Raw genomic sequence first — 96,149 nt, forward strand, 5'->3', positions numbered from 1 at the left:
GTTCGACTTCTTATTGCTAAGAAATCGTCTTGGTCACTTCACCAGACATTGAAAATCAAAAATTAATTTTGATGCTCGATGCTGTGAGTGCCCACACAGATTGCTTGATTCAAATTGTTAAAGAGCGTTGCGCTTGTCGCGCTGAGGAGGCGTATAATACGCTTCTCACTTCGAGAGTCAAGCGATTGTTTTCGCTTTTCTTTCGGCGCCCACTTCATTAAGAAGCTAGCTCATCAGTCCGGCGTGTTCCGCCGTGCTGGTAGGGGCGCATTATAGGGAGCCACGCCGGGATGACAAGGGCTTTTTGCAGAAATGCATTCGTTTGCTGAAAAAGCGAACTGAACACCCCAAAATAGCCTCTTGGCACCTCTTTTACGCCGCTTTTTTGCTCAACTCTTCGCTTTGTGCCCGGATATAGTTGACCCAGCTGGTTGCCTTCTGTTGCCAGTTATCCTGTTGCTGCAGCTCACGGGCCAGCTCCAGCGCCTGGGCATACTGCTCCTTATTAAGGTGTGCCTGCACCAGCAATGCTTTGGCGCGATTGCCTTGCTCGCCTTTTACCGACTTGATGGCAGCAAGCTGGGTCATGGCGGCATCTGTCTTGCCCTGTTGCAGCAGCAGTTCAGCGGCGCGCATGGCGGCTTTGGGCTGACCGTGCTGGTTTGCCAGTAATTGCCAGCTATCGACCGCTTGTGACCACTCCCGGGCACCTTCCCACAATTGGGCCAGCAGTTGGCGGTTTTCAGCACTTTGCTTCATCTGTCCCTTGGTCATGGCCGCTTCCAGCAAACGGGCACCACGATAAGGCAGCCCTTGCCAGGCATAGAGGCGGATCAGTTGATTGCGAGCTGACCCATCATCCATCACTTTTCTGTCGATGGCGGTCTGCAGCAATGCCAGCGCCTGATCGCCGCGCTTGGCGGAGAGGTTGAGCGATACCGCCTGTTGCCACCATTTGCTCTCTGTCGGCTCGTGACGGATCAGCTCGGCCGCCTGATCCGCTGCCACGCCATAACGTTGCTGAGCGGTGAGGGCGGAGAGACGAATAATGGCGGCCTGCTTCTGCCAACCCTTCTTCAACAACTGTTCGCTCTGGCTGGAGGCATCACCGTACTGCTTGTTGTGGTAATAGAGGCCGGCCAGACGCAGGCGCAACGCATCGTCTTGCTTGAGCGCCAGCGCCGCCTTGTAACTGGCGATGGCACCGGACCAGTTGGATTGCTGGGCCTGAATATCGCCGCGCAGTCGCAGCAGCTGAAGCTGTTGCTGCTCGGGCCACTCTTTATAGGCAAGGGCTTGTTCGACGTAACGGCTCGCCTGAGCAGTCTGTTGCAGATTGGCCGCCAGCGAGGCTTGCAGCTGGGCCAGCCAGGCACGCTCGGCATCGCTATTTGGCTTGAGACCGGACGCCTTGCTCTGGGCCTGTTGCCACTGGCCGGACTGATAGAGCTTCATCACGGGTTCAAGCTGGCGAGAGAAGTGAGGGCTAACCTCCATCGCCAGACAGGCTTGGCTGACCAGGGCCAGCAGACAGATCCAGATCCGCAACATTGTTATGACTCCAGTTTGAATTTGAGCGTGATGACCTGCACCAGCTTGTCGCTGGCGCCCGGCCTTGGCTGATAGCGCCACTTGTTGATCGCCTGAATGGCTGCCCGCTCGAACTGACGCTTGGGCTTGGCCTCAACGACCTCTACATCCTGTACTCGTCCTTCCGCATCTACGCTGAAGCGCAGGGTCACGGCGCCTTCGATCCCCGCCTGCTGGGCACGATAGGGGTAAACCGGCTCGATCCGTTGCAACGGCATCAGCATGTCACCAACGCCAATGCCAGTTCCCTGCTGCTGACCGTGGTAGTTGCCACTCAATACCGGTGCGGTACTGGTCGCCACACCGGGGGCATAGACCTGCACCGCGCTGAGGCTGGAAACCAGATCCAGACTCGGCTCAACGGCCGCCAAGGGAGCCGCGGCAGGCATCGGCAGCGGTGTCGAGGCCAATGCCGCGGGAGGCTCTGGCAGAGGTTCAGGCTCCTGCGGCACCGGACGCTCGCGCACCTGCACCTCGGTCACCTCGTTCTGCATATTGATGACGATGGGCTTCTGTTCGCTCGCCACCTTCTCGCCCCGGGGCGGTTCAACCAGCGTGGCCATAAACAGCAGGATGCCCAGACTGAGGGCAATCCCCAGCCCCAGGCTCATCAGCTTGTATTTCATTTCGGCGCCACCGCCACGGCGATATTGGCGATACCCGCCGCCTTGGCCTCATCCATCACCCGCACCACCTTGCCGTGGGGCACCCGCTCGTCGGCCTGGATCACCAGACTGGCATCGGGTTGCTCCGCCAGCAGACGGGCAATGGTGGCCTGCACCCGCTCCACATCGATCTGCTTGCGGTCGAGGAAGATCTGACCCTGAGCCCCGATCGCCAGCATGATGCTGGAAGATTTCTGCGCCTTGGCCTGACTGGCCTGAGGTCTGTGTACCTCAAGCCCGGCTTCGCGCACGAAGGAGGTGGTGACAATAAAGAAGATCAGCATGATGAACACGATATCCAGCATGGGGGTCATGTCGATCTGCACTTCGTCACGCTGGCGTTTGGATTGCCGTCTCATTGCATTACCTTCTCTTCTCGCAGGCCGTCCCGGGTCTTGGCCAGCGCACGCTTGGCCTGACTCTCGAGCCGACTGAGTAACAACACGCCGGAGAGCGCCACCACCATGCCTGCCATGGTGGGGATAGTGGCGCGGGAGATCCCGCCCGCCATGCTCTCCGGGTTAAAGCGGTTGGCCGCGGCCAACGCATCGAATACGCCGATCATGCCGGTCACAGTGCCCAGCAACCCCAGCATGGGACAGAGCACCACCAGGGTGCGGATGAAGATCAGATGACGGTTCAGTTCCAGCTCCGCCTGCGCCAGCCAGCGACTGCGGATCGCCCGGGCGTGCCAGCTATGGCGCTCGCCGCGAGCCTGCCAGCGGCCGAGCAGCTGTTGCTGCAAGGGGCCGAAACCCAGATTGAGGTAGAGCAGCCGCTCGATCATCAAAATCCACATCAGCACCAGCAGAGCCAGAATGACCCAGAGCACCGGGCCGCCACGGCCCATGAAGCTCTGCAGCTGCTGCCAGATGTCGAGCATCATGCTGCTCGCTCCATCCCGCCGTTATTGCGCTCGGCACGCTCGGCCAGAATGCCGGCCACCTGCTGCTCCAGCACATTGGAGAGCTCGGTGAAGCGGGACTGCAGTAGGCTGTGGGCCAGGATCAGCGGAATGGCCGCTACCAGACCCTGTACAGTGGTGACCAGCGCCATGGAGATGCCGCCCGCCATGATCTTGGGATCGCCGGTACCAAACTGGGTGATGGCCTGGAAGGTGCCGATCATCCCGGTCACTGTACCGAGCAGACCCAGCATGGGGGCGATGGCAGCGATCACCTTGACCATGCCGATGCCACGCTCCATGCGAGGGGTCTCCTGCAGGATCGCCTCATCAAGACGCAGCTCGAGGGTCTCCATGCTCAGCTCGGGGTGCTTGTCCGCCACCGTCAGCACCCGACCGAGGGCGTTGTCGGCATGATATTCGCCGCTCTTGAGCTGGCGACGCACTCGCGACAGTTCACGGGAGAGGCTCCACAGTCGTACCGCAGCAATGCCTAAACCGATGGCAGCCAGCAGCACGATAATGGCGCCAACCTGACCACCTTGTTGTACCTGCTGCCAGAAGGTGGGCGCCTGTGCCAGCATCGCCAGCAGAGTGCCATGAGCAGGATCCAGCGGCAGCGCTTCCCCTTCCTGACCCTGATACGCCGCGACTGCAGAGAGCACGCCGCCGGACAGACCTAGTACCGGGCTCAAACCTTCGGCGGTCGGCTGCAGGAAGCCGTCGCTCCCCAGCAGGGCAAAACTGCCAACCCGGGTCAGCGCCTGCTCGCTGGCAGCCCCCTGGGCATCGAGCACCTTGCCGTTGAACTGGGCAATCCGGCCAGATTCACGGATCTCTTGCAGCAGGGTGGCGGGCAGCAGGGCGAGGGCGGCGCGATCCGGCACCTGTTTATCCTGTGCCATGGCTTTCAGCGGGGCGAGACGCTCCGGGTACTGGCCCTCGACGGCGGATTCGCTCAGCAGCTTGACTGCATCGCTGGCACCCTGACGGGTGACCGCGAAGATCTCGTTCATGTCGCCGGAGGCTTGCTCCCACCGGGCGTTGAGCTCGACCAGCTGCTTCTCGTTGCTGGCGAACTTGCCGGCCAGCTCCTTGCTCAGGCGCTGGGCCTCGGCCAGTCTGGCGCGGGCAGTGCCGAGCTCCTTGGCAACGGTCGCCAAATCTTGCTGAGCCTGCTGTTCGCGAGCCTGTTCCTGCTGCTGCCACTCATCGGCGACAGCGGCGTTGACACCGCAGGAGAGGGCAATAAGGAGGGGGAACCACTTCATGGTGACTCTCATGATTGGGCCTCCTGACTGCGGCTGACAGAGAGGGGGACATTGAGCAACTGGGGAACTTTCTTGTCGGCGGCCACATCCATCGCCTCGGCGATGGGGGAGAGCCACTGGCTGTCGAGGGCTTGCCACTGCTTCGCCTCGGTAGACCAGCGCCATGCCTGACTGCGATCGGCGGTCATCGCCAACAGGGAGACACGACCCAGCGCCAGCACATCGACCCGACGCGGGGCACCATCCAGCTCCAGCTCGGCGGAATAGCTGTCCATCCGGCTGCCATATTCGGCCTCGATCTGATAGGCCTGCAGCAACTGACGGAATTTCTCAGCCTCGCTCACGTCCGCGCGGGCCAGCGTCGCGTTCAACTGTTCAACCCGCGCCAAGCGATCTTCCCGGCGCAGCGGGATGTCGTTTTGCACCAGCTGTTCCAATTCTGCCTGCATTTGCAGCATCAGCGGGATCAAGCCCTGACGGGTCTCTTGCACCGCTTCCAACTGCTGACTCAATTTGCCCAGCTCATTTTGCTGATCGGCCACCAGAGATTGCATGTAGCGGTTGTAGGCGTCGAGGTCGCGCAGTTGCAGCTGGGCATTTTGCAGCTCCAGTCGTGCGGCAACGGCGGCATCGGCGGCTTTTTCCACCCGCTGCTGGGAGGCTTTCCCGGCAGCTATGCTGTTGTTAAGAGCGGGAGCAACCAGCTCATCCCCGATGGCAGCAAAGTGGACTAACAGTGGCAGCAGAGCCACACCCCATAAATTGTTCATTGAAACGCATCTTATTAATGATAACTATTATCATTATCTCAAATGCAGCGCAGACTGGCAACGAGAGGATTTCCTTGGCCTTTATGCACAAAAACAGGATAATTTTTAAGCAGGCACGGAATAAGTGGCGCCAATAGCCACCACACAAATATAAATAACGAGAAAAATCTTTTCGATCAGTGTGATAGAGATCGAAAAAGGAGAAAGTAATGCTCAACGATGCGATCTGGGAACATATAGACAAGTTCACCAAGGCAACTAAAACCAGCGATATCCAACAGCTGCTGGAAGGCTTCAGTCATCAAATGGGCTTTGATTACTTTCGTCTGCTGATTATTTTTCCCATCAGCATGCAGAAATCCCATGTAGCGCTGTTCAATAACTGCCCGGTGGCTTGGTTTGACGCCTACAGCGAGAATCAGTATCTGACTCAGGATCCAGTGGTCTATCTGGGGCTGAAACAGACCCAGCCGATCTTCTGGAACAAGCTCGACTGCGACTCACCCTGGCTACCCAGCGCCAGCCGCGACGTGATGAATCTGGCGGCCGATTTCGGAGTGCGCAATGGCGTCTCCTTTCCGCTGCACACCCCGCAGGGGGAGCACGGCATCCTGTCATTCATCACCAAGGACAAATCCAACTCCGACCTGATGTTTGAAAATGTCCCGCTGCTGTCGTTTTGCGCCAGCTACATCTTCAACTCCGCGCTGCAACTGATCAAAAGCAGACCGGATATGATGAAATACCTGACCGAACTGTCGGATCGGGAGAAGGAGTGCCTGTTCTGGGCCAGTGAGGGCAAGACCTCCTGGGAGATCGCCACCATCCTCGGTATCAGTGAGCGGACGGTCAACTTTCACCTGACCCAGGTGACCAACAAGACCGACTCGAAAAACCGCAGTCAGGCCATCGCCAAAGGGATCACCAGCGGCATCATAGTGCCCTCCCTCGACGAGGTAACCATCACCAACCTGCGGCTGTCGTAACCCTCAGCCGAAACAAAAAGAGCCGCAATTGCGGCTCTTTTTCATTTCAGAAAGTTACTTATCAGATAGTGACTTACTCAACGGTCACCGATTTTGCCAGATTGCGCGGCTGGTCGACGTCAGTCCCCTTGATCAGGGCAACGTGGTAGGAGAGCAGCTGCAGCGGCACGGTATAGACGATGGGGGCGATCACCTCTTCCACATGGTTGAGGTTCATGACCCGCATGGTCTCGTCGCTCTTGAAGCCGGTATCGGCATCGGCGAACACGTAGAGGATACCGCCACGGGCGCGCACCTCTTCCACGTTGGACTTGAGCTTCTCCAGCAGATCGTTGTTCGGCGCCACCACAATGATGGGCATCTCGGCATCGATCAGCGCCAGCGGGCCGTGCTTCAGCTCGCCAGCCGCGTAAGCTTCGGCGTGGATATAGGAGATCTCTTTGAGCTTGAGCGCCCCCTCCATGGCGATGGGGTACTGGCTGCCACGGCCGAGGAACAGGCTGTGCTGCTTGTCGGCAAACTCTTCGGCCAGGGTTTCGATATCCTTGGCCAGCGCCAGGCTCTCTTTAATACGCAATGGCAGGGCTTGCAGTGCCTTGACCAGCTCGGCTTCGGCAGCCGCACTCAGGTGACCACGGCAGTGACCGACCGAGGCCACCAGCATCAGCAGGCCAGCCAGCTGGGTGGTGAACGCCTTGGTGGAGGCTACGCCGATTTCGGCACCGGCACGGGTCATAAAGGCCAGATCCGATTCACGCACCAGCGAGGAGCCCGGCACGTTGCAGATGGCCAGCGAGCTCATGTAACCGGACTCCTTGGCCAGACGCAGTGCCGCCAGAGTATCGGCGGTCTCGCCACTCTGGGAAAGAGTCACCAGCAGGCTGTTGGGACGCACCACGGATTTGCGGTAGCGGAACTCGGAGGCGATCTCCACATCGCAGGAGACGCCAGCGATCTCTTCGAACCAGTAGCGGGCCACCATGCCGGAGTTGTAAGAGGTACCACAGGCGACGATCTGCACGTGCTCGACCTTGTCGAAGATGGCGCGGGCACCGTTGCCGAAGGATTCGACCACCACGTGATCGCTGCCCAGACGCCCTTCCAGGGTATTGGTGATCGCCTTGGGCTGCTCATAGATCTCTTTGAGCATGTAGTGGCGGTATTCGCCCTTGTCACCAGCATCGTGGGAGAGCTCGGACTCCTGCTCTTCGCGCACCACGGCGTTGCCGTTGGTATCGAAGATGTGTACATCGCGACGGGTCACCTCGGCCACATCACCCTCTTCCAGGAAGATGAAACGGCGGGTCACCGGCAGCAGCGCCATCTGATCGGAGGCGATAAAGTTCTCGCCGATGCCACGGCCAATCACCAGCGGTGAACCGGAGCGGGCAACCACAACGCGGCTGTCGTCGCGGCTGTCCATCACGACTGTACCGTAGGCACCGCGCAGCTGCTTCACCGCAATCTGCATGGCCACCAGCAGGCTGGGGGCGCTCTTCAGCTCGTGATGCACCAGGTGGGCAATCACCTCGGTGTCGGTGTCGGAGCTGAACACATAACCCAACCCTTGCAGCTCGGCCCGCAGCTCTTCGTGGTTCTCGATGATGCCGTTGTGCACCACCACGATATGGTCGGAGACGTGGGGGTGGGCGTTGCGCTCGGAGGGTTCGCCATGGGTCGCCCAGCGGGTATGGGCAATACCGGTGCCACCGTGGACGGACTGCTCGTCGAGCGCCTTGGCCAGCTCGGCCACCTTGCCCAGACGGCGAACCCGCTGCAGCGGCTGGTTGGCGCTGAACACCGCCACACCGGCGGAGTCATAACCGCGGTACTCCAGACGGCGCAGGCCCTCTACCAGAATTTCAGCCACATCACGTTGGGCTACAGCCCCGACGATGCCACACATACACTTCTCCTTGAGATGCAAAAACGTTGATTCGGTTATGTTCCGTGCTCTGTATCAGCAGGTAAGCGGGGCACAGATAAGCTGGATGCCCTGAGCCTGAATATGTTCTCTGGCTTCGCTGGCCAAACCATCATCGGTGATGACGGTCTGAATGCTGGACCAGGGCAGTTCGAGATTGGGGATCTTGCGGCCGATCTTTTCCGACTCGACCATCACAATCACCTCCCGCGACACCTCGGCCATCACCCGCGACAGGCCCACCAGCTCGTTAAAGGTAGTGGTGCCACGCTCCGGGTCGATGCCATCGGCACCGATAAAGAGCTGGTCGAAGTCGTAAGATCGCAGCACCTGTTCCGCCACCTGACCCTGAAAGGATTCGGAGTGAGGGTCCCAAGTGCCACCGGTCATTAACAGGGTAGGCTCATTTTCCAGCTCGCGCAGGGCACCGGCCACATTGAGGGAGTTGGTCATCACGATGAGGCCGCGCTTGTTGCCCAGCATGGGGATCATGGCGCTGGTAGTGCTGCCGCTGTCGATGATGATGCGATTGTGATCGCGGATCCGCTCGGCTGCAGCTCGGGTAATGGCTAACTTTCGGTTCGAAACTTGTTCGGGATTGGCCTCGACCACCATCTCGCTCGGCAGAGGGACCGCGCCACCGTAACGGCGCAGCAGCAGGCCGCCGGTCTCCAGTACCGCCAAATCTTTACGGATGGTCACTTCAGAGGTAGCAAAGTGTTTGGCGAGGGCGTCGACACTCACTTCACCCTGCTCTTGTACCAGGGTCACTATGGTGTGGCGGCGTTGTTGAGTATTACGTTTGGTCATTTTTAAGTTTCGATTCGAAAGAGCATCGAAATATTAGCCTCTTTTTCGGAAAAATAAAACAGCAAATAGGATCCGATTTGGTTCGATGCCAGAATGGGGGGCCAATTTGCGACGAGGATGCCATGCAAAAGAGAGTCATCTGGCTGGTGGAGGATGAGGCCAGCATCGCCGACACCCTGATTTACGCCCTGCAAACCGACGGGTTTGAGGTGGAGTGGTTCATGCTGGGCCAACAACTGCTGACACGACTGGAACAGACGCGACCCGACTTCCTGATCCTCGATGTGGGGCTGCCCGACATCAGCGGCTTCGAACTATGCAAGCAGGTGAGGGCGCTGACCGATATTCCCCTGATGTTCCTCACCGCCCGCAGCGAGGAGATAGACCGGCTGATCGGGCTGGAGATAGGGGCCGATGACTATGTGGCCAAACCCTTCTCGCCACGGGAAGTGTGTGCCCGGGTGCGGGTCATCCTGCGCCGCAGCCAACCCGTCGCCCCCCAACCCAGCGCCCTGCTGGTGCTGGATGAGGAGCGGGCCCGCATCCATTTTCGCGGCCAGCCACTGGCCCTCACCCGTTACGAATATCTGCTGCTCAAGACCCTGATGCAGGCACCGGGGCGGGTCTACTCCCGCCAGCAGCTGATGGATCTGGTGTGGCAGGATGCGGAGGAGAGTCTGGATCGCACCGTCGATACTCATATCAAGACCATCCGCGCCAAGCTGCGCGAGCATGATCCCGAGGCCAATCTGATCCTCACCCATCGTGGACTGGGCTACAGCCTGGAGCTGGCATGAGACTCGGGCTGCAACTGCTGTGCGGCCTGCTGCTGATCTTCGCGCTGGCCGCCTGGTTCGTGCTGGAGATCTTCGTCGAGGAGATCAAACCCGGGGTGCGCAGCGCCACCGAGGATACTCTTGTCGACATGACCCAGCTGCTGGCGCCGCTGGCGCTGGATGATCTGCAAGAGGGCAATATGATGAACGGGCGGTTGGCCAGCGCCTTCGCCCGCCTCAACCAGAATCCCATCAATGCGATGATCGATGGCCATCTCAAGCAGCAAGCGGAGTACCGCATCTATGTCACTGACCGGCAGGGCATGGTGATTTACGACTCCGACGGCACGGATCTGGGCAAGGATTACTCGCGCTGGAACGATGTCTACCGCACCCTGCGCGGCCAGTATGGCGCCCGCAGCACCCGCACCGATCCCGACGATGCCGCCAGTTCGACCATGTATGTGGCGGCGCCGCTGCGGGAAGGGGCCCAAATCATCGGCTCCCTCACCGTCGCCAAGCCCAACCGCACCCTGATGCCCGCCATCGAGCGGGGGGAGCAGGAGCTGCTGCGGGCCGGTGGCCAGATGCTGCTCATCTCGCTGCTGATCGGCAGCCTGCTGGTGTGGTGGCTAAACCGATCTATCGGCAAGCTGGTGCACTACGCCGACTCGGTCAGCAAGGGGGAGGCGGCACCGCTGCCACGGCTACACACCGTCGAGCTGGATCGGCTCGGCCGCTCGCTGGAGACCATGCGCCACCAGCTTGATGGCAAAAGCTACATCGAGGACTACGTCCACAGCCTGACCCACGAGCTGAAGAGCCCGCTCGCCGCCATTCGCGGGGCAGGGGAGATTTTGGCCGAAACGCCGCCCCCCGAGGTCGCCAAACGGTTTATCGGCAACATCAATCTGGAAACCGCCCGCATGCAGCAGCTGATCGAGCGAATGCTGCAACTGGCACGACTGGAGTCGGGGCAGGGGTTGGATCGCCAGTCGGTGGAACCGGCAAAACTGGGCAAGCGCACCCTCGATGCTCGCCAGATCATCGCCCAGCGCCGCCAGGTCGAGTTGGTGGCCGAACTGGCCAGCGCGCCAAAACAGAAGTGGGATCCGCTGCTGGTGGAGCAGGCCATCGGCAACCTGCTGGACAACGCCATCGACTTCTCTCCCGCCAACGGGCAGGTCACCCTGAGCGGCAGCCTGCAAGAAGAGGGTTACTGTTTTCGGGTCACCGACAGCGGCCCCGGTATTCCCGACTACGCCTTGCCACGGATCTTCGAGCGCTTCTACTCGTTGCCGCGCCCGGACAAGGGCAAGAGCAGCGGTCTGGGGCTCAGTTTTGCCCATGAAGTGGCCCACCAGCATGGTGGCCGCCTGACCCTGAGCAACCGGCCGGAAGGGGGCGCGCTGGCGGAACTCTGGCTGCCGTTCACCTAGTCACCTCCCCGCAACTTCACATTCCCCACACAAAGCGGCGTTAAACTGCCGCCTTATCTTATTGATTAGCCTCATCCATTTGCTCAAGGAAATGCTATGTCCCGCCTGCTTCTCTCCAGCCTGCTGGCCACCGGTCTGCTCGTAGCCCTGCCAGCCTCCGCCGCTCGCAGCTGCTTTCTCTATGCTGACGGCAACGGCCAGACCCTCTCCAGCGAAGGGGATTGCTCCAGCCAGCTGCCGCCCGCGTCCACCTTCAAGATCCCGTTGGCGCTGATGGGTTACGACAGCGGTTTTCTGGTGGATGAAGAACATCCGGCACTGCCTTACAAACCGAGCTATGACGGCTGGCTGCCCGCCTGGCGTGAAACCACCACCCCGCGCCGCTGGGAAACCTACTCGGTGGTCTGGTTCTCCCAACAGATCACCGAATGGCTGGGGATGGAGCGCTTCCAGCAATACGTCGACCGTTTCGACTACGGCAACCGGGATCTTTCCGGCAATCCGGGCAAGCATGACGGCCTGACCCAGGCCTGGCTCAGCTCCAGCCTCGCCATCAGCCCGGAGGAGCAGGCCCGCTTCCTCGGCAAGATGCTCAGTGGCAAGCTGCCGGTCTCGGCGCAAACCCTGCAGTACACCGCCAATATCCTCAAGGTGAACGAGATCGACGGCTGGCAGATCCACGGCAAGACCGGCATGGGCTACCCGAAGAAGCTGGATGGCAGCCTCAACCGCGATCAGCAGATCGGCTGGTTCGTCGGCTGGGCCAGCAAACCGGGCAAGCAGCTGATCTTCGTCCATACCGTGGTGCAGAAACCCGGCAAGCAGTTCGCCTCCCTCAAGGCGAAAGAAGAGGTGCTGGCCGCCTTGCCCGGAAAATTGAAAACCCTGTAATTCCCCCAGAAACCGGCGCAATGCCGGTTTTTTTATCCCCCTTCACCACCACTTCACACAAGCCCATCACCCCTTCACGTCGCGCAGACAAACTCGCTCCATCCAACAAGGAGACGTGTCATGGTCAAACAGATATTCACCCACAAGATCTTTCTGCTGCTGTTGCTCAGCCTGCTGTTGATGGTACCAGTGCAATCCATCATGGAGCTGAACCGGGAGCGTCAGGCTTACCGCAGTCAGGCCATTCACAGCATCATGGCCAGCAGCAGCGGCCCGCAACGGCTGATGGGGCCGATCATAGTGCAGCCCTATACCCGCTCGGTGACGGTCGAGCAGGAGGGCAAGCGCTTCGTCCGTCAGGAGCAGATCTACCGCTACCTACTGCCGGAGCAGCTGGATATCAAGGCCAACATGGAGGTGACCCCGCGCAAGCTGGGCATCTATCAGGCGCAGGTCTACCAGACCCGGCTCACCCTCTCGGGCCGCCTGCCCACCCGACAGAGTCTGCTGGATAACGCGACCTCACCGCTTGATGAAGCGGCCGAGCTGGTGGCGGCTAAACCCTACCTCAGTCTGGTGCTCTCCGATGCCCGCGGTATCAACAGCGTCCCCGAGCTGCAGCTCGGCACACAGCGGATCCCGTTTGCCCCCGGCGCCCGCCTTGGTGACGCACTGGCGGGTATCCATGCCCCGCTCGACAGCCTGCCCCAACAGGATGGCACCTTTCATCTGGAGCTCAATCTGCAGGGGATGAACGCCCTCGACATAGTACCGCTGGGTAAGGAGAGCACCCTGCTGCTGGCGGGCAACTGGCCCCATCCCAACTTTATCGGCGACTTTCTGCCGGGCAGTCGTACCCTGAGCTCGCAAGGGTTTGAGGCCAACTGGCAAACCAGCTGGTTCGCCAGCGACATGGAGACTCGCTTTAACCGGATGATGAACGGGGGCGATAGCAATCTCTCCACCTTCAGCGTCAGTCTGGTGCAGCCGGTGGATCACTATCAGCTCAACGAGCGGGCGGCCAAATATGCCCTGCTGTTTATCGGCCTCACCTTTATCAGCTTCTTCATGTTCGAGCTGCTCAAGGGGCTGCGGGTCCACCCGATCCAGTACGCGCTGGTGGGCATGGGGCTGGCCATCTTCTATCTGGTGCTGCTGGCGCTGACCGAACACCTCGGCTTTGGCTGGGCCTATCTGGTGGCCGCGCTGGCCAGCGTGCTACTCAACGGCTTCTATCTGAGCCATGTGTTGGGCGGCCCGAAACAGGGGATCGGCTTCGCGGCGCTGCTCGGGCTGGTCTATGCCATCCTCTACAGCCTGCTGCAGGCCGAAGAGATCGCCTTGCTGCTCGGCGCCCTGCTGCTGTTCGCCACCCTGGCGCTGATCATGATGCTGACCCGCAAGCTCGACTGGTATCAGGTGATGGACTACAGCGCCCCCACCACCACATGGGCGGCCCCCCAACCATCGAGCAGTGACACCAGCCATCAGCTATAAGCCAAAAGCCAAAAAAAAACCGGCGCCATCAGGCGCCGGTTCTATTTTATTGATCGGGCATCACTTCTTCTTGACCGGGCGAGCCCAGTTTTTGATGTGACGCTGAGGCACCCGGGTGATCACCAGCTCGTTCTCGGCTACATCCTTGGTGATAGTGGAACCCGCCCCCAGGGTCGCGCCCTTGCCAATACGTACCGGCGCCACCAGCTGGGTATCGGAACCCACGAACACATCATCCTCGATGATGGTCTGGAACTTGTTCACGCCGTCGTAGTTGCAGGTGATGGTACCGGCACCAATATTCACTTTGGCACCCACCTCGGCATCCCCCAGATAGGTGAGGTGACCACACTTGGAACCAACCCCCAGCCGGGATTTCTTCATCTCGACAAAGTTACCGACGTGGGCATCCTGCTCCAGCACGGCGCCCGGACGCAGACGGGCAAACGGGCCGACCGAGCACTGATCGGCAATCTGGGCACCTTCGATGACAGAGTAGGGCTTCACCTCGGTGTGATCGCCAATGACGCAATCCTTCAGCACGGCACCGGCACCGATACGCACATGATTGCCCAAGACGACCTTGCCTTCGATGATGACGTTGACGTCGATCACCACCTCTTCACCGATCTCAAGAGTACCGCGCAGATCGAAGCGAGCCGGATCGATCAGGGTGACACCGGCGATCATCAGCTTCTCAGCCTGCATCTGCTGGTAGCTGCGCTCAAGGGCAGCCAGCTGCACCCGGTTGTTGGCCCCTTCCACCTCGGCAGCATGATCCGGATGTACCGCTGCAATCGGGCAGCCATCGCCGTGCGCCATGGCGATCACGTCGGTCAGATAGAACTCGCCCTGAGCATTCTTGTTGTCCAGACGCGACAGCCAGCTGCGCAGCTGACCGCCGTTGGCCACCAGCACGCCGGTGTTCACTTCGCGGATAGTCAGTTGCTCGGCGTTGGCATCTTTCTGTTCGACGATACCGACCACCTGACCGTTTTCACGGACGATGCGGCCATAGCCGGTGGGGTTGTCCAGCACCACAGTCAGCAGCGCCATGCCATCGCTTGCCTTGGCAGCCAGCAGTCGTTGCAGGGTCTCTGGCTGGATCAGCGGGGTATCGCCGTAGAGCACCAGCACGTCGTCTTCATCCTTCCAGAACGGGATGGCCTGGGCGACGGCGTGACCGGTACCCAGCTGCTGCGCCTGCAGCACCCAGTTCACGTCGGCGGCTACGATCCGCTCTTGCAGCAGCTCGGCACCGTGGCCATAAACCAGATGCAGCTGCTCGGCACCGACCTGACGGGCGGTATCGATCACATGGGAAACCATGGGTTTGTTGGCTACCGGGTGCAGCACCTTGGGCAGAACGGAACGCATACGGGTACCTTTACCCGCAGCCAGGATCACGACGTTGAGGGACATAAATTGGCCTTTGGAACATGAGAAATACTCGGCGGAGTCTATCGAACGGGTAAAAAAAAAGCGACCCGAAGGTCGCTTTTTACATCACCGTTATTAGCGGTAATTCTTTTTGACGATATCGATAACCCGCAATTGGGCCATCGCCTTGGCCAGCTCGGTGGCGGCCTGGGCGTAGTCGATATCACCATGGGAGCTGTGGATCCGCTCTTCGGCTGCGCGCTTGGCTTCCTGGGCTTTCGCCTCATCCAAGTCGTCAGCACGAATCGCGGTGTCCGCCAGCACGGTCACGGATTCAGGTTGTACTTCCAGCATACCGCCGGAGATGTACAGCACCTCTTCAGTTCCGTTCTGCTTCACCAAGCGGACCAGGCCCGGCTTGATGGCAGTCAGCAACGGAGCATGACCGTGGCGGAGACCCAACTCACCTTCGGAGCCTGATACCTGAGCAGTTTGCACGCGACCGGAAAACAGTTTTCCTTCGGCGCTCACCACATCCAGGTGAAAGGAGATCATCTCTGCCATGGGCCCTCCTGTCGAGGCTTACAGTTTCTTGGATTTCTCGACGACTTCGTCGATACCGCCAACCATGTAGAACGCCTGCTCGGGCAGATCGTCATACTCGCCTTTCAGGATGCCCTGGAAACCACGGATGGTCTCTTTCAGCGGCACGTATTTACCCGGAGAACCGGTAAACACTTCTGCTACGAAGAACGGCTGGGACAGGAAACGCTCGATCTTACGGGCACGGGCTACGGTCAGTTTGTCTTCTTCTGACAGTTCATCCATACCCAGGATGGCGATGATGTCCTTCAGCTCTTTGTAGCGCTGCAGTACGGTTTGAACGCCACGAGCGGTCTCGTAGTGCTCTTTGCCAACTACCAGCGGATCCAGCTGACGAGAGGTAGAGTCCAGCGGGTCAACGGCCGGGTAGATACCCAGTGCCGCGATCTGACGGGACAGTACAACTGTCGCATCCAGGTGGGCGAAGGTGGTCGCCGGAGACGGGTCAGTCAAGTCATCCGCAGGAACGTAAACGGCCTGAACGGAGGTGATGGAACCGGTCTTGGTGGAGGTGATACGTTCTTGCAGAACACCCATCTCCTCGGCCAAAGTCGGCTGGTAACCTACTGCGGAAGGCATACGGCCCAGCAGTGCGGATACTTCAGTACCGGCCAGGGTGTAACGGTAGATGTTGTCCACGAAGAACAGCACGTCACGACCTTCGTCACGGAACTTCTCGGCCATGGTCAGGCCGGTCAGCGCCACGCGCAGACGGTTTCCGGGCGGCTCGTTCATCTGACCGTAAACCAGAGATACTTTGTCCAGTACGTTGGACTCCATCATCTCGTGGTAGAAGTCGTTACCCTCACGGGTACGCTCACCGACACCGGCGAATACAGAGTAACCACTGTGTTCGATCGCGATGTTACGGATCAGCTCCATCATGTTTACGGTTTTGCCTACACCGGCACCACCGAACAGACCCACTTTACCACCCTTGGCGAACGGGCATACCAGGTCGATAACCTTGATGCCGGTCTCCAGCAGATCGTTGCTGTTGGACTGATCTTCGTAGCTGGGAGCAGCGCGGTGGATAGACCAACGCTCTTCTTCACCGATCGGACCTTTTTCGTCGATTGGCTCGCCCAGTACGTTCATGATCCGACCCAGAGTCGATACACCGACCGGCACCTGGATGGATTTACCGCTATTCATTACTTCCAACCCACGACGCAGACCGTCGGAGGAGCCCATAGTGATGCAACGAACGACGCCGCCACCGATCTGCTGCTGAACTTCCAGCACCAGACCCTGACCTTGACCTTCGCTGACGACTGTCACTGCATCGTACACCTGGGGCACGGCATTCTGCGGGAACTCGATGTCCACCACAGCGCCGATGATTTGGACGATGAAACCGTTACTCATGTCAAATCCTCTAAACCTTTGATAACCCTTGCCTTACACCGCAGCAGCACCGGATACGATCTCTGTAAGTTCCTGGGTAATACTGGCCTGACGGGCCTTGTTGTACACCAGTTGCAGATCGTTAATCAGGTTGCCGGCGTTGTCAGTCGCGGCTTGCATGGCAACCATTCGGGCTGCCTGTTCACTTGCCAAGTTTTCCACTACCCCCTGGTACACCTGGGACTCGACGTAGCGAATCAGCAGGGTATCCAGCAGTTGCTTGGGATCCGGCTCATAGAGGTAATCCCAGTGGTGTTTCTTGGCGAGCTTGCTGTCTTCAGTTATGGGCAAAGGCAGCAGTTGATCGACTCGTGGTTGCTGCACCATGGTGTTGACGAACTTGTTGTACACCAGATACAGCTTGTCAATCTCACCGTTGTCGTAAGCCTTCAGCATGACCTTGACTGAACCAATCAGGTCATTGACGCTCGGGTTATCGCCCAGTCCTGCGACATGAGCTTTCACCTTGGCGCCGTGCCGTTCAAAGAAGTTGGAGGCCTTGTTACCGATCAATGCCAGGTCAACCTTGGCACCTTTCGCGCTCCATTGCTTCATATCATTGAGGGCAGCCTTGAACAGGTTAATGTTCAGACCACCACACAGGCCACGGTCGGTGGAGACGACGATGTAACCCACTCGCTTGACCTCACGTTCGATGAGGTAGGGATGCTTGTATTCCAAGTTCCCCTGAGCGATATGGCCGATCACCTTGCGCATGGTTTCAGCGTACGGACGGCTGGCAGACATGCGTTCCTGCGCACGGCGCATTTTGCTTGCTGCCACCATTTCCATAGCGCCGGTGATCTTCTGAGTGTTTTTCACACTCCCGATCTTGTTACGTATCTCTTTTGCGCCGGCCATCTCTTACTCTCCATCAGGTGGCAGCTCGCGCTGCCACACACGCTTACCAGGTCTGGGTTGCCTTGAAGTCATCCAGCAACGCAGTCAGCTTGCCAACGATCGCGTCGTTGTAATCGGCCTTGGCATTGATTTCAGCCATCAGCGAACCATGCTGGGTATTGGCGTAAGAGAGCAGAGCGGCTTCGAAGTCGACAATCTTGTTCAGCTCGACATCGGAGAGATAGCCTTTCTCGGCGGCGAACAGCACCAGCGACTGCTGGGCAACGCTCATCGGAGAGTACTGCTTCTGCTTCATCAGCTCGGTCACTTTCACACCGTGATCCAGCTGCTTGCGAGTCGCCTCGTCCAGATCGGAAGAGAACTGGGCGAATGCCGCCAGTTCACGATACTGGGCCAATGCGGTACGGATACCACCGGACAGCTTCTTGACGATCTTGGTCTGAGCAGCACCACCTACACGGGATACGGAGATACCCGGGTCAACCGCCGGACGAATACCGGAGTTGAACAGCTGTGAAGTCAGGAAGATCTGACCATCGGTGATGGAGATCACGTTGGTCGGAACGAACGCAGATACGTCACCAGCCTGGGTTTCGATGATTGGCAGGGCGGTCAGAGAACCGGTCTGGCCTTTCACGGCACCATTGGTGAACTTTTCTACATACTCGGCGTTAACGCGAGCAGCACGCTCCAGCAGACGGGAGTGCAGATAGAAAACGTCGCCCGGGTAAGCTTCACGTCCTGGCGGACGGCGCAGCAGCAGGGAGATTTGGCGATAAGCTACGGCCTGTTTGGACAGGTCATCATAGATGATCAGCGCGTCTTCACCGCGGTCACGGAAGTACTCACCCATGGAGCAACCGGCATACGGAGCCAGGTACTGCAGGGCAGCCGCTTCGGAGGCAGAGGCAACCACCACTATGGTGTTAGCCAGGGCACCGTGCTCTTCCAGCTTGCGCACCACGTTGGCGATGGTGGAGGCCTTCTGGCCAATCGCAACGTAGACACACTTAATGCCGGAATCTTTCTGGTTGATGATGGTGTCGATCGCGATGGCGGTCTTACCAACCTGACGGTCACCGATGATCAGCTCACGCTGGCCACGACCAATCGGGATCATGGCATCGATGGCTTTCAGGCCGGTCTGGACCGGCTGGTCAACAGACTTACGCTCGATAACGCCCGGTGCGATCACTTCGATCGGCGAGAAGCCGTCGTTGTCGATCGGACCTTTACCGTCGATCGGCTGACCCAGGGTGTTCAACACCCGGCCCAACAGACCACGACCTACCGGCACTTCCAGAATACGGCCAGTACCTTTTACTTTCATTCCTTCTGACAGACCGTCATAGGAACCCATGATCACCGCACCGACGGAGTCACGCTCCAGGTTCAATGCCAGAGCGAAGCGGTTGCCCGGCAGCTCGATCATCTCACCCTGCATGGCATCGGCCAGGCCGTGAATACGAATGATACCGTCGCTCACAGAGACGATAGTACCTTCGTTACGCGCTTCGCTTTTGACATCAAACTGCGCAATGCGCTGCTTGATCAGCTCGGCGATTTCAGTGGAATTCAGTTGCATGCTCTAATACCCCAATCAAGATTGCAGCGCGTCAGCCATGCGATCCAGCTTACCGCGGACTGTGCCGTCGATTACCAGATCACCGGCCTTGATGAGCACCCCGGCCATCAAGGACGCATCCATGCTGCAATTCAGCTTCACTTTGCGCGCGAGACGTTGTTCCAGAGAAGCCTGAATATTGGCTTTCTGCTGGTCGGTCAGTTCGATCGCCGAAATCACGTCAGCCTGAACTTCTTTATCCAGTTCAGCCTTGAACGCTAAAAATTCAGCAACGACCGCCGGCAGCACACCCAAGCGACCATTCTCGGCCATCACCCTGATCAGGTTCTGGCCATGCTCGTCGAGTTGCTCACCGCAGATACCGACAAACAGCGTTGCCAGTTCTTCGGCAGCCACAGAGCCGTTTACCAGGTTGTGCATGGTTTCGTTTTCCGCTACTTGCGCAGCGAAACCGAGCATACCCAGCCACTGGTCAACCGCCTTGTGCTCAACGGCAAACTCGAAAGCAGCCTTGGCGTAGGGGCGAGCGATTGTAGTCAGTTCAGACATAGCCCCGTTCCCGTTACAGTTCTGCTACCAGTTTGTCGACGATGTCGCTGTTGGCAGCCTGGTCGATTTGACGCGCCAGGATCTTCTCTGCACCAGCAATGGCAAGAGCAGCAACCTGCTTACGCAGTTCTTCTTTGGCACGATGACGTTCAGCTTCGATCTCGGCACGGCCCTGAGCCAGGATTTTTTCCCGCTCAGTCTGAGCACCTACGGCAGCTTCATCAATGATCTGGGCTTTACGTTTGTTAGCCTGTTCAATGATTTCAGCAGCCTGCAGCTTGGCTTCTTTCAGCTGATCGGTGGCGTTGGCCTTGGCCAAATCCAGATCTTTCTTGGCACGTTCGGCAGAAGAGAGACCGTCAGCAATAGCTTTCTGACGGGTTTCGATGGCAGCAATCAACGGCGGCCATACGTACTTCATGCAAAACACAACGAAGAAGAAAAAAGCAATTGCTTGGCCGAGGAGGGTGGCGTTGATATTCACAGCCGATGTCCTCTTAAGTTAGTTAATGGGTTATGCCTGGATGAGTCGCAACGACTTAGCCAGCAACCGCAAACATCACGTACAGACCCAGACCAACGGCGATCATCGGGATCGCATCCACCAGACCCATTACGATGAAGAACTGGGTACGCAGAACCGGTATCAGGTCAGGTTGACGCGCAGCACCTTCCAGGAACTTACCACCCAGGATACCGATACCGATGGAAGCACCGATAGCAGCCAGACCCATCATCATTGCCGCAGCGATGTACAGCAGGTCCATGTTCAAGTTTTCCATGAGGATCTCCAGTTATTTAGATGTAATTGATTGTATAAAAAGGATTATTTGAGTTGCATCAATTATGGTCTTCCTGCGCCATCGACAGATAGACGATGGTCAGAACCATGAAAATGAATGCCTGCAAAGTGATGATCAGGATGTGGAAAATTGCCCAAGGCACGGACAGGATCCACTGTGACCACCAGGGTAACAAACCCGCAATCAGGATAAAGATCAGTTCGCCAGCATACATGTTGCCGAACAGTCGAAGACCCAGAGAAACAGGTTTGGAAATCAGCGTAACAGTTTCCAGGATGAAGTTAACCGGGATGGCAGCCGGGTGGTTGAAAGGCTGAAGCGTCAGCTCCTTCACAAACCCACTGATACCCTTGACCTTGATGCTGTAGTACAGGATCAAGAAGAACACGCCCAAAGCCATGGACATGGTGATGTTAACGTCAGCGGAGGGAACCACACGCAGATAGGGGACACCCATCAATTGTGCAGCGTGAGGGATAAAGTCAACGGGGATCAGATCCATGAAGTTCATCAGGAAGATCCACACAAACACTGTCAGTCCCAAAGGTGCGATGACCTTGTTGCGACCGTGAAAGATGTCTTTGACGTTACCATTCACAAACTCGACCAGCATCTCCACAAAGCACTGCAGCTTACCTGGTACACCACTGGTAGCATTGACTGCTACACGGCGGAACAACAGGATAAACAGGGCGCCTAGCACGACGGAAAATATCATTGAGTCGATATTGACCGTCCAGAACCCGGACCCGACTTGAAGGTGGGTCAGGTGGTGGGAGATATATCCCTGAGGAGTCAGGACTTCTCCGGTTGCAGACATGAGTTTTCCTAATAGTGGTTGTTAAGCGTGAATGAGACCATCCACTGTACAACGAGGGCGAGGATATAAGTGGCAAAAAACGAGACGGTAACGACCTCGACTCCCGCACCGAACAGCAGAGCAAACAGGCCTGCCGTCGAAATGAGCTTAATCCCAGCCCCACCATAAAAGTCCCGCAAAACCAGGCCTACACTCTCGGCTGTCACCTTGCGGCGCAACACCCAGACAGTAAACAAGGCTTGAGGAACCCAGTACATCCCCCCTCCGTAGAGGGCGGAATAACCGGCGCTGGCACCAGTCAGGTAAAACCAGACGGCACTCATCGCCAGGATCAGGATGAGCTGACAAACGAGCATAACCAAGGCCAGTGTCAAACCTTCCAAGGCTAATTTCTGCTTCACCAACCGACCCCTGAACATTACAGAACTGTAAAAAATCGGGATCCGAAGACCCCATGTTAACAGCTCTTAAAGCCGGTCAAATTATACCCTTGAGGGCAGCTATTGCAATATGACAAAAATCCTTATTTTTTGCGGCCTTCCGCAGAGAATTAAGGTTACGTTCATATCAAAAGTAATGGATGTTTTATTACTACAAAAAGCGTAAAAATCACGATTCCGACACGCCAAAATAGCCCAATATGCGGTCCAAATCGGACAAGTTCTCGTAACTTATTACTAACTTACCGCTATCCCGCTTGCCAGGCTGAAGCTGTACCTGATAGCCAATTTTTTCTGCCAACTGGCGTTCCAGATAACCAATTTGGGGATCCGTGACCGGTTCCAGCTTGGCTTTGGCCGGTTCGAGTGCCTTTTTCACCAGTTTTTCGGTATCCCGTACAGTCAGTCCCTTCTGGGCAACCAACTTGGCCAGATCTGACTGAGCCTGACCACTGAGCGTCAGGAGAGCACGGGCATGACCCATATCGAGGTCACCGTGCTCAACGAAACGCTTCACGTCATCGTTGAGCTGGTTGAGGCGCAGCAGGTTAGTCACGGTCGTACGCGACTTGCCCACCGCCTCGGCCACCTGCTGGTGGGTGAGTTCGAATTCGGTCAGCAATCTTTGTAAGGCGACTGCCTCTTCGATGGCATTGAGATCTTCCCGCTGAATATTTTCAATCAACGCAATGACCACCGCGGCCTCATCAGGGACATCCTTGACGATGCACGGCACTACGTCGAGACGGGCCAGCTGGGATGCCCGCCAGCGCCGTTCACCAGCGATAATTTCGAAGGACTGTTCGCCGAGCGGGCGCACGACGATGGGCTGAATAACCCCCTGAGTACGGATCGAGTTGGTAAGCTCTTCCAGTGCGTCCTGGGACATGTCCTTGCGGGGCTGGTACTTGCCTGACTGCAACCACTCCACCGGCAGTTTGCGCAGTTCGCCCTGATTGGTGGGGGCCATGGCCTGCTCGGTGCGTTGATCACTCATCACCTGTTTTTGGCGGGCAGCCGTACTGGTACTGAGCAGGGCATCCAGCCCTTTGCCCAGTCCGCGTTTCTTTGGCGTCATATGCTCTCTCGGTCTGCGATGGGCAGCTGACACTCTTGCTCCTGGCGACGGAGGATCTCGCCAGCCAGCGCCAGATAGGCCTTGGCGCCCACCGATGATTTGTCGTAGTGCATGGCCGGGGCGCCAAAACTCGGGGCCTCCGCCAGTCTAACGTTGCGGGGAATGATGGTGCGGTAGACCTTGTCGCCGAAGTGCTGTTTAAGCTGATCGGACACATCATTGGCCAACCGGTTGCGATGATCGAACATGGTGCGCAGCACCCCTTCGATCTTGAGCTGCGGATTGACCACCGCAGCCAGCTTGCTGATGGTGTCGACCAGGGCGGTGAGCCCTTCCAGCGCATAATATTCGCACTGCATCGGTACCAGCACAGAATCGGCGGCAGCCATGGCGTTCACGGTCAGCATGTTGAGAGAGGGGGGGCAGTCGATGAAGATGTAGTCGTATTTGTCCCGCACCGAGGCCAACGCATTGCGCAGGCGGATCTCGCGAGCAAAGAACTCCATCAAACGAATTTCTGCCGCGGTCACGTCGGCGTTGGCGGCAATCAGGTGATAACCACCCGAGGTTTCACGGATGATCACCTCAGCAACCGGGGCATCTTCGATCAGCAGTTCATAGGCAGTGCGCTCGACATCGTATTTATCGACACCACTGCCCATGGTGGCATTGCCCTGCGGATCCAGATCAATCACCAGCACCTTGCGCCGGGTGGCAGCCATGGAGGCGGCCAGATTCACACAGGTGGTGGTTTTACCCACACCACCCTTCTGGTTGGCTATGGCGATGACTTTTCCCACACGATCCCCTAAATAAAACTGCGACCCTATTCGGGCTGGATATGTTTGAATTCCAGCAGATGACGTTCGCCTTCCAGCTCCGGCACCCGCAACTCATGGCAGGCAACCAGACGGATATTGGCAGGCAACTGGGCAAGCTCCTGCTCGGGATATTGCCCCTTGAGCGCCAGGAAGCAACCCTGCTCGGATGGCAGATGATGACACCAGCTCAACATGTCCTCCAGCGAGGCAAAGGCCCGACTCAGTACCCCATCAAACCCGATGTCAGGTTGATACTCTTCAACCCGGGATTTGACTGGCGTGATATTGGTCAGACCCAGCTCCTGGATCACCTGACGGATAAAGTTGATCCGCTTGCCCAAGCTGTCGAGCAACACGAACTGCTTGTCCGGATTGATGATCGCCAACGGCAAGCCTGGCAAGCCAGGGCCGGTCCCCACGTCGATGAAGCGCTCACCGTGCAAGTGGGGACTCACCACCAGGCTGTCGAGGATGTGCTTGACCAGCATGGCGTCCGGTTCACGCACCGAGGTGAGATTGTAAGCCTTGTTCCACTTGTGCAGCAACTCGACTAGCTGCACCAGTTGGTTCTTTTGAGTATCAGTGATAACAATTTCGGCCTGCTTGAGCAGGCCGTTCAATCTTTCCAGCATGTTTTCCAACGGTAAGAATCCTCAGGCGGTTTTGCGCAGCAGGCCGTGTTTTTTCAGGTGAACCAGCAGAATGGAGATGGCCGCCGGGGTAATGCCGGAGATCCGCGAGGCCTGACCAATGGTCTGTGGCTTGGTATCGCTGAGCTTGGCTTTCACCTCGTTGGAGAGGCCGTTCACCTGGTGATAGTCCATATCCTGCGGCAGCAGGGTGTTCTCGTTACGTAGCTGCTTGGCTACTTCATCATGCTGACGCTCGATGTAACCTGCATATTTTATCTGGATTTCAACTTGTTCTGCGGCGGCATGATCGGTCACCGAGGGGCCAACCCCTTCGATGGCCATCAGCGCATCATAGGTCACCTCGGGGCGACGCAGCAGCTCTTCCAGACTCTGTTCACGGCTTAGCGGGGTAGTAACCAGCGCATTCACCGCCGCCAGTGACGGGTGTTGCGGGTGGATCCAGGTCGATCGCAGACGCTGACGTTCCAGCTCAACCTGTTCCATCTTGGTGTTGAATTTGCTCCAGCGCTCATCATCCACCAGACCCAGTTCGCGACCGATGGTAGTCAAACGGACATCCGCGTTATCTTCCCGCAGCAGCAGGCGATATTCGGCGCGGCTGGTGAACATGCGGTAAGGCTCGCGGGTACCCAGGGTGGAGAGATCGTCCATCATCACCCCCATGTAGGCCTGATCCCGGCGGGGATGCCAAGGATCCTTGTCCTGGGCACGCAATGCGGCATTCAAGCCAGCCATCAGACCTTGCGCAGCAGCCTCTTCGTAACCGGTGGTACCGTTGATCTGGCCCGCGAAGAACAGGTTTGGAATGCACTTGCTCTCCATGTTGGCCTTGAGATCCCGCGGATCGAAGAAATCATATTCGATCGCGTAGCCAGGACGAGTGATGTGAGCATTTTCAAAACCACGAACGGAGCGAATGATCTGCACCTGCACATCAAACGGCAGGCTGGTGGAGACCCCGTTCGGATAGAGTTCGTGAGTGGTCAGCCCTTCTGGCTCAACGAAAATCTGGTGTGCCGTCTTGTCGGCAAAACGGGTGATCTTGTCCTCGATCGACGGGCAGTAGCGTGGGCCGATCCCCTCGATCACCCCGGCGTACATCGGGCTGCGATCCAGGTTGTTGCGGATCACCTCGTGGGTACGCTCGTTGGTGTGGGTGACGTAGCAGGGCACCTGACGTGGGTGCTGGCTGGCATTACCGATAAACGAGAAGACCGGACGAGGATCATCGCCATGCTGGGCCTGCATCAGCGAGAAATCAACGCTGCGGGCATCGATCCGCGGTGGTGTACCGGTTTTAAGGCGATCGATACGCAGCGGCAGTTCACGCAAGCGTTGAGCCAGCGCGATCGACGGAGGATCCCCGGCACGACCACCCTTGTAATTTTGCATCCCGATGTGGATCAAACCGTTCAGGAAGGTGCCTACCGTCAGTACGACAGTCTTACCGCTGATGCGGATCCCGCTTTGGGTCACCACGCCTGCCACACGATCCCCATCCATGATCAGATCATCGCAGGCTTGCTGGAAGATCTTCAGGTTCGGATAGTTCTCCAGCATATCCCGGACAACCGCCTTGTAGAGCAGACGATCCGCTTGAGCGCGGGTAGCTCGTACTGCTGGCCCCTTGGAGGAGTTGAGAGTACGGAACTGGATCCCGGCAAGATCGGTGGCACGCGCCATGATCCCGCCGAGTGCGTCAACTTCCCTGACCAGGTGTCCCTTGCCGATCCCGCCGATCGCCGGATTACAGGACATATGCCCCAGCGTATCGATATTGTGGGTCAGCAGCAGGGTATTCATGCCCATTCGGGCTGCCGCTGTTGCTGCTTCGGTTCCTGCATGACCGCCACCGACGACGATCACATCAAATTGTTCATGGTATTGCATTGGGATCACCTTGATCTGCACGCCTGAAGATCATTATTTGCCTGGGCTAAAGGGCGAAACATTCTATCTGTTTCGCGCCCTGAGGGGAACGTCTACTTAACGTTCAGTAAGAAGGGAGGATCCGGTAATTAGATCTTAAGGATCTTTAGATCGATCTTTTATTGGATCTACTATTAGGATCCACCCTTTCTGTTGATAAGCGCTTTTTGATCATAAAGATCATTAATTTAAGAGTGATCCTAGCTTGTGGAAAAGCTTGGATCCTGGCTCGGTGAACAGGGGGATAACCAGCACTTTTATACACAGGGCAGTTGGCCGTTGGATCTCATACATGGATAACTATAGGTTTTGCAGAGGTTTACACTGTAGTTATGCACAATCACCCTGGGCGTTGTGGGTAACCATGTAGAACAACTCATTCGGATCAATCTGTTAATAACCCAGTGGATAGTTGATCTGGGGATAAGTGGGAAGATCAAGTGTTTTTTCAGGATCTTCCACCCCTTGATCAGGCGATCATCGCCATCCAGTCGCTGATCCACTCTTCGGCGGCATCTTCCGGGATCTCGTGCTGGGTCACATCGATATCGAGCCGCTCGCCGATCCGGCTGGCACCACACTCGGCCAGTAGCTGATCCAGCGTTTTGCCACCCTGGCAAAAGGTGTCATAACTGCTGTCTCCCAGAGCGATCACGCCATATTTCAGTGAGTTAAGATCCGGATGCTGCTCGGCAAGATCCTTGGCGAAGGGTTGCAGATTGTCGGGGACATCGCCGGCACCGTGGGTAGAGGTGACCACCAGCAGGATGGATCCCGCATCATCCAGTACCTCGGCAAGCTTGGCCGGGTTGTGGATCCGGGTCTGGTGGCCAGCCTGTTCCAGCAGGTTGGCTACGTGGTTTGCGACATATTCGGCGGCGCCCAGCATGGAGCCGACGACGATATTGAGTTTGGCCATGGAATGGATCCTGATTTCAGACAAAGAAACGCAAAGCCGGATTCTACCGCCAAAGGGTGTGGATAAATATGGATAAAGCTTGGGGATAATGGATCCACCTAGATCATCGCGCCGGCGCCTGGGTGACGATCTTTTTTCGGCCTCTGCGACTTTTTTCCCGATGACCTCCCATTGAATGGCTCCCTTTTGCAGCATGCCGGTGATCGAGCGCAGTCATTTCGCCCGCTTGTTGCTGCTCATATGGTCGTTTATCGGTCAGCTATGGTGTCTGTGCCGCTCATGGATCCTCTCTGTTTGAAGGGAGTAAGGACCTGATTGGCTGTGAAAGGAGTCTGGTTTGCGAAGGACAGGGCTGCGCTTACCGGGGGCGCGGCCAGCAGATCTTTCCTGCGATAGATACCGATTGGGCTGGTGAGGAGATGCTTACTTCATCTGGCACTGCTGCCGCGTCAGGTTTTTGGATGAAGAACATACAAAAAACCCGGGATGAACCCGGGTTTTGACCGTCTGCCGTACCGACTTATTTGCCGATGCAGAAGCTGGAGAAGATGCGGCCGAGCAGATCGTCAGAGCTGAATTCGCCGGTGATCTCGGAGAGGGACTCCTGCGCGAGGCGCAGCTCTTCGGCCACCAGTTCCCCGGCGACATAGATTTCCAGCTGGTCTTTGGCGATCAGTAGCCGCTCGGCGGCGCGTTCCAGCGCATCGAGATGGCGGCGGCGTGCCATAAAGCCCCCCTCGGTGTTGCCCTGGAAGCCCATGCAGGCTTTCAGGTGCTCACGCAGGGCGGGCAGGCCCAGCTCGGTCTTGGCGGAGATGCGGTAGACGGCGTGACCCAGCTCCTGACTCGGTGCCAGCTCTTCGCCAGTCAGATCGGCTTTGTTGCGAATGACGGTGAGGCCGATGTTTTTTGGCAACCGATCAACAAATTCCGGCCAAATCTCCCGCGGGTCGATGGCGTCAGTGGTGGTGCCATCCACCATAAATAGCACTCGATCGGCTTGCTCGATCTCGGCCCAGGCGCGCTCTATGCCGATCTTTTCCACCTGATCTTGCGTGTCGCGCAGACCGGCGGTGTCGATGATGTGCAGCGGCATACCATCGAGGTGGATATGCTCGCGCAGCACGTCGCGGGTGGTGCCGGCAATCTCGGTGACGATGGCGGACTCGCGGCCTGCCAGGGCGTTGAGCAGGCTCGATTTACCGGCGTTGGGGCGACCGGCGATCACCACCTTCATCCCCTCCCGCAGCAGGGCGCCCTGCTTGGCTTCTCCGCGTACCCCATCCAGCTCGGCCATGATGGCGTAGAGATCGCCCGCCACCTTGCCGTCGGAGAGGAAGTCGATCTCCTCATCGGGGAAGTCGATGGCCGCTTCCACATAGATGCGCAGCCGGATTAGGCTTTCGACCAGCAATTGAATTTTGCTGGAGAACTGCCCCTGCAGGGAGTGCATGGCGCTACGGACTGCCTGCTCGCTGGAGGCTTCAATCAGATCGGCGATGGCCTCGGCCTGGGCCAGATCCAGCTTGTCATTGATGAAGGCGCGTTCGCTGAACTCGCCGGGACGGGCAGGGCGAATGCCATCGATCTGCAGAATGCGGCGGATCAGCATGTCCATGATGACGGGACCCCCGTGCCCCTGCAGCTCCAGCACATCCTCGCCGGTGAAGCTGTTAGGGGCTTTGAACAGCAGGGCGATGCCCTGATCCAGTACCTGGCCTTGCTCATCCTTGAACGGCAGATATTCGGCGTAGCGCACCCGCGGGAGCTTGCCGAGCATTATCTCGGCGACCTGTTCGGCGGCGGGGCCGGAGACCCGGACTATGCCAACGCCGCCACGGCCTGGCGCGGTGGCTTGGGCCACGATCGTATCTGTTGTCATCTTGCTTGGCTCGTTTGTTCGCTGATAGGAAAACGTAGTGGGAGACATTGTAATAAAAAAGGCGGCCCGAAGGCCGCCTCTTTTGTCATCACAGGAAGATTAGCTGCGCATCAATTGCGAGTGTGCAGGCCTTTCTTCTCCAGCTGACGATAGATGATGGTCTGCTGGGTAATGGAGATGACGTTGCTCACCAACCAGTACAGAGTCAGGCCAGCTGGGAACCAGAGGAACATGAAAGTGAAGATGATCGGCATGAACTGCATCACTTTCTGCTGCATCGGATCGGTCACTGTGGTCGGGCTCATCTTCTGCAGATACCACATGGACGCACCCATGAGGATTGGCAGCACGAAGAAGGGGTCCTTCACTGACAAGTCAGAGATCCACAGGGCAAACGGCGCATGGCGCAGCTCGACGGATTCCATCAAGGCCCAGTAGAGAGCGATGAAGATCGGCATCTGCACCAGAATCGGCAGACAGCCACCCAGCGGGTTGACCTTCTCCTTCTTGTACAGCTCCATCATGCCTTGAGACATCTTCTGGCGATCTTCGCCGAAGCGCTCACGCAGGGCTGCAATCTTGGGCTGCAGCATGCGCATCTTGGCCATGGAGGTGTACTGGGCTTTGGTCAGCGGGAACATGATACCGCGCACCAGCATGGTCAGCATGATGATGGCCACACCCCAGTTCTGGACGAAGCCGTGGAACACGGTCAGCAGCCAGTGTAGTGGCTGGGCGATGAACCACAGCCAGCCGTAGTCGACGGTCAGGTCGAGGTGGTTAGCCACCTTGGCCATCTGGTCTTGCAGCTTGGGACCGACCCACAGCTTGCTGGTCACTTCGGCCTGTTGGCCAGCGGCCACGTCTACCAAGGGCGCTTTATAGCCAATGATGGCCTGGCCTGTGCCAGGGGTCACGCGGCTGTAGAAGCTGTTGGTATCGTCGGCATTCGGTGCCCAAGCGGAGACGAAGTAGTGTTGCAGCATGGCGACCCAACCACCCTTGGTGGTCTTGTTCAGGTCGGCATCCTTCATTTCGTCGAAGGTGTACTTCTTGTAGCGAGTCTCTTCGCTGGAGAAAGCACCACCACGGTAAGCACTTGCTACCATGGCATGACCTTCCTGGTCTTTCGGGGTTGCTACGGTCTGCTTCAGCTGACCATAGAACTGCACCTGAACCGGCTCGGCAGATTTGTTGTCGATTTTGTAATCAACACCAATGGCATAGTCGCCACGCTTGAGCACGAACTCTTTAGTGAAGAGCACGCCCTTGCTGTCGGTCCAGGTCATCGGTACGACGACTTGATCCTGACCATCGGCCAGCTGGTAGCTGGTCTGGGCGGCGTCATAGGTAGGACGGCCCTGAGGCTGACTGTCAGGACCATCACGACCCACCAGGCCGCTTTGGGCGACATAGAGGCGATCAGGCACATTGGTCAGCAGCACGAATGACGGCTCTTTACCTTCTTCCAGCTTGTGGGCCAGCAGTTCGGCAGAGACGATATCGCCACCCTGGGTATCCAGGGTCAGTTTGAGCACGTCAGAGGAGACGGTGATCAGCTTGCGTGCGGCAGTCGCGTTGGCTTGCTCGGAAACCTGAGGAATGTCACCGGTTTGACCGGCTTCAGGTACGAAATGTTCGGTTTGGGCCACGGTAATCGGGGCCGGCTTCGGAGCCTTGTCGGACTCCCACTGTTGCCAGAGCAAAAAGCTCACGAACAGCAAACCGATCAGAAGTAGATTGCGTTGTGATTCCATAGTCTTCAGTTTCTTCGCTTTGGTTGCGGAACCGGGTCATAACCACCCTCGGATAAGGGGTGGCATTTTAATAGACGTTTGCTAGCTAGCCAAACGCCTTTTATGAAACCGTGAAGTCGGATGGCTTCTATCGCAAATTGGGAACAAGTTGGAGTAAAACGGCAGCGCGGCCCGAGCAGAGGGCTAATGATTAGCTGATACAGGCGTATCAGTTTGATAGCTACCCATTGCAACGGCGTGACAGAGTGCGCCATAGCTTTTCCAGTAACTTGAACAGTTCCTCGTTATCCATCTCTTTCACACCAGCCTTGGCGATCACCACGATATCGATAGCGGGCAGCTTATGTTGTTGGAGGCGGAAACTTTCCCGGACCACCCGTTTGACACGGTTACGCCAGACGGCACGCTTGAGTGCTTTTTTGGGCACAGCGAGACCAAGACGAGAGTGTTCGAGTGAATTGGGGCAGGCGAGAAGCGTAATTTGCGGGGAAGCAGCCCGGACAGGCTCAGCGAAAACGCGTTTGAAGTGTTCGGGAGTTAACAGACGTAACTCCCGAGAGAAGGTGTGCTGGGTAGGCATTAGACTACCAGGCGGGCACGACCCTTGGCACGACGAGCGGCCAGAACTTTACGACCGTTGGCAGTTGCCATGCGGGCGCGGAAACCGTGAGAGCGCTTGCGCTTCAGGTTGGACGGTTGAAAAGTACGTTTCATGATTCGATTCCGTATTTCTGTACAGTTTTGATGTCACACTTAGCCGACGCGCCAGCTATAGCGTGTGACGACTAGCAAAAGAGGCCGAATTCTAAACAGAGTTCGGCTTTTAGTCAATCCGCCGTTCCCTCTCATCCTGCGATGGTCTTGAAAGGCCACTGCCGAGTGTAAGGATCCAGAGGATCGAGGGCTCCGGATTATACTGGCAACCCGGGGTTAAACAAGGGATCCTTCAATAAAAAAGGTGGTCGAGCTGCGAAAGCGGGGGCTATTTCAGAACTTTTCGCAAGAACTCCCGGGTGCGGGGATCCTTGGGATCAACCAATATCTGATCTGGCGGCCCCTGTTCGATGATCCGCCCCCCTTCCATGAAGATCACCCGATCAGCAATATCGCGAGCAAATTCAATCTCATGGGTCACCACCACCATGGTCTGGTGTCGACGAGCCAGTGCTTTCATCAGCCCCAGCACCTCGTCTACCCACTCGGGGTCGAGGGCAGAGGTGGGCTCATCGAACAGAATCACTTTGGAGTGGGCGGCCATGGCGCGGCCAATGCCGACCCGTTGTTGTTGACCACCGGAGAGCGATGCCGGATAGGCATCCTGCTTGTCGGCAAGACCTATCTCTTTGAGGATGCCGAGCGCGGTGGCGCGTGCTTCTGCCTTCGGTTGCTTCCAGACGGTAATCAGCCCTTCGGCAATGTTGTCCAGCGCCGTCTTGTTGGCAAACAGGGCGTAGTTCTGGAACACGAAGGAGGTGCGCTTGCGCAACTCGATTGCCTGTTGCTCGCTGGCTTTGGCCAGATTCAGCGCAAGGTCGTCGATGGCCAGGGTGCCCGCATCCGGGGTCTCCAGCAGGTTCAGGCAGCGCAGCAGGGTCGATTTGCCGGTGCCGGAGGGGCCGATGATGACGACAATTTCCCCCCTTTTTACCTCCAGATCGATGCTGTTAAGTACCTGATTGCCGTTATAAGCCTTGGTGAGGCCGGTGAGTTTGATCATCGCTGACCTCCGTTAGTAGGCCCGATTCAGGCGAACTTCCAGCAGATGCTGCAAGCGGGTAAAGATAATAACGACCCCCCAGTAGACCAGCGCCACCGCCATGAAGCTCTCGAAGAACTTGAAGGAGGAGGAGGCCTCCATCTGTGCCTTGCCCATGATCTCGGCCACCCCCAGGGTGAATGCCAGTGAGGTGCTCTTGATCATGTCGATGAAGTAGTTCATCAGCGACGGGGTGGCGATACGTGCCGCTTGTGGCAGGATGATCCGCTGCATCGCCTGATAGCGACTCATGCCGATACTGAGCGCCGCTTCCATCTGGCTTTTGTGAATGCCGAGGATGGCTGCGCGGATCGACTCGGCCATGTAGGCGGCGAAGTGCAGGGTCAGGCCGACGATAGCGGCAGTAAAGGCATCCATCCCCACGAAGATTGGGAACAGCTGCGGTAGCCCGTAATAGAGCAGGAAGAGCTGGACCAGCAGCGGCGTACCCCGAAAGAACGAGATATAGAGCATTGCCAGCCAGTGAATGACGGGGATGCGAAACACCCGCACTATCGCCAGAGCCAGCGACAGCACGAGTGCCAGCACGAATCCCCACAGGGCCATCTCCATCGTGGTGCCCAGATACTTGAGCAGGATGGGAAACAGCCCCAGCGTGTATTCGAGGTCAAATTCCATCATTTATTTGTCGGTGATGTCGGAGGCGAACCATTTTTCGGAGATCTGACGCAGGGAGCCGTCCTTGCGCATGGCGGTCAGGGCACCGTCGACCTTGTTCAGCACGGCCTGTTTCTCCGGGGTATTCAGGAAGGGCAGGGCGTTCTCGATGGTTTCGAACGGTGCGCCGGCCTGTTGCAGTGGCAGTTTGGATTCTTTGATCAACTGGGCGGTGGAGACGCGGTCCATCACGAAGGCATCGATACGACCCAGCGCGACATCTTGTTCGAAGTTGGAATCATAGGTACGGATATCGATTTTCTTGGCCGGATCGTTCTTGCGCAGCAGCTCTTCGAAGTTGGAACCCAGGTTCACGGCAACCTTCTTGCCAGCCAGATCCTGAATGCCATGGATGGTGCTGTTGCCCTTGCGCACCACTATCTGGGCGCCGTCATAGACGTAGGGTTGGGAGAAGGCGTATTTGGCCTTGCGCTCGTCAGTGATAGTGATCTGGTTGGAGATGGTGTCGATGCGACCGGTTTCCAGCATGCCGAATAGGCCAGAGAAGCTGGCGGTCACAAACTCGACCTTGTAACCGGTACGCTCACCGATCTGGTTCCACATATCTACCTCAAAGCCCTGCAGCTTGTCCTGCTTGACGAAGGTGAACGGAAAATACTTGCCGGACATGCCGACCTTGATGGTCTCCTGGGCGATGGCTTGACCGGACAGGGTGGCCAGCAGGATGGCTGCGCCGGAAATCAGTTTGATGGATCTGCTCATGGTGTTTCTCGCTCTCAATGTCTTGTATTTGTAGTTGTAATCACTACGTTGCAACGCATGCTATTGGAATAAAACCTAATTAATAAATGACATTTAGTTATATTAAATAACGAGAAGAGATGGGGGCGATCCGCCAATCTGGATAGTGGATCAAGCTGTGGGTAACTTTGGGGATGAAATCTGATCCAAAGCCGTGGGATCCTTGAAAGTCAAGGATCTTATTTGCTGGATCCACCGGGCGATGGCTGGAGATCAGATCGCTAAAAACGTAGAATAGCCGGTCTTTAGTTAATCAATCGACAGGAGCTTAGAGTGACTGCTTCGCTATGGCAGCAGTGCCTAAACCGGCTGCAAGATGAGTTGCCCTCGGCAGAATTCAGCATGTGGATCCGGCCGCTTCAAGCGGAGTTGAGTGACAATACTCTGACCCTGTATGCACCGAATCGCTTTGTTCTGGACTGGGTACGAGACAAGTATCTCATCCGGGTTAACGGCATCATCAATGAACTCTATGGGGTCGACGGCCCCGCCCTGCGTTTTGATATAGGCAATCGTCCTCATCCTGTCCCTGTCGCCAGAGCGCCAGTACAGGGTGCCGCGCCTGTGAATAACTTGCAGAAGAGCTGGGAAAGCAAGGCTGAAACCAAGCCCGAGCCGAACCACAAGAGCAACACCAACGTGAACTATACCTTCGAGAATTTCGTTGAGGGTAAGTCCAACCAGTTGGCGCGTGCGGCTGCCCGTCAGGTAGCGGACAATCCGGGTGGTGCATACAACCCGCTGTTCCTCTATGGCGGTACCGGTCTGGGTAAAACCCACCTGTTGCACGCGGTTGGTAATGCGATCAAAGAGGGCAAAAAAGATGCAAAAGTCATCTATATGCACTCCGAGCGGTTTGTTCAGGACATGGTAAAAGCGCTGCAAAATAACGCCATTGAAGAGTTCAAGCGTTATTACCGCAGTGTCGACGCCCTGCTCATCGATGACATCCAGTTCTTCGCCAACAAGGAGCGCTCCCAGGAGGAGTTCTTCCATACTTTCAATGCCTTGCTTGAAGGTAACCAGCAGATCATCCTGACCTCGGATCGCTATCCGAAGGAGATCAACGGTGTCGAGGATCGTCTCAAGTCCCGCTTTGGCTGGGGCCTGACCGTGGCGATCGAACCACCGGAGCTGGAGACCCGCGTCGCGATCCTGATGCGCAAGGCGGACGAGAACCAGGTCCATTTGCCGGATGAAGTGGCGTTCTTTATCGCCAAACGTCTGCGATCCAACGTCCGTGAACTGGAAGGCGCCCTTAACCGGGTGATCGCTAACGCCAACTTTACCGGCCGTGCCATCAACATCGATTTCGTGCGCGAAGCGCTGCGTGATCTGCTGGCTCTGCAGGAGAAGCTGGTCACCATCGACAATATTCAGAAGACGGTGGCGGAGTATTACAAGATCAAGCTGGCGGATCTGCTCTCCAAGCGTCGTTCCCGCTCGGTTGCCCGCCCACGCCAGTTGGCGATGGCGCTGGCCAAGGAGCTGACCAACCACAGTTTGCCGGAGATAGGTGATGCCTTTGGTGGCCGTGACCATACTACCGTTCTTCATGCCTGCCGCAAGATTGAGCAGCTGAAGGAGGAGAGTCACGACATCAAGGAGGACTATTCCAACCTGATCCGTACTCTTTCGTCCTGATAACAGCACGGAGTGGACAGATGCAGTGTGAATATTCCAACCTGATCCGAACCCTTTCCTCCCAATAACAACGGAGAGCACAGATGCAGCTCGAAATTAGCCGTGAGGCCCTGTTACGTCCTCTGCAACTGGTGTCCGGTGCTCTGGGTGGCCGACCGACCCTGCCGATCCTCGGCAACGTGCTGCTTGATGTCAGCAACGGTCTGCTGTCGTTGACCGGGACCGACCTCGAAGTTGAGATGATCGGTCAGGTCTATCTCAATAGTGACAGCCAGGATGGCCGCACCACTGTGCCAGCGCGCAAGCTGCTGGATATCTGCCGTGGTTTGCCAGAAGGCGCCGAGATCCGCTTCAATACCGAAGGTGAGCGCCTGATCATCCGATCTGGTCGTTCCCGCTTCAACCTCTCGACCCTGCCAGCGACCGAGTATCCGAACATCGAGGATTGGGAATCCGTGCTCGAGTTCGATATCAGCCAGCTGGAACTGAAAAAGCTGATCGATGCCACCCAGTTCTCCATGGCCAGTCAGGATGTGCGTTATTACCTGAATGGCATGTTGTTCGAGAGCGAGGGGCACGGTTTGCGTACCGTGGCAACCGACGGTCACCGTCTGGCCACTTGCCGCCGTGAGGTGGTTGCAGAATCGCTACCCGATCATCAAGTTATCCTGCCCCGTAAAGGGGTGCTGGAGCTGGTGCGCTTGCTGGAAGCTGACGACAAGCCGGTACGGCTGCAGATCGGCCGCAGCAATCTGCGCGCTGCTCTCGATGGCTTTATCTTCACCTCCAAACTGGTGGATGGTCGCTTCCCTGACTGGCGCCGGGTTATTCCGCGCAACAGTGACAAAGCCCTGATCGCCGGTCGTGAGGATCTGCGCCAGGCGTTTGCCCGTGCAGCGATCCTCTCTAACGAGAAATTCCGTGGGGTGCGTCTCAATCTGCAGGAAAACCTGCTGCGCATTACCGCCAACAACCCGGAACAGGAAGAAGCCGAAGAGCTGCTTGACGTACAATATGCCGCTGGCGAGATGGAGATCGGCTTTAACGTCTCTTATGTGCTCGACGTGCTGAATACGTTAAAATGTGACCAAATCCGGATTAGCCTGAGCGATTCGATCAGCAGTGCCATTATTGAGGATTTTGAACATCAGGATGCTCAGTACGTGGTGATGCCGATGCGGATCTAGTCGTGTCTCTGGTCAAACTCCAGCTCAGCGACTTTCGCAATATCCAGCAAGCCAGTCTCAAGCTGTCGCCCGGCCTCAATATACTGGTCGGGCGCAATGGCAGCGGCAAGACCAGCGTGCTGGAAGCTATCCATTACCTTGGCTTGGGGCGCTCCTTTCGCACTCATTTGACCGGACGGGTTATCCGTCAGGGGGAGCGAGCCTTCACCCTGTTTGCCCAGTGCGAGCTGGAGGGGCGTCAGGTTCCCATTGGCCTTGCCAAGGACAAGAGTGGCGAGACCCAACTCAAGATTGCCGGTACTCAGGCGCAACGTCTGGCCGACCTTGCCGAGTTGTTGCCGGTGCAGTTGATCCATCCCGATGGCTTCAACCTGCTGACTGGCGGGCCTCAAGCCCGTCGTGCCTGGCTCGATTGGGGCGTCTTCCATCAGGAACCGACCTTTTTTTCCCTGTGGGGACGAGTACGGCGGCTGCTGAAACAGCGCAATGCGCTACTGCGCCAGAGCACCCAGTATCGCCAGCTGGCGTTCTGGGATCAGGAGCTGGTGCGGCTCGGGGGTGAACTGGCCGAGTTTCGCGCCAGTTATTGTCAGGCCATTACGCCCCTGATCAAGGAAATGACGGCGGATTTTCTGCCGGAATTCGATATCAGTCTCGGTTTTTATCGGGGCTGGGAGAAAGATACTCCCCTCAATGAGTTGCTGGAGGCGGGGTTTGAGCGGGATCGGGCGCTGGGCTATACCGGCGTCGGGCCACAGAAGGCCGATGTCCGCCTCAAGGCGAGCGGGGTGCCCGCTCAAGATATTTTGTCCCGGGGTCAACTGAAGTTGCTGGTCTGCGCCATGCGCTTGGCTCAAGGGCTCTATTTGAATCAACATAGCAGCCGTGGCTGTATTTTTTTAATTGACGATTTTGCCTCTGAACTGGATGTCGACAAGCGCCGCTTGCTGGCCGCAAGGCTGAAGCAGTGTGCGTCCCAGGTGTTTATCACCGCCATCGACACCGGTCAGCTCGCAGACATGATGGATGCGAATGACTGCAAGTTGTTCCACGTGGAACAAGGCAAGGTCTCCGAAACGTTAGAGAAGGCAGAGAGTAAGCTATGACTGAGAATACTTACGACTCCTCGAATATCAAGGTACTGAAGGGCCTGGATGCGGTCCGCAAGCGCCCGGGGATGTATATCGGCGATACGGATGATGGCTCGGGTCTGCACCACATGGTGTTCGAAGTGGTCGATAACTCCATTGACGAAGCACTCGCTGGTTACTGCACCGATATTTTGGTCAAGATCCATTCCGATGGTTCTGTCTCTGTGCGTGACAATGGCCGGGGCATCCCGGTAGACATGCACGAAGAGGAGGGCCGTTCCGCCGCCGAAGTTATCATGACCGTGCTGCACGCTGGCGGTAAGTTCGATGACAACTCTTATAAAGTATCCGGTGGCCTGCACGGTGTGGGTATCTCCGTGGTTAACGCCCTCTCTGACAAGCTGTTGCTGACCATTCGTCGTAACGGTCATGTTTACGAGCAGACCTATCACCTGGGTGAGCCGCAGGCGCCACTCAAGCAGATCGGTGACAGCTCAGGTACGGGTACCGAGGTACGCTTCTGGCCGAGCCCGACCATCTTTACCGATACCCTGTATCACTACGAAATCCTGGCCAAGCGGCTGCGTGAGCTCTCCTTCCTCAACTCCGGTGTGTCGATTCGTTTGCATGACGAGCGTGATGGCCGTGAGGTGCATTTCTGCTACGAAGGGGGTATCAAGGCGTTCGTTGAATATCTGAACCAGAACAAGACCCCGATCCATCCGAAGGTATTTCACTTCACCACCGAGCACGATGGCATTGGCGTGGAAGTGGCGATGCAGTGGAACGACGCCTATCAGGAAGGGGTCTACTGCTTCACCAACAATATTCCGCAGCGGGATGGTGGTACTCACCTGGTGGGATTCCGTACCGCGCTGACCCGTACTCTGAACACCTATATGGACAAAGAGGACTACAGCAAGAAGGCCAAGTCTGCCGCCAGTGGCGACGACGTGCGTGAAGGTCTGATTGCCGTTATCTCCGTCAAGGTGCCGGATCCCAAGTTCTCCTCCCAGACCAAGGACAAGCTGGTTTCGTCCGAAGTGAAGACTGCCGTTGAGCAGGCGATGGGCGAGAAACTGGGTGAGTTTCTGCTGGAAAACCCGAGCGATGCCAAGATCGTGGTCAACAAGATCATCGATGCGGCCCGTGCCCGTGAAGCGGCCCGCAAGGCCCGCGAACTGACTCGCCGCAAAGGTGCGCTGGATATCGCTGGTCTGCCCGGCAAACTGGCTGACTGTCAGGAGAAAGACCCGGCCCTTTCCGAACTCTACATAGTGGAAGGAGACTCTGCTGGCGGTTCCGCCAAGCAGGGTCGCAACCGTAAAAACCAGGCCATCCTGCCGCTCAAGGGCAAGATCCTGAACGTAGAGAAGGCCCGTTTCGACAAGATGATCTCCTCGCAAGAGGTGGGCACCCTGATCACCGCACTGGGCTGCGGTATCGGTCGCGACGAGTACAACCCGGACAAGCTGCGCTACCACAACATCATCATCATGACCGATGCGGACGTCGATGGTGCTCACATCCGTACCTTGCTGCTGACCTTTTTCTATCGTCAGATGCCGGAAATTATCGAGCGTGGTTACGTCTTTATCGCTCAGCCGCCGCTCTACAAGGTCAAGAAGGGCAAGCAGGAGCAGTATCTGAAAGATGAAGATGCACTGCTGCAGTATCAGACCTCAATGGCGCTTGATGGTGCAACCCTGCACGTCAACGAGTCGGCCCCGGCTATCGGTGGCGAGGCGCTGGAGCGTCTGGTCAACCAGCACCGCGCGGTCTCTCATCTGATCACCCGCATGTCCCGTCGTGCCCCGATTGCCGTACTGACCCAGCTGATTTATCAGCCTGAGTTGCACGAAGCACTGCTGGCCAGCGAGAGCGATCTGCTGGTCTGGTGCCAGAGCATGGAAGCCGTGCTCAACGAGAGCAACCACGGTATCCAGTACCAGATCCAGGTTCGCCGCGACGAAGAGCGCAGTCTGTTCGTGCCGCACGCCGTGGTTCGTCAGCACGGTGTTGATCGTGAATACCCGATCAGCTACGAATTCCTGCAATCTTCCGAGTACCGTCAACTGGTTTCGCTGGGTAAAGAGATCGCCAACCTGATTGAGGACGGTGGTTTTATCAAGCGCGGCGAGAAGGTCAAGCCGGTTGCCAACTTCGTGGAAGCGGTCGACTGGCTAATGAGCGAAGGCAAGCGCGGCATCTACATCCAGCGCTATAAAGGGCTGGGTGAGATGAACCCGGACCAGCTGTGGGAAACCACCATGGATCCGGAAGCCCGTCGCATGCTGCGCGTCACCATCGACGACGCCGTCGGTGCTGACCAGCTCTTCTCCACCCTGATGGGTGATGCCGTTGAGCCCCGTCGTGACTTTATCGAGACCAACGCCCTGCGCGTAGCCAACCTCGACGTCTAATCGACGCAGTCAGACAGATAGTAAAAAGCCGCTCCTTGTGAGCGGCTTTTTTGTTTTTGGGGGAATTGAAAGCATGTTCCACGTGAAACGTGGAGCCTGATTATGTTGCCCGACTACCACGAAAAGAGCGTCGCCACTCGCTGGGGGAGATGGCAAAGCGGGCACGGAAGTGATTGCGCAGGGAGGTGGCACTCTTGAAGCCGACCAGCTCGGCGATGCGGTCGATGGAATGACCACTTACCTCCAGCAGCTCCTGACTGCGTCTGAGCCGTTCCGCCAGCAGCCATTCACCTACCGAGAGGCCGGTAGCCTGATGAAAACGGCGGGTAAAGGTGCGCCGGCTCATCAGGGTGTGGGCCGCCAAAGAATCCAGGGTATGGGGCTTTGCCAGATGGGCACGCAGGTGATCGAGCAACTGGTTCATCCGGACATCGCGGGTGGAGGCGGGCACCGGCTGCTCGATAAACTGGGCCTGACCCCCTTCGCGGTGGGGCGGGATCACCAGCCGCCGCGCCACCTTGTTGGCGATGGCCGAGCCGTGGTACTGGCGTACCAGATAGAGGCAGCAGTCCAACCCGGCGGCAGTGCCTGCCGAGGTGACCAGCCCATCGTCATCCACATAGAGGGCGTTGGTATCGAGCTGCACGCAGGGAAAGCGGCGGCAGAAATCCTGTTCGTACTCCCAGTGGGTCGATGCTTTGCGACCATTAAGTAGTCCAGCGTAGGCGAGCACATAGGTGCCGAGACAGAGTCCGACCAGCCGGGCACCTCTGGCTCTGGCGGCAATCAGGGCATCGAGCAGCGCTGCAGGTGGCCGTGCTGACGGGTCGTGCCAGAAGGGGATGACGATGATCTCCGCCTCGGCCAGCACCTCCAGCCCATGGGGCGCCTGAATGGTGAAGCCTTGCGCCGAGTGTGAGTGGTGGTTGCCATCACCGCAGCAGATCTTGAGCTCGAACAGTGGCTGGCCCGGAAGGATATCGCCGAAGATGAGGCAGGGGACGGCGCAGTGAAAAGGGCTGAAGTGATCGAAGGTCACCACGGCAACGATCGGGGTGGTCATGGTGTTGGCTCCTCTCTGCGCGCAGAGCACTCATCATAAGCGTTCGGCAGTGAAAGCCGAAGGGCCATCTCTGGCATGGCCCTCCTGCGGGTCACAGCGATATCGCCTCGCCATCTTGTGGCACCTGTACCCGATCCACCATGCCCCGTTCCGTCAGATAGTCGCGTAGCTCCTGGCGTGACAGCAGGGCGTGGTTGACCGCCTCCATGTGGCTGGCGATCAGCGTGGCTTGCGGTGCGGCCTGATAAACGGCGGCGACATCCTCCTTGCCCATGATGATGGAACCGAGCCCGGGCACCTGTGCATCGCCGCAGTTGAGGATGACGACCTCGGGCTGATGCTGTTGCAGGGCTTGCTCGACCCGGGGATGCCAGATGGTATCACCGGCCAGATAGAGGCTCTGTTCATCGGGGTGGGAGAAGACCACGCCGCACACCTCTCCCATGCGCTCGCCAAGTACCGCCATCAGCTGATCGTTGCCATGCTGACCACTGGTCTGCTGCAGGCGAATGCCGGCAAATTCGGGCTGTTCGCTCAGCAGGCGCACATCCTCAAAACCACTGGCACGAATGGCATCGGCATCTTTCTGATGTTGTACCAAGAGCGGCAGATGCTTGGGGATCAGGGCTCTGGCGGCGTCATCCCAGTGGTCAGGATGATCGTGGGTGACGATAACGGCATCCACATCGACCAGCTCATCGATCGATAGCGGCAGCTCGACCAGCGGATTGCGCAGCTGGCTGTTGGTGGTGCCCTCAAAGCCGGGGAAGGCTCCCTTGGCCGAGAGCATGGGATCTATCAGAAAGCGGGTGCCGGCATAGTCGAGCAGCAGGGTGGCGTTGCGCACCTGGGTAATTTTCATGGGGTGGCTCCATGTTGGCTGGTGGATATGCAACCAATTATGGGGTGCGGAGCGAGTTGCCATCAGTGGCCCACGGGTCGATTATCATCACTATTGGGCCAACAGGGTGATCAGTGTGGCCATTTAAAAATTTGAAAAAATCCCCTTGAAAGGAAAAAGTGAGCCCTTATATAGGTAACAAGGCCGGAACGCTCGACAGAGGTTTCGACCAGGCGCCCGTCCATAAGGAGGGCAAACAATCCGTTATCGCTCATAAGAGGGTAATACTATGCGTTCTATCGACTTTTCTCCGCTCTATCGTTCTGCCATTGGTTTCGATCGTCTGGCCAATCTCATTGAATCTGCGGCCAGCAATGGCAATGCCGGTTATCCCCCCTACAACATCGAGCAGCTGGGTGACAGCGACTACCGCATCAGCATGGCGGTGGCGGGTTTTACCCAGGAAGAGCTGGAGCTGAGCTTCCAGGAAAATCTGCTGACGGTGAAGGGCAACAAGCAGGCCGACACCGGGCGCAACTATCTCTATCAGGGGATCGCCGAACGTGGTTTCGAGCGCCGCTTCCAGCTGGCCGACTATGTGCGGGTGAAAGGGGCCGACCTGAAAAATGGCTTGCTGCACATCGAGCTGGTGCGTGAAGTCCCCGAGGCGATGAAGCCGCGCAAGATTGAGATCAACGGCTGATAGCCTGAATTCACTGAAATTTTAAAATTTCCTGGGTGCCGATGACGGGCCTGTGGAGAGTTGAACCTGTTGCTTATTAGAAGGATAGGATTATGCGTAACCTCGATTTTTCTCATCTCTATTCCAATGCTGTCGGCTTCGAGCGGATGGCCCGTGAGCTGGAAGGTCTGTTCGAGCAGAAGACCGCCGCTTACCCCCCGTACAATATTGAAAAGCGCGATCAGGATGGCTATCGCATCACGGTCGCCGTGGCTGGCTTCGAGCGCGAAGAGCTGGAGCTGGAGACCGAAAACGGCACCCTCAAGGTGAAGGGGCGCAAAGGGGCTGCGGCCGGTGAGCGTCAGTTCCTCCATCAGGGGATTGCCGAGCGTGACTTCGAGCTCGCCTTCAAGCTGAGCCAGCACGTGGAAGTGCAGGGCGCCAAGCTGGAGCATGGTCTGTTGACCATCGACTTGGCTCGCGAACTGCCGGAGGCGCTCAAGCCCCGCTCCATCCCCATTGGTAAACCTGAGCAGCTGGCGCTGCCCGGCTAAGCAAACCGGATCGCGATAAACAACAAAGGCCTGCAGATGCAGGCCTTTGTTGTTTTTGTATCGCCGGATTGGATTAACCAGCGTAGAGGGCGTTTATCTCGTCCGCCAGAATGGCGATGCCGCGGCGAACCAGCTCCTCGCTCTGGGAGTAGTTGAGGCGGATGCACTCCTGGCTGTGGCGCCACTCAGGGTCATCAATGCCGGGGAAGAAGTAGTGACCCGGCACGATCAGCAGGTTCTTCGCCTTCAGTCGCTCATAGAGTTCCTGACAGTGGATCGGCAAGCCTTCAAACCAGAGCCAGAGGAAGAGGGCCCCTTCCGGCTTGTGGATATGGAAGCGCGGGTCGGGGATCGCTTCGCGCAGCAGCTGCACCGCCAGCTCGGCTTTTTGCTGATAGAAGGGTTTCACCACCTGTTCGCTGAGAGTGATGATATCGCCGCTCTCGATCATCGGGATGGTGATGGCGGGCCCCAGACTGCCCGGCGCCAGATTGATGATGCCGCTCAGGTTGGTGATAGCCTGAATGATCTTCTCGTCGGCGATGACGATGCCGCAGCGGGTGCCCGGCAATCCCAGCTTGGAGAGGCTCATGCAGAGGATAGTGTTGGCGTTCCAGAACGGTTTGGCTTCGCTGAAGATGATGCCCGGGAAGGGGACGCCGTAGGCGTTGTCGATCAGCAGCGGGATTCCCTTGTCGCGGGCGATCTGATCGAGGTGTTCGATCTCTTCGTCGGTCAGCACGTTGCCGGTGGGGTTGGTCGGGCGGGAGACGCAGATCACCCCGATATCATCGCCTACCTGCAGGCTCTCGAAATCCACGTGGTATTTGAACTGGCCATCGGGCAGTTTCTCGATGGTGGGCTTGTAGGCCACGAAGTAGTCGTCCGCCAGCGCCGAGTCGGCATAGCCGATGTATTCGGGAGCGAGCGGGAACAGCACCTTCTTCTTGCGGCCATGGGCAAATTCGCCGGCCAGCAGGTTGAACAGATAGAAAAAGGCATTCTGGCTGCCGTTGGTCAGGGCGATATTGCGGGACGTGATATCCCATCCCAGCTCCTTGCTGAGCAGGGCGGCCAGCGCCTTGGTGAACCTGTCTTTGCCCTGGGGGCCGTCGTAGTTGGCCATCGCTTTGACCAGCTCGCCGTTGTCGAGCAGGCTCTTGGCTTCCGCCTGAAAGCGTTCCAGCATGGCGGGGATGGGGGCAGGATTGCCGCCACCCAGCATGATGGCGTCCGGATTGGTCAGCCCCTGATTGAGGTCATCCATGAGTTGGGTAATACCGGCGTGGCGAGTGAACTTCTCGCCGAACAAGGAAAATTCCATTCGGTGACAGATCCAGAGTCAGTTACGAAGATGTAGCACCATAGCTCAGTTTAAAAGCGGGTGTCGATCAAAATAACGGGACGTTCCACGTGGAACATGGTGCAAAAATTAAGCGTGGTTAAAAGTACCAACTGTTGGTTTAAAAATGATCGAGCAGGATGCATTTTGCGACTCACTTTGGTATCGCAAGATGGTGAATTTAAACAAAATCATCATGTTATGTGATTTGTGAAGAGTGGCACAACAATTGGAATAGCTATCTGGTCATCTCAACCATACCGGAGCAAACCAGATGAAAATCCTGATCGCCACCCTGATTGTGAGTGCCCTGAGCCTGAACGTGATGGCCAACGACAACCCGCGGCCCGAGCAGGAGAGTGCCCAGCTGGAGCAGGATGTGCAGAGCGAGTTGCAGCAGGCATCCCATGCCGTGGTGCAGGATGCGCTGTACAACCTCAAGCCGCTGGCGCTGGATACCTTGGTGGTGGAGGCGAGTCAGGCAGTGGCGACTCACCCCGAGAGCTGAGATAGCGCAGGGGAGTCTGCCCCGTATGTTGTTTGAAGAAGCTGATGAAGGCGCTGTCGCTGGAGAACTCCAGCGCAGCGGCAATCCGGCTGATGGGCTCGCTTTCTGCCAGCAGCTCCATGGCGCGCAACAACCGCCACTGCTGACGCCACGCCTGATAGCTCATGCCGGTCTCCCGCATGAAGATGCGGCCAATGGTCTTGTCACTGGCACCTACCCGTTCGGCCAGCCGGTTGAGCCGATCGGGCAGGGCATCCCCCCGTTTCAACTGCTGTAGCCAACCGCCCAGTCTGGGATCGGTCGGCAGCGGCAACTGCCACGACTCCCGTGGCGCCAGCCCCAACTCCTCCATAAACAGTCCTACCGTCCGTTGCTGCTGCTCTTGCGGTTTATCCCACGGCCAGAGTGCCATCCGTTCGATCAGTTCGTGCAGCAGCGGATTGACCGCCAGTACCTCCACCGTGGCGGGCAACTCTGCGTGCGGCTGGAAGTAGAGGGATCGGTAGGCGACGACACCGCGCATCAAGATCCGGTGGGAAGTGCCTGCTGGCAGCCAGGCGGCGCGGGTGGGCGGCAGCAGGCAGACCCGACCTTCCAGCTCCATGGTCATGCAGCCGGATTGAGCAAACAGCAGCTGATGGCGCTGATGCTGATGCAAACCCGAGTCGTGCCAGCCGAGCGCGGAAGCAATGCCGATCACGCTGCCCGTCAGCTGGTCGGGGTCAAAAGGGTGATCGGGAAGAATAAAGGCCATATGTCCGATTTTTGATGTTTATAGTCCTGCTTATTGTAATCGGACAATCGGCATCTCTCTAGAATGGCGACCTCTTATGAAGGAGGTTTGTCATGAACAACAAGTTGCCACCGCTCTGGCTGGTGGTGGGATTGATGATGTTTCCCCAGATCGTGGAGACTATCTACAGCCCGGTGCTGACCCACATCGCCACCCAGTTTCAGGTGAGCGAGGGGCAGGCATCCCAGACCCTGTCGGTCTATTTTCTGGCGTTTGCGGTGGGGGTGGTCTGCTGGGGACGGCTCTGCGATCTGATTGGGCGGCGTCCCGCCATGCTGGCGGGTCTGCTTACCTATGGCGTCGGCACCCTGCTGGCACTGCTGGCTGATCAGTTTGAAACCCTGCTGCTGGCCCGGGTTATCTCGGCCTTTGGTGCTGCGGTGGGTTCCGTGGTGACCCAGACCATGCTGCGCGACAGCTATCAGGGCAGCGATCTGGCGCGGGTCTTCTCGGTGATGGGCATTGCGCTCTCCCTGAGCCCGGTGCTGGGGTTGCTCAGTGGTGGCCAGCTGGCGAGCGGGTTTGGCTATCTCGGAGTGTTCAGCGGTCTGCTGATATTGGCGGTAGGCTTGCTGCTGGTGACCTGCTGGCAATTGCCGGAAACCCGCCCGGCCACCACCCAGCGAGTCGCACTCTGGCCGCTGGCGTACCGGATGATGAAGGATGGCGGGCTCTGGCGCAGTGCCATGCTGGTCGCGCTGTTCAACACAATGCTGTTTGGCTACTACAGTCTGGCCCCCTTCCTGTTTGCCGGATTGGGATTGAGCACCGGCGAGTTTGGTTACTCGGGGATCTTGCTGGCGCTGGCGACTCTGCTCGGCAGCCTGCTCAACAAGCATCTGCTGGGAAGAGGGTGGCTGCCGTCATCTCTGGTCAGGCTGGCTTGCGTGCTGGCGCTGGTTGCCGGGCTGCTGGTCTGGGCGAGTCAGGACGGTCTCTGGTTCCTGTTGCCCATGATGGGAATTGTGGTGGCCTATGGGGTGGCGATCCCCAATGTGCTGAGTCAGGCGCTGTTGGCCTATCGCGAAGTGGCAGGCAGTGCTGGCGCCCTGTTCGGGCTTGGCTACTACCTGCTGCTCAGTCTGGGGTTGGCGGTGGCGGCCGGATTGCAGGATCTTGGCCTGTTGCTCAGTGGCTGCGGTCTGTTGGCACTGATTTGCTGTGGGCGTCGTTCCACGTGAAACGTCAGTTGCCGACAAAGCGGTAGCCGATACCGGATTCGGTCTCGATAAGCGTCGGTTGCTGGGGGTTATCCCCCAGCTTTTTGCGCAGGCTGGCGATGACGATGCGCAGGTAGTGGGTGTCCTCCTTGTGGCTCGGCCCCCAGATGTCGTTGAGCAGCTGGGTCTGCATCACCAGCTTGCCGGGGTGGCACACCAGCGCCTGCAGCAGGGCGAACTCCTTGCGGGAGAGGGGGATCTCCTCCTCCTTCATGGTCACCTTGTGGCTGCTGATATCCAGCGTCAGGCCGCATTGGGGGAAGTGGCGCCGCTCGCCGCTGCTGACGCCGGCCCGCTGGCGCAAGAGCACGCGGATGCGGGCCATCATCTCGCCGATGCCGAACGGCTTGCTCATGTAGTCGTTGGCTCCCGCATCCAGCAAGCGCACCTTCTCCTGCTCCGAATCGCGGGCCGACAACACCAGCACAGGATTGGGGTGGTGTTCGCGAATGGCCTGCAACACCTGAATGCCATCGCCGTCAGGCAGGCCGAGATCGAGGATCACCAGATCGGGGTTGAGGTGGCGATACTGCTCCAGCCCTTCATTGACCCCTACCGCCTCACTCACCTGATGCCCCTCGGCAATCAGGCTGATCCGCAGAAAGCGACGGATCGCCGCTTCATCATCTATGACCAGAATGTGCGCCATCAAACCTCCAGAGGCGAATGGTGGGAGGGGCTGAGTGACCCGATTTGGCGGTCAACCATCAGACCTCCGGTGAATTGAGGGCGAGCGGCAGGGAGATGCGCATGCAGGTGCCGTTGCCATTGGGGCCGGAGAAGGCCCAAATCTTGCCGCCATGGGCCTCTATCATAGCGCGGGAAATGGCGAGGCCAAGCCCGGTGCCACGGCTGCCGCAATCGCCCACCGGCTGGGTGTAGAAGAGGTTGAAGATCTTCTCCCGATCCGACTCGGCGATACCCACCCCGATATCGATGATGTCGATGATGAGGTCGGGCTCGGCCAGCATCACCTTGAACTCGATGGGGGTGCCAGCCGGTGAGTAGCGGGAGGCGTTGTCGAGGATATTGACCAGCACCTGCTCGATCAGGGCGTCATGGACATAGAGCTGGGGCACATGCTGATCGAAATGGACCAGCAGCTTGTGCTGGCGCCAGGAGGAGTCGAGCCGCTTGCGGGCGCTCTCCACCAGATCCGCCAGATCGACCCAGTCCCGTTTCAGCTGGAAGTCGGGGGAGCCGATGCGGGTCATATCCAGCAGATTCTGCACATAGCTGTGGAGGCGGCGTGCCTCATCCTGTACCGAATGGAGCAGTTCATTGCGATCGTCCGGTGGAATCCGGTCACCATATTCCAGCAGGGTGCTGCCAGCCCCCATGATGGTGGCCAGCGGGGTCTTCAAATCGTGGGAGACCGAGGAGAGCAGGGCGGCCCGCATCCGGTCGGTCTCAGCCTGCAACTGGCTGTCGGCCAGCCGTTCGTTGAGATCGATCCGCGCCAGCGCGGCGCGAATGTCGGTGAGCAGCGCCTGTAACTGGTGTTCGGCGGAGGAGGAGAGCGGATTGCTGAGGTTGATGCCGATCACCAGATCGTCGCTGAGGTGGTGATACTGCGCCTCGGCGGCATTGAGGGTTGCGGTATGGGCACCGGCGCTCTGCTTCTGGGCCAGACACCAGTCGATGGCCGCCTTATCGGTTTGCCCGGGTCTGTGCTTCTCGTTGCCGAGCCGATCGTTGAACTCCTTGTCGATCACCACGGTCGGCTGGCCGAGCGCCAGCGAAATGGCCTGGGCGCCTTGTCTCAGCACCTCCTCCGGACTGCTGGCGGTGGCTAGCCCCTGACTGAGGGAGAGCAATGCATTGCCCAGCTGCTGGGTCTCGCGCAGGCCGATCAGCTGTTGCCGCTGGCGGGAGGCGAGCCGTCCCGCCGTCATGCCAACGATAAGCAGCACAAACAGGGTGAGCAGGTCGCTGTGGTTGGCGACGCTCAGGGAGAAGTAGGGGGCGGTGAACAGCAGATTGTGGGCGATAAAGCCCAGCACCGCCGCCAGCGTCGCGGGCACCAGACTGGTGGTGAGGGCGGTCGCCAGCACCCCCAGTACGAACAGCAGCGGCAGGGCGGCGGGCGGCAACCAGTAGGAGAGCCCCCAGGCGGCGGCCGAGGTGATTCCCATGATCATCACCGCTAGCAGGCTGTGGTGGATATCCTTCGGCGTCGGGGCGTGCATTCCCACTTTGGGCTTCTGCTTCTCGGTATCGACCAGAGTGATTTCGAGCCCCTGCGCCTGCTTGAGCAGGTGTTGCACCAGCGAGCGGCGCCACGGGGCCTTGTGGGGTTTGCCGAGCAGCAGCTGGGAGACCTGCTGCTGTTCGGCGGTCTCCAACAGGGTGTTGGCGACCGCCGGGCTGGAGAGGGTCAGCACCTTGGCGCCGAGGTGGGAGGCGAGCGCCAGCGCCTGCTCCACGTCGGCAGAGCGGTGGCCATTGCTGTCTATATGTACCACCAGCCAGGGCAGTTGGCGGCGCTGGGCAAAGCGGTGGCCATAGCGCACCAGTGCCGAACCGTGCTGGTCGCCGAGGCAGACCATCAGCTTGCCCCGCAGCGGCAGGGTGGTCTTGCCTGCCGCCTGCCACTGTAGCTGCAGATCGCCCTCCACATGGCTGGCGGCGGTCTGCATCGCCAGCTCCCGCAATGCGGTGAGGTTGTTGAGGGAGAAGAAGGATTGCAGCGCTGCCTTGGCTTGATGGGGCACATAGACCTTCCCCTCCCGCAGGCGGTCGAGCAGCTCCTTGGGGGGGAGGTCGATCAGGATAATACTGTCAGCCTCAAGCAGCACTTGGTCGGGCAAGGTCTCTTTCACTCTGACCCCGGTCAGTTGCCACACCAGATCGTTGAGGCTCTCCAGATGCTGCACGTTGAGGGTGGTGTAGACGTCAATGCCGGCGTTGAGCAGCTCCTCTACATCCTGCCAGCGCTTCTCGTGGCGGCTGCCGGGAGCGTTGCTGTGGGCCAGCTCATCCACCACGGCGATGGCCGGTTTGCGGGCGAGCAGGCCGTCGAGATCCATCTCCTCCAGTCGCTGCTGGCGGTGCATGTGGATCTTGCGTGGCTGGATGGCGAGCTTGTCGAGCAGGGCCAGGGTCTCCTGACGGCCGTGGGTTTCCACCACGCCGATCAGGATATCGATCTCCTCTTTGGCCTGTTCCCGCACCGCCTGCAGCATGGCGTAGGTCTTGCCGACGCCGGGAGCGGCCCCGAGAAACACCTTCAGCCTGCCCTTGTTCTCCTGTTCCAGGCTCGCCAGCAGGGCGTCTGCCCGAACTTCATCACGCATCCCCATGCTCCTGTTTCAGGCTCACCAGCAGGGTGTCAGCTCTTACCACATCAGCCATTGTTATCCCTATCGAGCCAACCGCCCGTTGCGAAAATCGAGGTCATCACCAAACCGGATGGGGCGCCATCAGGCGCCCTTTTTATGATCAAGTTGCAGATTCAGCTGGAGAATGTTGACCACCTGCGGGCCAAGGATACCAGCTTGTGTGGCCGACTTGACCTGCTCCGTCAGCTGGGCGGGATCCAGCCCACGTTGTTTGGCGACGCGGTCCACCTGAGCCAGCACCGCATCCAGCGGCAGATGAGGGTCGAGGCCGGAAGCGGAACGGGTGAGCATGGCGGGAGAGCTGGTTTCAGGCTGTGCCTTGGCGGCCTGTTTGGCGAACTCTGCCCGCAGCGGTGAGCTCATCCCCAGATTGCTGGCGCTACCGCCAATGGTGTTGAAATCGCTGGCGGAGGGGCGGGGATGGAAGTAGTCCGCCCGCTCGAATTTCTGCCCCAGCAGGGCGCTGCCGATCAGCTGTTGCTTGCTGTCGGTGAGCTGGCTGCCGTTGGCCTGCCAGGGGAACAGCAGTTGGGCCAGCCCGGTGACCGCCAGCGGGTAGGCGACCCCCAGCAGCAGGGTCAGGGTCAACAGGGTTCTGATTGCTATCATGATTCTCTTGCTCCAAAAGGATGGCTGGGTATGCGGGTCTGTCCCGCATCCCGGTTATGCCGTTACACCAGACCGAGGCCGGTGATGACCAGATCGATCACTTTGATTCCTATAAAGGGCACCAGCAGGCCACCGACCCCGTAGATCAGCAGGTTGCGGCGCAGCAAACTGGCGGCTGACCCCTTCAGGTTGACGCCGCGCAGGGCCAGCGGCACCAGCGCTACGATGATCAGGGCGTTGAAGATGATGGCCGACAGGATAGCGCTCTGCGGGCTGCCCAGCTGCATCAGGTTCAGCGCGCCCAACTGCGGGTAGGCGGCAATGAACAGGGCTGGCAGAATGGCAAAGTATTTGGCCACATCGTTGGCGATGGAGAAGGTGGTCAGGGCGCCACGGGTCACCAGCAGCTGTTTGCCGACCAGCACCACGTCCAGCAGCTTGGTGGGGTTGGAGTCGAGATCCACCAGATTGCCCGCCTCCTTGGCGGCCTGGGTTCCCTCGTTCATGGCCAGACCCACATCAGCCTGCGCCAGTGCGGGCGCATCGTTGGCGCCGTCGCCGCACATGGCAACCAGACGACCATCGGCCTGCTCCTGACGGATATAGGCCAGCTTCTTCTCCGGCGTCGCTTCGGCGATGAAGTCATCCACCCCGGCTTCGGCGGCGATGGCGGCGGCGGTTTTCGGGTTGTCGCCGGTGATCATCACGGTGCGGATCCCCATATGGCGCAGGATCTGGAAGCGAGCCTTGATGCCGGGCTTGATGATGTCCTTGAGGTAGACCACTCCCAGCAGCTGTTCATGGGTGCAGACCAGCAGCGGGGTGCCACCCTGACGGGCGATATTGTCCACCGACTTGAGCACCAGCTCCGGCACCGCCTTGCGGTCGAGGGAGAGGTAGTTGAGTACCGCATCCACCGCGCCTTTGCGATATTGATGACCGTTGCGATCCAGCCCGCTCAGGCGAGTCTCGGCGCTGAAGGGGATCACCTTGTCATCATCCAGCTGGCTCGGCTTGGCCATGCTCTTGCCAGCCAGCGTCAGGATTGATTTGCCCTCCGGGGTGTTGTCACCCAGCGAGGCCAGCATGGCCGCTTGCGCCAGCAGGGCAGGGTCGACGCCCGGTGCCGGGATCAACTCGTCAGCCATCCGGTTGCCGAAGGTGATGGTGCCGGTCTTGTCCAGCAGCAGGGTGCGCACGTCACCGGCCGCTTCTACGGCACGGCCTGATTTGGCGATGACGTTCAGCTTCACCAGTCGATCCATCCCGGCAATGCCGATGGCGGAGAGCAGACCGCCGATGGTGGTCGGGATCAGGGTGATGAAGAGGGCGATCAGGTAGAGGCGCGGCACCTGGGTGCCGTTGTAGTCGAGGAACCAGGGCAGGGTCGCGACCACCAGCAGGAAGATCAGGGTTAGTCCCACCAGCAGGGCGTCGAGCGCCATCTCGTTGGGGGTCTTCTGGCGTTTGGCCCCTTCCACCAGTGCAATCATCCGATCCAGCGTGCTCTCGCCCGGATTGTTGCTGACGCGCACCCAGATCTCGTCGGAGACCACTGTGGTGTTGCCGGTCACGCCGCTGCGGTCGGTACCCGACTCGCGAATGACGGGAGCGGATTCACCGGTAATTGCGGCCTCGTTGACCGAGGCAATCCCTGCTACCACTTCACCATCTGCCGGGATCATCTCGCCGCTGCGTACCAGCACCAGATCACCCTTCATCAGGCTGGTGGCAGCTACCCACTCGCCCTGACCATCTTTGGCATTAATCACCCGACGGGCCTTGAGCTGGCTCATGCCAGCCTTGAGGCTGTCGGCCCGCGCCTTGCCGCGCCCTTCGGCCAGGGTTTCTGCGAAGTTGGCAAACCAGAGGGTCAGCCAGAGCCAGGCGGTCAGCTGCCAGGCCAGCGAGGGGGCGACGCCGGAGAACGGCTGCCCCAGCAGGGACTCCACGGTGGCCATCACGGCGGCCAGCCAGAGAGTGAACAGGATGGGGCTGCCAAACAGCGCCTTGGGATTGAAGCGATAAAGAGCTTCAACCATGGCCTGGATGACTTGCGATTTCTGTTTCTTGCCCTTCACCTGCATGGTGTCGGTGCTCATTGCAGTGGACTTGCTCATTGGAAAGCTCCCAGCATCAGATAGTTGGCCATTGGCATCCGGATGTTGATCGACAGGGTCAGGTTCATCAGAACGCCCCTCCGATCAGGCTCAGGTGTTCGGCCACGGGGCCCAGTGCCAGCACCGGCAGGAAGGAGAGACCACCTATCAGCAGGACGGTAATGATCAACAGGGTAATGAACAGCGGGCCGCTGATGGGGAAGTCCCCTTCGCTTGTCTCCTGACGGGGCGCGCGGGCCAGCTGACCGGCAATGGCCAGTACCGGAATGATGTAGCCGAAGCGACCGAGCAGCATGGCCAGACCGATGGCGATGCACTGCCAGTTGTCACCGGCGGCAAAACCGGCGAAGGCGGAGCCGTTGTTGCCGGCAGCCGAGGCGTAGGCATAGATGAGCCGTGACAGACCGTGCGGGCCATCATGGCCGATGATGGTGCTGGCATCCGGCATCAGCAGGGTGACGCCACCGATCACCAAAACACCCACCGGCATCACCAGCATGCTGGCGACCACCCACTTCATCTCGGTGATGCCGAGGCGCTTGCCCAGATAGGTCGGGGTGCGCCCCACCATCAGGCCGCACAGGAACACGGTCAGCAGCACGAACAGCATCATGCCGTAGATACCGGCACCCACGCCGCCGAACACCACTTCACCCAGCAGCATGTTGATCATGCCAACCATACCGGCGAGGGGGGCAAAGCTGTCGTGCATGGCGTTGACCGAGCCGTTGGAGGCGGCGGTGGTCGCCACTTCCCAGATGCTGGAGAGCACCGGGCCGAAGCGGCTCTCCTTGCCTTCCCAGTTGCCTGCCATATTGCTGGCGTCAGTGGTGAGGTGGGCGAGGGCCGGATCCAGTTTCAGCTCCTGAGTGATGGAGACGAAGAGCCCCAGCACCAGCATGAGGGTCATGGCGCCGAGAATGGCACGGCTGTGGGCCATGTCTTTCACATAGCGGCCCAGAGTAAAGACCATGGCTGCGGCGATAGTGAGCAGAGTCACCATCTCCAGCCAGTTGGAGAGGGCTGTCGGGTTCTCGAACGGATGTGCCGAGTTGATGCCGAAGAAGCCGCCGCCGTTGGAGCCAAGCTGCTTGATGGCGATTTGCGAGGCCGCCGGGCCGAGGGGCAGCAGTTGCTCCTGACCTTCCACACCGTGGAACGGCAGATAGGCGGAGAGGCTTTGCGGCACCCCTTGCCACACCAGCACCAGCGCCATGATCAGCGCGATTGGCAGCAGCACGTAGAGGCAGAAACGCACCAGATCCTGCCAGAAGTTGCCAAGGTTGATGGTCTGCTGGCGGGCGATACCGCGGAACAGGGCAATGGCGACGGCGGCCCCCGTCCCTGCGGAGACGAAGTTCTGGGTGGTCAGGCCCACCATCTGGCTGAAGTAGGAGAGGCTGGCCTCACCGGAATAGGCTTGCCAGTTGGTGTTGGTCATAAAGCTGACCGCGGTGTTGAAGGCGAGTTGCCAGCTCAGACCCGGCAGTTGTTGCGGGTTGAGGGGCAGCAACCCCTGCGCCATCAGGATCAGGAACAGCAGACCGAAACCGGCGCCGTTGAAGGCCAGCAGGCTGAGGGCGTAGGACTTCCAGTCCTGCTCCCGACCATCGGTGCCACAACAGGCCAGGGTTGCCCGCTCGACAGGGGCCAACCAGCGAGTTTTTCCCTCAAATACCCGGTAGATGTAGTTGCCCAGCAGCGGTGCTGGCAGCAGAACCAGCAGCACGAAAGCCACCGGATAGATTATTTCTTGCCACATATCGGTTTCCTCACTCGTGACTGCGCGTTAGTGCGCGCAGCAGATAGACCATCAAGGCGAGGACGAGCAGCAGATATAGCCAATTCATATCGACTCCATTGAGATAATTAGCTGCGAGAGTCGATGTAAAACCGTATCGACTCTGTTGGTGTAATTGACGCTGAAAGGGTATGTAAAACAGGCGTAAAGGCGCCATAAAGCGCCCTGAGGCAGGCGTAAAATCGGCGTAAAGAACGGCGGTTTTGCGAGAGAACTGGCGAGGAGGGATCAAAAAACCCGGCCTGAGCCGGGTTTGGGTGAAGGGGTTACATGGTTGTCGAAGCTGAGCTGATGGTTATCTGCCAGCGTCATCCGCCCTTAGCGCATAGTGACAAACTCTTCCGCGCTGGTGGGATGGATAGCGACGCAGTTGTCGAAGTCTGCCTTGGTGGCACCCATCTTCATGGCGACGCCGAAGCCCTGCAGGATTTCGTCCATCGCAAAGCCTATACCGTGCAGACCGACCACTTTCTCTTCCGGGCCAACGCAGACCAGCTTCATCCGGGTGGGCTGGCGATGCTGGGTCAGTGCCGAGTACATGGCGGTGAACTGGCTGCGGTAGACCTTCACTTGCGCTTCACCGTATTCGGCGATGGCTTCCGGTTCGGTCAGGCCGATGGTGCCGATGGGCGGGTGGCTGAACACCACGGTCGGCACCAGATCGTAGTTGAGGTGCTCGTTGGGCTTGTTGTTGAACAGCCGCTCACTGAGGCGACGTCCCGCAGCAACGGCTACCGGGGTGAGCTGGATGCGACCCGTGTTGTCACCCACCGCATAGATGTTGGCGACGGCGGTGTTCTGGAACTTGTCGGTCGGGATAAAGCCCTTCTCGTCCAGCGCGATGCCAGCGGCAACCATATTGAGGTTGTCGGTGGCAGGTGCGCGGCCGATGGCCCAGATCAGGCAGTCGACGGTGAGGTGGCGACCATCTTCCAGTTGGAGGGTCAGGCTGTTGTCGGCGTTCTTGAGCACGGCTTTGGGAATGGCGTGGGTGTGCAGCTTGGGCCCTTCATGCGCCATGATTTCGACCAGTGTCTCGTGGATCATGGGGTCGAAGTTGCGCAGCGGGGCGTGCTTGCGCACCACCAGATGGGTCTCGGAGCCCAGAGCCTGCATCACGCCAGCGATCTCGACTGCGATGTAGCCCGCACCGACCACGGCAACCCGCTTGGGTTGGCTTTGCAGATCAAAGAAACCGTCGGAGTCGATACCCAGCTCGGCACCCGGGATCGCCGGAATTTCCGGGCGGCCACCGGTGGCGATCAGGATGTGATCGGCGGTGTAGTGCTCGCCATTGACCTCGATGGTGTTGCTGCTGACGAAGCGGGCGAAGCCCTTGATCACCGTAATCTGGTTCTTGCCCAGCACGTTATGATAGGACTGGTGAATGCGGCCGATGTAGGCCTGGCGGGACTCGACCAGCTTGGCCCAGCTGAAGTGGTTGAGGGTGGTGTCAAAACCGTAATCGGCGCCATATTTCAGGGCATCGGCGATCTGGCCGGCATACCACATGGCCTTCTTCGGTACGCAGCCGACGTTGACGCAGGTTCCACCCAACTCTTTGGCTTCAATCAGGGCAACTTTTTTACCGTACATGGCAGCCCGGTTGGCAGAGGCGATACCGCCGCTGCCGCCGCCGATGGCGATATAGTCAAAATGCTGTGCCATTGCGAGGTTCTCCGCTCATTAAGAATGCAATCACAGCATGATGGGGATAAAGCCGCTGGCTCACAAGAGCCAGCGTTCAGTTATGTTGGATCGGCAGGCGAATATGGAACTGGGCACCATTGCCCGGCTCGCTGATGCAGTTGATGCGGCCACGGAGCAGTTGCACCACCAGATTGTAAATGATGTGGGTGCCTAGCCCGCTGCCACCCTGACCCCGCTTGGAGGTGACGAAGGGGTCGAAGATGCGCGGCAGTATCTCCGGTGGTATGCCACGACCATTGTCCGAATAGTCGATCAGCAGGTCTTCTCCCTGTTGCTCCACCTTGATGGTGATTTTTTTTGGTTTGTCCCAGTTGTCGAAACCGTGGTTGATGGAGTTGAGGATCAGGTTGGAGTAGATCTGGGTAAAACTGCCGGGGAAGGAGAAGGTCGACAGCTTGGGATCGCACTGGATATCCACTTCGCACTGGCTCTTCTTCAGTTTGTGGCCGAGGGAGACCACCACTTGATGAAGGTTGTCGGCGAGACTGAAGTTGTAGCGTGCTTCAGATGACTGATCGACGGCCACCTGCTTGAAACTGGCGATAAGCTCCGAGGCGCGGCGCAGGTTGCTCTGCAGCAGTTGCATTGACTCATCGAGGTTGACGGTGAACTCGGTGAGATAGGAGCGTGACAATTGCTTGGAGTCGATATGGGACTTGAAGTCAGCGACCCGCTCCTGCAGGTAGGAGGAGGCGGTCACGCTGATGCCGATCGGGGTGTTGATCTCGTGCGCCACCCCGGCCACCAGTGAACCGAGAGAGGCCATCTTCTCCGACTCCACCAGGGTCTGCTGGGCCTGTTTCAGGTCATCGTACGCCTTGCCCAGCTGGTTGTTGGCTTCGCTCAAACTGCGGGTACGCTCCACCACTTTGCCTTCCAGCTGTTCGTTGAGCTGGATAATCTCCCGCTCGACCTTTTTCAGCTGGGTGATGTCGTAGCCAAACCCGATCTGGTACTTGAGATTGGGGCCATCGTAGAAGGGAACGAAAGTCCACTGCAGCACTAGCTCGTGTGCCTGCTGGTCATGCATGATGACCTCTTTATCTGATAGCGAGCCATCTGCTGACAAGATGTCGGTAATCTCTGCCCGCTTGTTCGGACTAACAAACAGATCCAGCCAGTTGTGCTGCAACAGCTCCTGCTGGTGGTAGCCGGTCAGCAGGATGGCTGCCGGGTTGATGCTGGCGATGGTCAGGTTCGGCTCCATGCAACAGATGATCATGTTGGCGGAGTTGATCAGCGTGGCGGAGAAATCCCGCTCCTGTTGCAGCTGTTCGACCGCTTGATGGCGGGCAACCAGTTCGTCACGCAGTCGGGTGCGCATCTGGTTGAGGGTGGAGACAAGGGTATCCAGCTCATCCATTTTTTGGCGTGGTTGTGGTCGCCCTTCCAGCTCAAGTTCCATATCGAGGCGGTCGAGATTGAATTTCTGGGCATAGTTGGCAATGCGATTGATGTGTCTGACCACCAGGTAGTAAATGATGATCAGGATACAAAATGAGACCACCAGGGTCTTGATGGTCTGGCTGACCATGATCAGCACCGATTTTTCGATCAAGCGCTGGTAGATTTGCTCAAGAGAGGCCGCGACGAACAGTTTTCCGACGATTTCCCCCTGATAGGTGAGGTTAAATTCCCGGGAGATATCGTAGCTTTCCCGCTCGACCCCCTGGGTCAGCAGCGGCACTTCGGAGTTGCCGAGCATCTCCTTGACCATCACGAACTGCATGTTGGGCAGGTTCATGATCCCTTCTATCTGCACCTTGACCTGCTCTTCATCCAGGTTCCACAAACTGGCGGCGATGGGTTGCAGAAAGGAAGCTTCGATCTGGCCGATGCTATCTTCGATAACGGCGACATCCTTGCGGTAATCCCAAGCGAGCTGCAGAGCCGTGATGATCAGCGCCAGTACGGTACTGCACACCAGAATGTAGGAGAGCAGGCGATATGAGAGTCCGTTACGGCCCACGGCCTTGGCGGTCTTGGAGAAGAGTCCTGACATGGCGTCCTTGCGGTCTGGATAGTGTTTTTTTTAGTTTAACTGCTTCATGCACTTATGTCGTCTTTCCTGAGCGTCATAAAAAAGGCCCCTGGTCGGGGCCTTGATATGCGGTTGATGGTCAGTGTCCGCCGTTTGCCTTGGGCGGAATGGTCTCATCAAATACCGGCAAGGGTTTGTGCTCGGAAGCCAGATAGGTGTAGATCACCGGCAGCACAAACAGGGTAAACAGGGTACCGATGGCCAGGCCTGCCACGATGACGATACCGATACTGAACCGCTGTGCTGCCCCTGCGCCTGAGGCATAGAGCAGCGGGATCAGACCGGCAATCATGGCGGCTGTGGTCATCAGGATTGGCCGCAACCGCACCTTGGCAGCTTGCATCACAGCTTCCATCCGGTTCATGCCGCGCAGCAGCTGCTCTTCCTTCGCTACTTCACAGATCAGGATGCCGTGCTTGGTAATCAGGCCCACCAGGGTGATGAGGCCCACCTGCGAGTAGATGTTCATGGTCGCCAGTCCCCATGCCAGGGCAATCAGTGCCCCGCTGATGGCGAGTGGCACCGAGACCATGATGACTAGCGGGTCACGCACCGACTCGAACTGGATCGCCAGCACCAGGAAGATGATGGCCAGTGCCAGTGCGAAGGTGGCATAGAGCGCATTGCCTTCGGTGACGAACTGGCGGGCTTCACCCATGAAATCGTAGCGATAGCCTTGCGGCAGCTTCTCGTCGGCGACGGTCTGGAACCAGTTGATCGCATCACCCATTGCCACACCCGGTGCCGGAACGGCGCCGATAGTGGCGGAGTTCAGCTGGTTGAAGTGGGGCAGGGCACGGGGCTCGCCAACCACTTCAATGCTGATCAGGCTGCCGAGCGGGATCGACTTGCCGTCTGCGGCCCGCACGTAGTAGCCCTTGATGGATTCCGGATTGAGACGGTACTTGCGCTCGACCTGCGGGATCACCTCGTAGGAGCGGCCATCCAGGTCGATACGGTTGACGTAACCGTCCGCCATCATGGTGCCCATGGTGATACCGATGTCTTGCATGGTGATGCCATAGGCACCCGCCTTGTCCTTGTCGATCTTGATCTTCATGGTGGCGGAGTCGTAGTTCAGATCGAGATCCGAATAGACGAACTGACCGTTGCCCTGAGCGGCAGCCAGAATCTCACCGGCCACCAGGAACAGGCTTTCGAAGCTGTTCGGGGTGGTGATGACGAACTGGATCGGCAGACCACCGGAGGCCCCCGGCAGTTCCGGGAACTGGAAGGTGGTGACAGCCATACCCGGGATGTCTTTCACCAGATTGGCGACCCGATCCAGCACCTCTTTCTGGCTCGCTTCACGCTGACTCCAGGGCACCATGGAGGCGATACCGAACGCCTGGTTGGCGTTGAACACCCCTGAGAAGACCTGGGAGAAGGCGATCTCGGGCTGGTCGTCGAGGATCTTGTTCACATCCGCCATGGTGTTTTCGATGTAGTCCAGGTTGGCGTTGGACGGTGCGGTACCCAGCACGGCCATTACCCCCTTGTCCTCTGACGGTGCCAGTTCGCTCGGGATGAACTTGAACAGCAACGGCAGGCTGCCGAACACTATGATGGCGAATACCACGATGACGATGCGCTTTTTCATCACTGCGTGCAGCATGCTGTCGTAGCGATCTGTCATCCGCTCCAGCAGGTGGTGGACTGTGCTCTCGAACTTGCCCGGTGTTTCGTTAGCTTTGAGCATCTTGGAACACATCATCGGTGACAGGGTCAGGGCGATGATGCCCGAGACGAACACGGCGCCAGCCAGGGTCAGGGCAAACTCTTTGAACAGGGAGCCGGTAATGCCCCCCATCAGGGCGATTGGCGCGTATACCGCCGCCAGGGTGACCGTCATGGCGATGACCGGCACTGCGATCTCGCGGGTACCGATAATGGCAGCGCGGAATGGCTCTTCTCCCTGTTTGATATGACGGTCGACGTTCTCTAGCACCACGATGGCGTCATCCACCACCAGACCGATCGCCAGCACCATCGCCAGCAGGGTCATCAGGTTTATCGAGAAGCCAAACATATCCATCATCATCACCACGCCGATCAGACTGAGCGGAATAGTGATGATCGGGATGATGACCGCACGGAACGAGCCGAGGAACAGGGTTATCACCACCAAGACGATGGCCGCGGCCTCGAGGATGGTCTTGATGACCTCGTGGATGGACTCGTTGATCGCCACGGTGGAGTCATACATCACGTTGAGATGCATGGTGGTCGGCATATTGCGCTCAAGACTCGGCAGCAGTGCCAACACATCGTGGGCGATGGTGATGGGGTTGGCTGTCGGGGCGGCGTTGACCGCCATGACCACGGCTTCGCGGCCGTTGGCACTGGCGCGGTAGATGTCGTGGCTCTTCTCCAGGCTCACCTTGGCAATGTCGGAGAGGCGGATCACCTTGCCGTCACGGGTTGCCACCACCAGGCGTTTCAGTTCGTCGACATCTTTAACCTGAGTTTCGGCATTACCGTTGAACAGGCTGAAGTAGCCGGTCGCCTGACCTGTGGCTGACTGATAGTTGTTGCTGTTGAGCACCGTCATCACGTCGCTGGCGGTCAGGTTGAAGGCCGCCATCTTGGCCGGATCCAGCCATACCCGCAGGGCAAATTCGACACCGCCGTAGAGGTCAACCTTGGAGACCCCGCCCACGGTAAAGAGCTGCGGCTTGATAACCCGCTCCAGATAGTCAGTGATCTGGCTGGAGTTGAGCTCCGGGCTGGTGAAGCCGAGGTAGAGCACCGCCGTGGTGGAACCGGTGGAGGAGGTGACCGAGGGGTCTTCCGCCTCTTTCGGCAACTGGGAGCGCACCGAGTTCACCTTCGCCAGAATGTCGGACAGTGCAGCGTTGGGGTCGGTGTTGAGCTTCATGTACGCGGTTACGGTTGAGCTACCCAGCTGGCTTGAGGAGGTCATGAAGTCGATGTTGTCGGCTTGCGCGACCGCCTGCTCCAGCGGCTGGGTGATAAAGCCCTGGATCAGGTCAGAACTGGCACCATAGTAGCCAGTGCTGACGGTGATCACCGTGTTGGTGACTTCGGGGTATTCCCGGACCTGCATCTTGAAGATGGCCTGAAAGCCCAGCAGGGCGATCAGGAAGCTGAGCGAGATCGCCAGCACCGGCCGTTTTATAAATATGTCAGTAAATCGCATCGCAGATCTCCGCGCTTACAGCATCGGGGTTTGTGCCGGGACGGCCAGAGCATCGTTCTCGACCACATGCACCTTGGTGTCGTTGCTCAGGCGAACCTGGCCCGACAGTACGATCTGGTCACCGGCCTGGATGCCAGAGAGCACATGCACGTCATTGCCGCGTCGTTCACCCGCCTTGACCACGACCTGCTTGGCTCGCAGCACTTTCACCTTGTTACCCTCTTTATCGGTCTCTTCGCCTTGTTTGAGGACGTAGACATTCTGACCGTAAAGGGTGAAGGAGATGGCGGTTTGCGGGATAACCATCTGATCTTTCACCGTTGGCAAAATGATGCTGGCACGGGCGAACATACCGGAACGAAGTTGGCCTTCGTTATTCGGGATATCAGCCTGCACCTGGATCAAGCCGCTCTGGTAGTTAACGGCAGGCTCGATGGCAGTAATGTGGCCGTCAAACTGGGTTTGCGGATAGGCATCCACATTAATCTTGACGATCTGGTTCAGGGTGATTTTGGAAATGTCGGTCTGGGGCACGGTGAAGCGCAAGCGCATCATGCTGGTATCTTCCAGTCGCACGATATCGGTACCCGGTTGCAGGTACTGACCGAGGAAGACGTTGCGCAGGCCGACCATACCACTGAACGGGGCGCGGACTTCACGACGGGTAATCGTGGCTTTGAGGCTCTCGATATCCGCTTCCAGTGAACGGAAAGATGCCTCGGCGTCATCCAGCTGCTCTTTGGAGATCGAGCTGGTCTTGTAAAGATTCAGGAAGCGATCGAACTTGGCCTTGGCTGCGGGTAGCTTGGCTTGGGACGCGCGCAGATTGGCTTTTTCTACGCTGGAGTCCAGGCTCAGCAACAGCTGTTCAGCCTTAACGCGCGTGCCCGACTCAAAGGTGATGGCATCAATGGTACCGGCTAGCTCGGTAGACAGAGTGACCCCCTGGTTTGGCTCGATGAAGCCGATTGCCTCTATGGTCGGTACCCAGTCTTGCGCCTTGGTCACCATGGCGGTGACAGGGAATTCGGGTTCTGGCCGGTTGGCCATGTATTGGGCAATCATCTTTTGTTTGAACAAATTGAAACCGATGACGCTGCCAAACAAGGCAATCGCAATCAGCAGCATAATGGCCATCCACTTTTTCATGAACAGGCTCCTGAGGTAGACGTGATGGGGGGTAAAATGGCGTTCCAGCTGGCCAGAATCGCAGTTTCCAACTGCGCTTCGGTCAGCGTGATGTGATGCACCCTGCATTGCAGGGCCAGATGCATGACACTGTCCAGGCTCAACACCTGGAGTGCTCGTATCGGTAAATCAATAAACAGTCCTTGTTCAACGCCCTGTTCAAAAAATCGGTCCAGAGGCTCCCATGCGGCAAGGATGACAGGATTGGTCTCCAATTCTGCCCCTAGCGGAGAGCTCTCGTACTGCAATTTGCACTTGATAGCGTTGGGTTCGTTAACAAAAATGGCATGAATATTTAGCCATAGTTGGCGAAATTGTTGAAATACAACTTTATCGACATCTACATCAGCCATGACCATGGGGACACACTGCAAGATGGTGTGCTGATGGAGCTGCCGAACCAGATCATCCTTGTCGGCGAAGTAGCGATAGATGGTGCCGGTGGCAACGTTGGCCTTTTTGGCAACTTCTGCAATAGAAAGACCATGAAAGCCCCGTTCACCCAGCACTTCATGGGCAGCATTGAAGATGCACTCTTTTTTATCTGGACTCATCTGCGCAATTTTCGGTTGAATGAACGTTCATTCATTTTAGGCTGGCATAAAACCAAGTCAAGGTAGCAAGCCAAGATGACACAAAAGATCAGCGCACATTCTGCCGTTTGGTGTATTTATTGAGGAAAACTGCGATAAAAGCATACGATGTGCTGTAAAAAGCAACGGTCAGCACGATAAAGGAAAAAAATTGTAGACTAGACATCGTTCATCATCAATAATGTGCCCCGTTCGACAGCGTAGCGCCCGTAGCTCAGCTGGATAGAGCGCTGCCCTCCGGAGGCAGAGGTCACAGGTTCGAATCCTGTCGGGCGCACCATTAAAAGTGCGCCGGTTAAACGGGCGTGTTGTGGAACGAAAACAGCTGTGGTGGCTGTAGCTCAGTTGGTAGAGTCCCGGATTGTGATTCCGGTTGTCGTGGGTTCGAGCCCCATCAGCCACCCCATTTTACAGCTTGTCAGGTATGCGAAGGTGGCGGAATTGGTAGACGCGCTAGCTTCAGGTGTTAGTGCCCCCCGGGTGTGAGGGTTCGAGTCCCTCTCTTCGCACCATACTTGCTGTATGATGAAGATGACTTAAGTTGTTGTTTTTAGACTTTAAAAGTAGTAAACTGTTTCGCAAGAAATAGCCTCGGTGATTAGCGCAGTCCGGTAGCGCATCTGGTTTGGGACCAGAGGGTCAAAGGTTCGAATCCTTTATCACCGACCACATTTAGAAAAACCCCGCTTCGGCGGGGTTTTTTGCTTTCTGGTATTTGCGATCCTCGCCTCTATTAACCCGCTGTTACGTCTGTTTACACTCTCTTAGGGCAAGATGTCTGCCCTTTCAGTTATGCTGCAGCCTAGAGTCACTGACAACCGGATGTCATCGGCCCATTTCAGGCGTGTTTCCCATGTATAACAAAATTTCTTTTTCTTGCACTCCCGCCATGCTGGCAGCCTTGCTGCTGGGTGGCTGTACCATCAAGCCGCCATCAACCGATATGATGATGGGCTCTATTGCGTCGCAACCGCAGGAGGAGCGTGCCCGCTCTCCCTTGCTGACCAGCGGCGATTTTTGCGTTGCGGTGTCACAGCAGAAGCTGCTGGCACAACCCTGCAGCGGCAAAGACGATCAATTGTTCGAGTGGGATCTGGGTGAGCTGCGCCTGCAGGATCTCTGCCTGCAGGCCAAAAGCGACAGCGAGCTGATGTTGGCCCCCTGTGATGGGCGGGCGCAATGGGAGTGGCAGAAGGACAGGCTGTTCAACAGCAAGGTCTCCCGCTGCCTGGATGTGGCCGGGCGACGCCATATGCCAGGCACTCCGCTGCGACTGGCCGAATGCTACGGCGGGGCCAACCAGAGCTTCAGCTGGCAGCGACCCAATCCCTGGCTGGAAACCCTGAAAAAACAAAGCCTCACATGGTGAGGCTTTGTGGAATCTGATGTGGATATGGAGAGGGTCAGGCTACGCTGACGCTCTCCAGCTCGAACAGTTTTTCCAGATAGACGGCGACGCCATCTTCATCGGAGGTGAGGGTCTGCTCATATTCCGGCAGTGCCACTTTCAGGCGGTCATGGGCATTGCCCATCACGATGCCGCGTCCCACCATGGTCAGCATCTCGAAGTCGTTCATGCCATCGCCGAAAGCGATCGCCTCTGACATGTCGAAACCATTCTGCTCCAGCACGGCACGTACCGCGTTACCCTTGTGAACTCCGGCGTGCATCACTTCGAGGCAATCCGGCAGGGAGAAGGTGACGTTGAGCTGGTCGCCGTAACGCTGGTTGAGGTGCGCCTCGATCTTCAGCAGCTTCTCGTGGTCGCCGATGTAGAACACCTTGTTGATCTTCTCTTTCGGTTCCTTGGTCAGGTCATCGACCAGACGGTAGGTGAACCCTGACTCGTCATGGAACTGCAGCAACCATGGCAGCTCTTCTTCCACCACCCAATCATCACCCTGATAGACATTGAGGTGGATAGAGGGGTCGCGTTCCAGTGCAATCAGTTCGGCGGCGATTTCGGTTGGCAGCGGCTGGTTGAAAATCAGCTGATCCTGTTTGTCATGGACCACGGCGCCATTGGAGGTAATGAGGTAGATGTCCATTCCCAGGGCATCGCGGAAGCTACGCACATCAACGTGGTGACGACCGGTGGCAACCACAAACTTTACACCTTGTGCTACCAGGCGGTGCAGGGTATCCCGGGTGCGGGAAGAGATCTGGTGCTGCTTGTTGAGCAGAGTGCCATCGAGATCGGATACAACTACCTTGAACATCATTACCTCGGCATCAATTGAAAACAGGGGCAGTTTACCTTAGCCCGCACTGTCACCCCATTTATTTAGGGTTACAAAAAATAGCCAGCTCAGAAGCGGGCGAAAAAGTCAGCCATGGCAGTCAGGGCGGGCTGGCGCTTGTCATCGGATTCGATAAACAGCTCGTGCCAGGCTCCCTCGATCCGCAGCGGTTTGCCCCCTTCGCAGTTGGCCAGGGTGCAGAAGCGATCCTGCGCGGCATTGTCCACCACGCTGTCGCTGCCAGCCTGCAGCACCAGCAGCGGGGTTTTGATGGCCCCCGCATCGGCGATGGCGGCATCGGCACCGGTGATCCCCTGATAAATCCAGTGGGCGGTGGCGCCCCCCAACTTGATCTGCGGGTGCTGCTCGTAGATTTGGCGGAAGGCCTGATAGCGGGACTGGCTGTGAGTCAGCTCGTTATCGGCAAAGCCGTGATCCTGATAGGCGCCCTGACCGGGGCCGTAGGGAGGCTCGCCGATCCAGCCGCCGACCGTGCCTATGGTGGTTGCCAATCCCTTGGCCAGCCACTTGGGCAGACCGCCGAGATTGATGCCCAGCATGGGGGAGGAGAGCACGGCCGCCTTGATATCATCGGGCCAGCGTTCCAGATAGCGGGCCGAGATGGCGCCGCCCATGGAGTGGGCCAGCAGGAACAGCTTGGCAGGCTGGTCCGCCATGATCACCTGGTCATGAAACTGCTTGAGATCGAGCACATAATCGTCGAACTGGTCGACATATCCCTTCTGCGGATCATCCAGCATCCGGTCGGACATCCCCTGACCACGATGGTCGATGAGATAGAGGCTGTAGCCCTGACGCCAGAGATCCCACGCCAGCTCCTGATACTTGAGGTAGCTTTCGACCCGGCCATTGACGATCAGGATGGCGCGATCGACCTTGGCTTGCCGCAGCGCGGCATAGCGGATGGTCACCCCATCCTTGCCCTTGAACTCCCCCTCAATCGCATGCTGGCGCCAGAAGTCGGGCAGGGTTTGCTGGTAGAGGCTAGGCACATCGGCTTCGCTGGTGAGCGAATAGGTATTGGTCACGGCAAGGGCTCCGGCAGAAAACAGGGTCAGGGCCAACAGGGAAAGAGAGAGGGGTTTCATCGGGCACACTCCTGTTGCCAATGGTGATAAAGGGCGGCGATATCCCCCGAGCAGAGCAGCGCCATGCTGGCTTGCAAGCGGGGCAGGGGCCAGTCCCACCACAGCATCTCTTGCAGCATGCCGATCTGCTCATCGCTGAAGCGACGGCGGATCGGCTGGGCCGGGTTGCCGCCCATGATGGTGTAAGGCGCCACATCTTTGGTCACCACGGCGCGGGTGGCGATGACGGCACCATCACCTATGGTGATGCCGGGCATGATCATCGCTTCCGAGCCGATCCAGACATCGTTGCCAATCCGGGTGTCCCCCTTGCGCAGAAAGCCGCTGCGAGCCCCTTCGCCAAAGGTGTCGGGATTGAATGGGAAGGTGGAGACCCAATCCAGCCGATGGCCCTGATTGCCTGCCAGCATGAAGGTAGCCCCCGAGCCGATAGAGCAGAACTTGCCGATGATCAGCCGATCCACCTCGCCCCAGAGGCCGCTCTCCCAGGTGTCGTGGGTCGAGCCATCGCCGAGCAGGTAGCGGACGCAGTGATCCTCGAACGGCTTGCCGTGGTAGTAGCCGGAGTAGTAGCTGTAGTCGCCGGCCTCTATGTTCGGGTTGGTCAGGTGCTCCCGGATGATGCGGGACTCCAGCCAGCTGCCAAAAGGGTTCTCCATCACTCCTCCTGCGGATCGTCCTGCTCGCTCTGCTGCGCCCAACCTTTGCGGGTCAACTGCATCCGTTGCCACCACTCTTCGTCCGCCAGAATTTCACCGGCCGGGCCGAGTTGGGGGTAGGGCATCTCTTTCTCTTTGCAGAGCTGGGCATAGATGGGGTAACCCCCTTCGAACAGTATGCTGTTCTGCTCCTCCAGACTTAGCGGGCAGCCACGCTGATAGCAACCGGCCAGCTCGCGCTGGCGCTGCGCCTCGTAGAGGATGGCGGCAGCGGCCACCGAGACGTTGAGGGACTGCACCATACCGACCATGGGGATGACGATATGGTGATCGGCCAGCGCCAGCGCCTCTTCACCGATGCCGTGCTTCTCCTGACCCACCAGAATGGCGGTCGGTTTGGTGTAGTCGATGGCGCGAAAATCGACTGAGCTGTCGGAGAGGTGGGTCGCCAGGATCTGCATGCCGGAGGCTTTCAGCTCGGCAACGGCGCTGCCGATATCCGGGTGCAGTTTTACATCCACCCAGTTCTGGCTGCCGCGGGCGGTGCCCTTGCGCTTGTGGATCCAGGTCTTGGGCCAGACGGCGTGTACCCGGTGGATGCCGATGGCATCGGCGGTGCGCACGATAGCGGCCAGATTGTGAGGTTTATGGACCTCTTCCATGCAGACGGTCAAATCGAGCTGGCGCTGGGCCAGCATGTCGGAGATTCGTTTAAAGCGTTCAGGGGTCATATCAATGTCTATTCGGTGAGGTTTGTGCACTCTTCTCGTGCATGCAGACGGTTAAAGCGAGTTGACACTGGGCCTGCATGACGATGGTGGGCGCAGCATGCCGGGCAATGGTTGTCGCTATAAAAGCAGCAGGCGGCTTGCGCCGCCTGTGTTCAGTTCTTTTGTCGGCTCACCTTGAGCACGTTGGGCATTACGCGGATCTTGCGCATGATATTGGCTAAATGGATCCGGCCTTTAGTGGTGATGAGCAGGCTGACCAGATAGATCCGGCCATCCTTCTCTTCGGTACTGATGGCGTGAATATTGGCGCCGGTGGCGGCAATCACGTTAGCCAGCTCCGCCAGCGCACCCTGATGATTGACGATCTCGACACTGATGCCGCTACGGAACTCCTGTTCCTGATCCTTGTCAATTTCCCACTGCACCGGCAGGTACTTGTCCGGTTCTTTGCTGTAGCCCTTGATGTTGCGGCAAGACTCCTGGTGGATCACCAGCCCCTTGCCCGGACTGATATGGGCAATGATGGCATCTCCCGGGATCGGGCGGCAGCAGTTGGCGAAGGTGACCAGCATGCCGTCGGCACCCTTGATCGGCATCTTTTTGCTGCTGGACTTGGGTTGTTCGTCAGGCGGCAGCTCATCACCCAGCATGCGACGGGCCACCATGACACTCATGGCATTGCCCAGACCCACATCGGCCAGTAACCCCTGCAGGTTCTCGTGCTTGGTGTCGGCCAGCACCTGTTTGATGCGCGGTTCGGAAATATCTTCGATATTTTTGGCGCCGAGCGCATGGTTGAGCAGGCGGCGACCCAGCACTACCGACTCTTCGGTGCGCAGGTTCTTGAGAAACTGGCGGATCTTGGAGCGTGCCTTGGTGGTCACCACGAAGTTGAGCCAGGCTGCATTGGGGCGGGCACCCGGCGCCGTGATGATCTCCACTGTCTGGCCAGAATGCAGCGGACTGCTCAGGGAGTAGGGGTGTCTATCGACCCGTGCACCAACGCAGGCGTGACCGATATCGGTGTGTACCGTATAGGCAAAGTCCACCGCAGTTGCGCCGGTGGGCAGCTCCATGATCCGCCCTTCCGGGGTAAAGACGTAGATTTCATCGGGGAAGAGGTCGGTTTTAACCCCCTCGATAAACTCAAAGGAGCTGCCGGCGCTTTGCTGCAGCTCAAGCAGGCTCTGCATCCAGCGCTGGGCGCGGATCTGGGCGGTGGTGCCGGAGCTATCGCCATCCTGTTTGTAGGTCCAGTGAGCGGCCACACCCTTATCGGCCATCTGATCCATAAATTCGGTGCGGATCTGTACCTCCACCGGCACCCCATGGGGGCCTACCAGCGAGGTATGCAGCGACTGGTAGCCGTTGGTTTTGGGGATGGCGATGTAATCTTTGAAGCGGCCGGGGCGCGGCTTGTAGAGGCTGTGCATCTGCCCCAGCACCCGGTAACAGGTATCTATGTCCTTCACCTTGACCCGAAAGGCGTAGATATCCATTACCTCATGAAATTGCAGCTCTTTTTTCTCCATCTTGTTGTAGATGGAGAACAGGTTTTTCTCGCGACCGCTGACCTGATGCTCGATCACCGCTTCGTGCAGACGACCACTGATTTCGCTCTGGATAGCGTCGATGATTTCGCGACGGTTGCCGCGAGCCCGCCGAACCGATTCGCGCAACACGCGGGATCGCATCGGGTAGAGTGCCTCGAAGCCCAGCTCTTCCAGCTCGTTCTTCATGGTATGAATGCCGAGGCGGTTGGCGATGGGGGCGAAGATTTCGAGGGTTTCCCGGGCTATGCGGCGGCGCTTGTCCGGACGTAACGAACCCAGGGTGCGCATGTTGTGGGTGCGGTCAGCCAGCTTGATCAGGATGACCCGGATATCCTGGGTCATCGCCATCACCATCTTGCGAAAGTTCTCGGCCTGAGCCTCTTTGCGATCGCGAAACTTCAGTTTGTCGAGTTTGGAGACCCCGGCCACCAGCTCGGCAACAGCGCTGCCAAATTGCTCGGCCAGGTCGACCTTGGTCACCGAGGTGTCTTCGATGACATCATGCAGCACGGCGGCTATCAGGGTTTCATGGTCGAGACGCATGTCGCCCAGGATACGGGCTACGGCAACGGGATGGGTGATATAGGGTTCGCCACTGGAGCGCATCTGGCCCTGGTGCGCGTCACGGGCCACCACATAGGCTTGCTTGAGCTTCTCGACCTGCTCTGGTGGCAGGTAGGAACTGGCTATTTCTTTAAGGTTTTCAAATAAATACAAGACAGTCCCCGCAGCGGTAAAACGGCAATTCGTGGAATTGAGGTATAGCCCTGAGTTTGCGAGGTTTTCGAGCGGTTGTAAATGGGGATGAACAGTCGGCACCCGGGCGGGTGCCAACCGGAGAAATTACTTAACCGCGACCTTCGGCGATGGCAGCAACGGCAGCCAGCTCGGCGGCTTCCTGCTCTTGCTGTTCGTAGCGGTCCTGGGTATCCATCACTTGATTGTTTACCAGACCCAGTTCGATCTCACGCAGGGCGATCACAGTCGGCTTGTCGTTCTCTTCGTCGACCAGGGGATCTTTGCCTTGTACCGCGATTTGACGAGCGCGGCGGGCGGCGACCAGCACCAGGTCAAAACGGTTACCTACCTGTTTTACAGCATCTTCTACAGTAACGCGTGCCATGCAGGACTCCAGTGTTTGGGCTTTCTGTATTTAGAAAAGCAGTGTTTAAAAATGACGCAAAAGTTTACTTGTTTTTGGCTTACTCTGCCAGTAGCTGTTGCAGCAAGTTTTTTTGAGCCTGTTGCTGGTTATGCATTTCCAGCCGTTGGCACTCAATAATGGACCCGAGCTGGAACAGCGCTTGCTCGAAGTCTTCATTGATAATGACATAGTCATACTCGTCGTAGTGCACCATTTCGGCAATGGCTTTCGCCATCCGGCCGGCGATCACCTCGCTGCTGTCCTGACCGCGCCCAATCAGGCGGCGCTCCAGCTCTTCACGGCTGGGGGGTAAAATAAAGATGGATTTGGTCGGCATCAGCTCGCGGATCTGGCGGGCACCCTGCCAGTCGATATCGAGGAATACGTCGATCCCTTTGGCCAGACAAGCTTCGATGGCGGCGCGGGAGGTGCCGTAGTAGTTGCCGAACACTTCGGCCCACTCCAGAAAATCACCGCGCTCGATCAGTGCCTTGAACTCTTCCACCTGCACAAAGTGGTAGTGCACCCCGTGCTCTTCGCCCGGGCGAGTGGCGCGAGTGGTATGGGAAACTGACAGCTGCATCTTGCCTGAGGCGTTAGGTTTGGTCAGCAAGGCATTGAGCAGGCTGGATTTACCCGCGCCGCTCGGAGAAGAGATGATATAGAGAGTGCCTTGTTGCGCCATGTTATTACCTTTAATCGAAACCGCTGTTTTGGTTGTAGCAGAGGCCGCCGTCTTGTGCCCGAAAGGGAGACAGCCAAACGCAAAACGCGGAAAATTCTTGAATTAGGGGGATGTAAAGGCGGCGAATTTTACCAGAATACGGCGAATAAAAAAACGGCCGGAATCATATTCCAGCCGATCAAAGTATTCGTAGCTTGCTGCGGGAGCGTAACCCACATCAGCCAGCATTGTGCCTGTGGGGATGGGCGGGGGCCATCAGGTTATCCCTGCCTGATGGCTCGGAATTCCCGAGTTGCCCTGTCAGTGCGGCGAGTGCGGTAGCTGACGATCGGCGCAAAGCCGGTCGAACGCGGCGATTACCTGCTCGTGGGTGATCTTGCTCATGGCTTCCGGGTCTTTGAGGCGGGTACGCCAGCTCAGCTCGGCCAGCGGCTTGCCGGTCTCCTGCTCGACCAGCTGCTGATAGACGCTGACCACGTAGTCGCGACATAGATAGGGGCCGGTGCGAGCCGGATTGTGGTGGGCATAGAGGCCGATCACCGGTGTGCCGACCAGGGTCGCCATGTGGGTGGGGCCGGTATCGGGGGCCAGCACCAGACTCGCCTCACCAATCAGCGCCAGCAGTTGCTTGAGGTTGGTCTGCCCCACCAGATCGGTCGGTTTGCTGTGGCTGAGTTGCTGGATCTCGGCGGCCAGATCCCGCTCCAGTTTGGCTGGCCCGCCACAGAGATAGACCTGAAAGCCCTTGCTGGCGGCGTGATCTGCCAAGGCGGCATAGCCTGCGGCAGTCCAGTTTTTGAACGCCTTGCTGGCGGCGGCGCAGATCAACAGGGTCGGTTTGCCGCCAATCTTCTCCTTTGCCCATGCCAGATGTTCGGCACTGATGGGCAGTTGCCAGTCCGGAGTCAGATCCTTGATGCCAAGCTCTTTGGCGAAGGCGAGGAAACCGTCCAGCACGTGGGGGGAGGCGGGGGATGGCACCTTGTGGTTGGTAAATAGCCACTGACCGTCGTTGGCCCGCTCCTTGTCAAAGCCGAGTTTGATGTTGGCCCGGATGCCGAGGGTGGCAATGCTGGCGCGCATGGCGGCCTGCAGGTGGAGCAGGGCATCAAATTTGCGCCCCTTGAGGGTCTGCCAGAGATCGCGATAGCCGCGCCACCCCTTGCTCTTGTCGAAGGGGATCACCTCGACGCCGGGCAGATCGGCAAACAGGGTTGCCTCGATTTTGCCGGTGATCCAGGTGATGCGGGTTTGTGGCCACTCCCGCTGGATGACGCGCACCAGCGCCAGTGCGTGGCAGCAATCTCCGATGGCGGAGAGCCGCAGGATGCAGATGGAGGAGGGTGGCGTTTGAAATAGCGGCATGTTGTGGCGCACGGCTGGCAAAAAGGGTGGATGGCATTATGCAAACTCCCCTGCGGATTGTAAAATTGCGCGCATGCCAGAGTGGCAGCCTCATCGCGCAAGCGATCAATGACCCACCGAGCGGGATCTTCATAATGCGAATACAGACCGAACACAACCAGATCTGCTGGTATGCCGAAGGGGCCTTTCGCGACCCTTCTCCCCAGTTATTCGATCCTGCCTGGTGGCAGAACAACCGGCAGGTGGTGGGTACCGCCATTGGTCGGGGGGTGACCTGGTTCGTCAAGGATGAGTCCCGCCATCTGGTGCTGCGCCACTACTATCGCGGCGGCATGGTGGGCAAGGTGGTGCGGGATCGCTTCTGGTTCGAAGGGGTTGAGTCGAGCCGCGCCATGGCCGAATACACCCTGCTGGCCAGGTTGTGCGAACTGGGGCTGCCAGTGCCGCGTCCGTTTGGTGCCCGCATGGTCAAACAGGGCCCCTTCTATCGGGCCGATATCCTGATCGAGCGGATTCGCGGTGCCAAGGATATGGTGGCCCTGCTCAAACAGGGGCCTGTGGTGGCCGAGGTATGGCACAAGATTGGCCAGACGGTGCGCCAGTTGCACGATGCCGGGGTCTATCATGCCGATCTTAACAGCCACAACCTGCTGCTCGATAAAGAGAACAAGGTGTGGGTCATCGACTTTGATAAAGGAGCCATCCGCTCCCCCGGCGAGTGGCAGAAGGCCAATCTGGAACGGTTGCAGCGCTCCTTTAATAAAGAGGCCCAATTGCATACCAGCTTCCACTTCGTTCCGGATAACTGGCAGACCCTGATGAACGGGTATCACACAAAAGCGATCTGACCCTGTTGCTCGGCGTGAGAGCCAATGTTACTTATTGAGCAGGTATTCAGATCCTGTTTCGAGGCGCCCCATGGAAATGCTCAAGACACCTCAAGTCGATGTGACTGCCCGGCTTGATCCGGGTCTGCTCGCTGATGCGATGGCGCTGCTGGAGGCGGGGATCTGGACCTGGTCCGCACCACAGGGGTTGCACCGTGATCCCTCTTGCTTGAGGTTGTTGGGGCTAGGGGAGCATTGGCCTGACGAGCTTGGTTGGCTGGATCGCGTGCATCCCGACGATCTTTCCCGGCTGGAAGACTCCCTGCTCGCCTGCCAGAACGGCAGCAGCAGTGGCCTGCGCCTCGAATACCGTATTCTCCATCATCATGGCCACTATATCCGGCTGGAAGAGCGGATCCGCCGTGACGAGTGGGGCCATCTGCTAGGGGTGGTCCGTCATCTCGAGCCTGCGGTGGTGCTGGTGGAAGAGCGGCACGGCACCGATCCGCTGACCGGTCTGGAGAGTCGTGGCCGCTTCGAGCAACTATTGGAGGATCGGCTGGCAACCGAGAGTGGCAGTTTCAGCCTGCTGCAGTTCTCCATCGACCACATGGCCAAAATCCAGTTGCTGTTTGGCGAGGCAACCTGCGATGCCATGATCGCCAAGCTGGCGCGCATTGTGCGCCATGAACTACGGCGAGAAGATCCCTTCGCCCGCTGGGATGAGGGCGGTTTTATCCTGATGCTCTCCCAGACCGAGCGGATGAGCGGACTGGAGATCGCCGAACGGCTACGCCTCGAAATTGCCGACGCCAGCCTGCTGACCCAGCGGCCGGTTACCGTCAGCATCGGGCTGGTGCAGAGCCAGCCCGGTGAGCAGCTCGACCACCTGTTGGCTCGACTGGCCACCTGTCACGGTCAGGCCAGGCGGGAGCGCAACGCCGTGGTCGGCTGACTGCGGGTCAGTGCTGGTTGACCTTGTGGCGCTGGCAGACCCAAAGGGAGGCCAGCATCAGCAGGCCGCCAATAGCCAGCCGGGTCAGATCGGTATCCTTACCCCAGAGCAGCAGATTGACCAGCAAGCCGGCCGGAATGAGCGCATTGTTCATGATGGCCAGCACCCCGCTGCTGACCAGCGTTGCCCCCTTGTTCCACAGGAAGTAGCCGAGGCCGGAGGCTCCCACCCCCAGCCACAGTAGAATGCCCCACTGCAGTCCGGAGGTCGGGTATTGCGGCTTGCCCAGCAGCCACCAGGCGGGCAGGGCCACCACCAGCGCCCCCAGATAGAAGCAGCCAAACACCGCCAGTTGCGGCGGTTGCTCCGCCTCTCGTGCCAGCAGCACCTTGTAGCCCACTTGGCCCATGGCGAAACAGAGGTTGGCACCCTGCACCACCAGAAATCCCAGCACATAGCTTTCGGTCAGGCCGTCGAAGCGGATAACGGCAGCCCCGAGTACCGCCAGCAGGGCGCCCCACAGATAGGTGGGTTTGAAGCGCCCTTCCAGCAGATCGTGGAGCAGGGTGACGTAGATGGGGGTGAAGATGGTAAAGACCAGCACTTCCGGCACCGTCAGCAGCAGGAAGGAGTGGTAATAGAAGAGATACATGATGCCGAGCTGGATGGCGCCGAGGGCCATCAGCTTGGCCACCAGATCGGGGCGTAGCCAGCGGCGGCGCAAGAAGGGGAGAAACACCAGACTGGCGAGAGCGATGCGGGTCAGCACCGAAAAGTAGGCATCCACCTGGCCAGCGAGGTAGACCCCGATCAGGCTGAAGGAGAATGACCAGAGCAGGGTGACCCCTATCAAGTAGTTCATGTGTTTGATTTGTCGTCAGTTGTCAATTTTAAGGGGGGCTATGATGGCCGAGATGGAGGCGGCAATCCAGCGTTTATGGGGGCGATTGCCACAGGTCGGAGCATTTGCCTTTACCGCCAGCAATGGCGAGGGGTCGGCGACCGACTGGAATGGTCGCGGTGAGGGAACTGTGCTGGTGACCGATCACCTTGGCGGTTGGCTGTTTAGCGAGCAGGGCCGCTACACCACGCCCCACGGAAGGGGGCTCGCCATGCACAATCGCTTCTGGTGGCAACGCCGTGGGCGGGGGATCCGCCTCGCTCATCTGCGTTATGAGCAGCCGGTGGAGCTGTTCGAGCTGCTGCCACAAGGGGATGGCCGCTGGCTGACCGCCGAGCCCCATCTGTGCGGGGCGGATCACTACAGCGCTGAGCTGACCGAGAGCGACGACGGTTTTCTGCTGAGCTGGCAGATCACCGGGCCGCGCAAGAACGAGCGGCTCAGTTATTGCTATCTGGTCTGACGCTGGCTGGCAGGCATAAAAAAACCGGCGCAGAGCGCCGGTAGCGGGAGACAATCGGAGGTTTTTTAAAAAAGGTCCCCAAACAGGAGCGATACGCTCTCTTCACACACTCAGATATTGCATTCAGGCATGGATGGCATAGCTCAGCATGGCTTGCAGCTTGCTATCGAACAGCCAGGGCAGCAGAACCATCAGCAGCCCCAACATGCCAGCCAGTCGCTGGCGATATTGCCAGCCAGCAATCACGACCAGACCACCGCACAGTGTGGTCAGGATGCCTGACACAGTGAGCTCTCGCGCTGCATGCGGCGCTGCTGCGCCCACTGGTTCATGGCAACCGAGCCAAGGATCAGCGCCAGTGCGACACCGGTAGTGGGATGGATCTGCTCACCGAGGAACATGGCACCCAGCATCACGCCGAACAGCGGCACCAGATAGTTGCTGAAAGAAGCAAAGGTCGGGCCTGCTTTCTGGATCAGCGCCATATAGAGGAAGTAAACCAGACCGGTACAGAGGGTACCCAGCACGGTAATTGCGCTCAGGGCCTGGCTGCTTGGCATGGTCAGCTGGCTCAGATCGGTCAGGAAGGGAGCGGCCAGCAGCAGTTGGATGGCAGAGGAGATCAGGATGTTGCGGGCAACGACCACGGGGTGATCTTTGGCGAAGCGCTTGATCATCAGCAGGCCGATGGCAAAGCAGCTGGCGCCGAACAGGATGGCAATGGCACCGAGCAGACCGGCGTTCATACCTTGGGAGAGCTTCGGCCAGAACAGGATGAGCACGCCAGCAAAACCGATGATCACCGAGAGCAGGCCGCTTTTGGTAATTCTTTCACCAGAAATAAACAGGGGGGCAGCCAGAATGGTCACAAACGGGATACAACCCATGACCACGGCGGCGATGGCGCTGTCTACGTATTGTTGGCCCCAGGCGACCATGATGAAGGGGATGGTGGCATCCAGCAGGGCGATCAGCATGTAAGTGCGCCACGGGGTGTGCTCACTCTTGAGACGCATGAACAGGCAGAGCAGCCCCAGGGTCAGGCTACCGCACAAGGCACGACCGGCAGCCACCATGATGGGGGGCAGTTCGGCAACGGCCTGATGCATGAAAATGAACTGGGAACCCCACAGCAGGCCAATGGCCAGCAATAACAGATAGCTACGCATGTTAATCTCCGATGTATTGAGCTGTGCATTCTAGGGAATCTGCTAGTATGGCGAAAATGAATTGTTGGCATCCTACTATGGTGAATATCGATGGATAGCTCACTCGCCCGCCTCGACCTCAATCTGCTCGCCGTATTCGACATGCTGATGCAGGAGCGTAACGTCACTCGTGCTGCCGATCGGCTACATCTGTCCCAATCCACCGTCAGCCACGCGCTGGGGCGGTTGCGAGTAGCTCTGGATGATCCGCTGTTTGTGATGAGCCGGCGCGAGATGATGCCGACCGAGCGGGCCAAGGCGTTGGCCGGGCCGGTACGGCAGGCATTGGCGATGCTGGAGCAGGGGCTGCGACAGGCCAAGGGGTTTGATCCCGCCACCGCGCGGCGGATTTTTCGCATCGCCACCCCGGGCTCGGTGGAGCATGGGGTGGTGCCGGTGCTGGTGGATTGGCTCCATCGACTTGCGCCCCACTGCCGGTTGGAGGTGTGTGACTTGGCCGACAGCGACTATGAGCGGGAGCTGGAGAAGGGGGAGCTGGATCTGGTGATTGGTTTCGCCGGTGCCAACCACCTTTCGCCCCGCTTGTGGCGGGAGGATTGGTTCAACAATCCGCTGGTCTGCCTGTCTCCGCTCGGTAGCGAGCTGCCCGATGTGCTGGGGCCTGCCGAGCTGGTCAGCCGCCCCCACATCCACACCTCCAGCTGGGGCCACAGCCAGGCGATGGTCGAGCTCTGGCTGGCCCGCTTCGGGGTGGCGCGGGAGCTGGGGGTCAGGTTACCGAGCTTTATGGCGGTACCGCCACTGATGGCCAGTGGTCGCTATCTGGTGGTGGTGCCCGAGATGATCGGGCGCCTGTTCTGCCGCTACTATCCGCTACGGATGCATCAGCTCGATCCCGCCATCCCGATCATCTACCTGATGGCGGGGCACCCGCTCACCGCCCACGACGAGGCGATCGGCTGGTTCAAGAGCCTGCTGCACCAGCTGGTGTTTGACCTCTACGGTGCCGATGCTTTGGGCTCACCGGCTCAACGCAGTCTGGCGAAGTAGTCCAGCCCCATGGCGCTTTTCACCTCCGCCAACACCTCATCGGTGATGATACGGGCCTGCTCGGTGCCCTGATACAGAAGTTCCAGCAGCTTCTCCTTGTCGGCGATGGCGGCCTGGCGACGCTCCCGCATTGGCGCCAGCAGGGTTTGCAGGCAGTCGTTGAGCACCTGCTTGCAGCGCATGTCGCCCAGTCCGCCGCGCTGGTAGTGGGTCTTCATCTCGGCCACCAGCGCCTTGTCGGGGTGGAAGGCATCCAGATAGGCGAACACCGTATTCCCCTCCACCTGACCCGGATCGCTCACCTTGAGGTGGTTGGGGTCGGTATACATGGCGAACACCGCCTGTTTGACCTCTTCCGCCGACATGCCGAGTTCTATGGTGTTGCCGAGGGATTTGGACATCTTGGCCTTGCCGTCGATGCCGGGCAGGCGGCCGGTGTCGCTCAGGATCGGCTGGCACTCGGTCAGCACCTCTTTGCCCACCAGTGAGTTGAAGCGGCGAACGATCTCGTTGGTCTGCTCCAGCATCGGCAACTGATCTTCCCCAACCGGCACATGGCTGGCGCGAAAGGCGGTGATGTCGGCGGCCTGACTGACCGGATAGACCAGAAAACCGGCCGGTAGCGTGCGCTCGAACCCTTTCTGCTGGATCTCCGCCTTGACCGTGGGGTTGCGCTCCAGCCGGGCGACGCTGACCAGATTGAGGTAGTAACAGGTGAGTTCGCTGAGGGCGGGTAGGGCGCTCTGCAGGCAGAAGGTGGTTTTGGCCGGGTCGAGGCCGACCGCCAGATAGTCGGCCATCACCTCCAGCACGTTGTCGGTCACCTTGGCCGGATTGTGGCCGTTGTCGGTCAGCGCCTGCAGGTCGGCGATCATCACGAATTGACGGTAGTGGTGCTGGGCTTCGACGCGCTGGCGCAGGGAACCGACATAGTGGCCGATGTGCAGTTTGCCGGTGGGACGATCGCCAGTCAGGATAACGGGGTTGTGCATGTCACTCTCTCCAGTTGGGTGAGCCGGGAGGCGACAAAGGGATAAAAACAGTTGACCGCCTCTCGGCGGTCACGGTGTTTTCTTTGGGAAATCTTGAATAGAAACGCGGTGCCGCCTGTTTAGGAGCAGCACCACCAGTAGTTGTGATTGAATGCGGTCATATTCATAGCAAATCAAACTACGCCGGTTTCATTACTTCTGCAAGGGGACGACCAGCAGATCGCACGGCACCGTATTCATCAGCTGACGGGCACTGGAGGTGAGCAGGCTCCAGAAGCTCTGGCGATGGCCGCACACCAGCAGGTCGATTTCATACTCCTTGACCGCTTGATTGACCCGCTCGCTCAGATCGCCACAGATCACCAGCTTCTTCTCGATGGGATAGTCCACCGAGGCCAGAAATGCCTCCAGCTTCTCTTTCGCTTCAGCGATCACCTGATCCTGCACGTTGTCGATGTCGATATCGATCATCTCGGTGTAGAGATCCTTGAGGTCTACATCGACATGGATAACTGACAGCTTGGCGCCGTTGGAGCGAGCTCTGTCCACCGCCTTGTCGATCACCTTGCGGTTATCTTCAGAGAGGTCGATCGCAGCCAGAATATGCTTGTAATAGGTTGTTCCACTCATGGGGTATCTCCTTACCGATCCTTCAGCCCACTATACCCATCTCTGCTGAAACTAAAATGGTGTATCAGGCACAGTTTTGGGATTTAAATGAGTTTAATTTCGTGTGCCACAGGGTGAGCCACTCAGTTATTGACCATTGTTTGCCTATAAATTAAACAAGAGTTTGAAGCAGGTCACACCCCCTGGCTTGCCGATCAGGGGGGAGAGGCATAGGATGGGCCCGTGCTTCGCAATGAACACAAAACAACAAAAAGCATCTGAATACCGCTTTGGGGAGCCACGTGCTCCCTTTTGTTTTTCGGCCTCATTTATTGCCGCTTTTCTGACTGATGCGATCCGGCATCAAGTTAATCTCCCGCGATTTGGTTATGCTGTAGCCAGTTTCTTTGGCGGCTTTCCCATGATCATTCACCCGCAGAGTCAGGTGTGGTGTGGGTTTGCCCGCAACGGTCGTTCCTCATATCGCCTTGATGCCCTGGAGATTCATTCATGATTATTCACCCACAGATCAAGGGCTGTGTTGCCCGCAACTGTCACCCCATCGGCTGCCGCGCCGCCGTGCAGCAGCAGATCGAACGGATCAAGGCGGCTGGCCCGTTCAACGGGCCCAAGCGGGTGCTGGTGCTGGGTGCCTCCTCCGGTTTCGGGTTGGCGTCGCGCATCGCACTCGCCTTCGGCGCGCAGGCCGACACCATAGGTATCTCGTTCGAGCGCGGCCCCTCCGACAAGGGGCAGGGCAGCGCCGGTTGGTACAACAACATCTGGTTTCGGCAGGCGGCGGAGCAAGAGGGGCGTATCGCCATCAACCTGATCGGTGATGCCTTCTCCGATGGCATGCGCCAGCAGGCCATCGACACCATCCGCCAGCAGCTGGGGCAGGTGGATCTGGTGATCTACTCGCTGGCGAGCGGCATTCGGGTGCTGCCCGACGGCACGCAAGTGCGCTCGGTGCTCAAGACCACCGGTCAGCCGTTCAGCGGCTGGGGGCTGGATCTGGAGCAGGATACCCTGGTGCAGCAGTCGCTGGCCCCCGCCACCCCGGAGGAGATCCGCGACACCGTAACCGTGATGGGTGGCGAGGATTGGCAGCTCTGGATGCAGGCGTTGCAGCAGGCCGATTGTCTGGCCGCTGGCGTCCAGACCGTGGCCTACTCCTATATCGGCCCCGAATCCACCTATCCCCTCTATCGGGATGGCACCATCGGTTATGCCAAAGAACACCTGCATGCCACCGCCGAGACCATCAACCTGCAACTGGCGGAAGTAGGCGGTCACGCCTGGGTATCGGTCTGCAAGGCGTTGGTGACCAAGGCGAGCGCCTATATTCCGGTGCTGCCAGTCTATCTGGGCCTGCTGATGGGGGTGATGAAGGAGCGCGGCGTCCATGAGGGTTGTATCGAGCAGATGCAGCGACTGTTTGCCGCCAAGATGTATGGCCCGCAAGGAGTAGTAGCCGATGGTAACCGGCTGATCCGGATGGATGACCACGAGCTGGACCCGGCCATTCAGGCCGCCGTTTCGGCCCTCTGGCCCAAGGTTACGCCGGAGAATTTCCACGCTCTGGGGGATTTTGCCGGATTGCGGCAGGATTTCATGCAGCTCAACGGCTTCGAGCTGCCGGGTGTCGATTACGCTGCGCCGGTGGATGTCGTCTCCCTTGGCGAGCTGACCCCCTGAGCTGAAAGAAACGGGATCTCCCTCTCGTTGATGGGTTGATTCGAAGCCGGAGTGTGGCGACAATCGATACCACATCACTGAGGAGAAACAAGATGCTGGCCCAAGCCATGATCGAAAAGTTGAACGAGCAGATTAACCTGGAGTTCTACTCCTCCAATCTCTATCTGCAGATGAGTGCCTGGTGTGAAGACAAGGGCTTTGAAGGGGCAGCGACCTTCCTGCGCCAGCACGCGGTCGAGGAGCGCCAGCACATGGAGCGTCTGTTCACCTACGTGAGCGAGACCGGTGCCATGCCAAAACTGGGTGCCATCGATGCCCCTCCCCACGAGTTCAAGTCGCTGGGCGACGTGTTCCGTACCACCCTGGAACACGAGTACCACATCACCAAGTGCATCAATGGTCTGGCTCACGTAGCCTTCACCACTCAGGACTACTCCACTTTCAACTTCCTGCAGTGGTATGTGGCCGAGCAGCATGAAGAGGAGAAGTTGTTCAAGAGCATCGTCGACCGTCTGGGTCTGGTGGGTGAAGATGGCAAAGGCCTCTACTTCATCGACAAGGAGCTGGCCGAACTGGCCAAGGGCGCCCCTGCCAGCATCATGGACAACAACGCCTGATAGTCGTGGACACTTAGTGTTCAGCCAGTACAATAACGGCCCTTTTAAGGGCCGTTATTTATTCTGGTGGGCAGCCACTATGGTTGTGTTCCGCCAGAGGCAATCACGGTTCTGGCCAGGTGCCGTTTCTATTTTGATAAGTGAGTGATGATGAAGCAGGTCGATGTGGTGGTGATCGGGGCCGGTGCGGCCGGATTGATGTGTGCGGCGCAGGCGGGCTACCGTGGCCGCTCCGTGCTGGTGCTCGACAACGCCAAGAAGCCGGGCCGCAAGATCCTCATCAGTGGCGGTGGCCGCTGCAACTTCACCAACCATCAGGCTGGCGCTCACGCCTACCTGTCGGAGAATCCCCACTTCAGCAAGTCGGCGCTGGCCCGCTACACCCAGCAGGACTTTATCGATCTGGTGGATCGCCACGGGGTCAACTATCACGAGCGCACTTTGGGGCAGCTGTTCTGTCTCGAGAGCGCCAAGGATATCGTCGATGTGCTGCTCACCGAGTGTGACTGGGCCGGGGTGACCCTGCAGTTCCAGACCGAGATCCTCACCGTCAGCAAGCAGGACGAAGGCTTTGTGCTGACCACCAGCAAGGGTGAGATCGGCTGCCACTCGCTGGTGGTGGCGACCGGCGGTCTCTCCATGCCCAAGCTGGGTGCTACCCCTTATGGCTTCAAGCTGGCGGAGCAGTTCGGTCTCAAGGTGCTGCCGACCCGCGCCGGACTGGTGCCCTTTACCCTCCATCAGGCCGAGAAAGAGGCGTTCGCTGATCTGGCTGGCATCAGCCTGCCGGTAGCGGTGACCGCCGAGGATGGCACCCGCTTCAAGGAGGCGATGCTGTTCACCCATCGCGGCCTCTCCGGCCCCGTCATCCTGCAGATCTCCTCCTACTGGCATGCGGGTGAGAAGATCCACATCAACCTGCTGCCGGAGCTGGATATTCCGGCTGCCCTGCGCGAATGGGCGCAGGCGCACCCGGCGCAGGAGCTGAAAACCGTGCTGGGGCGCGAGCTGCCCAAGCGCTTCGTCGACAAACTGGTGGAGCTGGGTCAGCTGGTCAGCAAGCCGATGCGCCAGTACAACGAGCGTGAACTGGAAGCAGTGGCCAACCTGCTGGGTGACTGGCAGATCCTGCCCAACGGTACCGAGGGGTATCGCACCGCTGAAGTGACCCTGGGCGGCGTCGATACCAACGAGCTCTCCTCCAAGACCATGGAGGCGCGCAAGGTGCCCGGCCTCTACTTCATCGGCGAAGTGGTGGATGTGACCGGCTGGCTCGGTGGCTACAACTTCCAGTGGGCCTGGTCCTCCGGCTGGGTGGCTGGTCAGTACTGTTGATGTCACAGGGGCTGGTTTATCCGGCCCCGATTTATTGGTCAGGGTTATGGTGATCGGTCGGGTTGCCGCAAGGGGGCGCAGATGCTTGAGAATCAGATGATGTTGTTGGCGGTGTTCGAACGGGCGGCGCTGATGCTGATGACCCTCTTCTTCCTGACCCGCACCCGGCCGTTCCAGCGGCTGTTCCAGAAGCGGGATCACACCCCGGCGGAGCTGGTGCTGGTGGCCTCCATCTTCGGCCTGTTTGCGGTGTTCAGTACCTACACCGGCATTCCGGTGGAGGGGGCGCTGATCAACGTGCGGATCATTGCCATTATCTCCGGTGGCATCCTGTTCGGTCCCTGGGTCGGCATTCCGGCCGGGGTCATCTCCGGTCTGCACCGCTATCTCATCGACATGGATGGTCACACCTCCATCCCTTGCCTTATCGCCAGTATTATCGCCGGTCTGCTCGCCACCTGGCTGCACCTGCGCTGTCGCAAGTCGCGGCTCTGGCTCTACGGCATTCTGGCGGGAATGCTCTGTGAAGGGCTCACCATGCTGCTGATCTGGCTGCTGACCGAGCCCCACGAAGTCGGGGTGGAGATCGTTAACCACATCGCCTATCCGATGATCGCCGGGGCGCTCTGCATCGGCCTTATCATCAAGCTGGTGCAGGATCTGGATGACGAGAAGGAGCTGATTGCCGCCAAGCAGGCCAAGTTGGCGCTCGATATCGCCAACAAGACGCTGCCTTTCTTCCAGAACATCGATCGCCACTCCCTCAGTCAGGTGTGCGATGTGATTCGGCGCGACATCAGCGCCGATGCGGTGGCCATCACAGATACCCATGACGTGCTGGCTTATGTCGGGGTGGGCAAGGACTATTACGAGCTGGATGAGCACCACGCCATCAGCGGCATGACCCAGCAGGCGGTGCTGCTCGACCAGATCATCATCAACAACGATTTGCGCCAGTATCACCTCTCCGATTTCCACTCGGTCATCATTATTCCGCTGCGGGAAAACGGCTCGGTGAGCGGTACCCTCAAGATCTACTATCGCCGCACCCACAGCATCACCAGCTCGCTGCGAGAGATGGCGGTGGGCCTCTCCCAGCTCATCTCCACCCAGATGGAGGTGTCGCGCATCGAGCAGCTCAAAGAGATGACCCGCAAGGCAGAGTTCACCGCGCTGCAGAGCAAGATCAACCCGCACTTCCTGTTCAATGCCCTCAACGCCATCTCGTCACTGATCCGCATCCGGCCCCAGCAGGCGCGCCAGCTGATCGCCAATCTGGCGGATTATCTGCGCTACAACCTCAACAAGGGGGATGAGTTGATCGACATTCAGGAGGAGCTGCAGCAGGTGCGCGACTACGTGGCCATCGAGCAGGCCCGCTTCGGCGACAAGCTGGAGGTGGTGTTCGAGGTGGACGACGTGCACATTCAGGTGCCGAGCCTGCTGTTGCAGCCGCTGGTGGAAAACGCCATCCTGCACGGCATCCAGCCCCGCAGCGCGCCGGGTCGGGTCACCATCGAGGTGAAACAGCTGGCGGGCGGTATCCGGGTCGCGGTGCGCGATACCGGTTACGGCATCAGTCAGGCGGTGATCGACGGGGTGGCCGCCGGTCGGGTGGAGAGCCGCAGCATCGGCCTGATGAACGTGCATCAGCGGGTCAAGCTGCTCTATGGCGACGGCCTGCACCTCAAGCGGCTGGAGCCGGGTACCGAAGTGAGTTTCTATCTGCCGGATCAGGAGTCGATGCCATGCTGAGTGCCATCATGGTTGAGGATAAGTGTGTGCCGCGAGAGGTGTTGTCATGCTGAAAGCCATTATTGTCGAAGATGAATATCTGGCCCGCGAGGAGCTGATCTATCTGGTTAATCAGCACAGCACCATCGAGATAGTGGCGAGCTTCGAAGATGGGCTGGAGGCGTTCAAATACCTGCAGGATCACGAGGTGGATGTGGTGTTTCTGGATATCCAGATCCCCTCCATCGACGGTCTGCTGCTGGCCAAGAACCTGCACAAGTCGAGCCATCCGCCCCATATCGTCTTCGTCACCGCCTACAAGGAGTTTGCGGTGGAGGCGTTCGAGCTGGAGGCGTTCGACTACATCCTCAAGCCCTACAACGAGCCGCGCATCATCAATCTGCTGCAAAAGCTCGAGCATGCGGGCAAGTCGCAGCCAGCCACCACCGGGGAGGCGAGCGGCGACGTGATCAGCCCGCAGAATCGCACCGTCAATCTGGTGAAGGGGGAGCGCATCATAGTCACCCCCTGCGAGCAGATCTACTACGCCGAAGCGGACGAGAAGCTCACCTATGTCTACACCCGCGATGACCGCTATGTGATGACCATGACCATCAGCGAGTTTGTCAGCCGCCTGCCTGCCGAGGGGTTCTTTCGCTGCCACCGCTCCTACTGCGTCAACATCAACAAGATCCGCGAAATAGTGCCTTGGTTTAACAGCACCTATCTCATCCGGCTCCATGATCTGCCGTTCGAGGTGCCGGTCAGTCGCAGCAACATCAAGGCGTTCCGTCAGCTGATGCGGCTCTGATTGTCATTCATTCCCGCCGATCTGCATTTCATGCCTTAATCGATCTGCGCGAGCTGCGTCTTGCCTATAGTGGCCTCAATTTCCTGAAGGCCATCGACCGAGACGCATCATGACCAAAGAGATGAATCGCACCCGCTACCTGACACTGATCGGTACCATCATCACCCAGTTCGCACTGGGTTCTGTCTACACCTGGAGCCTGTTCAACGCCCAGCTCTCCGACAAGCTGGACGAGCCGGTGAGTCAGGTGGCCTTCGCCTTTGGCCTGCTCAGCCTGTCGCTGGCAGTCGCCTCCTCCATGGCGGGCAAGCTGCAGGAGCGATTCGGGGTGCGCAATGTCACTCTGGGGGCTGGCGTGCTGCTCGGCATCGGCTTCTTCCTCACCGCCCATGCCAGCAATCTGGCGATGCTCTACCTCTGCGCGGGCATTCTGGTCGGTTTTGCTGACGGTACCGGTTACCTGATGACCCTCTCCAACTGCGTGAAGTGGTTCCCGGAGCGCAAGGGGCTGATCTCTGCCTGCTCCATCGGGGCCTATGGCCTCGGCAGTCTCGGTTTCAAATACATCAACCTGCTGCTGCTCTCCAGCGCGGGTCTTGAGACCACCTTCCAGCTGTGGGGGCTGATCGCCATGTCCATGGTGCTGGTGGGCGGCATGTTGATGAAGGATGCGCCCAAGCAGGCTGCCTCTTTGCAACAGAGCGAGAGTCGTGACTTCACTCTGGCCGAGGCGATGCGCAAGCCGCAGTACTGGATGCTGGCGCTAATGTTTCTCACCGCCTGCATGAGCGGCCTCTACGTCATCGGCGTCGCCAAAGACATCGGCGAAAGCATGGTCGGTCTGTCGACTGCGGTGGCGGCCAACGCCGTTGCCATCATCGCCATGGCCAACCTGGGTGGCCGTCTGGTGCTGGGAATCCTCTCCGACAAGATGTCCCGCATTCGGGTCATCACCATCGCCCAGCTGATTACCCTGGCGGGCATGGTGCTGCTGCTGTTCGTGCCGCTCAACGCCAACCTCTTCTTCGTGGCGGTCGCCTGTGTGGCGTTCAGCTTCGGCGGCACCATCACCGTCTACCCCTCGCTGGTGAGTGATTTCTTCGGTCTCAACAACCTGACCAAGAACTACGGCGTCATCTATCTGGGCTTTGGTCTGGGCAGCATCATTGGCTCCATCGTGGCCTCCCTGTTTGGTGGCTTTATGGCGACCTTCAACCTGATCCTGGTGTTGCTGGTGGTGGCGCTGGTGCTCTCCCTCACCATTCGCCTGCCGGCGCCGGTAGCGGTGGAGCGGGCCTGATAAACCTCCCTGCCACAGCAAGCAAAAACGAAGACCCGGGCCATGCCCGGGTCTTTGCATTTCCGATGGTCGATCAGCGTGGCGCTAGCCCCAGCAGCTGGCGGGCCTGACGGCAGGTCTCCTCCACCGTTGGCCACTCATCACCGGTTACCGTGATATGGCCCATCTTGCGGCCGGGGCGGGGGTCGCCCTTGCCGTAGAGGTGCAGCTGCAGGCCGGGCAGCGCCAGCAGGGCGGCCCAGTCGGGCGTGCCGTTTTGCCAGAGATCCCCCAGCAGGTTGATTAACAGGGCAGGGCGCACGGCGATCTGCTCTGGCAGCGGCAGATCGCACAGGGCGCGCACCTGCAGCTCGAACTGGCTGCATGCGGCGTTGTCTAGGCTGGGGTGGCCCGAGTTGTGGGGGCGGGGCGCCAGCTCGTTGACCAACAGCTGGCCGCCCACCAGAAAGAACTCCACCGTCAGCACACCCACGTAATCGAGGGCGGCGATCAGCCGCTCGGCTATCCCTTTGGCTTCACTCTCCAGCGCCTGCACATTGGCCGGGGAGCGAGTCAGGTCGAGAATGCCGCCGCTGTGCCAGTTCTGCACCAGTGGCAGTGAGCTGATGGCGCCGCTCGGGCTGCGGGCCAGGGTAAGGGCAAACTCCCCTTCCAGAGTCAGCCGTTGCTCCAGCACGCAAGGCACAGCACTGGCTGCCAGCGCCGTCGCCAGCTCATCCAGATTGCTCGCCTGCCACTGCCCCTTGCCGTCGTACCCCTCGCGGGCAGTCTTGAGGATGGCGGGTAAGAGTTCGCTGGCCTGTGCGGGGATAGGCTCTTCCGGCAGTAGCGCCAGATAGGGGGCGATCGGGATGTTTGCTCCGCGCAGAAAGGCTTTCTCCTCGCGGCGATCCTGACAGATGCGCACTGCGCTGGCGGCCGGGCGTACCGGTTTTTGTTTTTCGAGCAGCGCGAGGGTGGTGGCGGGCACGTTCTCGAACTCGCAGCTGATGGCCTCGCAGCGGCTGGCCAAATCGACCAGTGCCCCAGTGTCGTCATAGGGGGCGACAATATGGTGATCGGCGGCGGCACCGGCGATGCTGGCCGGATCGGGATCCAGCACCACCACCTTGTAGCCGAGGCGGTGGGCGGCCATCACGAAGTAGCGGCCAAGCTGGCCGCCCCCCAGCATGCCGAGGGTGGCGGGTGGCACTATCATGTCGGCTCCTCCAGTTGCAGTGCCTGCACCCGATTTCGCTCGTGGGTGCGGAAGTCGTCGAGCTGCTGCCGGTAGCGGGAGGCATCGCCGTCTTGTGCAACGGAGAGCAGAGAGACTGCAAACAGGGCGGCGTTGGCGGCCCCCGCCTCGCCGATGGCGAAGGTGGCGACCGGCACCCCTTTGGGCATCTGCACGATGGAGAGCAGGGAGTCCATTCCCTTGAGATGACGGGAGGGGATGGGCACCCCCAGCACCGGAAGAGTGGTCTTGGCGGCGACCATGCCCGGCAGATGGGCAGCGCCACCGGCCCCGGCGATGATGGCGCGCAGTCCGCGCTCGCGGGCAGTGGCGGCATACTCGAACAGCAGATCCGGGGTGCGATGGGCCGAGACCACCTTAGCCTCGTAGGGCACGCCGTGCTCCTTGAGGATGCGGGCGGCGGCCTGCAGCACGGGCCAGTCGGAGTCGGAGCCCATTACCAGGCCGATCAGGGGAGGGGTGTTCATTTTCTCTGAATCCTTACTGTTAAACGTTTGCTTTTAGTAAACAAAAAGAGCCGGCAAGCCGGCTCAGAATTTCTCGGGTCGCACGATTTCGACCGGTTGCAGAAAGGCGATCATGGCGTAGTCGGGGTAGTAGCGACTCTGCAGGTGGGCCAGCAGCCGCTCCGCCTGCTCCCGGCTGCAGATCGCCTCCAGCCGGATGTTGCCGCTCTCGCTCCAGCTGGCGTTGCGCTCGCCATGATCCCCCCTGCCGCGGGCATCCGTGATGGTGTAGCCGCGCAGCCCCTCGCGGGTGAGGGTGCGCAGCAGGGTCGGCTCCAGATTGGCTTCCGTGATGACGGTCAGCAGGGTGCGGGTCTCGGTCTGCATGTGGCTACTCCGTGAAGTGGCGGGCCCAGCTGTGGTAGAGCGGGATCCCCAGCATGATGTTGAACGGGAAGGTGACCCCCAGCACGGCGCTGAGAGAGAGCCCCGGGTTGGCCTGAGGCACGGCGATGCGCATGGTAGCCGGCACGGCAATATAGGAGGCGCTGGCCGCCAGGGTCGCCAGCAGGGTTAGTCCGCCGAGAGAGAGCCCCATCAGCTGGCCAGCTGCCAATCCCAGTCCAGCCGAGGCGAGCGGCATCAACAGGGCGAAGCCGAGCAGGAAGAAGCCATGCTTGCGTAAGTCCTGACACTGACGGGCGACGATGAGGCCCATCTCCAGCAGGAACAGCGCCAGTGCCCCTTTGAACAGGTCGACAAACAGCGGTTTGAGCGGGGCAATCCCGTCCGGCCCGGCCAGATAGCCGATGGCCATGCCGCCGAGCAGCAGGGTTACCCCTTTGCCGAGGAAGGTCTCGTGGGCCAGCATGCGCCAGCGGGTCTCGCGACTGATGCCGCGGGCGAGCACTATACCCACCAGAATGGCCGGGATCTCCATTACAGCCAAGAAGATGGAGAGCTGGGATTCAAAGCTGATGCCCCGCTCGGTGAGCCAGTTCACCCCGACCGCAAAGGTGGCGACGCTGACCGAACCATAGTGGGCGGCGGTGGCGGCGGCATCCACCCGGTTCATCTTGAGGCGCAGCACGGCAAAGCCGAGCAGGGTCTGCACCACGCCGAGCAGGATCACCAGCGCCAGTTGTGGCAGCAGAGGTTGCAGGGATTGCTGGGCCAGACCGACGCCGCCCTTGAGGCCGATGGCCAGCAGCAGAAAGAGGGAGAGGGTGTCGTAGAGGGCAGGAGGCAGTTTGAGCTCGGAGCGCACCAGACCGGCCAGCAGACCAAACAGAAAGAAGAGTACAACAACGTCCAGCATGATGGTTCGCAGGGCAGTTCAGATAATGGTTGCATGCTAGAGCTCGCAATGTTTCGATAAAATCAGATTCTCGCTGATGGTTGTTCGATAAAAACTGATAGGGAACGGCATGCTCAACTACAAACAGCTCTACTACTTCTGGCATGTGGCGCGCAGTGGCAGCGTGACGCAGGCGGCGCAACAGCTGCATCTCACGCCGCAGACTATCAGCGGTCAGGTTGCCGAACTGGAGAGCTCTCTCGGGGTGGCACTGTTCAACCGGGTAGGGCGGCGCCTTGAACTGACGGCTGCTGGACGGCAAGCGCAGGAGCAGGCGGGGGCGATCTTTTCGCTGGGGGCCGAGCTGGAACACTCCCTGCGCCACGCCAGTCAGGAGCTGACCATGCAGGTGGGGATCGCTGACTCGGTGCCGCGAGCGTTGGCGTTCGAGCTGCTGGCCCCGGCGATGGCGTTGGCAACACCGCTGCGGTTGATATGCCACGAAGAGCGGGCCGAGCTGCTGTTCAGCGAACTGGCCCGTCACAAGCTCGACATGGTGCTGATCGATCGTCCGCTCCCAGCCGACAGCAATCTGCGCGGTTATAACCACGAACTGGGACGCAGCCCGCTGGCGCTGTTTGCCACACCCGAGCTGGCAGCGCGGGCACGGGCTGGTTTTCCCGCCTCGCTGGAGGGGTTGCCGTTGCTGATCCCCGGCGACAAATCGGCCACCCACGACCGGTTGCTGGCGTGGTATCGCCAGCAGGGCATCCATCCTCATCTGGTCGGTCAGTTTGACGACTCGACTCTGATGAAGTCATTCGGCAAGGCGGGGATGGGGATCTTTCCCGCGCCACTGGCCATGGCCGACGAGATTGGGCGCCTCTATGGTGTCGAACGGATTGCGACCCTGCCCGAGGTGATGCTTTCCTACTATCTGGTCTCGGCGGGCCGCCATCTCTCCCATCCCGGAGTGCAGGCGGTGATGGCGGGGGCACAGCAGCGGCTGGCAGCGCTGGGTGGCCATGCATAGAAATCTGGATGGCTATACATCCAGCCTTGCTCTGCCTATAATCCCCCCGCTTTGGCGCATCATGCTTAATAGGGAATCCGGTGAAAATCCGGAGCTGGCGCGCAGCGGTAAGGGGGAGCGAAGCGACATCAGGGCACTGCCGTCAGGTGGGAAGCCGTCGCCGTAGGTTATTAGCCCCCGAGCCCGAAGACCTGCCAAAGTTCGTATTTCGTGCCGAGAGAAACCGGCTACGAAGTAGATACTTACGCGAACTTAAGGATCTCTCATGTCCAAGACATTATTGGTGGCGGCTGCCCTGTTGCCGACGGCGGCGTTTGCCCAAACCACCATCCCCATCAATCCAACTCTGGTGATCACTGCCAATCGCGTGGAACAACCGGTCAGCTCGGTGCTGGCTCCCGTGGTAGTGATTGATCGCGCCGAGATTGAAGCCCGCCAGATAGACAATTTGCCCGATTTGTTAAAAACCCTGCCGGGTGTTCAAGTAACAACGCTGGGCGGGAGAGGTCATCAAAGCAGCCTTTACATCAGGGGGGCTAAAACCAAGCACTCCCTGCTGCTGGTAAATGGCCGCCCCGTCCCCACTCTGGTAACTGGTAGTAATGACCTTAGCCAGATTCCGCTAGGCAATATCGAGCGTGTTGAATATATCCGCGGGCCGCGCGCCGCCATTTATGGCTCTGACGCCATCAGTGGTGTTATCAACCTCATCACCAAAACGTCAGCAAAAAATGGCAACGAGACTCACGTTAAAGGTGGGGTTGGCTCGCATGGTTATGGGCTTGGGGAGCTGAGAACCGTGCAGGCACTCGGCCAGCAGACCGATATGAATATGATGATCGGTTATGAGCGTACCGATGGTTACGACGTTCGGGCACAAGATGGCTGGACGTCGCTGCAGCCAGATCGCGATGGCTTTGCCGGTTTGAACGGTCAGGTTGGCCTGAATCACAGCTTTAGTGATGCCTGGAGCGCTGATTTTAACGCTCAGGGTTTTAATAACATCACCGAGAGTGACGGTAACGATAGCGATATGAATCGGAATCAGGCTGCTCAGCTTGATGGCGGAGTGCTGTTCAAAAACGATCATATCTCTAGTCGCCTGGAAGCTAGCTATGGCGAAAATAAGTTAAAAACCTGGCTTGATAACAAGGGCGAAGCTAGCGGCGAGCCTATTCACACTGGCTTGACGCGTCTCTCTTGGGTCAATAACTGGAACCTAATTAAAGGGGCAAATATCACGGGGGGGGCCGACTGGCAGCGGGAGCAGCTGAAGTCTGATTCCCGTTCGGGTGGTCAATCATTTACTGCGCCTGACCGTGATAATACAGGGCTCTTTATAGTAGGTAGTTATGGCTGGAATCCGTTCCTGTTTGAGCTTTCCGGCAGGACCGATGACAACGAGCAATACGGTCGCCACAACACCTGGTCTGCAGCCAGCGGTTTGGATGTCGATGAGAATCATCATCTGCGACTGAGCTATGGAACTGCGTTCAAAGCCCCGACCTTTATGGATCTTTACTCTCCATACTCCCCAAAAAGTGACTATCTCAAGCCAGAAGAGAGCAAGAATATTGAGCTGGGCTTATCCGGCCGCTATAGCGCCTGGGATTGGTCAACGAATCTTTATCGCAACGACATCAATGAAATGATCGACTACGGTCCGGACTATCGCCCTTACAACATCGGGGAGGTGCGACTGGAAGGGGTTGAGCTGGCCATTGGATTGGACACCGGGCCGTTCCACCACAAGGTCAGTTACGACTACACCCGCGCTCAGGATAGAAGCAAGCAAGATCGCCAGCTGGACCGGGTGGCCAAGCATAAAGGCAGCTTGATTACTGAAGTCAGTCTTGGCTCCGTTCTGTGGTCTGGCGAGATCCTTTATACCGGGGAACGGACCGATCTGGGGGCAACTAAACAGTTACCTTCTTATACAGTGTTCAATCTGGCGGCGACCTATCCGGCGACCAACGCCCTGACCCTCGGGGGGCGAATCGATAACCTCTTCGATCGTAACTATGAGGGGGCGTATGGCTACGCTGCGCCAGGAGCCGAAGCCAAGGTGACCGCAGACTATCGTTTTTAAGGTTAAGCGCGCTGTCGTTTTCAGGCGAAAACCCAGGCCCTGCCATATGCGGGGCCTTTTCTATTGGGCACAGGCGGGAGTATGATCGCCGCCTTGCACCAAAGGGGAGGTCAAGTGGCCAATATTCTCGTGTTTGATTCCGGTATGGGTGGCTTGACCATCTATCGCGAGATCCGCCGCGCGCTGCCGGCACACCACTATTTCTACTGTTTCGATAACGCCAACTTCCCCTATGGTGAGCTAAGCGAACCGGCCCTGATTGCCGCTTGTTCCCGATTAGTCACTACCATGGTGTCCCGTCATCATATTGATCTGGTGGTCATTGCCTGCAATACCGCTAGCACTATCTGCCTGCCAGCACTGCGCGCGGCACTGGATATTCCGGTGGTGGGGGTGGTGCCCGCCATCAAACCGGCCGCGGCCCAGACCCGCAATGGCTGTATCGGTCTGTTGGCCACGCCGGGTACGGTGAGCCGGCATTATACCCATGAGTTGATAGCCCAGTTTGCACCGGGCAAGCGGGTTTTGCTTAAAGGCACCACCGAGTTGGTAATAGAAGCAGAACACAAGCTGGCGGGGTTGCCGGTCAATATGGCGCTGCTGCAAGAAGTGTTGGCGGACTGGCTGGAAGGGGAAAGCGTGCCGGATACGCTGGTGTTGGGGTGTACCCATTTCCCACTACTAAATGAAGAGATACAGCAACTGATGCCGCAGTGTCAGTTGATTGACTCAGGCTGTGCCGTCGCAAAACGGGTTGCGTGGCTGCTGGCCAGTGGGGTGAACTCCAGCTCTGTATCCGTGCCATCGAATGAAGGGATGGCCAAGGCTTACTGCACCCGGCTCGATGAGACGGCTCAAAAACTGAGAGCCCCCTTGCAAGCATGGGGGCTCTCATTACTGGAAGAGGTCAGGGTCTGACGCGGGATTAGATCTCCGCGTCACTCCCCTCCCTTTCTTCTTTATCCCGCTTGTCATTCGCTTCACGTACCTTGAGGGTACGCTGCTGGTACTCTTTGTCATTCAAAGCGGCAATCGCTCTGGCGGCATCGGCGGCGGGCATCTCCACGAAACCGAAACCTCTGCGCTTGCCGGTGGCCTTGTCCTTCATCAACCGCACGGATATCACTTGGCCCTGTTCGGCAAACAATTCGCGCACCGCAATCTCGTTGGCGCGATAGGGCAGGTTGCCTACATATAAGGTGCAAGTCTCCTGACTGGTGATTGATTCAGCGGCATCAGCCTGGGTTCGCTTCAGGAACAGCGGGACCACAAAACCGCCGATGGCCAGACCTGCAGCAAAAATCACTTCTGCTTTTAAAGAGAAGTGCAGGGCCTGGGCTACCAGGTAACCAACCACTGCCAATATCAGAGCAAGGATTGCGGCCTGCATATATACGGGAAACTTGGATAAATTCATCTTAAAAGACCTTTTGTAAATGAAAGCAAAAAAGGTGCAACACTATATTCACCTCCATGGTAACCAGCTTTCCTGATTGGCGCTACCATGGACCACTCGGGAGAGGTTATCGGCTCCAGTATGGCATTCCAGAGGCCAGTAATGGCGACAAAATGACGCTAAAAAGGGAGTGAAACAGCCAGATTGTGGATAACATTGTATATATACACTGAATAAGCTGTTTCTAATTGAATAATTTGAAGATTTCGTGATTATCTTCAAAAAATCCCTTGTCATCCCGGCGCGGCTCCCTATAATGCGCCCCTACCAGCACGGCGGAACACGCCGGACTGATGAGCTAGCTTCCTGGTGAAGTGGGCGCCGAAAGAAAAGCGAAAACAATCGCTTGACTCTCGAAGTGAGAAGCGTATTATACGCCTCCTCAGCGCGACAAGCGCAACGCTCTTTAACAATTTGAATCAAGCAATCTGTGTGGGCACTCACAGCATCGAGCATCAAAATTAATTTTTGATTTTCAATGTCTGGTGAAGTGACCAAGACGATTTCTTAGCAATAAGAAGTCGAAC

91 protein-coding genes, 4 tRNA genes and 1 riboswitch are annotated in these 96,149 nt (G+C 58.6%); of the genes, 32 read left to right on the forward strand and 63 right to left on the reverse strand.

Annotated elements, in window-relative coordinates:
- Nucleotides 1-372: 372 nt before the first annotated feature.
- From BN4575_RS17355 to BN4575_RS17380, 6 genes are read right to left on the reverse strand one after another with little or no spacing between them, the layout of a single operon-like run.
- Nucleotides 373-1,551, reverse strand: coding sequence for a hypothetical protein (locus BN4575_RS17355; RefSeq protein WP_068979143.1), 1,179 nt, complete (start codon nucleotides 1,549-1,551; stop codon nucleotides 373-375).
- A 2-nt stretch (nucleotides 1,552-1,553) separates the two neighbouring features.
- Nucleotides 1,554-2,216: an energy transducer TonB gene (locus BN4575_RS17360; protein WP_068979144.1), complete on the reverse strand. Its 663-nt coding sequence runs from the start codon at nucleotides 2,214-2,216 to the stop codon at nucleotides 1,554-1,556.
- Nucleotides 2,213-2,614, reverse strand: coding sequence for an ExbD/TolR family protein (locus tag BN4575_RS17365; protein ID WP_005339369.1), 402 nt, complete (start codon nucleotides 2,612-2,614; stop codon nucleotides 2,213-2,215). Before BN4575_RS17365 ends, BN4575_RS17360 begins: the two co-directional genes overlap by 4 nt.
- The gene (locus BN4575_RS17370; RefSeq protein WP_042022002.1) at nucleotides 2,611-3,141 is read right to left on the reverse strand and encodes a MotA/TolQ/ExbB proton channel family protein; all 531 of its coding nucleotides are present in this window, start codon (nucleotides 3,139-3,141) and stop codon (nucleotides 2,611-2,613) included. Before BN4575_RS17370 ends, BN4575_RS17365 begins: the two co-directional genes overlap by 4 nt.
- The gene (locus BN4575_RS17375; protein WP_068979145.1) at nucleotides 3,138-4,442 is read right to left on the reverse strand and encodes a MotA/TolQ/ExbB proton channel family protein; all 1,305 of its coding nucleotides are present in this window, start codon (nucleotides 4,440-4,442) and stop codon (nucleotides 3,138-3,140) included. The genes BN4575_RS17370 and BN4575_RS17375 overlap by 4 nt, the downstream gene beginning before the upstream one ends.
- A complete protein-coding gene (locus BN4575_RS17380; protein WP_068979146.1) occupies nucleotides 4,439-5,200 on the reverse strand; it encodes a DUF3450 domain-containing protein in 762 nt (253 codons plus the stop codon). The genes BN4575_RS17375 and BN4575_RS17380 overlap by 4 nt, the downstream gene beginning before the upstream one ends.
- Nucleotides 5,201-5,409: 209 nt before the next feature.
- On the opposite strand from BN4575_RS17380, the gene BN4575_RS17385 reads away from it, so the two are divergent.
- The gene (locus BN4575_RS17385) at nucleotides 5,410-6,186 is read left to right on the forward strand and encodes a helix-turn-helix transcriptional regulator (protein WP_042021995.1); all 777 of its coding nucleotides are present in this window, start codon (nucleotides 5,410-5,412) and stop codon (nucleotides 6,184-6,186) included.
- A gap of 73 nt (nucleotides 6,187-6,259) precedes the next feature.
- On the opposite strand, the gene glmS is transcribed toward BN4575_RS17385, so the two are convergent.
- Together glmS and BN4575_RS17395 are read right to left on the reverse strand one after the other, a co-directional pair.
- Complete coding sequence (gene glmS, locus BN4575_RS17390; protein WP_068979147.1) at nucleotides 6,260-8,092, reverse strand: glutamine--fructose-6-phosphate transaminase (isomerizing); 1,833 nt, start codon at nucleotides 8,090-8,092, stop codon at nucleotides 6,260-6,262.
- A gap of 54 nt (nucleotides 8,093-8,146) precedes the next feature.
- On the reverse strand, nucleotides 8,147-8,920 hold the full coding sequence (locus BN4575_RS17395; RefSeq protein ID WP_068979148.1) for a DeoR/GlpR family DNA-binding transcription regulator: 774 nt from the start codon (nucleotides 8,918-8,920) through the stop codon (nucleotides 8,147-8,149).
- A 122-nt stretch (nucleotides 8,921-9,042) separates the two neighbouring features.
- Between BN4575_RS17395 and blrA the strand changes: the two genes are divergently transcribed.
- From blrA to creD, 4 genes are all read left to right on the forward strand, one after another.
- On the forward strand, nucleotides 9,043-9,717 hold the full coding sequence (gene blrA / locus BN4575_RS17400) for a beta-lactam response regulator transcription factor BlrA (protein ID WP_033138557.1): 675 nt from the start codon (nucleotides 9,043-9,045) through the stop codon (nucleotides 9,715-9,717).
- On the forward strand, nucleotides 9,714-11,135 hold the full coding sequence (gene blrB / locus BN4575_RS17405) for a beta-lactam sensor histidine kinase BlrB (protein ID WP_068979149.1): 1,422 nt from the start codon (nucleotides 9,714-9,716) through the stop codon (nucleotides 11,133-11,135). The genes blrA and blrB overlap by 4 nt, the downstream gene beginning before the upstream one ends.
- A gap of 96 nt (nucleotides 11,136-11,231) precedes the next feature.
- A complete protein-coding gene (gene blaOXA / locus BN4575_RS17410) occupies nucleotides 11,232-12,026 on the forward strand; it encodes an OXA-12 family class D beta-lactamase (RefSeq protein WP_068979150.1) in 795 nt (264 codons plus the stop codon).
- Between the two features lie 120 nt (nucleotides 12,027-12,146).
- Nucleotides 12,147-13,523 carry a cell envelope integrity protein CreD gene (creD, locus tag BN4575_RS17415; protein WP_068979151.1) on the forward strand — a complete coding sequence of 459 codons (1,377 nt, stop codon included), beginning with the start codon at nucleotides 12,147-12,149 and terminating at the stop codon, nucleotides 13,521-13,523.
- A gap of 60 nt (nucleotides 13,524-13,583) precedes the next feature.
- On the opposite strand, the gene glmU is transcribed toward creD, so the two are convergent.
- From glmU to BN4575_RS17525, 23 genes are all read right to left on the reverse strand, one after another.
- Complete coding sequence (glmU, locus tag BN4575_RS17420) at nucleotides 13,584-14,945, reverse strand: bifunctional UDP-N-acetylglucosamine diphosphorylase/glucosamine-1-phosphate N-acetyltransferase GlmU (RefSeq protein ID WP_068979152.1); 1,362 nt, start codon at nucleotides 14,943-14,945, stop codon at nucleotides 13,584-13,586.
- Nucleotides 14,946-15,038: 93 nt separating this feature from the next.
- A complete protein-coding gene (locus BN4575_RS17425) occupies nucleotides 15,039-15,467 on the reverse strand; it encodes a F0F1 ATP synthase subunit epsilon (protein WP_005342354.1) in 429 nt (142 codons plus the stop codon).
- An 18-nt stretch (nucleotides 15,468-15,485) separates the two neighbouring features.
- Nucleotides 15,486-16,874 (reverse strand): F0F1 ATP synthase subunit beta, encoded by a 1,389-nt coding sequence (atpD, locus tag BN4575_RS17430; protein WP_042022945.1) that lies wholly within the window; start codon nucleotides 16,872-16,874, stop codon nucleotides 15,486-15,488.
- A gap of 33 nt (nucleotides 16,875-16,907) precedes the next feature.
- Nucleotides 16,908-17,774: a F0F1 ATP synthase subunit gamma gene (atpG, locus tag BN4575_RS17435; protein WP_042022946.1), complete on the reverse strand. Its 867-nt coding sequence runs from the start codon at nucleotides 17,772-17,774 to the stop codon at nucleotides 16,908-16,910.
- A 43-nt stretch (nucleotides 17,775-17,817) separates the two neighbouring features.
- A complete protein-coding gene (atpA, locus tag BN4575_RS17440; protein ID WP_042022947.1) occupies nucleotides 17,818-19,359 on the reverse strand; it encodes a F0F1 ATP synthase subunit alpha in 1,542 nt (513 codons plus the stop codon).
- Between the two features lie 15 nt (nucleotides 19,360-19,374).
- Nucleotides 19,375-19,908, reverse strand: a complete 534-nt coding sequence (atpH, locus tag BN4575_RS17445) for a F0F1 ATP synthase subunit delta (protein ID WP_042022948.1) — start codon at nucleotides 19,906-19,908, stop codon at nucleotides 19,375-19,377.
- Between the two features lie 13 nt (nucleotides 19,909-19,921).
- Nucleotides 19,922-20,392, reverse strand: coding sequence for a F0F1 ATP synthase subunit B (atpF, locus tag BN4575_RS17450; RefSeq protein ID WP_042022949.1), 471 nt, complete (start codon nucleotides 20,390-20,392; stop codon nucleotides 19,922-19,924).
- 55 nt (nucleotides 20,393-20,447) lie between these two features.
- Nucleotides 20,448-20,690: a F0F1 ATP synthase subunit C gene (atpE, locus tag BN4575_RS17455; protein WP_005307205.1), complete on the reverse strand. Its 243-nt coding sequence runs from the start codon at nucleotides 20,688-20,690 to the stop codon at nucleotides 20,448-20,450.
- A gap of 58 nt (nucleotides 20,691-20,748) precedes the next feature.
- Nucleotides 20,749-21,531 (reverse strand): F0F1 ATP synthase subunit A, encoded by a 783-nt coding sequence (gene atpB / locus BN4575_RS17460; RefSeq protein WP_042022950.1) that lies wholly within the window; start codon nucleotides 21,529-21,531, stop codon nucleotides 20,749-20,751.
- An 8-nt stretch (nucleotides 21,532-21,539) separates the two neighbouring features.
- Entirely contained in the window at nucleotides 21,540-21,950 is a 411-nt protein-coding gene (locus BN4575_RS17465; RefSeq protein WP_042022951.1) for an ATP synthase subunit I, read from the reverse strand.
- A 190-nt stretch (nucleotides 21,951-22,140) separates the two neighbouring features.
- Nucleotides 22,141-23,049, reverse strand: a complete 909-nt coding sequence (locus BN4575_RS17470; RefSeq protein ID WP_068979153.1) for a ParB/RepB/Spo0J family partition protein — start codon at nucleotides 23,047-23,049, stop codon at nucleotides 22,141-22,143.
- The gene (locus tag BN4575_RS17475) at nucleotides 23,046-23,849 is read right to left on the reverse strand and encodes a ParA family protein (RefSeq protein WP_042022953.1); all 804 of its coding nucleotides are present in this window, start codon (nucleotides 23,847-23,849) and stop codon (nucleotides 23,046-23,048) included. Before BN4575_RS17475 ends, BN4575_RS17470 begins: the two co-directional genes overlap by 4 nt.
- A 26-nt stretch (nucleotides 23,850-23,875) precedes the next feature.
- Nucleotides 23,876-24,502: a 16S rRNA (guanine(527)-N(7))-methyltransferase RsmG gene (rsmG, locus tag BN4575_RS17480; protein WP_068979191.1), complete on the reverse strand. Its 627-nt coding sequence runs from the start codon at nucleotides 24,500-24,502 to the stop codon at nucleotides 23,876-23,878.
- 21 nt (nucleotides 24,503-24,523) lie between these two features.
- Nucleotides 24,524-26,413: a tRNA uridine-5-carboxymethylaminomethyl(34) synthesis enzyme MnmG gene (gene mnmG, locus BN4575_RS17485; RefSeq protein ID WP_068979192.1), complete on the reverse strand. Its 1,890-nt coding sequence runs from the start codon at nucleotides 26,411-26,413 to the stop codon at nucleotides 24,524-24,526.
- 508 nt (nucleotides 26,414-26,921) lie between these two features.
- The gene (gene mioC / locus BN4575_RS17490) at nucleotides 26,922-27,371 is read right to left on the reverse strand and encodes an FMN-binding protein MioC (protein WP_068979154.1); all 450 of its coding nucleotides are present in this window, start codon (nucleotides 27,369-27,371) and stop codon (nucleotides 26,922-26,924) included.
- Nucleotides 27,372-27,891: 520 nt separating this feature from the next.
- Nucleotides 27,892-29,253: a tRNA uridine-5-carboxymethylaminomethyl(34) synthesis GTPase MnmE gene (mnmE, locus tag BN4575_RS17495; protein ID WP_068979155.1), complete on the reverse strand. Its 1,362-nt coding sequence runs from the start codon at nucleotides 29,251-29,253 to the stop codon at nucleotides 27,892-27,894.
- Between the two features lie 110 nt (nucleotides 29,254-29,363).
- A complete protein-coding gene (gene yidC, locus BN4575_RS17500) occupies nucleotides 29,364-31,010 on the reverse strand; it encodes a membrane protein insertase YidC (protein ID WP_042022961.1) in 1,647 nt (548 codons plus the stop codon).
- A 5-nt stretch (nucleotides 31,011-31,015) separates the two neighbouring features.
- On the reverse strand, nucleotides 31,016-31,264 hold the full coding sequence (gene yidD / locus BN4575_RS21345; RefSeq protein WP_010672280.1) for a membrane protein insertion efficiency factor YidD: 249 nt from the start codon (nucleotides 31,262-31,264) through the stop codon (nucleotides 31,016-31,018).
- The gene (rnpA, locus tag BN4575_RS17505) at nucleotides 31,231-31,590 is read right to left on the reverse strand and encodes a ribonuclease P protein component (protein ID WP_042022962.1); all 360 of its coding nucleotides are present in this window, start codon (nucleotides 31,588-31,590) and stop codon (nucleotides 31,231-31,233) included. Before rnpA ends, yidD begins: the two co-directional genes overlap by 34 nt.
- The gene (rpmH, locus tag BN4575_RS17510; protein WP_005307156.1) at nucleotides 31,590-31,724 is read right to left on the reverse strand and encodes a 50S ribosomal protein L34; all 135 of its coding nucleotides are present in this window, start codon (nucleotides 31,722-31,724) and stop codon (nucleotides 31,590-31,592) included. The genes rnpA and rpmH overlap by 1 nt, the downstream gene beginning before the upstream one ends.
- Before the next feature lie 268 nt (nucleotides 31,725-31,992).
- Nucleotides 31,993-32,727: an amino acid ABC transporter ATP-binding protein gene (locus BN4575_RS17515; RefSeq protein ID WP_068979156.1), complete on the reverse strand. Its 735-nt coding sequence runs from the start codon at nucleotides 32,725-32,727 to the stop codon at nucleotides 31,993-31,995.
- Nucleotides 32,728-32,739: 12 nt separating this feature from the next.
- Nucleotides 32,740-33,408: an amino acid ABC transporter permease gene (locus BN4575_RS17520; RefSeq protein WP_098971492.1), complete on the reverse strand. Its 669-nt coding sequence runs from the start codon at nucleotides 33,406-33,408 to the stop codon at nucleotides 32,740-32,742.
- The gene (locus BN4575_RS17525) at nucleotides 33,409-34,167 is read right to left on the reverse strand and encodes an amino acid ABC transporter substrate-binding protein (protein ID WP_068979157.1); all 759 of its coding nucleotides are present in this window, start codon (nucleotides 34,165-34,167) and stop codon (nucleotides 33,409-33,411) included.
- A gap of 312 nt (nucleotides 34,168-34,479) precedes the next feature.
- On the opposite strand from BN4575_RS17525, the gene dnaA reads away from it, so the two are divergent.
- The 4 genes from dnaA to gyrB all read left to right on the forward strand — a co-directional run bounded on the left by dnaA (nucleotide 34,480) and on the right by gyrB (nucleotide 40,551).
- On the forward strand, nucleotides 34,480-35,850 hold the full coding sequence (dnaA, locus tag BN4575_RS17530) for a chromosomal replication initiator protein DnaA (RefSeq protein ID WP_068979158.1): 1,371 nt from the start codon (nucleotides 34,480-34,482) through the stop codon (nucleotides 35,848-35,850).
- A gap of 83 nt (nucleotides 35,851-35,933) precedes the next feature.
- Nucleotides 35,934-37,037, forward strand: a complete 1,104-nt coding sequence (gene dnaN / locus BN4575_RS17535) for a DNA polymerase III subunit beta (protein ID WP_042022966.1) — start codon at nucleotides 35,934-35,936, stop codon at nucleotides 37,035-37,037.
- A gap of 2 nt (nucleotides 37,038-37,039) precedes the next feature.
- Nucleotides 37,040-38,143, forward strand: a complete 1,104-nt coding sequence (gene recF, locus BN4575_RS17540; protein ID WP_042022967.1) for a DNA replication/repair protein RecF — start codon at nucleotides 37,040-37,042, stop codon at nucleotides 38,141-38,143.
- Nucleotides 38,140-40,551 carry a DNA topoisomerase (ATP-hydrolyzing) subunit B gene (gyrB, locus tag BN4575_RS17545; RefSeq protein WP_068979159.1) on the forward strand — a complete coding sequence of 804 codons (2,412 nt, stop codon included), beginning with the start codon at nucleotides 38,140-38,142 and terminating at the stop codon, nucleotides 40,549-40,551. Before recF ends, gyrB begins: the two co-directional genes overlap by 4 nt.
- Before the next feature lie 100 nt (nucleotides 40,552-40,651).
- On the opposite strand, the gene BN4575_RS17550 is transcribed toward gyrB, so the two are convergent.
- Nucleotides 40,652-41,614: a helix-turn-helix domain-containing protein gene (locus tag BN4575_RS17550; protein WP_068979160.1), complete on the reverse strand. Its 963-nt coding sequence runs from the start codon at nucleotides 41,612-41,614 to the stop codon at nucleotides 40,652-40,654.
- A 91-nt stretch (nucleotides 41,615-41,705) separates the two neighbouring features.
- Entirely contained in the window at nucleotides 41,706-42,476 is a 771-nt protein-coding gene (locus tag BN4575_RS17555; protein WP_068979161.1) for an MBL fold metallo-hydrolase, read from the reverse strand.
- A 268-nt stretch (nucleotides 42,477-42,744) separates the two neighbouring features.
- On the opposite strand from BN4575_RS17555, the gene BN4575_RS17560 reads away from it, so the two are divergent.
- Nucleotides 42,745-43,158, forward strand: a complete 414-nt coding sequence (locus BN4575_RS17560; protein ID WP_040098225.1) for an Hsp20 family protein — start codon at nucleotides 42,745-42,747, stop codon at nucleotides 43,156-43,158.
- A gap of 92 nt (nucleotides 43,159-43,250) precedes the next feature.
- The gene (locus BN4575_RS17565) at nucleotides 43,251-43,691 is read left to right on the forward strand and encodes an Hsp20 family protein (RefSeq protein ID WP_068979162.1); all 441 of its coding nucleotides are present in this window, start codon (nucleotides 43,251-43,253) and stop codon (nucleotides 43,689-43,691) included.
- 73 nt (nucleotides 43,692-43,764) lie between these two features.
- On the opposite strand, the gene BN4575_RS17570 is transcribed toward BN4575_RS17565, so the two are convergent.
- A complete protein-coding gene (locus tag BN4575_RS17570) occupies nucleotides 43,765-45,015 on the reverse strand; it encodes a valine--pyruvate transaminase (RefSeq protein ID WP_068979163.1) in 1,251 nt (416 codons plus the stop codon).
- A gap of 292 nt (nucleotides 45,016-45,307) precedes the next feature.
- Between BN4575_RS17570 and BN4575_RS17575 the strand changes: the two genes are divergently transcribed.
- A complete protein-coding gene (locus BN4575_RS17575) occupies nucleotides 45,308-45,541 on the forward strand; it encodes a hypothetical protein (protein ID WP_068979164.1) in 234 nt (77 codons plus the stop codon).
- Here BN4575_RS17575 and BN4575_RS17580 read toward each other — a convergent pair.
- A complete protein-coding gene (locus BN4575_RS17580; protein WP_068979165.1) occupies nucleotides 45,471-46,295 on the reverse strand; it encodes an AraC family transcriptional regulator in 825 nt (274 codons plus the stop codon). The genes BN4575_RS17575 and BN4575_RS17580 overlap by 71 nt on opposite strands.
- A 92-nt stretch (nucleotides 46,296-46,387) precedes the next feature.
- Between BN4575_RS17580 and BN4575_RS17585 the strand changes: the two genes are divergently transcribed.
- Nucleotides 46,388-47,515, forward strand: a complete 1,128-nt coding sequence (locus tag BN4575_RS17585; protein ID WP_068979166.1) for a multidrug effflux MFS transporter — start codon at nucleotides 46,388-46,390, stop codon at nucleotides 47,513-47,515.
- 4 nt (nucleotides 47,516-47,519) lie between these two features.
- On the opposite strand, the gene BN4575_RS17590 is transcribed toward BN4575_RS17585, so the two are convergent.
- The 10 genes from BN4575_RS17590 to BN4575_RS17635 form a co-directional block, all read right to left on the reverse strand.
- Complete coding sequence (locus BN4575_RS17590) at nucleotides 47,520-48,203, reverse strand: response regulator (protein WP_042022976.1); 684 nt, start codon at nucleotides 48,201-48,203, stop codon at nucleotides 47,520-47,522.
- A gap of 58 nt (nucleotides 48,204-48,261) precedes the next feature.
- On the reverse strand, nucleotides 48,262-50,850 hold the full coding sequence (locus BN4575_RS17595) for a sensor histidine kinase (protein WP_068979167.1): 2,589 nt from the start codon (nucleotides 50,848-50,850) through the stop codon (nucleotides 48,262-48,264).
- 126 nt (nucleotides 50,851-50,976) lie between these two features.
- Entirely contained in the window at nucleotides 50,977-51,504 is a 528-nt protein-coding gene (locus BN4575_RS17600; protein ID WP_068979168.1) for a potassium-transporting ATPase subunit C, read from the reverse strand.
- A gap of 62 nt (nucleotides 51,505-51,566) precedes the next feature.
- A complete protein-coding gene (gene kdpB / locus BN4575_RS17605; RefSeq protein WP_068979169.1) occupies nucleotides 51,567-53,624 on the reverse strand; it encodes a potassium-transporting ATPase subunit KdpB in 2,058 nt (685 codons plus the stop codon).
- A 67-nt stretch (nucleotides 53,625-53,691) separates the two neighbouring features.
- Nucleotides 53,692-55,386, reverse strand: coding sequence for a potassium-transporting ATPase subunit KdpA (gene kdpA, locus BN4575_RS17610; protein ID WP_068979170.1), 1,695 nt, complete (start codon nucleotides 55,384-55,386; stop codon nucleotides 53,692-53,694).
- Between the two features lie 357 nt (nucleotides 55,387-55,743).
- Entirely contained in the window at nucleotides 55,744-57,093 is a 1,350-nt protein-coding gene (gene gorA, locus BN4575_RS17615) for a glutathione-disulfide reductase (RefSeq protein WP_068979171.1), read from the reverse strand.
- A 76-nt stretch (nucleotides 57,094-57,169) separates the two neighbouring features.
- Nucleotides 57,170-59,137 carry an ATP-binding protein gene (locus BN4575_RS17620; protein WP_068979172.1) on the reverse strand — a complete coding sequence of 656 codons (1,968 nt, stop codon included), beginning with the start codon at nucleotides 59,135-59,137 and terminating at the stop codon, nucleotides 57,170-57,172.
- Nucleotides 59,138-59,255: 118 nt separating this feature from the next.
- Nucleotides 59,256-62,336: a multidrug efflux RND transporter permease subunit gene (locus tag BN4575_RS17625; protein WP_068979173.1), complete on the reverse strand. Its 3,081-nt coding sequence runs from the start codon at nucleotides 62,334-62,336 to the stop codon at nucleotides 59,256-59,258.
- A 15-nt stretch (nucleotides 62,337-62,351) separates the two neighbouring features.
- Complete coding sequence (locus BN4575_RS17630; RefSeq protein WP_068979174.1) at nucleotides 62,352-63,485, reverse strand: efflux RND transporter periplasmic adaptor subunit; 1,134 nt, start codon at nucleotides 63,483-63,485, stop codon at nucleotides 62,352-62,354.
- Nucleotides 63,482-64,078 (reverse strand): TetR/AcrR family transcriptional regulator, encoded by a 597-nt coding sequence (locus BN4575_RS17635; RefSeq protein ID WP_042022985.1) that lies wholly within the window; start codon nucleotides 64,076-64,078, stop codon nucleotides 63,482-63,484. The genes BN4575_RS17630 and BN4575_RS17635 overlap by 4 nt, the downstream gene beginning before the upstream one ends.
- Nucleotides 64,079-64,320: 242 nt before the next feature.
- Here BN4575_RS17635 and BN4575_RS17640 point away from each other — a divergent pair.
- From BN4575_RS17640 to BN4575_RS17660, 5 genes are all read left to right on the forward strand, one after another.
- Nucleotides 64,321-64,397, forward strand: a tRNA-Arg gene (locus BN4575_RS17640).
- A gap of 50 nt (nucleotides 64,398-64,447) precedes the next feature.
- A tRNA-His gene (locus tag BN4575_RS17645) sits at nucleotides 64,448-64,523 on the forward strand.
- A 20-nt stretch (nucleotides 64,524-64,543) separates the two neighbouring features.
- Nucleotides 64,544-64,629 (forward strand) — tRNA-Leu (locus tag BN4575_RS17650).
- A gap of 80 nt (nucleotides 64,630-64,709) precedes the next feature.
- A tRNA-Pro gene (locus BN4575_RS17655) sits at nucleotides 64,710-64,786 on the forward strand.
- Between the two features lie 184 nt (nucleotides 64,787-64,970).
- Nucleotides 64,971-65,486 carry a ricin-type beta-trefoil lectin domain protein gene (locus tag BN4575_RS17660; protein WP_068979175.1) on the forward strand — a complete coding sequence of 172 codons (516 nt, stop codon included), beginning with the start codon at nucleotides 64,971-64,973 and terminating at the stop codon, nucleotides 65,484-65,486.
- Nucleotides 65,487-65,520: 34 nt separating this feature from the next.
- Here the strand turns inward: BN4575_RS17660 and BN4575_RS17665 are convergent, their stop codons facing one another.
- The 8 genes from BN4575_RS17665 to BN4575_RS17705 form a co-directional block, all read right to left on the reverse strand.
- Nucleotides 65,521-66,336, reverse strand: a complete 816-nt coding sequence (locus BN4575_RS17665) for a Cof-type HAD-IIB family hydrolase (protein ID WP_042023017.1) — start codon at nucleotides 66,334-66,336, stop codon at nucleotides 65,521-65,523.
- 89 nt (nucleotides 66,337-66,425) lie between these two features.
- Nucleotides 66,426-67,466: an alpha/beta fold hydrolase gene (locus tag BN4575_RS17670; protein ID WP_068979176.1), complete on the reverse strand. Its 1,041-nt coding sequence runs from the start codon at nucleotides 67,464-67,466 to the stop codon at nucleotides 66,426-66,428.
- Nucleotides 67,463-68,125, reverse strand: a complete 663-nt coding sequence (locus BN4575_RS17675) for a CatB-related O-acetyltransferase (RefSeq protein ID WP_068979177.1) — start codon at nucleotides 68,123-68,125, stop codon at nucleotides 67,463-67,465. Before BN4575_RS17675 ends, BN4575_RS17670 begins: the two co-directional genes overlap by 4 nt.
- On the reverse strand, nucleotides 68,125-68,856 hold the full coding sequence (trmH, locus tag BN4575_RS17680; RefSeq protein WP_068979178.1) for a tRNA (guanosine(18)-2'-O)-methyltransferase TrmH: 732 nt from the start codon (nucleotides 68,854-68,856) through the stop codon (nucleotides 68,125-68,127). Before trmH ends, BN4575_RS17675 begins: the two co-directional genes overlap by 1 nt.
- Before the next feature lie 152 nt (nucleotides 68,857-69,008).
- Nucleotides 69,009-71,126 carry a bifunctional GTP diphosphokinase/guanosine-3',5'-bis pyrophosphate 3'-pyrophosphohydrolase gene (gene spoT, locus BN4575_RS17685; protein WP_042022990.1) on the reverse strand — a complete coding sequence of 706 codons (2,118 nt, stop codon included), beginning with the start codon at nucleotides 71,124-71,126 and terminating at the stop codon, nucleotides 69,009-69,011.
- 130 nt (nucleotides 71,127-71,256) lie between these two features.
- On the reverse strand, nucleotides 71,257-71,532 hold the full coding sequence (gene rpoZ / locus BN4575_RS17690) for a DNA-directed RNA polymerase subunit omega (RefSeq protein ID WP_005307060.1): 276 nt from the start codon (nucleotides 71,530-71,532) through the stop codon (nucleotides 71,257-71,259).
- Between the two features lie 79 nt (nucleotides 71,533-71,611).
- Nucleotides 71,612-72,238 (reverse strand): guanylate kinase, encoded by a 627-nt coding sequence (gene gmk, locus BN4575_RS17695; RefSeq protein WP_068979179.1) that lies wholly within the window; start codon nucleotides 72,236-72,238, stop codon nucleotides 71,612-71,614.
- 300 nt (nucleotides 72,239-72,538) lie between these two features.
- A complete protein-coding gene (locus BN4575_RS17705) occupies nucleotides 72,539-73,603 on the reverse strand; it encodes a glycosyltransferase family 9 protein (RefSeq protein WP_068979193.1) in 1,065 nt (354 codons plus the stop codon).
- Between the two features lie 134 nt (nucleotides 73,604-73,737).
- On the opposite strand from BN4575_RS17705, the gene BN4575_RS17710 reads away from it, so the two are divergent.
- Nucleotides 73,738-74,451 (forward strand): 3-deoxy-D-manno-octulosonic acid kinase, encoded by a 714-nt coding sequence (locus BN4575_RS17710; RefSeq protein ID WP_068979180.1) that lies wholly within the window; start codon nucleotides 73,738-73,740, stop codon nucleotides 74,449-74,451.
- A gap of 70 nt (nucleotides 74,452-74,521) precedes the next feature.
- Nucleotides 74,522-75,385 carry a GGDEF domain-containing protein gene (locus BN4575_RS17715; protein ID WP_068979181.1) on the forward strand — a complete coding sequence of 288 codons (864 nt, stop codon included), beginning with the start codon at nucleotides 74,522-74,524 and terminating at the stop codon, nucleotides 75,383-75,385.
- Nucleotides 75,386-75,392: 7 nt separating this feature from the next.
- On the opposite strand, the gene BN4575_RS17720 is transcribed toward BN4575_RS17715, so the two are convergent.
- Nucleotides 75,393-76,247 carry a carboxylate/amino acid/amine transporter gene (locus BN4575_RS17720; RefSeq protein ID WP_068979182.1) on the reverse strand — a complete coding sequence of 285 codons (855 nt, stop codon included), beginning with the start codon at nucleotides 76,245-76,247 and terminating at the stop codon, nucleotides 75,393-75,395.
- 43 nt (nucleotides 76,248-76,290) lie between these two features.
- Between BN4575_RS17720 and BN4575_RS17725 the strand changes: the two genes are divergently transcribed.
- Entirely contained in the window at nucleotides 76,291-76,749 is a 459-nt protein-coding gene (locus BN4575_RS17725; protein ID WP_068979194.1) for a DUF6314 family protein, read from the forward strand.
- Nucleotides 76,750-76,872: 123 nt separating this feature from the next.
- On the opposite strand, the gene BN4575_RS21890 is transcribed toward BN4575_RS17725, so the two are convergent.
- Both BN4575_RS21890 and BN4575_RS17730 read right to left on the reverse strand, forming a co-directional pair.
- Nucleotides 76,873-77,034, reverse strand: a complete 162-nt coding sequence (locus BN4575_RS21890; protein WP_098971540.1) for a hypothetical protein — start codon at nucleotides 77,032-77,034, stop codon at nucleotides 76,873-76,875.
- On the reverse strand, nucleotides 77,019-77,918 hold the full coding sequence (locus BN4575_RS17730; RefSeq protein WP_042022997.1) for a DMT family transporter: 900 nt from the start codon (nucleotides 77,916-77,918) through the stop codon (nucleotides 77,019-77,021). Before BN4575_RS17730 ends, BN4575_RS21890 begins: the two co-directional genes overlap by 16 nt.
- A gap of 90 nt (nucleotides 77,919-78,008) precedes the next feature.
- Here BN4575_RS17730 and BN4575_RS17735 point away from each other — a divergent pair, with 90 nt between their 5' ends.
- Nucleotides 78,009-78,968 carry a LysR family transcriptional regulator gene (locus tag BN4575_RS17735; RefSeq protein WP_042022998.1) on the forward strand — a complete coding sequence of 320 codons (960 nt, stop codon included), beginning with the start codon at nucleotides 78,009-78,011 and terminating at the stop codon, nucleotides 78,966-78,968.
- On the opposite strand, the gene trpS is transcribed toward BN4575_RS17735, so the two are convergent.
- The gene (gene trpS / locus BN4575_RS17740) at nucleotides 78,947-79,960 is read right to left on the reverse strand and encodes a tryptophan--tRNA ligase (protein ID WP_068979183.1); all 1,014 of its coding nucleotides are present in this window, start codon (nucleotides 79,958-79,960) and stop codon (nucleotides 78,947-78,949) included. The genes BN4575_RS17735 and trpS overlap by 22 nt on opposite strands.
- Before the next feature lie 192 nt (nucleotides 79,961-80,152).
- On the reverse strand, nucleotides 80,153-80,590 hold the full coding sequence (locus tag BN4575_RS17745; protein ID WP_005339229.1) for a universal stress protein: 438 nt from the start codon (nucleotides 80,588-80,590) through the stop codon (nucleotides 80,153-80,155).
- Nucleotides 80,591-80,822: 232 nt separating this feature from the next.
- Here BN4575_RS17745 and BN4575_RS21895 point away from each other — a divergent pair, with 232 nt between their 5' ends.
- The 7 genes from BN4575_RS21895 (at nucleotide 80,823) to BN4575_RS17775 (ending at nucleotide 88,064) form a co-directional block, all read left to right on the forward strand.
- Nucleotides 80,823-81,083 carry a hypothetical protein gene (locus BN4575_RS21895; protein WP_141689857.1) on the forward strand — a complete coding sequence of 87 codons (261 nt, stop codon included), beginning with the start codon at nucleotides 80,823-80,825 and terminating at the stop codon, nucleotides 81,081-81,083.
- Nucleotides 81,080-82,267 carry an enoyl-ACP reductase FabV gene (fabV, locus tag BN4575_RS17750; RefSeq protein ID WP_068979184.1) on the forward strand — a complete coding sequence of 396 codons (1,188 nt, stop codon included), beginning with the start codon at nucleotides 81,080-81,082 and terminating at the stop codon, nucleotides 82,265-82,267. Before BN4575_RS21895 ends, fabV begins: the two co-directional genes overlap by 4 nt.
- A gap of 92 nt (nucleotides 82,268-82,359) precedes the next feature.
- Complete coding sequence (ftnA, locus tag BN4575_RS17755; RefSeq protein WP_068979185.1) at nucleotides 82,360-82,884, forward strand: non-heme ferritin; 525 nt, start codon at nucleotides 82,360-82,362, stop codon at nucleotides 82,882-82,884.
- A gap of 150 nt (nucleotides 82,885-83,034) precedes the next feature.
- A complete protein-coding gene (locus tag BN4575_RS17760) occupies nucleotides 83,035-84,219 on the forward strand; it encodes an NAD(P)/FAD-dependent oxidoreductase (RefSeq protein ID WP_005355716.1) in 1,185 nt (394 codons plus the stop codon).
- 81 nt (nucleotides 84,220-84,300) lie between these two features.
- Nucleotides 84,301-85,974, forward strand: a complete 1,674-nt coding sequence (locus tag BN4575_RS17765) for a sensor histidine kinase (RefSeq protein WP_005357096.1) — start codon at nucleotides 84,301-84,303, stop codon at nucleotides 85,972-85,974.
- 46 nt (nucleotides 85,975-86,020) lie between these two features.
- Nucleotides 86,021-86,764 carry a LytR/AlgR family response regulator transcription factor gene (locus BN4575_RS17770; RefSeq protein WP_005357093.1) on the forward strand — a complete coding sequence of 248 codons (744 nt, stop codon included), beginning with the start codon at nucleotides 86,021-86,023 and terminating at the stop codon, nucleotides 86,762-86,764.
- A gap of 109 nt (nucleotides 86,765-86,873) precedes the next feature.
- Nucleotides 86,874-88,064: an L-lactate MFS transporter gene (locus tag BN4575_RS17775; protein ID WP_005357090.1), complete on the forward strand. Its 1,191-nt coding sequence runs from the start codon at nucleotides 86,874-86,876 to the stop codon at nucleotides 88,062-88,064.
- Between the two features lie 73 nt (nucleotides 88,065-88,137).
- Here the strand turns inward: BN4575_RS17775 and BN4575_RS17780 are convergent, their stop codons facing one another.
- The 4 genes from BN4575_RS17780 to BN4575_RS17795 form a co-directional block, all read right to left on the reverse strand.
- Nucleotides 88,138-89,262, reverse strand: coding sequence for a 5-(carboxyamino)imidazole ribonucleotide synthase (locus BN4575_RS17780; RefSeq protein WP_068979186.1), 1,125 nt, complete (start codon nucleotides 89,260-89,262; stop codon nucleotides 88,138-88,140).
- The gene (gene purE / locus BN4575_RS17785; protein ID WP_068979187.1) at nucleotides 89,259-89,768 is read right to left on the reverse strand and encodes a 5-(carboxyamino)imidazole ribonucleotide mutase; all 510 of its coding nucleotides are present in this window, start codon (nucleotides 89,766-89,768) and stop codon (nucleotides 89,259-89,261) included. The genes BN4575_RS17780 and purE overlap by 4 nt, the downstream gene beginning before the upstream one ends.
- Nucleotides 89,769-89,831: 63 nt before the next feature.
- A complete protein-coding gene (locus BN4575_RS17790; RefSeq protein ID WP_005321666.1) occupies nucleotides 89,832-90,134 on the reverse strand; it encodes a P-II family nitrogen regulator in 303 nt (100 codons plus the stop codon).
- A 4-nt stretch (nucleotides 90,135-90,138) separates the two neighbouring features.
- Entirely contained in the window at nucleotides 90,139-91,065 is a 927-nt protein-coding gene (locus BN4575_RS17795; RefSeq protein WP_040069609.1) for a sodium-dependent bicarbonate transport family permease, read from the reverse strand.
- Nucleotides 91,066-91,174: 109 nt separating this feature from the next.
- Here BN4575_RS17795 and BN4575_RS17800 point away from each other — a divergent pair, with 109 nt between their 5' ends.
- The 3 genes from BN4575_RS17800 (at nucleotide 91,175) to murI (ending at nucleotide 95,084) form a co-directional block, all read left to right on the forward strand.
- Complete coding sequence (locus BN4575_RS17800; RefSeq protein WP_068979188.1) at nucleotides 91,175-92,077, forward strand: LysR family transcriptional regulator; 903 nt, start codon at nucleotides 91,175-91,177, stop codon at nucleotides 92,075-92,077.
- A gap of 35 nt (nucleotides 92,078-92,112) precedes the next feature.
- A riboswitch (cobalamin riboswitch) is annotated at nucleotides 92,113-92,291 on the forward strand.
- 51 nt (nucleotides 92,292-92,342) lie between these two features.
- Complete coding sequence (locus tag BN4575_RS17805) at nucleotides 92,343-94,166, forward strand: TonB-dependent receptor domain-containing protein (protein ID WP_068979189.1); 1,824 nt, start codon at nucleotides 92,343-92,345, stop codon at nucleotides 94,164-94,166.
- 114 nt (nucleotides 94,167-94,280) lie between these two features.
- On the forward strand, nucleotides 94,281-95,084 hold the full coding sequence (gene murI / locus BN4575_RS17810; protein WP_068979195.1) for a glutamate racemase: 804 nt from the start codon (nucleotides 94,281-94,283) through the stop codon (nucleotides 95,082-95,084).
- A 7-nt stretch (nucleotides 95,085-95,091) separates the two neighbouring features.
- Here the strand turns inward: murI and BN4575_RS17815 are convergent, their stop codons facing one another.
- Nucleotides 95,092-95,583 carry an RNA recognition motif domain-containing protein gene (locus tag BN4575_RS17815; protein WP_068979190.1) on the reverse strand — a complete coding sequence of 164 codons (492 nt, stop codon included), beginning with the start codon at nucleotides 95,581-95,583 and terminating at the stop codon, nucleotides 95,092-95,094.
- Nucleotides 95,584-96,149: the final 566 nt, after the last annotated feature.

The organism is Aeromonas sp. EERV15 (assembly GCF_900079845.1).
In the GTDB taxonomy this organism is placed as follows: Bacteria; Pseudomonadota; Gammaproteobacteria; order Enterobacterales; family Aeromonadaceae; genus Aeromonas; species Aeromonas sobria.

Coding starts and splice junctions, on each gene's coding strand:
- mioC (WP_068979154.1), bottom strand. CDS start 27,371: ATGGCCAAACTCAATATCGTCGTCGGCTCCATGCTGGGCGCCGCCGAA.
- BN4575_RS17470 (WP_068979153.1), bottom strand. CDS start 23,049: ATGACGCCAAAGAAACGCGGACTGGGCAAAGGGCTGGATGCCCTGCTC.
- blrB (WP_068979149.1), top strand. CDS start 9,714: ATGAGACTCGGGCTGCAACTGCTGTGCGGCCTGCTGCTGATCTTCGCG.
- blrA (WP_033138557.1), top strand. CDS start 9,043: ATGCAAAAGAGAGTCATCTGGCTGGTGGAGGATGAGGCCAGCATCGCC.
- BN4575_RS17600 (WP_068979168.1), bottom strand. CDS start 51,504: ATGATAGCAATCAGAACCCTGTTGACCCTGACCCTGCTGCTGGGGGTC.
- BN4575_RS17790 (WP_005321666.1), bottom strand. CDS start 90,134: ATGCAGACCGAGACCCGCACCCTGCTGACCGTCATCACGGAAGCCAAT.
- kdpA (WP_068979170.1), bottom strand. CDS start 55,386: ATGTGGCAAGAAATAATCTATCCGGTGGCTTTCGTGCTGCTGGTTCTG.
- purE (WP_068979187.1), bottom strand. CDS start 89,768: ATGAACACCCCTCCCCTGATCGGCCTGGTAATGGGCTCCGACTCCGAC.
- BN4575_RS17585 (WP_068979166.1), top strand. CDS start 46,388: ATGAACAACAAGTTGCCACCGCTCTGGCTGGTGGTGGGATTGATGATG.
- BN4575_RS17745 (WP_005339229.1), bottom strand. CDS start 80,590: ATGAGTGGAACAACCTATTACAAGCATATTCTGGCTGCGATCGACCTC.
- BN4575_RS17595 (WP_068979167.1), bottom strand. CDS start 50,850: ATGCGTGATGAAGTTCGGGCAGACGCCCTGCTGGCGAGCCTGGAACAG.
- BN4575_RS17365 (WP_005339369.1), bottom strand. CDS start 2,614: ATGAGACGGCAATCCAAACGCCAGCGTGACGAAGTGCAGATCGACATG.
- blaOXA (WP_068979150.1), top strand. CDS start 11,232: ATGTCCCGCCTGCTTCTCTCCAGCCTGCTGGCCACCGGTCTGCTCGTA.
- mnmG (WP_068979192.1), bottom strand. CDS start 26,413: ATGCAATACCATGAACAATTTGATGTGATCGTCGTCGGTGGCGGTCAT.
- BN4575_RS17770 (WP_005357093.1), top strand. CDS start 86,021: ATGCTGAAAGCCATTATTGTCGAAGATGAATATCTGGCCCGCGAGGAG.
- BN4575_RS17765 (WP_005357096.1), top strand. CDS start 84,301: ATGCTTGAGAATCAGATGATGTTGTTGGCGGTGTTCGAACGGGCGGCG.
- BN4575_RS17380 (WP_068979146.1), bottom strand. CDS start 5,200: ATGAACAATTTATGGGGTGTGGCTCTGCTGCCACTGTTAGTCCACTTT.
- yidD (WP_010672280.1), bottom strand. CDS start 31,264: ATGGCGCACTCTGTCACGCCGTTGCAATGGGTAGCTATCAAACTGATA.
- BN4575_RS17360 (WP_068979144.1), bottom strand. CDS start 2,216: ATGAAATACAAGCTGATGAGCCTGGGGCTGGGGATTGCCCTCAGTCTG.
- BN4575_RS17780 (WP_068979186.1), bottom strand. CDS start 89,262: ATGATAGTGCCACCCGCCACCCTCGGCATGCTGGGGGGCGGCCAGCTT.
- atpD (WP_042022945.1), bottom strand. CDS start 16,874: ATGAGTAACGGTTTCATCGTCCAAATCATCGGCGCTGTGGTGGACATC.
- BN4575_RS17465 (WP_042022951.1), bottom strand. CDS start 21,950: ATGTTCAGGGGTCGGTTGGTGAAGCAGAAATTAGCCTTGGAAGGTTTG.
- BN4575_RS17735 (WP_042022998.1), top strand. CDS start 78,009: ATGGATAGCTCACTCGCCCGCCTCGACCTCAATCTGCTCGCCGTATTC.
- trmH (WP_068979178.1), bottom strand. CDS start 68,856: ATGACCCCTGAACGCTTTAAACGAATCTCCGACATGCTGGCCCAGCGC.
- BN4575_RS17815 (WP_068979190.1), bottom strand. CDS start 95,583: ATGAATTTATCCAAGTTTCCCGTATATATGCAGGCCGCAATCCTTGCT.
- mnmE (WP_068979155.1), bottom strand. CDS start 29,253: ATGACAACAGATACGATCGTGGCCCAAGCCACCGCGCCAGGCCGTGGC.
- atpE (WP_005307205.1), bottom strand. CDS start 20,690: ATGGAAAACTTGAACATGGACCTGCTGTACATCGCTGCGGCAATGATG.
- BN4575_RS17560 (WP_040098225.1), top strand. CDS start 42,745: ATGCGTTCTATCGACTTTTCTCCGCTCTATCGTTCTGCCATTGGTTTC.
- kdpB (WP_068979169.1), bottom strand. CDS start 53,624: ATGAGCAAGTCCACTGCAATGAGCACCGACACCATGCAGGTGAAGGGC.
- BN4575_RS17705 (WP_068979193.1), bottom strand. CDS start 73,603: ATGCCGCTATTTCAAACGCCACCCTCCTCCATCTGCATCCTGCGGCTC.
- BN4575_RS17395 (WP_068979148.1), bottom strand. CDS start 8,920: ATGACCAAACGTAATACTCAACAACGCCGCCACACCATAGTGACCCTG.
- gorA (WP_068979171.1), bottom strand. CDS start 57,093: ATGGCACAGCATTTTGACTATATCGCCATCGGCGGCGGCAGCGGCGGT.
- BN4575_RS17580 (WP_068979165.1), bottom strand. CDS start 46,295: ATGGCCTTTATTCTTCCCGATCACCCTTTTGACCCCGACCAGCTGACG.
- yidC (WP_042022961.1), bottom strand. CDS start 31,010: ATGGAATCACAACGCAATCTACTTCTGATCGGTTTGCTGTTCGTGAGC.
- gmk (WP_068979179.1), bottom strand. CDS start 72,238: ATGGCGCAACAAGGCACTCTCTATATCATCTCTTCTCCGAGCGGCGCG.
- BN4575_RS17555 (WP_068979161.1), bottom strand. CDS start 42,476: ATGAAAATTACCCAGGTGCGCAACGCCACCCTGCTGCTCGACTATGCC.
- rnpA (WP_042022962.1), bottom strand. CDS start 31,590: ATGCCTACCCAGCACACCTTCTCTCGGGAGTTACGTCTGTTAACTCCC.
- BN4575_RS17375 (WP_068979145.1), bottom strand. CDS start 4,442: ATGAGAGTCACCATGAAGTGGTTCCCCCTCCTTATTGCCCTCTCCTGC.
- BN4575_RS17590 (WP_042022976.1), bottom strand. CDS start 48,203: ATGGCGCACATTCTGGTCATAGATGATGAAGCGGCGATCCGTCGCTTT.
- dnaN (WP_042022966.1), top strand. CDS start 35,934: ATGCAGCTCGAAATTAGCCGTGAGGCCCTGTTACGTCCTCTGCAACTG.
- BN4575_RS17525 (WP_068979157.1), bottom strand. CDS start 34,167: ATGAGCAGATCCATCAAACTGATTTCCGGCGCAGCCATCCTGCTGGCC.
- BN4575_RS17370 (WP_042022002.1), bottom strand. CDS start 3,141: ATGATGCTCGACATCTGGCAGCAGCTGCAGAGCTTCATGGGCCGTGGC.
- BN4575_RS17805 (WP_068979189.1), top strand. CDS start 92,343: ATGTCCAAGACATTATTGGTGGCGGCTGCCCTGTTGCCGACGGCGGCG.
- BN4575_RS17730 (WP_042022997.1), bottom strand. CDS start 77,918: ATGCGTAGCTATCTGTTATTGCTGGCCATTGGCCTGCTGTGGGGTTCC.
- BN4575_RS17795 (WP_040069609.1), bottom strand. CDS start 91,065: ATGCTGGACGTTGTTGTACTCTTCTTTCTGTTTGGTCTGCTGGCCGGT.
- BN4575_RS17715 (WP_068979181.1), top strand. CDS start 74,522: ATGGAAATGCTCAAGACACCTCAAGTCGATGTGACTGCCCGGCTTGAT.
- BN4575_RS17710 (WP_068979180.1), top strand. CDS start 73,738: ATGCGAATACAGACCGAACACAACCAGATCTGCTGGTATGCCGAAGGG.
- BN4575_RS17570 (WP_068979163.1), bottom strand. CDS start 45,015: ATGGAATTTTCCTTGTTCGGCGAGAAGTTCACTCGCCACGCCGGTATT.
- BN4575_RS17385 (WP_042021995.1), top strand. CDS start 5,410: ATGCTCAACGATGCGATCTGGGAACATATAGACAAGTTCACCAAGGCA.
- glmU (WP_068979152.1), bottom strand. CDS start 14,945: ATGTCCCTCAACGTCGTGATCCTGGCTGCGGGTAAAGGTACCCGTATG.
- BN4575_RS17635 (WP_042022985.1), bottom strand. CDS start 64,078: ATGAGTCCAGATAAAAAAGAGTGCATCTTCAATGCTGCCCATGAAGTG.
- BN4575_RS17720 (WP_068979182.1), bottom strand. CDS start 76,247: ATGAACTACTTGATAGGGGTCACCCTGCTCTGGTCATTCTCCTTCAGC.
- BN4575_RS17630 (WP_068979174.1), bottom strand. CDS start 63,485: ATGAAAAAGTGGATGGCCATTATGCTGCTGATTGCGATTGCCTTGTTT.
- BN4575_RS21895 (WP_141689857.1), top strand. CDS start 80,823: ATGAACACAAAACAACAAAAAGCATCTGAATACCGCTTTGGGGAGCCA.
- atpA (WP_042022947.1), bottom strand. CDS start 19,359: ATGCAACTGAATTCCACTGAAATCGCCGAGCTGATCAAGCAGCGCATT.
- BN4575_RS17665 (WP_042023017.1), bottom strand. CDS start 66,336: ATGTTCAAGGTAGTTGTATCCGATCTCGATGGCACTCTGCTCAACAAG.
- BN4575_RS17775 (WP_005357090.1), top strand. CDS start 86,874: ATGACCAAAGAGATGAATCGCACCCGCTACCTGACACTGATCGGTACC.
- BN4575_RS17725 (WP_068979194.1), top strand. CDS start 76,291: ATGGCCGAGATGGAGGCGGCAATCCAGCGTTTATGGGGGCGATTGCCA.
- BN4575_RS17660 (WP_068979175.1), top strand. CDS start 64,971: ATGTATAACAAAATTTCTTTTTCTTGCACTCCCGCCATGCTGGCAGCC.
- BN4575_RS17425 (WP_005342354.1), bottom strand. CDS start 15,467: ATGGCAGAGATGATCTCCTTTCACCTGGATGTGGTGAGCGCCGAAGGA.
- atpG (WP_042022946.1), bottom strand. CDS start 17,774: ATGGCCGGCGCAAAAGAGATACGTAACAAGATCGGGAGTGTGAAAAAC.
- rpmH (WP_005307156.1), bottom strand. CDS start 31,724: ATGAAACGTACTTTTCAACCGTCCAACCTGAAGCGCAAGCGCTCTCAC.
- BN4575_RS17515 (WP_068979156.1), bottom strand. CDS start 32,727: ATGATCAAACTCACCGGCCTCACCAAGGCTTATAACGGCAATCAGGTA.
- BN4575_RS17620 (WP_068979172.1), bottom strand. CDS start 59,137: ATGTCAGGACTCTTCTCCAAGACCGCCAAGGCCGTGGGCCGTAACGGA.
- atpH (WP_042022948.1), bottom strand. CDS start 19,908: ATGTCTGAACTGACTACAATCGCTCGCCCCTACGCCAAGGCTGCTTTC.
- BN4575_RS17760 (WP_005355716.1), top strand. CDS start 83,035: ATGAAGCAGGTCGATGTGGTGGTGATCGGGGCCGGTGCGGCCGGATTG.
- trpS (WP_068979183.1), bottom strand. CDS start 79,960: ATGCACAACCCCGTTATCCTGACTGGCGATCGTCCCACCGGCAAACTG.
- BN4575_RS17565 (WP_068979162.1), top strand. CDS start 43,251: ATGCGTAACCTCGATTTTTCTCATCTCTATTCCAATGCTGTCGGCTTC.
- BN4575_RS17670 (WP_068979176.1), bottom strand. CDS start 67,466: ATGAAACCCCTCTCTCTTTCCCTGTTGGCCCTGACCCTGTTTTCTGCC.
- BN4575_RS17800 (WP_068979188.1), top strand. CDS start 91,175: ATGCTCAACTACAAACAGCTCTACTACTTCTGGCATGTGGCGCGCAGT.
- gyrB (WP_068979159.1), top strand. CDS start 38,140: ATGACTGAGAATACTTACGACTCCTCGAATATCAAGGTACTGAAGGGC.
- fabV (WP_068979184.1), top strand. CDS start 81,080: ATGATTATTCACCCACAGATCAAGGGCTGTGTTGCCCGCAACTGTCAC.
- rsmG (WP_068979191.1), bottom strand. CDS start 24,502: ATGCTGGAAAGATTGAACGGCCTGCTCAAGCAGGCCGAAATTGTTATC.
- atpB (WP_042022950.1), bottom strand. CDS start 21,531: ATGTCTGCAACCGGAGAAGTCCTGACTCCTCAGGGATATATCTCCCAC.
- ftnA (WP_068979185.1), top strand. CDS start 82,360: ATGCTGGCCCAAGCCATGATCGAAAAGTTGAACGAGCAGATTAACCTG.
- BN4575_RS17550 (WP_068979160.1), bottom strand. CDS start 41,614: ATGACCACCCCGATCGTTGCCGTGGTGACCTTCGATCACTTCAGCCCT.
- BN4575_RS17355 (WP_068979143.1), bottom strand. CDS start 1,551: ATGTTGCGGATCTGGATCTGTCTGCTGGCCCTGGTCAGCCAAGCCTGT.
- BN4575_RS17520 (WP_098971492.1), bottom strand. CDS start 33,408: ATGATGGAATTTGACCTCGAATACACGCTGGGGCTGTTTCCCATCCTG.
- creD (WP_068979151.1), top strand. CDS start 12,147: ATGGTCAAACAGATATTCACCCACAAGATCTTTCTGCTGCTGTTGCTC.
- rpoZ (WP_005307060.1), bottom strand. CDS start 71,532: ATGGCACGCGTTACTGTAGAAGATGCTGTAAAACAGGTAGGTAACCGT.
- BN4575_RS17575 (WP_068979164.1), top strand. CDS start 45,308: ATGAAAATCCTGATCGCCACCCTGATTGTGAGTGCCCTGAGCCTGAAC.
- BN4575_RS17675 (WP_068979177.1), bottom strand. CDS start 68,125: ATGGAGAACCCTTTTGGCAGCTGGCTGGAGTCCCGCATCATCCGGGAG.
- glmS (WP_068979147.1), bottom strand. CDS start 8,092: ATGTGTGGCATCGTCGGGGCTGTAGCCCAACGTGATGTGGCTGAAATT.
- BN4575_RS17625 (WP_068979173.1), bottom strand. CDS start 62,336: ATGCGATTTACTGACATATTTATAAAACGGCCGGTGCTGGCGATCTCG.